The sequence below is a fragment of the Curtobacterium sp. USHLN213 genome (genome assembly GCF_037144815.1).
GTDB lineage: Bacteria > Actinomycetota > Actinomycetes > Actinomycetales > Microbacteriaceae > Curtobacterium.
On the sequence record NZ_JBBCYQ010000001.1, the window covers coordinates 1 to 115,343 of the forward strand.

Annotated in this window: 106 protein-coding genes and 1 tRNA gene (1 of these 107 running past the window's edge); 47 read left to right on the forward strand and 60 right to left on the reverse strand. The window is 72.3% G+C overall.

Annotated features, from left to right (window positions below; translation table 11 throughout):
- Positions 1-217 precede the first annotated feature (217 nt).
- Positions 218-1,909: an alkaline phosphatase gene (phoA, locus tag WFH25_RS00005; RefSeq protein WP_336696433.1), complete on the forward strand. Its 1,692-nt coding sequence runs from the start codon at positions 218-220 to the stop codon at positions 1,907-1,909.
- 41 nt (positions 1,910-1,950) lie between these two features.
- Here the strand turns inward: phoA and WFH25_RS00010 are convergent, their stop codons facing one another.
- The 5 genes from WFH25_RS00010 to WFH25_RS00030 form a co-directional block, all read right to left on the reverse strand.
- Positions 1,951-2,613, reverse strand: a complete 663-nt coding sequence (locus WFH25_RS00010) for a response regulator (protein WP_071294651.1) — start codon at positions 2,611-2,613, stop codon at positions 1,951-1,953.
- On the reverse strand, positions 2,610-3,920 hold the full coding sequence (locus WFH25_RS00015; protein ID WP_336696434.1) for a sensor histidine kinase: 1,311 nt from the start codon (positions 3,918-3,920) through the stop codon (positions 2,610-2,612). Before WFH25_RS00015 ends, WFH25_RS00010 begins: the two co-directional genes overlap by 4 nt.
- Complete coding sequence (locus tag WFH25_RS00020) at positions 3,917-4,624, reverse strand: DedA family protein (RefSeq protein WP_336696435.1); 708 nt, start codon at positions 4,622-4,624, stop codon at positions 3,917-3,919. Before WFH25_RS00020 ends, WFH25_RS00015 begins: the two co-directional genes overlap by 4 nt.
- A 120-nt stretch (positions 4,625-4,744) precedes the next feature.
- Positions 4,745-6,253, reverse strand: a complete 1,509-nt coding sequence (gene rfaE2, locus WFH25_RS00025; protein ID WP_336696436.1) for a D-glycero-beta-D-manno-heptose 1-phosphate adenylyltransferase — start codon at positions 6,251-6,253, stop codon at positions 4,745-4,747.
- Positions 6,250-7,650, reverse strand: a complete 1,401-nt coding sequence (locus WFH25_RS00030; RefSeq protein WP_336696437.1) for an aldehyde dehydrogenase family protein — start codon at positions 7,648-7,650, stop codon at positions 6,250-6,252. The genes rfaE2 and WFH25_RS00030 overlap by 4 nt, the downstream gene beginning before the upstream one ends.
- Positions 7,651-7,784: 134 nt before the next feature.
- Between WFH25_RS00030 and WFH25_RS00035 the strand changes: the two genes are divergently transcribed.
- Positions 7,785-8,891 carry a glycosyltransferase family 9 protein gene (locus WFH25_RS00035; RefSeq protein ID WP_336696438.1) on the forward strand — a complete coding sequence of 369 codons (1,107 nt, stop codon included), beginning with the start codon at positions 7,785-7,787 and terminating at the stop codon, positions 8,889-8,891.
- 54 nt (positions 8,892-8,945) lie between these two features.
- Here WFH25_RS00035 and WFH25_RS00040 read toward each other — a convergent pair whose 3' ends face one another.
- Genes WFH25_RS00040 through WFH25_RS00070 form a run of 7 tightly spaced genes read right to left on the reverse strand, consistent with a single transcriptional unit; the run spans position 8,946 to position 15,800 of the window.
- The gene (locus WFH25_RS00040; RefSeq protein WP_336696439.1) at positions 8,946-9,650 is read right to left on the reverse strand and encodes an SDR family oxidoreductase; all 705 of its coding nucleotides are present in this window, start codon (positions 9,648-9,650) and stop codon (positions 8,946-8,948) included.
- Positions 9,651-9,689: 39 nt separating this feature from the next.
- A complete protein-coding gene (locus tag WFH25_RS00045) occupies positions 9,690-11,129 on the reverse strand; it encodes a PfkB family carbohydrate kinase (protein WP_336696440.1) in 1,440 nt (479 codons plus the stop codon).
- Between the two features lie 23 nt (positions 11,130-11,152).
- Positions 11,153-11,776: a D-sedoheptulose-7-phosphate isomerase gene (locus tag WFH25_RS00050; protein WP_261646710.1), complete on the reverse strand. Its 624-nt coding sequence runs from the start codon at positions 11,774-11,776 to the stop codon at positions 11,153-11,155.
- The gene (locus WFH25_RS00055; protein WP_336696441.1) at positions 11,773-13,122 is read right to left on the reverse strand and encodes a glycosyltransferase; all 1,350 of its coding nucleotides are present in this window, start codon (positions 13,120-13,122) and stop codon (positions 11,773-11,775) included. Before WFH25_RS00055 ends, WFH25_RS00050 begins: the two co-directional genes overlap by 4 nt.
- Positions 13,119-14,120, reverse strand: a complete 1,002-nt coding sequence (locus tag WFH25_RS00060) for a glycosyltransferase (RefSeq protein ID WP_336696442.1) — start codon at positions 14,118-14,120, stop codon at positions 13,119-13,121. The genes WFH25_RS00055 and WFH25_RS00060 overlap by 4 nt, the downstream gene beginning before the upstream one ends.
- Before the next feature lie 52 nt (positions 14,121-14,172).
- The gene (locus tag WFH25_RS00065) at positions 14,173-15,252 is read right to left on the reverse strand and encodes a glycosyltransferase family 9 protein (RefSeq protein WP_336696443.1); all 1,080 of its coding nucleotides are present in this window, start codon (positions 15,250-15,252) and stop codon (positions 14,173-14,175) included.
- The gene (locus tag WFH25_RS00070; RefSeq protein ID WP_336696444.1) at positions 15,249-15,800 is read right to left on the reverse strand and encodes an HAD-IIIA family hydrolase; all 552 of its coding nucleotides are present in this window, start codon (positions 15,798-15,800) and stop codon (positions 15,249-15,251) included. The genes WFH25_RS00065 and WFH25_RS00070 overlap by 4 nt, the downstream gene beginning before the upstream one ends.
- A gap of 100 nt (positions 15,801-15,900) precedes the next feature.
- Between WFH25_RS00070 and WFH25_RS00075 the strand changes: the two genes are divergently transcribed.
- From WFH25_RS00075 to WFH25_RS00085, 3 genes are all read left to right on the forward strand, one after another.
- The gene (locus WFH25_RS00075) at positions 15,901-16,884 is read left to right on the forward strand and encodes a glycosyltransferase family 9 protein (RefSeq protein ID WP_336696445.1); all 984 of its coding nucleotides are present in this window, start codon (positions 15,901-15,903) and stop codon (positions 16,882-16,884) included.
- A 50-nt stretch (positions 16,885-16,934) separates the two neighbouring features.
- Positions 16,935-17,291: a PRC-barrel domain-containing protein gene (locus WFH25_RS00080; protein ID WP_070418952.1), complete on the forward strand. Its 357-nt coding sequence runs from the start codon at positions 16,935-16,937 to the stop codon at positions 17,289-17,291.
- Between the two features lie 117 nt (positions 17,292-17,408).
- The gene (locus WFH25_RS00085; RefSeq protein ID WP_336696446.1) at positions 17,409-18,428 is read left to right on the forward strand and encodes an SGNH/GDSL hydrolase family protein; all 1,020 of its coding nucleotides are present in this window, start codon (positions 17,409-17,411) and stop codon (positions 18,426-18,428) included.
- On the opposite strand, the gene WFH25_RS00090 is transcribed toward WFH25_RS00085, so the two are convergent.
- The gene (locus WFH25_RS00090; protein WP_336696447.1) at positions 18,380-19,288 is read right to left on the reverse strand and encodes a universal stress protein; all 909 of its coding nucleotides are present in this window, start codon (positions 19,286-19,288) and stop codon (positions 18,380-18,382) included. The genes WFH25_RS00085 and WFH25_RS00090 overlap by 49 nt on opposite strands.
- A gap of 97 nt (positions 19,289-19,385) precedes the next feature.
- Between WFH25_RS00090 and WFH25_RS00095 the strand changes: the two genes are divergently transcribed.
- Both WFH25_RS00095 and WFH25_RS00100 read left to right on the forward strand, forming a co-directional pair.
- On the forward strand, positions 19,386-19,838 hold the full coding sequence (locus tag WFH25_RS00095; RefSeq protein WP_336696448.1) for an NUDIX domain-containing protein: 453 nt from the start codon (positions 19,386-19,388) through the stop codon (positions 19,836-19,838).
- 111 nt (positions 19,839-19,949) lie between these two features.
- Complete coding sequence (locus WFH25_RS00100) at positions 19,950-21,998, forward strand: carboxypeptidase-like regulatory domain-containing protein (protein WP_336696449.1); 2,049 nt, start codon at positions 19,950-19,952, stop codon at positions 21,996-21,998.
- A 393-nt stretch (positions 21,999-22,391) separates the two neighbouring features.
- Here WFH25_RS00100 and WFH25_RS00105 read toward each other — a convergent pair whose 3' ends face one another.
- Together WFH25_RS00105 and WFH25_RS00110 are read right to left on the reverse strand one after the other, a co-directional pair.
- Entirely contained in the window at positions 22,392-23,753 is a 1,362-nt protein-coding gene (locus WFH25_RS00105; protein ID WP_071294666.1) for an MFS transporter, read from the reverse strand.
- 233 nt (positions 23,754-23,986) lie between these two features.
- A complete protein-coding gene (locus WFH25_RS00110; protein ID WP_336696450.1) occupies positions 23,987-25,033 on the reverse strand; it encodes a hypothetical protein in 1,047 nt (348 codons plus the stop codon).
- A gap of 90 nt (positions 25,034-25,123) precedes the next feature.
- Here WFH25_RS00110 and WFH25_RS00115 point away from each other — a divergent pair, with 90 nt between their 5' ends.
- The gene (locus WFH25_RS00115; protein ID WP_071294668.1) at positions 25,124-25,327 is read left to right on the forward strand and encodes a hypothetical protein; all 204 of its coding nucleotides are present in this window, start codon (positions 25,124-25,126) and stop codon (positions 25,325-25,327) included.
- A gap of 24 nt (positions 25,328-25,351) precedes the next feature.
- On the opposite strand, the gene WFH25_RS00120 is transcribed toward WFH25_RS00115, so the two are convergent.
- Both WFH25_RS00120 and WFH25_RS00125 read right to left on the reverse strand, forming a co-directional pair.
- Positions 25,352-26,089: a YidC/Oxa1 family membrane protein insertase gene (locus WFH25_RS00120; RefSeq protein WP_336696451.1), complete on the reverse strand. Its 738-nt coding sequence runs from the start codon at positions 26,087-26,089 to the stop codon at positions 25,352-25,354.
- A gap of 67 nt (positions 26,090-26,156) precedes the next feature.
- Positions 26,157-26,432 carry a DUF6412 domain-containing protein gene (locus tag WFH25_RS00125; RefSeq protein ID WP_336696452.1) on the reverse strand — a complete coding sequence of 92 codons (276 nt, stop codon included), beginning with the start codon at positions 26,430-26,432 and terminating at the stop codon, positions 26,157-26,159.
- 67 nt (positions 26,433-26,499) lie between these two features.
- Here WFH25_RS00125 and ybaK point away from each other — a divergent pair, with 67 nt between their 5' ends.
- From ybaK to pdxT, 8 genes are all read left to right on the forward strand, one after another.
- The gene (ybaK, locus tag WFH25_RS00130) at positions 26,500-26,985 is read left to right on the forward strand and encodes a Cys-tRNA(Pro) deacylase (protein ID WP_070418963.1); all 486 of its coding nucleotides are present in this window, start codon (positions 26,500-26,502) and stop codon (positions 26,983-26,985) included.
- A 95-nt stretch (positions 26,986-27,080) separates the two neighbouring features.
- On the forward strand, positions 27,081-29,675 hold the full coding sequence (locus WFH25_RS00135) for an ATP-dependent Clp protease ATP-binding subunit (RefSeq protein ID WP_336696453.1): 2,595 nt from the start codon (positions 27,081-27,083) through the stop codon (positions 29,673-29,675).
- A gap of 585 nt (positions 29,676-30,260) precedes the next feature.
- Positions 30,261-30,494: a hypothetical protein gene (locus WFH25_RS00140; RefSeq protein ID WP_309889098.1), complete on the forward strand. Its 234-nt coding sequence runs from the start codon at positions 30,261-30,263 to the stop codon at positions 30,492-30,494.
- A 206-nt stretch (positions 30,495-30,700) separates the two neighbouring features.
- Positions 30,701-31,243, forward strand: coding sequence for an adenine phosphoribosyltransferase (locus WFH25_RS00145; protein ID WP_070418966.1), 543 nt, complete (start codon positions 30,701-30,703; stop codon positions 31,241-31,243).
- Positions 31,244-31,305: 62 nt separating this feature from the next.
- Positions 31,306-33,357 carry a threonine--tRNA ligase gene (thrS, locus tag WFH25_RS00150; protein WP_442892387.1) on the forward strand — a complete coding sequence of 684 codons (2,052 nt, stop codon included), beginning with the start codon at positions 31,306-31,308 and terminating at the stop codon, positions 33,355-33,357.
- Positions 33,357-34,040: an HIT family protein gene (locus WFH25_RS00155; protein ID WP_336696454.1), complete on the forward strand. Its 684-nt coding sequence runs from the start codon at positions 33,357-33,359 to the stop codon at positions 34,038-34,040. The genes thrS and WFH25_RS00155 overlap by 1 nt, the downstream gene beginning before the upstream one ends.
- 12 nt (positions 34,041-34,052) lie before the next feature.
- Entirely contained in the window at positions 34,053-34,973 is a 921-nt protein-coding gene (gene pdxS / locus WFH25_RS00160) for a pyridoxal 5'-phosphate synthase lyase subunit PdxS (RefSeq protein ID WP_070418967.1), read from the forward strand.
- Positions 34,967-35,563 carry a pyridoxal 5'-phosphate synthase glutaminase subunit PdxT gene (pdxT, locus tag WFH25_RS00165; protein WP_442892393.1) on the forward strand — a complete coding sequence of 199 codons (597 nt, stop codon included), beginning with the start codon at positions 34,967-34,969 and terminating at the stop codon, positions 35,561-35,563. Before pdxS ends, pdxT begins: the two co-directional genes overlap by 7 nt.
- A 27-nt stretch (positions 35,564-35,590) precedes the next feature.
- On the opposite strand, the gene WFH25_RS00170 is transcribed toward pdxT, so the two are convergent.
- Complete coding sequence (locus WFH25_RS00170) at positions 35,591-37,048, reverse strand: tetratricopeptide repeat protein (protein ID WP_336696456.1); 1,458 nt, start codon at positions 37,046-37,048, stop codon at positions 35,591-35,593.
- Positions 37,048-38,310, reverse strand: a complete 1,263-nt coding sequence (locus tag WFH25_RS00175) for an AAA family ATPase (protein ID WP_336696457.1) — start codon at positions 38,308-38,310, stop codon at positions 37,048-37,050. Before WFH25_RS00175 ends, WFH25_RS00170 begins: the two co-directional genes overlap by 1 nt.
- Before the next feature lie 132 nt (positions 38,311-38,442).
- Between WFH25_RS00175 and WFH25_RS00180 the strand changes: the two genes are divergently transcribed.
- The 9 genes from WFH25_RS00180 (at position 38,443) to WFH25_RS00220 (ending at position 47,618) form a co-directional block, all read left to right on the forward strand.
- Entirely contained in the window at positions 38,443-39,207 is a 765-nt protein-coding gene (locus WFH25_RS00180; protein ID WP_070418971.1) for a YebC/PmpR family DNA-binding transcriptional regulator, read from the forward strand.
- Positions 39,208-39,214: 7 nt separating this feature from the next.
- Entirely contained in the window at positions 39,215-39,862 is a 648-nt protein-coding gene (gene ruvC, locus WFH25_RS00185) for a crossover junction endodeoxyribonuclease RuvC (protein WP_175475696.1), read from the forward strand.
- Entirely contained in the window at positions 39,859-40,476 is a 618-nt protein-coding gene (ruvA, locus tag WFH25_RS00190) for a Holliday junction branch migration protein RuvA (protein WP_336696458.1), read from the forward strand. The genes ruvC and ruvA overlap by 4 nt, the downstream gene beginning before the upstream one ends.
- Positions 40,473-41,510, forward strand: coding sequence for a Holliday junction branch migration DNA helicase RuvB (ruvB, locus tag WFH25_RS00195; protein WP_071294678.1), 1,038 nt, complete (start codon positions 40,473-40,475; stop codon positions 41,508-41,510). Before ruvA ends, ruvB begins: the two co-directional genes overlap by 4 nt.
- Positions 41,511-41,605: 95 nt before the next feature.
- The gene (locus tag WFH25_RS00200; protein WP_070418975.1) at positions 41,606-42,013 is read left to right on the forward strand and encodes a preprotein translocase subunit YajC; all 408 of its coding nucleotides are present in this window, start codon (positions 41,606-41,608) and stop codon (positions 42,011-42,013) included.
- Positions 42,014-42,100: 87 nt separating this feature from the next.
- Positions 42,101-43,852, forward strand: coding sequence for a protein translocase subunit SecD (gene secD, locus WFH25_RS00205; protein ID WP_071294679.1), 1,752 nt, complete (start codon positions 42,101-42,103; stop codon positions 43,850-43,852).
- The gene (gene secF / locus WFH25_RS00210) at positions 43,852-44,853 is read left to right on the forward strand and encodes a protein translocase subunit SecF (protein WP_070418977.1); all 1,002 of its coding nucleotides are present in this window, start codon (positions 43,852-43,854) and stop codon (positions 44,851-44,853) included. The genes secD and secF overlap by 1 nt, the downstream gene beginning before the upstream one ends.
- Positions 44,853-45,200, forward strand: a complete 348-nt coding sequence (locus WFH25_RS00215) for a rhodanese-like domain-containing protein (RefSeq protein ID WP_092387135.1) — start codon at positions 44,853-44,855, stop codon at positions 45,198-45,200. The genes secF and WFH25_RS00215 overlap by 1 nt, the downstream gene beginning before the upstream one ends.
- A 57-nt stretch (positions 45,201-45,257) precedes the next feature.
- Positions 45,258-47,618 (forward strand): RelA/SpoT family protein, encoded by a 2,361-nt coding sequence (locus tag WFH25_RS00220; protein WP_229085942.1) that lies wholly within the window; start codon positions 45,258-45,260, stop codon positions 47,616-47,618.
- Here the strand turns inward: WFH25_RS00220 and WFH25_RS00225 are convergent.
- The 3 genes from WFH25_RS00225 to deoC all read right to left on the reverse strand — a co-directional run bounded on the left by WFH25_RS00225 (position 47,597) and on the right by deoC (position 50,136).
- Positions 47,597-48,172, reverse strand: coding sequence for a type IV toxin-antitoxin system AbiEi family antitoxin (locus tag WFH25_RS00225; RefSeq protein ID WP_336696459.1), 576 nt, complete (start codon positions 48,170-48,172; stop codon positions 47,597-47,599). The two genes, WFH25_RS00220 and WFH25_RS00225, sit on opposite strands and share 22 nt — an antisense overlap.
- Positions 48,173-48,328: 156 nt before the next feature.
- Entirely contained in the window at positions 48,329-49,276 is a 948-nt protein-coding gene (locus WFH25_RS00230; protein ID WP_070419594.1) for an ROK family protein, read from the reverse strand.
- Between the two features lie 128 nt (positions 49,277-49,404).
- The gene (gene deoC / locus WFH25_RS00235; RefSeq protein ID WP_071294682.1) at positions 49,405-50,136 is read right to left on the reverse strand and encodes a deoxyribose-phosphate aldolase; all 732 of its coding nucleotides are present in this window, start codon (positions 50,134-50,136) and stop codon (positions 49,405-49,407) included.
- Positions 50,137-50,178: 42 nt separating this feature from the next.
- On the opposite strand from deoC, the gene WFH25_RS00240 reads away from it, so the two are divergent.
- From WFH25_RS00240 to WFH25_RS00255, 4 genes are all read left to right on the forward strand, one after another.
- Positions 50,179-51,711: an SDR family oxidoreductase gene (locus WFH25_RS00240; protein WP_070418981.1), complete on the forward strand. Its 1,533-nt coding sequence runs from the start codon at positions 50,179-50,181 to the stop codon at positions 51,709-51,711.
- Positions 51,708-52,292, forward strand: a complete 585-nt coding sequence (locus WFH25_RS00245; protein WP_336696460.1) for a GDSL-type esterase/lipase family protein — start codon at positions 51,708-51,710, stop codon at positions 52,290-52,292. The genes WFH25_RS00240 and WFH25_RS00245 overlap by 4 nt, the downstream gene beginning before the upstream one ends.
- A complete protein-coding gene (locus tag WFH25_RS00250) occupies positions 52,292-52,747 on the forward strand; it encodes a DUF6804 family protein (protein WP_336696461.1) in 456 nt (151 codons plus the stop codon). The genes WFH25_RS00245 and WFH25_RS00250 overlap by 1 nt, the downstream gene beginning before the upstream one ends.
- A 93-nt stretch (positions 52,748-52,840) precedes the next feature.
- The gene (locus WFH25_RS00255) at positions 52,841-54,394 is read left to right on the forward strand and encodes a stealth conserved region 3 domain-containing protein (protein WP_071294685.1); all 1,554 of its coding nucleotides are present in this window, start codon (positions 52,841-52,843) and stop codon (positions 54,392-54,394) included.
- 102 nt (positions 54,395-54,496) lie between these two features.
- On the opposite strand, the gene WFH25_RS00260 is transcribed toward WFH25_RS00255, so the two are convergent.
- From WFH25_RS00260 to ctaE, 5 genes are all read right to left on the reverse strand, one after another.
- Positions 54,497-55,456 carry a phosphodiesterase gene (locus WFH25_RS00260; RefSeq protein ID WP_071294686.1) on the reverse strand — a complete coding sequence of 320 codons (960 nt, stop codon included), beginning with the start codon at positions 55,454-55,456 and terminating at the stop codon, positions 54,497-54,499.
- Positions 55,457-55,624: 168 nt separating this feature from the next.
- Positions 55,625-57,310, reverse strand: coding sequence for a cytochrome bc1 complex cytochrome b subunit (gene qcrB / locus WFH25_RS00265; RefSeq protein WP_070418986.1), 1,686 nt, complete (start codon positions 57,308-57,310; stop codon positions 55,625-55,627).
- Positions 57,310-58,377 carry a cytochrome bc1 complex Rieske iron-sulfur subunit gene (gene qcrA / locus WFH25_RS00270; RefSeq protein WP_070418987.1) on the reverse strand — a complete coding sequence of 356 codons (1,068 nt, stop codon included), beginning with the start codon at positions 58,375-58,377 and terminating at the stop codon, positions 57,310-57,312. The genes qcrB and qcrA overlap by 1 nt, the downstream gene beginning before the upstream one ends.
- Before the next feature lie 33 nt (positions 58,378-58,410).
- Positions 58,411-59,220 (reverse strand): cytochrome bc1 complex diheme cytochrome c subunit, encoded by an 810-nt coding sequence (qcrC, locus tag WFH25_RS00275; RefSeq protein ID WP_071294687.1) that lies wholly within the window; start codon positions 59,218-59,220, stop codon positions 58,411-58,413.
- A gap of 21 nt (positions 59,221-59,241) precedes the next feature.
- On the reverse strand, positions 59,242-59,880 hold the full coding sequence (gene ctaE, locus WFH25_RS00280; protein WP_031260857.1) for an aa3-type cytochrome oxidase subunit III: 639 nt from the start codon (positions 59,878-59,880) through the stop codon (positions 59,242-59,244).
- Positions 59,881-59,950: 70 nt separating this feature from the next.
- On the opposite strand from ctaE, the gene trpD reads away from it, so the two are divergent.
- Positions 59,951-61,006 carry an anthranilate phosphoribosyltransferase gene (gene trpD, locus WFH25_RS00285; RefSeq protein ID WP_070418989.1) on the forward strand — a complete coding sequence of 352 codons (1,056 nt, stop codon included), beginning with the start codon at positions 59,951-59,953 and terminating at the stop codon, positions 61,004-61,006.
- Positions 61,007-61,084: 78 nt separating this feature from the next.
- On the opposite strand, the gene glpK is transcribed toward trpD, so the two are convergent.
- Entirely contained in the window at positions 61,085-62,596 is a 1,512-nt protein-coding gene (glpK, locus tag WFH25_RS00290; RefSeq protein ID WP_070418990.1) for a glycerol kinase GlpK, read from the reverse strand.
- Positions 62,597-62,640: 44 nt separating this feature from the next.
- Positions 62,641-63,366 (reverse strand): MIP/aquaporin family protein, encoded by a 726-nt coding sequence (locus tag WFH25_RS00295; protein WP_336696462.1) that lies wholly within the window; start codon positions 63,364-63,366, stop codon positions 62,641-62,643.
- Positions 63,367-63,678: 312 nt separating this feature from the next.
- Here WFH25_RS00295 and dhaK point away from each other — a divergent pair, with 312 nt between their 5' ends.
- The 3 genes from dhaK to dhaM are packed head-to-tail and all read left to right on the forward strand — an operon-like array spanning position 63,679 to position 66,083.
- Positions 63,679-64,680 carry a dihydroxyacetone kinase subunit DhaK gene (dhaK, locus tag WFH25_RS00300; RefSeq protein ID WP_070419595.1) on the forward strand — a complete coding sequence of 334 codons (1,002 nt, stop codon included), beginning with the start codon at positions 63,679-63,681 and terminating at the stop codon, positions 64,678-64,680.
- A 57-nt stretch (positions 64,681-64,737) separates the two neighbouring features.
- Positions 64,738-65,364, forward strand: a complete 627-nt coding sequence (gene dhaL / locus WFH25_RS00305) for a dihydroxyacetone kinase subunit DhaL (RefSeq protein ID WP_070418992.1) — start codon at positions 64,738-64,740, stop codon at positions 65,362-65,364.
- Positions 65,361-66,083 (forward strand): dihydroxyacetone kinase phosphoryl donor subunit DhaM, encoded by a 723-nt coding sequence (dhaM, locus tag WFH25_RS00310; protein WP_336696464.1) that lies wholly within the window; start codon positions 65,361-65,363, stop codon positions 66,081-66,083. The genes dhaL and dhaM overlap by 4 nt, the downstream gene beginning before the upstream one ends.
- A gap of 20 nt (positions 66,084-66,103) precedes the next feature.
- Here the strand turns inward: dhaM and WFH25_RS00315 are convergent, their stop codons facing one another.
- Positions 66,104-66,697 carry a TetR/AcrR family transcriptional regulator C-terminal domain-containing protein gene (locus WFH25_RS00315; RefSeq protein WP_336696465.1) on the reverse strand — a complete coding sequence of 198 codons (594 nt, stop codon included), beginning with the start codon at positions 66,695-66,697 and terminating at the stop codon, positions 66,104-66,106.
- A 56-nt stretch (positions 66,698-66,753) separates the two neighbouring features.
- Between WFH25_RS00315 and WFH25_RS00320 the strand changes: the two genes are divergently transcribed.
- A complete protein-coding gene (locus tag WFH25_RS00320) occupies positions 66,754-67,974 on the forward strand; it encodes a beta-ketoacyl-[acyl-carrier-protein] synthase family protein (RefSeq protein WP_336696466.1) in 1,221 nt (406 codons plus the stop codon).
- On the opposite strand, the gene WFH25_RS00325 is transcribed toward WFH25_RS00320, so the two are convergent.
- On the reverse strand, positions 67,961-68,464 hold the full coding sequence (locus WFH25_RS00325) for a GNAT family N-acetyltransferase (protein ID WP_071301575.1): 504 nt from the start codon (positions 68,462-68,464) through the stop codon (positions 67,961-67,963). The genes WFH25_RS00320 and WFH25_RS00325 overlap by 14 nt on opposite strands.
- A gap of 161 nt (positions 68,465-68,625) precedes the next feature.
- Between WFH25_RS00325 and WFH25_RS00330 the strand changes: the two genes are divergently transcribed.
- The 3 genes from WFH25_RS00330 to helR all read left to right on the forward strand — a co-directional run bounded on the left by WFH25_RS00330 (position 68,626) and on the right by helR (position 71,945).
- Positions 68,626-69,159: a hypothetical protein gene (locus WFH25_RS00330; RefSeq protein WP_336696467.1), complete on the forward strand. Its 534-nt coding sequence runs from the start codon at positions 68,626-68,628 to the stop codon at positions 69,157-69,159.
- A 37-nt stretch (positions 69,160-69,196) separates the two neighbouring features.
- Positions 69,197-69,712: an AAA family ATPase gene (locus WFH25_RS00335; protein ID WP_336696468.1), complete on the forward strand. Its 516-nt coding sequence runs from the start codon at positions 69,197-69,199 to the stop codon at positions 69,710-69,712.
- 103 nt (positions 69,713-69,815) lie between these two features.
- The gene (helR, locus tag WFH25_RS00340) at positions 69,816-71,945 is read left to right on the forward strand and encodes an RNA polymerase recycling motor ATPase HelR (protein WP_336696469.1); all 2,130 of its coding nucleotides are present in this window, start codon (positions 69,816-69,818) and stop codon (positions 71,943-71,945) included.
- Here helR and WFH25_RS00345 read toward each other — a convergent pair.
- A complete protein-coding gene (locus tag WFH25_RS00345; protein WP_336696470.1) occupies positions 71,932-72,765 on the reverse strand; it encodes a helix-turn-helix transcriptional regulator in 834 nt (277 codons plus the stop codon). The two genes, helR and WFH25_RS00345, sit on opposite strands and share 14 nt — an antisense overlap.
- A gap of 102 nt (positions 72,766-72,867) precedes the next feature.
- Between WFH25_RS00345 and WFH25_RS00350 the strand changes: the two genes are divergently transcribed.
- Positions 72,868-73,548 (forward strand): SDR family NAD(P)-dependent oxidoreductase, encoded by a 681-nt coding sequence (locus WFH25_RS00350; RefSeq protein ID WP_336696471.1) that lies wholly within the window; start codon positions 72,868-72,870, stop codon positions 73,546-73,548.
- A gap of 189 nt (positions 73,549-73,737) precedes the next feature.
- Here WFH25_RS00350 and WFH25_RS00355 read toward each other — a convergent pair whose 3' ends face one another.
- On the reverse strand, positions 73,738-74,178 hold the full coding sequence (locus WFH25_RS00355; protein ID WP_336696472.1) for a GNAT family N-acetyltransferase: 441 nt from the start codon (positions 74,176-74,178) through the stop codon (positions 73,738-73,740).
- 96 nt (positions 74,179-74,274) lie between these two features.
- Between WFH25_RS00355 and WFH25_RS00360 the strand changes: the two genes are divergently transcribed.
- A complete protein-coding gene (locus WFH25_RS00360; RefSeq protein WP_336696473.1) occupies positions 74,275-75,306 on the forward strand; it encodes an alcohol dehydrogenase catalytic domain-containing protein in 1,032 nt (343 codons plus the stop codon).
- 33 nt (positions 75,307-75,339) lie between these two features.
- Here WFH25_RS00360 and WFH25_RS00365 read toward each other — a convergent pair whose 3' ends face one another.
- Together WFH25_RS00365 and WFH25_RS00370 are read right to left on the reverse strand one after the other, a co-directional pair.
- Complete coding sequence (locus WFH25_RS00365) at positions 75,340-76,056, reverse strand: hypothetical protein (RefSeq protein WP_336696474.1); 717 nt, start codon at positions 76,054-76,056, stop codon at positions 75,340-75,342.
- Between the two features lie 10 nt (positions 76,057-76,066).
- Positions 76,067-76,660, reverse strand: coding sequence for a dihydrofolate reductase family protein (locus WFH25_RS00370; RefSeq protein ID WP_336696475.1), 594 nt, complete (start codon positions 76,658-76,660; stop codon positions 76,067-76,069).
- A 355-nt stretch (positions 76,661-77,015) separates the two neighbouring features.
- Here WFH25_RS00370 and alr point away from each other — a divergent pair, with 355 nt between their 5' ends.
- Genes alr through WFH25_RS00385 form a run of 3 tightly spaced genes read left to right on the forward strand, consistent with a single transcriptional unit; the run spans position 77,016 to position 81,281 of the window.
- The gene (gene alr / locus WFH25_RS00375; protein WP_336696476.1) at positions 77,016-78,146 is read left to right on the forward strand and encodes an alanine racemase; all 1,131 of its coding nucleotides are present in this window, start codon (positions 77,016-77,018) and stop codon (positions 78,144-78,146) included.
- Positions 78,139-79,140, forward strand: coding sequence for a D-alanine--D-alanine ligase family protein (locus WFH25_RS00380; protein WP_336696477.1), 1,002 nt, complete (start codon positions 78,139-78,141; stop codon positions 79,138-79,140). The genes alr and WFH25_RS00380 overlap by 8 nt, the downstream gene beginning before the upstream one ends.
- Entirely contained in the window at positions 79,137-81,281 is a 2,145-nt protein-coding gene (locus WFH25_RS00385) for a CapA family protein (RefSeq protein ID WP_336696478.1), read from the forward strand. Before WFH25_RS00380 ends, WFH25_RS00385 begins: the two co-directional genes overlap by 4 nt.
- A 41-nt stretch (positions 81,282-81,322) precedes the next feature.
- Here WFH25_RS00385 and WFH25_RS00390 read toward each other — a convergent pair whose 3' ends face one another.
- The 5 genes from WFH25_RS00390 to WFH25_RS00410 all read right to left on the reverse strand — a co-directional run bounded on the left by WFH25_RS00390 (position 81,323) and on the right by WFH25_RS00410 (position 85,862).
- On the reverse strand, positions 81,323-81,496 hold the full coding sequence (locus tag WFH25_RS00390) for a hypothetical protein (protein WP_336696479.1): 174 nt from the start codon (positions 81,494-81,496) through the stop codon (positions 81,323-81,325).
- A gap of 261 nt (positions 81,497-81,757) precedes the next feature.
- Positions 81,758-82,063, reverse strand: coding sequence for a hypothetical protein (locus tag WFH25_RS00395; protein ID WP_092387099.1), 306 nt, complete (start codon positions 82,061-82,063; stop codon positions 81,758-81,760).
- A 138-nt stretch (positions 82,064-82,201) separates the two neighbouring features.
- Positions 82,202-84,568: an ATP-binding cassette domain-containing protein gene (locus WFH25_RS00400; protein WP_092387097.1), complete on the reverse strand. Its 2,367-nt coding sequence runs from the start codon at positions 84,566-84,568 to the stop codon at positions 82,202-82,204.
- 66 nt (positions 84,569-84,634) lie between these two features.
- Positions 84,635-85,090: an NUDIX hydrolase gene (locus WFH25_RS00405; RefSeq protein WP_336696480.1), complete on the reverse strand. Its 456-nt coding sequence runs from the start codon at positions 85,088-85,090 to the stop codon at positions 84,635-84,637.
- A gap of 10 nt (positions 85,091-85,100) precedes the next feature.
- Positions 85,101-85,862: an SDR family oxidoreductase gene (locus tag WFH25_RS00410; RefSeq protein WP_336696481.1), complete on the reverse strand. Its 762-nt coding sequence runs from the start codon at positions 85,860-85,862 to the stop codon at positions 85,101-85,103.
- A 153-nt stretch (positions 85,863-86,015) separates the two neighbouring features.
- On the opposite strand from WFH25_RS00410, the gene WFH25_RS00415 reads away from it, so the two are divergent.
- Positions 86,016-86,489, forward strand: coding sequence for an NfeD family protein (locus tag WFH25_RS00415; RefSeq protein ID WP_254789583.1), 474 nt, complete (start codon positions 86,016-86,018; stop codon positions 86,487-86,489).
- Entirely contained in the window at positions 86,486-87,715 is a 1,230-nt protein-coding gene (locus tag WFH25_RS00420; protein ID WP_070419006.1) for an SPFH domain-containing protein, read from the forward strand. Before WFH25_RS00415 ends, WFH25_RS00420 begins: the two co-directional genes overlap by 4 nt.
- A gap of 66 nt (positions 87,716-87,781) precedes the next feature.
- Here WFH25_RS00420 and WFH25_RS00425 read toward each other — a convergent pair whose 3' ends face one another.
- The 9 genes from WFH25_RS00425 to WFH25_RS00465 all read right to left on the reverse strand — a co-directional run bounded on the left by WFH25_RS00425 (position 87,782) and on the right by WFH25_RS00465 (position 98,427).
- Positions 87,782-88,132, reverse strand: a complete 351-nt coding sequence (locus WFH25_RS00425; RefSeq protein WP_111116451.1) for an RNA polymerase-binding protein RbpA — start codon at positions 88,130-88,132, stop codon at positions 87,782-87,784.
- Positions 88,133-88,242: 110 nt separating this feature from the next.
- The gene (lnt, locus tag WFH25_RS00430; protein ID WP_336696482.1) at positions 88,243-89,802 is read right to left on the reverse strand and encodes an apolipoprotein N-acyltransferase; all 1,560 of its coding nucleotides are present in this window, start codon (positions 89,800-89,802) and stop codon (positions 88,243-88,245) included.
- A 134-nt stretch (positions 89,803-89,936) separates the two neighbouring features.
- Entirely contained in the window at positions 89,937-92,381 is a 2,445-nt protein-coding gene (locus tag WFH25_RS00435) for a DEAD/DEAH box helicase (protein WP_336696483.1), read from the reverse strand.
- Complete coding sequence (tatC, locus tag WFH25_RS00440; RefSeq protein ID WP_070419009.1) at positions 92,378-93,130, reverse strand: twin-arginine translocase subunit TatC; 753 nt, start codon at positions 93,128-93,130, stop codon at positions 92,378-92,380. Before tatC ends, WFH25_RS00435 begins: the two co-directional genes overlap by 4 nt.
- Before the next feature lie 359 nt (positions 93,131-93,489).
- On the reverse strand, positions 93,490-94,461 hold the full coding sequence (locus WFH25_RS00445) for a helix-turn-helix transcriptional regulator (protein WP_336696484.1): 972 nt from the start codon (positions 94,459-94,461) through the stop codon (positions 93,490-93,492).
- A complete protein-coding gene (locus WFH25_RS00450) occupies positions 94,454-95,593 on the reverse strand; it encodes a helix-turn-helix transcriptional regulator (protein ID WP_336696485.1) in 1,140 nt (379 codons plus the stop codon). Before WFH25_RS00450 ends, WFH25_RS00445 begins: the two co-directional genes overlap by 8 nt.
- Positions 95,594-95,664: 71 nt before the next feature.
- Positions 95,665-96,594: a hypothetical protein gene (locus tag WFH25_RS00455; protein ID WP_092387091.1), complete on the reverse strand. Its 930-nt coding sequence runs from the start codon at positions 96,592-96,594 to the stop codon at positions 95,665-95,667.
- 43 nt (positions 96,595-96,637) lie between these two features.
- A complete protein-coding gene (locus tag WFH25_RS00460; protein WP_229085971.1) occupies positions 96,638-97,720 on the reverse strand; it encodes a tRNA (adenine-N1)-methyltransferase in 1,083 nt (360 codons plus the stop codon).
- Entirely contained in the window at positions 97,717-98,427 is a 711-nt protein-coding gene (locus tag WFH25_RS00465; protein ID WP_229085973.1) for an HAD family hydrolase, read from the reverse strand. Before WFH25_RS00465 ends, WFH25_RS00460 begins: the two co-directional genes overlap by 4 nt.
- A 159-nt stretch (positions 98,428-98,586) precedes the next feature.
- Here WFH25_RS00465 and WFH25_RS00470 point away from each other — a divergent pair, with 159 nt between their 5' ends.
- Entirely contained in the window at positions 98,587-99,516 is a 930-nt protein-coding gene (locus WFH25_RS00470) for a proteasome assembly chaperone family protein (RefSeq protein WP_070419012.1), read from the forward strand.
- Positions 99,517-99,791: 275 nt separating this feature from the next.
- Here the strand turns inward: WFH25_RS00470 and mshC are convergent, their stop codons facing one another.
- The 3 genes from mshC to WFH25_RS00485 form a co-directional block, all read right to left on the reverse strand.
- Positions 99,792-101,036, reverse strand: a complete 1,245-nt coding sequence (gene mshC, locus WFH25_RS00475; protein WP_071301559.1) for a cysteine--1-D-myo-inosityl 2-amino-2-deoxy-alpha-D-glucopyranoside ligase — start codon at positions 101,034-101,036, stop codon at positions 99,792-99,794.
- A complete protein-coding gene (locus WFH25_RS00480) occupies positions 101,033-101,863 on the reverse strand; it encodes an undecaprenyl-diphosphate phosphatase (protein WP_070419014.1) in 831 nt (276 codons plus the stop codon). The genes mshC and WFH25_RS00480 overlap by 4 nt, the downstream gene beginning before the upstream one ends.
- Positions 101,864-101,925: 62 nt before the next feature.
- Positions 101,926-103,242 (reverse strand): M20/M25/M40 family metallo-hydrolase, encoded by a 1,317-nt coding sequence (locus tag WFH25_RS00485; RefSeq protein ID WP_336696486.1) that lies wholly within the window; start codon positions 103,240-103,242, stop codon positions 101,926-101,928.
- Positions 103,243-103,414: 172 nt separating this feature from the next.
- On the opposite strand from WFH25_RS00485, the gene WFH25_RS00490 reads away from it, so the two are divergent.
- Positions 103,415-103,500: transfer RNA gene (locus tag WFH25_RS00490), tRNA-Leu, on the forward strand.
- Between the two features lie 523 nt (positions 103,501-104,023).
- Here WFH25_RS00490 and WFH25_RS00495 read toward each other — a convergent pair.
- The 7 genes from WFH25_RS00495 to WFH25_RS00525 form a co-directional block, all read right to left on the reverse strand.
- Positions 104,024-105,394 carry an HD domain-containing protein gene (locus WFH25_RS00495; RefSeq protein ID WP_336696487.1) on the reverse strand — a complete coding sequence of 457 codons (1,371 nt, stop codon included), beginning with the start codon at positions 105,392-105,394 and terminating at the stop codon, positions 104,024-104,026.
- Positions 105,395-105,633: 239 nt separating this feature from the next.
- Entirely contained in the window at positions 105,634-106,962 is a 1,329-nt protein-coding gene (locus WFH25_RS00500; RefSeq protein ID WP_071296325.1) for an NAD(P)/FAD-dependent oxidoreductase, read from the reverse strand.
- Between the two features lie 32 nt (positions 106,963-106,994).
- Positions 106,995-107,204, reverse strand: a complete 210-nt coding sequence (locus tag WFH25_RS00505; protein WP_070419019.1) for a hypothetical protein — start codon at positions 107,202-107,204, stop codon at positions 106,995-106,997.
- A gap of 7 nt (positions 107,205-107,211) precedes the next feature.
- On the reverse strand, positions 107,212-109,128 hold the full coding sequence (locus tag WFH25_RS00510; protein ID WP_442892388.1) for a DEAD/DEAH box helicase: 1,917 nt from the start codon (positions 109,126-109,128) through the stop codon (positions 107,212-107,214).
- Between the two features lie 17 nt (positions 109,129-109,145).
- Positions 109,146-110,396, reverse strand: a complete 1,251-nt coding sequence (gene dinB, locus WFH25_RS00515) for a DNA polymerase IV (protein WP_336696488.1) — start codon at positions 110,394-110,396, stop codon at positions 109,146-109,148.
- Positions 110,393-112,690 (reverse strand): FUSC family protein, encoded by a 2,298-nt coding sequence (locus tag WFH25_RS00520; protein ID WP_336696489.1) that lies wholly within the window; start codon positions 112,688-112,690, stop codon positions 110,393-110,395. The genes dinB and WFH25_RS00520 overlap by 4 nt, the downstream gene beginning before the upstream one ends.
- A 72-nt stretch (positions 112,691-112,762) precedes the next feature.
- A complete protein-coding gene (locus WFH25_RS00525; protein ID WP_336696490.1) occupies positions 112,763-113,920 on the reverse strand; it encodes an acyl-CoA dehydrogenase family protein in 1,158 nt (385 codons plus the stop codon).
- Positions 113,921-113,943: 23 nt separating this feature from the next.
- Here WFH25_RS00525 and WFH25_RS00530 point away from each other — a divergent pair, with 23 nt between their 5' ends.
- Complete coding sequence (locus tag WFH25_RS00530) at positions 113,944-114,738, forward strand: SGNH/GDSL hydrolase family protein (RefSeq protein WP_079238902.1); 795 nt, start codon at positions 113,944-113,946, stop codon at positions 114,736-114,738.
- A gap of 7 nt (positions 114,739-114,745) precedes the next feature.
- Here the strand turns inward: WFH25_RS00530 and WFH25_RS00535 are convergent, their stop codons facing one another.
- Positions 114,746-115,343 carry the 3' end of a serine hydrolase domain-containing protein gene (locus tag WFH25_RS00535; protein WP_336696491.1) on the reverse strand. Its footprint extends 770 nt past the window's final position, so the window shows 598 of its 1,368 coding nt (coding positions 771-1,368); the start codon falls outside the window, past its right edge; the stop codon is at positions 114,746-114,748.

Sequence of the window (115,343 nt, forward strand, 5' to 3'; positions counted from 1 at the left end):
GGGCCGCCCCTCGCACGGGGGGTCCCTGCCGGCCCCCCCCCCCCCGTAGCGGCCCCCTACTCCCGCCGGGCGGCGGGTGCCCCGCGGCCCCCGCGCCTCCCGTCTCGCTGTCACCGCGTCTGTTCATCGACCAGACCTGGCCCGTTCACCCGCCTGTACCCACGCACAGCCATCCTCGGATGGCACCCGTTCGGGGCACAGACGAGGGGAACACCCAATGCAGCACACTCCGCAGCGCCGCCGCCGCGCGGCGCTCGCACTCGGCGCCGCGCTCATCGCCGGCGCCGTCGCCCTGCCGGGCGCGGCCGAGGCCGTCGGGCAGCTCGCGCTGAACCAGCACGGCGGCGCACAGCGCCACCAGGGCGACCAGACCCGGTCGATCCAGCAGGAGATCAAGCGGGCCGGCGCGAAGAACGTCATCCTGCTCATCGGCGACGGGATGGGCGACTCCGAGATCACCATCGCGCGGAACTACCAGTACGGCGCGGCCGGTCGACTCCCGGGCCTCGACGCGCTGCCGCTGACCGGCTCGTACACGACGTACTCCCTGTACAAGGACGGTGCGGACAAGGGCAAGCCCGACTACGTCACCGACTCGGCGGCCTCCGGCAGCGCCTGGGCGACCGGGACGAAGACGTACGACGGCGCGATCTCGGTCGACATCGACGGAAAGCAGCAGCAGACGCTCCTCGAGCTCGCGAAGGCGAACGGCCTCCGCACCGGCGACGTGTCCACCGCCGAGATCCAGGACGCCACCCCGGCGGTCCAGGTCGCCCACGTCGGCGCCCGCTCCTGCTACGGCCCGGACACGGCCTCGTGCGGCACCGACGCGCTGCAGAACGGTGGGCTCGGGTCGATCAGCGAGCAGCTGCTGAACACGCGCCCGGACCTCACCCTCGGCGGGGGTTCGGCGAGCTTCCAGCAGACCGCGAAGGCCGGGCAGTGGCAGGGCTCGACGCTCTTCGCCCAGGCTGAGCAGCGCGGCTACCAGGTGGTCTCCGACGCCGACGGCCTCGCCGCCGTCCGTCGTGCGGACCAGTCGAAGCCGCTCCTCGGGCTCTTCACCCCGGGCAACTTCCCGACCCGGTACGCACCCACCACGGCGACCGTCGGCGGGGCGGACCAGACACCGGTGCAGTGCACGCCGAACCCGGCACGCCTGTCGACCGGGCTGTCGCTGCAGTCGCTCACGAACAAGTCGATCGACCTGCTGAACCGTGACCGTGCGAAGACCGGCAAGGGCTTCTTCCTGCAGGTCGAGGGCGCGAGCATCGACAAGCAGGACCACGCCGCCGACGCCTGCGGCCAGATCGGCGAGACGATCGACTTCGACGAGGCCGTGCAGTCCGCGCTCGCCTTCGCCAAGAAGGACGGCAACACGCTCGTCATCGCCACGGCCGACCACGCCCACTCGAGCCAGATCGTCGACAGCACGCCGCCGACCTCGCTCTCCACGGCGCTCCGTACCGCCGACGGCACCACGATGAAGGTCTCGTACGGCACCTCGGCCGCGGGCAGCTCGCAGCAGCACACCGGCACGCAGGTCCGCATCGCGGCGTACGGCCCGGGTGCCTCGAACGTCGTCGGGCTGTCGGACCAGACGGACACGTTCTCCACCATCCGCGACGGGCTCCGGCTGCACGACGACCTCGCAGCACTGTCGCGCGGCGCCCGCATCGACCTGTCCGTCGGTGCACCGCGTCCGAACCAGCGCGTGACGCTCACCGGGTCGCGGTTCGCCGGTGACCGCCAGGTGCGGGTCGCCGTCGGGTCGACCGACCTCGGCACGGTGGACGTCATCGACGGCACGGCAACGGTGGCGTGGAAGGCGACGTCGGGGAAGTCGACGATCACCTTCACCGGCGTGCAGTCCGGCAAGCAGGCCTCGAAGCAGGTCCGAGTCCGCTAGCCTCCTCGGCTCGGTCGAGACGGCCTGGTGGCACCGGTCCCTCAGGGGGCCGGCGTCACCAGGCCGGTCTCGTACGCCAGCACCACCGCGTGCACCCGGTCCCGCAGCTGCAGCTTCGCCAGGATCCGGCCGACGTGCGTCTTCACCGTCTGCTCGGCGATGTAGAGCTCCGCCGCGATCTCCCCGTTCGACCGACCCCGTGCCAGCAGCAGGAACACGTCGCGCTCCCGTTCGGTCAGCACCTCGAGCACCTCGGTCCGGGGTGCGGCCGGGAGCGGGCCCGCGACGAACGCCTCGACGAGGTGCCGGGTCACCCGCGGCGCCAGCAACGAGTCACCCGCCGCGACCGTCCGGACCGCCTGCACGAGCTCGTCGGCGCTGGCGTCCTTGAGCAGGAAGCCGCTCGCCCCGGCCCGGAGGGCGTCGAACACGTAGTCGTCGATGTCGAACGTCGTGAGCATGACGACCCGCACCGGCTGCGTGGCCGGAGCGGCCGTGATCCGTCGGGTCGCCTCGATCCCGTCGAGCTCGGGCATCCGGACGTCCATGAGCACGACGTCGGGTCGGAGCCGCAGCGCCTCGACGACCGCTTCGGCGCCGTCCGACGCCTCGCCCACGACCTCGACGTCGTCCTGGGCCTGGAGGATCGCCCGCAGCCCCATGCGGAACATCTGCTGGTCGTCCACCACCATCACACGCGTCATCGGGTTCCTCGGTCGGGCGGGGCCGTGTTCGGGCGGGCGGTGCTCGGGTGGGCGGACTGGGCCGTGCTCGGCTGGGCGGGCAGGGTCACGGCGACCCGGAACCCGCCGTCCGGGAGCGGCCCGTGCTCGATCGTCCCGCCGAGTGCCGACACGCGCTCCCGCATGCCGGCGAGCCCGAACCCGCCGTCGTCCGGGGGAGCGGCGGGGACGGTGCCGGCGGGTGGCGCGGCGTTGGCCACCTCGACCGCCAGCAGAGCGCCGCGCCGGGCGACCGTCACCGTCGTGTCGGCACCGGGAGCGTGCCGCGCGACGTTCCCGAGGGCCTCCTGCACGACCCGGTACGCGCTCAGCTGTGCCAGCCGGTCGTCCCCGTCGTCGGGTGCGTCGTCGTCGAGGTGGAGCTCGACCGGGATCCCGGCGGCCCGCGTGGCCTGCACGAGCGCGGGGAGGTCGGCGAGCCGGGGCTGCGGCGCCCGTTCCGCCGAGCCGTCGCCGCGCAGGGTGCCGAGCAGCTGCCGCATCTCGCGGAGCGCCGTCCGCGAGGTCTCGGCGATCGCCGCGAACTCCGCACGTGCTGCCGGCGGGAGGTCGGCCACGCGGAAGGGCGCCGACTCGGCCTGCATGTGCACGACGGACATGCTGTGCGCCACGACGTCGTGGAGTTCGCGGGCGATCCGGGAGCGTTCCTCGACCGACCGGCGGCGGGCCTGCTCGAGTTCGGCGTCGCGGCGGGCCTCGGCGAGCTCCACCCGGACGGCACGTCGCTGCCCGATCGCCACGGCCGTCCCGGCGAGGAGCAGGTCGCTGCCGGCGGACACGACGAAGGTCGCGGCCCAGACGTCGGCCGGGTCCCACCGACCGGGGACCACCGCGACCAGGCCGAGCGTGAGCACCGTCGCCGCGGTCCAGACGGCGGCGGTGAGTCGCCAGTCCGTCCGGACGCCGAGCACGACGAGGAGCGCGCCGACGCCGATGATCGCGGTGACCGGGAGCGGCCACGGACCGGCCGGCGACCCGGCGGTGAGGAGCCCGAGGGCCGCCACCCCCGCCAGGTGCACCACCGAGGACGTCCGCGGCAGCACCGGAGCGAGCCCGAGCGAGACGGAGAGCACCGCGGTCACGAGCAACGCGAGCGGCACGGGCACGTCGTACACGGCGACCGTCACGGGTGCGGCCACCGCGAAGAGCGTCGCGGCGACGACGACGAGCACGATCCGGGCGGCGACGACGGGCCAGGTCGCCCACTCCCGGCGCGTCGACCACGGCCGGCGTCGGCGCGGCGTCACGGGTGGGACGTGGGCGGTCACGGTCGTGCGGTCCCTCCGGAGTGGGCGAGGTGGGGTGCGGGGCGGGCGGCGTCGAGGACCGCTGCCCGGGCGTCCGCGCGGTCGTCCGCCCGGGCGGTTGCTCGGGCCTCCCGCTTCCGGGTGACTCTACCGATGACCCGGTCGACGGCGATCCCCAGTCCGGCGGCGACCACCATCGAGACCAGTGCTGCGACGAGCGGCTCGTGCAGCACGCTCGACGCCGCGAGGGCGATCCCGATCGAGGTGGCCGACCACGCCAGACCGGCGACCGAGCTGATCGCGAGGAACCGGCGGTAGGGGAGCCGGGTCGCACCGGCGGTCATGTTCACCGCGACGCGTCCGACGGGGATGTACCGACCGACGAGGATGAGGCTCGCGGACCGCCGTCGCATCTGGCGCTCGGCGAACGCGAACGCCGCGGCGATCCTCGGACGCCGGGACCGCGCGAGGCGGCCGAGTCCGATCCGACGGCCGATCCAGTAGGCGACGGAGTCCCCGGCGACCGCGCCGAGTGCGGCGGCCGCGAGGACCCCGACGAGGACCGGCTGGCCGGAGGTCGCGGCGATGGCGGCGACCGCGACGAGGGCGGCCTCGCTCGGCACGGGTGGGAAGAAGCCGTCCACCAGGCAGAGCGCGAAGAGGACGACGAAGACGAGCGGGCTGGCCGCCAGCTCGACGACGAGCGGGGTGATCTGGTCGAACACGGTGGCTCCCTCCGCCGACGGACCTCGTCGACGGGTTCGACGCTACGGAGCGTGCGACCGGCTGCCATCCCGCGCGGGTCTCGACCACCCCCTACCGCGGTATGACTTCCCCCTGACGGGTCACGGTGTGGCCTCGGGGTCCGTCCGCGCGGCCTCGGTCGCTGCGGCCGCTTCGCGGATCCGTCGGACGACGGCGGTCGTGGAGTGCTCGGGCACGTAGTCGACCATGACGACCTCGCCGCCGTAGCCCTGCACCACCGCGGTCTCGCGCAGCATCTCGGGGGAGTAGTCGCCGCCCTTGACGTAGACCTCGGGGTGCAGCCGTTCGATGAGCGGGATCGGGGTGTCGGTGGCGAAGACCGTCACCAGGTCGACGCACGCGAGGGCGGCGAGTACGCCGGCCCGGTCCTCGGCCGGGTTGATCGGCCGTTCCGGACCCTTCAGGCGCCGGACGGAGTCGTCGTCGTTCAGTGCGACGACGAGCAGGTCGCCGAGGTCCCGGGCCTGCCGGAGGTACGTCGTGTGCCCGCGGTGGACCACGTCGAAGCAGCCGTTCGTGAACACGATCCGTCGTCCGGCCTCCCGCGCGGCGTCCACCGCGGCGGCGAGCTCGTCGTGGTCGACGACGGTCGCGGCCGGCGCGGTCACCGACTCGAGCAGCGCCGCGGCCGAGCACACCGAGGTCCCGGCCTCGCGGACGACCACGTCGGCTGCCGCCTGGGCGACCGACACGGCGTCGCGGAGCGGGGCGTGCACGGCGAGCGCCACCGTGGCAGCGGCGCAGAAGGTGTCGCCGGCGCCGGAGGCCTGCTGCTCCGACGCGGGGACCGCCCGCGTCCGGAAGCCACCGTCGGGACCGTGCTCGACCAGGACCGTGCCGTCGCGGTCCAGCGTCACGACCGCCGCACGTGCGCCGGTCCGTCGGAGCACCTCGTGCCGGGCGTCGACGATCGCGGACGCCCGGTCCGGGCCGGTCCCGAGCGGCGCCCCGAGCAGGGCGGCCGCCTCGCCGGCGTTGGGCGTCACGAGGTCGGGCCGGAGCGCCGCCCAGCGGGTGAGGTCGTGCGCGTCGACGACGACCGCGGTGGGACGGTCGGCGTCGAGCACGGGGACGACGTCGGCCGGGTCCACCCCGAGGCCGTAGTCGCAGACGACCGCGGCGTCGGCGCACCGCAGCGCGCGGGCGACGGCCTCGGCCAGCCGGACGCCGTGCTCGGCGGTGGGCTCCGCGGCGATCTCGTCGACGCGGACGACGACCCGGTCGCCGCCGACGACCCGCGACTTCGTCGTGGTGCGGGTGCCGGGGACGACGACCATGCAGGACGTGTCCACCCCGGCGGCGTCGAGGCGTTCGCGGAGCACGGCACCGGCCTCGTCGTCACCGAGCAGCCCGACCATGCGGACGCGGGCGCCGAGCGCGCGAGCGTTCACCGCGGTGTTCGCCGCGCCACCAGGGACCGCCACGGTCTCCGTCACCCGGACCACCGGGGCCGGGGCCTCGCGCGAGACCCGTTCGGCCTCGCCGACGGTCCAGCGGTCGAGGATGCAGTCGCCGATGACGACGACGAGCGGCTCGCGGTCGTCGACCGTGGCGACGAGGTCCCGGACGAGCCGGACGTCGACGCTCACCGGGCACCGCCGGCCGGCGGGGCCGCCTCGAGGTGCACGACCGTCGTGGTGGTGAGCTCGTCGAGCAGGTGCGGGCCGTACCCGAACCCGGCGCCGGAGGCGCCCCGGGGCTGCGCGCTGCCGCCCGGGGCACCGCCGAAGACGGCGTTGACCTTCACCGTGCCGACGGGGAGTTCCGCGGCCGCACGCAGTGCGTGTCCGGTGTCGTTCGTGAGCACCGTCGCCGCGAGGCCGTAGCGGTCGGCCGCCGCGAGTCGCAGGCCCTCGTCGAAGTCCTCGACGACGCGCACGGGGGCGATCGGCCCGAAGGTCTCCTCGGTCATGACGAGCATGTCGTCGGTGACACCGGTGAGCACGGTCGCGGGGTAGAAGGCGCCCGGGCCGTCCGGTGTGGCACCGCCGGTGCGCGCCGACGCCCCACGCTGCAGCGCGTCGTCGACGTGCGACTGCACGGTGCGCCGGAGCCGGTCGTCGACGAGCGGCCCGTACTCCGCCGCCGGGGCGGACGTGCGCCGCTCGGCCTCGGCGACGAGTGCGGTCACGAACGGCTCGGCGACCGCGCGGTGCACGTAGACCCGCTCGACGCTCGTGCAGATCTGGCCGGTGTTCGCGAAGGCGCCGAGGGCGACCTGGGCGGCGGCCCACACCGGATCGACGTCGGCGTCCACGACGACCGCGTCGTTCCCGCCGTTCTCCCGGACGACGTGGGCACGGGTCCGCACTGCAGCCTCGGAGAGCCGGTCTCCGGTCGCGGTGGAGCCCACGTGCGCGTACACGTCGATGCCGTCCTGCGCGAGGAGCAGTTCACCCGTCGCGCCGTCGCCGTCCACCCCGACGAGGACGCCGTCCGGCAGGACCTCGGCGAGCAGGGCGTTCAGCCGGGCGATCGTCGCGGGGGAGCGCTCGCTGCCCTTGTGCACGACCGTGTTGCCGGTGACGATCGCGGCGCCGAGGATCCCGCACGCCACGGCGACCGGGTCGTTCCACGGGGTCAGCGCGAGCACCACGCCGCGGGGGTGCGGCACCGACCAGTCGGCAGCGCCGAACGCGCCGCGCAGGGCCTCGCCGCGGTGCACGGGTCCGAGCTCGGCGTACTGCACGAGCGTCCCGACCCCGGCCTCGACCCCGCCGAGCGCGTCGCCGGGGACCTTGCCGGTTTCCCGGGTGTTCAGCTCGGCCAGCTCCTGGGCGTGCGCGCGGACGTGCTCGGCAGCGCGGTGCAGCAGGGCACCCCGCTCCGCCGGTGCGGTCCGGGCCCACATCGGGGCCGCGGCCCGGGCACGGGCGACGGCGGTGCGGACCTCGTCCTCGGAGGCGCGGCGCACCGTCGAGGCGAGGGTCCCGGTGGCGGGGTCGGCCACCACGATGGCATCGGTGGCGGGGGGAGCGATCGTCATGGTGTCCTTCCGGGGGACGGGCGGGGGTCCGACGGTCCTCGCGGGAAGCTGGGCACGCCCACGGCATCGCGTTTCTCGTCCATCCGAGCCCGCTGCTGGACGTCCGGGCGGCCCCCGGTCGGTAGACGGGACGGGTGCAACTGATCGGCAACGGTGGAGAACGGTTCGACGACGTCCGCGAGATCGGGGTGCTCCGGGGCGGGGGCCTCGGCGACCTGCTCTTCGCGGTGCCGGCGCTCGAGGCCCTGGCAGCGGCGTACCCCGACGCGCGCATCACCCTGCTCGGCACGCCGACCGCCCCGGCGGTGCTGCGCGGCCGGACCGAGGCCGTGCACGCGTTCGAGGAGCTGCCGGTCGTCCCGGGCGTCCGGGACTCCGGCGAGGGTGCTCCGACCCTCGCGGACTTCGAGTCGCGGCTCGCCGGGCGCTTCGACCTCGCCGTGCAGCTGCACGGGGGCGGACGGAACTCGAACCCGTTCCTGCTCCGGCTCGGCGCCCGGCACACGGTCGGCACCGCTACCGAGGACGCCGAGGTCACGGAGCGCTGGGTCCGCTACGTCTACTACCAGCACGAGGTCCTCCGGGCCCTCGAGGTCGTCTCGCTCGCCGGTGCCGCACCGGTGACGCTCGACCCGCGGGTGCGCGTCTCCGACGAGGAGCGCGCGGCGGTCCGCGACCGGCTCGGCGTCCGCACCGCGTCGGACCGCAGCGGGCGGCTCGTCGCGATCCACCCGGGGGCCACCGATCCGCGGCGCCGCTGGACCCCGGACCGGTTCGCCGCGGTCGCCCGGGCTCGGCTCGCCGCCGGTGACGACGTCGTCCTCGTCGGTGACGCCACGGACGCGCCCGCTGCGGGAGCGATCCGGGCCGCGCTGCCCGCCGACACCGCGGACCGCGTGCACGACCGTACGGGCGCGCTGTCGCTCACCGACCTCCCGGCGGTCCTCGCGGCGGCGGACGTCATGGTCGGCGACGACTCCGGCCCGCGGCACCTCGCCGTGGCCGTGGGCACCCCGACGGTGGGCGTGTTCTGGTTCGGCAACGTGGTGAACGCCGGTCCGTTCGACCGCGGTCGGCACCGCGTCCACCTCTCGTACGTGACGCGGTGCCCGGTGTGCGGGGTCGACGTGACGCAGGTCGGGTGGACGGCCGAGCGCTGCGCGCACGACCCGTCCTACGTCGACGAGGTCGAGCCGCAGGCCGTGCTCGCCGACGTCGCGGACCTGCTCCGCACCACGTGACTGGAGGCGCGGTGCGGGCCCGCACCGCGCCTCCCGTCCGTCAGACGGTCGCGTCTACGGCCAGCTCGGCTCCGTCGCCGGCATGATCGACAGCTCGCGGATCTCGCAGCCGGCCGGCTGCGCGAGCGCGAACAGGATCGCGTTCGCGACGTACTCCGGCTCGATGAGCTGCGCGTCCGGCCCGGGCTTGTACTGCTCCGTGCGGTCGGCGAAGAAGTTCGTCCGCATGCCCGCCGGGATCACGTTCGTGACGCCGACGCTGCCGCCGGTCTCGGCGGCGAGGGCCTGCGAGAACCCGCGGACGCCGAACTTCGACGCCGAGTAGGCGGTGCCGTCCCCGACGCCGCGGAGGGCGAGCGACGAGGAGACCGTGACGACCCGACCGTGCGACGCCTCGAGCGCGGGCAGCGCCGCACGGACGACGGCCGCCGTGCCGAGCAGGTTGACAGCGACGATCCGCTCCCAGTCGCCGGACGAGATGCCGCCGATCGGTGCGGGCTTGTCGATCCCCGCCGCGGTCACGACGGCGTCGAGGCCGCCGTGTCGCTCCGCTGCCTCGCGGACGGCTCGCTCGGTCGCCTCGGTGTCGGTGACGTCGACCGCGACGGCGTCGAGGCCGTCCGAGACGGCATCGATCCGGAGGTCGAGGACGATCGGCGTGCCGCCGGCCTCGGTGACTGCGGCGACGACGGCGGCCCCGAGGCCGGAGGCGCCGCCGGTGACGAGGACACGGCCGATGGGGGTGGTGGGGACGGGCATGGACTTCCTTCCGTGGTGGGGGTGGTGGGGCGTGCCGGCTCAGCCGACGTGTTCGAGGGCCGCCGCGAGTCGCGTGGTCGACCGGCCGGGGTGGAACGGGACCGTCACGACGCGGCCGCCCCACTCGGCGAGGGTGTGCGACTCCGGGAGCTCGGCCGCGGTGTAGTCGCCGCCCTTCGCCCAGACGTCCGGACGGAAGCGGCGCAGGGCCTCGTCGGGCGTGTGCTCGTCGAAGACCACGACGGCGTCGACGCAGTCCAGCGCGAGGAGCAGCTCGACGCGGTCGTCCTGGCCCATGATCGGCCGGTCGGGGCCCTTGAGCGCCCGGACCGAGTCGTCGGAGTTCAGGCAGACCACCAGGCAGTCCCCGAGCGCCCGGGCTGCCGAGAGCGTGCGGGCGTGCCCGGCGTGCAGGAGGTCGAAGCAGCCACCCGTGGCGACCACGGTCCCGCCCGCGTTCCGCACGTCGTGCACGAGGCGCATCGCGTCGCGGTCGGCGCCGGGGACGCGCACGGGTGCCGGACCCTCCTGGGCGAAGAGCGCCGTGACGCCGCCCGCGGCGAGGTACTCGGACGCGGCGGTGACCCCGGCGGTGACGGCCTCGGCGACGTCGGCTCCCGAGGCGAGGGCGACGGCCACACCGGCGGCGAGACGGTCGCCCGCGCCACAGGGATCGCCTGCGGTGACGGAGGGTGCCGGGACGAAGCGGTTGCCGTCCCGGCTGCTCGCGACGAGCGCGCCGCGGTCGCCGAGCGTCACGGCGACGGCGTCGACGCGCCACGTGGCGACCAGGTGGGCCGCTGCCGCGGTGGCGAAGGTGACGTCCGCGCTGCCGGCGCTGCCCGCGCCGGCGTGGGGCGCCACGACCGCGTCGGCGGTGAACCGGCGCGCCTCGGCGGAGTTCGGGGTCACGACCGCGACCCCCGCGACCGGCGTGGCGCCCTTCGGGTGCGGGTCCCAGACGACCGGGGTGCTCCGGGCTGCGCGGGCGAGGGCCTCCCGCATGCCCGGCGCGGCGGCGACCCCGCGACCGTAGTCGGCGACGACGACGGCGTCGACCCCGTCGAGGGCGGCGGTCATCGCGTCGGTGACGTCCGGGACGGGCGGGGTGCCGCAGCCCTCGTCGATCCGCACGAGGGCGTGGTCGACGACGCGGACGCGGGTCTTCACGGGTGTGGGCGCTCCGGACGGGCCCGCGACGACGGTGACGTCCGGGAGCAGGCTGCGGATCTCCGGTCCACGGGCGTCGTCGGAGAGCACGGTGACGAGGGTCACGTCGTGGCCGTCGCGCGCGAGCATCGTCGCCACGAGGCCTGCGCCACCGGCACGGCGGTCGTCGGTGCGGACGTCGACGACGGGCACGGGCGCGTCGGGGCTGAGGCGCTCGCTCGTGCCGGAGACGTCGACGTCGAGCAGGGTGTCCCCGACGACGGCGATGCGGAGCCGCGGCGCGGTCGCGGACCCGCCCGGCCCCGGCACGGTGGGATTCTCGCGCGGCCCGGTCATCGCCGTGCCCCGCGGCGGAGCGCCGGTTCCATCGCCCGGCACAGTGCGTGCACGAGGACGAGCTGCGCCTCCTGCACGTTCGCGGAGGGCCCGTCGATGCAGATCGCATCGTCGACCGCCTCGGCGAGCGGGTTCGGCCGCGGCCCGGTCATCGCGATCGTCCGGGCCCCGACGGCGCGGGCGGCCTCGGCGGCGCGGAGCAGGTTCGGGCTCCGGCCGCTCGTGCTCAGCAGGACGAGGACGTCGCCGGCCCGTGCGTGCGCCGAGACCTGTCGGGCGAAGACCTGGTCGAAGCCGTAGTCGTTCCCGATGGCCGTCACGGCGGAGGACTCGGCGTGCAGGGAGATCGCCGAGTACGCCGGGCGGTCCCCGTCGAAGCGACCGGTCAGCTCGGACGTGAGGTGCTGCGCCTCGGCCGCCGACCCGCCGTTGCCCGCGGCGAGCAACCGACGGCCGGCGACGAGCCGCGCGGCGATGTCGTCCGCCCAGGCGCCGATGTGGTCGCCGTGGTCGACGAGCGACGCGACCACGGGGACCGAGGCCGCCACGTGGTCGAGCACGATCCGCGCACTGGCGCTGGTGCGCTCGTCGACGGTCCCCGTGCGTTGGTCGATGGTCATCGTGCCGTCCTCTCGGTGGACTGGGTGGAGCGGGCGGCCCGTCCGGCCCGTGGACCGCGGGGCTCGGTGTCGATCGGGGCGAGGGCGTCGGGGACGGGGGCGGCGACCGACCGGCTGCCGGCGAGCAGCCGCTCGTAGGCCCGCTCGCTGTCCGCGGCGACCTTCTGCCACGTGTATCGCGACTCGGCACGCTCGCGGCCGGCCCGTCCGTACTGCGCCCGTCGACCGGGGTCGTCGAGCAGACCGCCGACGGCCGCGGCCACGGCGTGCTCGTCGCGCGGGGGCACGTGCAGCCCGGTGGCGTCCTCGACGACGGTGTCGATCAGCCCCCCGACGCTCGACGCGACCACCGGGCGTCCGCACGCCATCGCCTCGAGCGGGACGATCCCGAACGGCTCGTACCAGGGCGCGCAGACGACGACGTCCGCGCTGCGGTAGACCGCCGGCATGTCGTGCTGTCCGAGCTGGCCACGGAAGGTGACGTGGTCGCGGACACCGAGGGACCGCGCGAGCGCGTCGAGGCGCTGGTACTCCGGATCGTCCGGGAGGTCGGCGCCGGCGACCCCGGCACCGCCGACGACGACGAGTTCGACGTCGCGACCCTCGTGCACGAGCGCGGCGAGTGCGGCGATGGTGGTCCCGACGCCCTTGCGCCGGACGAGCCGCGACGCCGTGAGGATCCGGGCGGCACGGCCGCGCTCCTCCACGGGGAGACCGGCGCCCTCGGGTCGGAACAGCGACACGTCGACGCCGCAGGGCACCACGGAGATGCGGTGCAGCGGGACACCGAGCGCCTTCAGCTCGAACGCCTCGTCCGAGCACGTCGCCACGACCTGGTCGGCGCTGCGGCCCACCGCGGGCTCGAGCCACTCGCGCTCGGCCGGGCTCGTGTCGGCAGCGCCCTGGTGTCGGCGCTTCACGACCCCGAGCGCGTGGAAGGTCTGGACGACCGGGATGCGGACGCCGCCGGTGCGCGCCTGGACCTGGGCGACGGCTTCGAGGGCCGCGTGCCCGGACATCCAGAAGTGCGCGTGCACGACGTCGGGCCGGTCGACGAACCACTCCGCGGCGAGCACCGACGCGAAGGTCCCCATGTACGGGAAGAGGTCGTCCTTCGGGACCGCCCGCGCGGGCCCGGCATCGACGTGCACGACCTCGACGCCGGGGCGGAGCACGACGCGCACGGGCTGGTCGGCGTCGTCGCGTCGCGTGTACACCGTCACCCGGTGCCCGCGGTCCGCGAGCGCGCCCGACAGTTCGGCGACGTGCACGTTCTGCCCGCCGGCGTCGACCCCGCCGAGGACCGCGAGCGGACTCGCGTGCTCGGACACCATCGCGATCCTCATCGCGCACTCCCTTCCAGCGCGGCGGAGGCCGTGCGGTTCCGCGTCACGGCGCGCGTCACGGCGTCGTCGAGCAGGTCGTCCCAGTCCGCGGTGAAGCGACCGAGTGCGTGCCGCGCGAGCGCGGCCTCGCGGGCGACGGCACCCCGTCGGCGCGCTTCGTCCGGATCCTCGAGCAGGGTCCTGGAGGCGCGGACCAGCTCCTCGACGTCCGTCGCGATCGCGCCCGCCTCGGCCGGGACCGTGCGGGCCGCGTCCGTCGTCGCCAGGACCAGGACCGGCATCGCCAGGTGCATCGCCTCGATGAGCGACAGGCCGAGGGACGTCCACCGGTTCGGGTGCACGTACGCCCGGCGCTCGGCGAGGGCGGCGTGCATCGGGTCTGCGGGCACGTCGCCGCGGGCGACCACACGGTCGCCGAAGCCGAGTTCGGGCAGTCGCTCGGTGCCCATGCCCCAGACGTCGACCGGCGCGACCGCGGCGAAGCGGGGGAGCAGGTCGGTCCCGACGACGCGGCCGCGGCGCACGGGTTCGTTGATGACGACGCCGAGTCGGTCGAGCGTGCCGGTGTACCGGGGCCCGGGGTCGACGACGCCGTGCTCGACGACCGTGGTCCGCGTCGAGCCGCAGTCCCACATGAGCGCGTTCCAGTGCGTGACGTGGGCGATGGTGACGTCGTCGCGGTCCCGCAGCGGGTGGCGGCTGTTCGGCACGTCCACACGGGGTGCGTTGTGCTCGACGAACACCATCGGGACCTCGCGCCCGCCGAGCAGCTGGCGCGCCTCGTCGAGTTCCTCGGGCCGCTGCAGCACCACGACGTCGACCTCGGCGTCGGCGACGTCGGCCGGGTCGATCTCGACGACGGAGGCCGGCCAGGCGCGGTCGGCACGGCCGAGCCCCCAGGCGTCCCGGGCGGGCGTGGTCGGGACGAGGTACTCGTGCTGGCCGCGGACGAAGGCGTCCATCCAGCCGCCGTGCACGTGCCACACGAGGATCCGCATGCGGGGCCTTCCGGTCGGGATGAGGAGAAGAGGAGGAGGAGCAGTGCGGAAGCTACGCAGCACCTTCTGGCGTGCTCCGCAGACTTCTCCGGACCATCCGGGAAGCGCGGTCGAGCAGCCTCCGGTGCGCTTCGAGGACGTCCTCGATGCGCACGGAGGACAGGCACGGGTGCCCCGGCACCGGGCACGCTCGGGCTCGGCTGAGGCGACACGGAGCCCCCTGGTCGCCGAGCAGTTCGACGAGCGGTGCGTCCGGCGCCCACTTGACCGCCGGGACCACCGGCGAGAACAGGCTGACGATCGGCACGCCCACCGCTGCGGCGAGGTGCGCCGGCCCCGTGTTGCCCACGACGACGACCTCGGCACCGGCCAGGACCGCCGCGAGCTCGGCCGGCGTGGTGCGTCCGCCGAGGTCGATCGCGGTGTCGCCGGCGACCCGCGCCGTCAGGGCGCGCTCGCCCGGCGAGCCGGTGACGACGACGGCGGTGCCCTGCGCCGCGTACGCGGCGACGAGGGCCCGGTGACGGTCCTCCGGCCAGGCGCGGGCCGGGACGCTCGCGCCGGGGTGCACGACCACGTACCGGTCCAGCCCGGCCACCTCGGCAGGCGGGGCGACGTCGAGACGCACGCCGAGCCTCCTGGACGCACCCGACGGCAGTCGGAACCCGGCGGCCTCGGCGATGCGGAGGGCGCGCTCGGGTTCCGGGACGTCCTCGGGGAGGTCCTCGCCGGGTCGGAGCCGCACGTCGAGCAGTGAACCGGGGTGGTCGACGCTCGCGCCGGAGACGCGACGGACGCCCGCGAGGCGGAGCAGCAGCGCGACCGGCAACGGCGACTGGTGGAACGAGGTGAGGACCACGGCCTCGTCCGGCGCCTCCTCGGCGACCAGGGCGCGGAAGTCGGCGAGCAGTGCGTCGTCGATCGGGCGGGCGGTCTCGGTGACCCACGGCGCCGCCCAGACCCGGACCCGGTCCACGCCGGGCAGCAGGTCCGCGGCGGGCGCACCCTGCGGCCCGCACAGCATCGTCACGTGGGACGCGCCGGCGGCCACGGCCCGGACGGCGGGCCCGGCGACGAGGACGTCGCCGAACGAGTCGAGCCGGACGACGAGGACCCGGGGTCCGGTCCTCACGAGCGCACCGCCCGCACGTGGTCGAGGACGAGCGCCACGGCGTCCTCGATCGTCGCCGCCACGGTCGGCGCGGCGTCGACCTCCTCCTGCCGGGTGCGCGGCGTCGGGACCAGGACGGCCTGGGCGCCCGCGGCCAGAGCGGCGCCGACGTCCGCGCCGATGTCGCCGACGACCACGAGCTCGGACGGGTCGAGACCGAGTCGTCCGGCCGCGTCGAGGACCATCCCGGGCCGCGGCTTCCGGCACGCGCAGTCGTCGTCAGCGTCGTGCGGGCAGACGCACCACACGTCGAAGGGTCCGACGAGTTCGTCCACCCGGGCGTTCGTGGCGTCGACCTGCTCGCGCGTCGCCATCCCCCTCGCGATCACCGACTGGTTCGTGACGACCCCGAGCGCCAGCCCTGCGGCACGGGCACGTGCCACTGCTCGACGCGCGCCGGGGACGGGCACCACCCGGTGCGGGTCGGCGTTGTACGGGACGTCGATGACGAGCGTGTCGTCCCGGTCGAAGAGGAGACCGCGCACGGTGCGGTCCGGAGCGAGGGCCATGCTCCTGACGTACCGACCGCGGGCCGGTGACGGGTTCAGGAACAGCCGCGGAACGCGTTCCCGGACGGGTAGGCGGCCGCGTCCGTCTACCGTCTGCGCGGTGACCGCCGTCGACACCCTGCCCCCGTCCGACGGGCGCCCCGAGCTGCTCGTGCTCCGCGCCATCAAGCTCGGCGACCTGCTCGTTGCCGTGCCCGCACTGCACGCGCTGCGCCGCGCCTTCCCGGACCACCGGATCTCGCTCGCGACGACGGCCTGGCTGGCGCCCGTCGTGGCGCTCGTGCCCGACGTCGACGTGCACCTCGCCCAGCACGGTCTGGACCACCCGATCGGCGCACCCGCGGGCGCGGTCGACGTGGCCGTGAACCTGCACGGTGCCGGGCCGGAGTCGTCCGACCTCGTCGCCGCGCTCGGTGCCCGTCGGGTGATCGGCCACGCCGACCCCACGAACGGCTTCGACGGACCGGAGTGGCCCGACGCGGTGCACGAGCGCGACCGCTGGGCCGAGCTGCTCCGGTGGCACGGGATCGAGGCCGACCCCGACGACGTCGCGATCGCCCGTCCCGACGCGCCGCCGGTCGCCGAGGGTGCCGCGGTCGTGCACGTCGGCGCGTTCCACGGTGCGCGGCACTGGCCGACGGACCGCTTCGCCGCCGTGGTGCGCGGACTGCGCGAGCGCGGCCTCGACGTGGTGCTGACGGGAGGCGCGGACGACGTCGAGCGCGCCGCCGCCGTCGCGCAGGCGGCCGGGCTGGCGCCGGGGGCGGTCCTGGCCGGCGTGCTCGCACTGCAGGACTTCGCGGGCGTGGTCGCGGCCGCGCGGCTCGTCGTGACGGTCGACACCGGCGCCGCGCACCTCGCGTCCGCCTACGGCGTCCCGTCGGTGGTCGTCTTCGGTCCGGCGCCGCCGGAGGCGTGGGGGCCGCCAGCCTCGGGTCCGCACGTCGTCCTCACCGACGCCTCGGTGCGGCGCGGCGACGTCTTCGCCGAGGACCCGGACCCCGCGCTGCTCGCCATCGGGCCCGACGACGTGCTCGCCGCGGTGGACTCGCTCGGCGTGACCGACCCGTCCGCGGCCCGGTAGCGTCGACGGCGAGCGACCCGGACGCGCCGGGTGCTCGCGAGGAGGCGCACGTGTTCGAAGCCGCGAACATCCGGGACTGGATCGGCCTGCCGGTCGTCGACGAGGCGGACGACAAGGTCGGGACGCTCGAGAGCATCTACTACGACACCGCGACGTCCGAGCCCGCCTTCGGCGCGGTGACCACGGGGATGGTCGGCTTCCAGAAGCTCCTGTTCGTGCCCCTGACCGGAGCCCTCGTCGCGCCGAAGCACCTGCGTGTCGCGTACCCGAAGAAGACCATCAAGGCCGCGCCGACGATCGCGACCGACGGCGAGCTCGACGCGTCGCTCGAACCGGAGGTCTACCAGCACTACGGGCTCGAGTACCGCACCGGCAGCGGGGGAGAGCGGCGCCTGGGTCGTCGCTGACCGCGGCGCCCGGTCGGTCGCTGACCGCGGCAGCCGGGTCGACCGGTTAGCCTGGTCCGTCCGACCCGTCCCTGGAGGCCGAACCTGCTCCGCTCCGTCCGCTCGACGCTGCTCGCCGTGGTGGCGGCCTTCGTCGTGCTCGCCGGATCGGTCGCGGGTGGTGGTGCGGCGTCGGCTGCGCCGATGTGGCCGGTCCCGCAGCCCTACCCGGTGACCGGTGTGCTGGCGGAGACGCTCGCGGACATCCCGCCGGGCAGCGAGTACGTCGCGCTCGGCGACTCGTACTCCGCGGGGTACGGGCTGTCCGACCCGACGCACCTGCCGACGAGTGCGTGCGGGCAGTCCGCCCAGGACTACCCGCACCGCATCGCCGCGCGCTTCGGGCTCGCCCTCACCGACGTCACGTGCGGCGGCGCCACGAGCGACGACGTCACGAGCGGCTTCCAGTTCAAGGGTGTGCCCCCGCAGATCCGATCGCTGTCCGAGCGCACCCGCCTGGTGACGCTGACGATCGGCGGGAACGACGCCGACCTCTTCGGTACGGCGGCGTCCTGTCTCGCGCTCTCGGCGAAGGGCCCGGTGTTCTCCGGACGCGACGCACCGTCCTGCCGGAGCACGCTCGTGACCGACGGCGAAGACCTGCTCGGCACGAAGATCGAGTCCCGCGTCGCCCTCGGCATCGCCGACACCCTCGCCACGGTCAAGGAAGCCGCGCCGAACGCGACGATCGTCTTCCTCGGGTACCCGGCGATCTTCCCGGACGCCGACCACACGCCGAAGGGCGGCTGCTTCCGGTCCGCCCTCGACCTCGGGACGCTCGCGGGGTCCTTCCCGACGAACTCCTACCCGTTCACGAACACCGACGTGCGGTACCTGCACGGCGTGCAGGAGGCGCTGAACGACGTCTCGGCGTCGGCGGCACGGGCGGCCGGGGTCCGGTTCGTGGACGTGTTCTCGTCCACCCAGGCGCACTCGGCGTGCGCGACGAAGAAGCCCTACGTGTCGGGCGTCTCGCTCGACGGCACCGGCGACCTGCGGCGGATCGACCTCGAGCCGGGCGCCCTGCACCCGAACACGCGGGGCGTCGCCTACCTCACGAAGCGCGTGGCCGCCGCCGCGCGCGACCTCGCCGGCTGACCGGTCGCGGCGGGGACCTCCGCGCTGCCGGCGTCGTGTGCGCCGTGCGCCGCCCGCGGGACCACGCACACCGGCGACGCCGTCTCCCGCAGGACGTCGTGCAGCACCGACCCCGAGAGCGCCGTCACGTGCCCGAGGCCGAGCACGACGAGCGAGGCACGGCGGGTGTGCGCGGCGATCGCGTGCCCCGGGTGCCCCTCGACGAGCAGCGGGTGGAACCGGACGCCGGGGTACCGCGCGGTCAGGGCCGTCGTGACCCGCTGCAGCAGCTCGGCGTTCCGGGTGCGCCACCGCATCGGGTCCTCGGCGAAGTCCGTGAGGCCCGTGCGGGTCAGCACCGGCATCTCCCAGGCACGCAGGAGCGTCACGCGACGGTGGAGTCGGTGCGCCTCGTCGACGGCGATCGCGAGGGCGCGTTCGTCGATCGGCTCCTCGACCGCGAGGACGACGTCGCCGTCGATCGGGTGCGGTCCCTCCGGCACGACGACCGTCGGTACCGCTGCACGTTCGGCGACCCGGGCCGGGTCCCCACCCGCCGTCGAACCGCGCCGGCCGCGGAAGGTCCCGACGACGAGCACGTCGCCACCGTCCGACTCCTCGACGAGTGCCGCGGCGAAGGGCCCGGCGTGCCGACGCACCTCGACCCGGACGTCGGGCATCGCGGTGCGGGCGGCGTCCGCCAGGGCGTCGGCCACGCGCTTGCCGTCGGGTCCGGTGCGCCCTTCGATCGCCGGGTCCACGCCGATGACCCGGATGCGTTCGATGCCCGTGCCGACCCGGGACGTGACCCAGTGCAGGGCTTCCTCGTGCGGCTTCGCCGCGTCGGCGGCCAGTGTGACCGTCGTCCACCGTTCGTCCATCCCGATCGACCTCCTCGTCCGGGGTCCTCCGGGGGCGTCGCCATGGCGCTCCTTGCGTTGCAAACTACTCCCGTTGCCCGCTGTGTAGCCTCGCGCTGTGGTGTTGAGCGCTGGACTCCTGCTGTACCGGGCCGACGACGCCGGCGTGCAGGTCTGGATCGCGCACATGGGCGGGCCGTTCTGGCGGAACCGCCCGCGCGCGTGGTCGATCCCGAAGGGGATCGTCGAGGGGGACGAGAACCCGCTCGACACCGCACGGCGCGAGTTCGCCGAGGAGATCGGGGTCGCCGCACCGGACGGACCGGTGACCGACCTCGGCGAGGTGCAGCAGGCGTCCGGCAAGCGCGTGCGGGTGTTCGCGGTCGACGCCCCGGGCTTCTCGGTCGATCGGGTGCGGTCGAACACGGCGCGGATCGAGCTGCCGCGGGGCTCCGGACGGTTCGTCGAGGTGCCGGAGGTCGACGACGCACGGTGGATCCTGATCGACGAGGCGCGGTCGATGGTCGTCGCGGGACAGGTCGCGGCGCTGGACCGGCTGACCGCGGAGTGACCGGCTCCGGGCGCGTGTCACGAACACGTCTCGGTGTGGACGGACTTCGCGGTCGCTGGATAACCTGAGCGAGCGTCGTGGTGAGGCGGCGCCGAAACAGGGGAGTTCCACATGCGGCGTTGGCGCGCAGTCACCGCAGGGCTGACCGGGATCGTGCTCGGAGCGGGTCTGGCGATCGGGGGCGCCACGAGCGCGTCCGCCGCGCCGGCCGGCCACTGGGGCACGTTCACCGTCAGCGGGTCGAGCAAGGCCTACACGGGCACGATGACACTGCCGGGGTTCCCGGCGACGACGTTCACGTCGAACTCACGGCAGTCCACCGTGATCAGCGGTGCCTCGACCTGGCAGGGGCCGTCGACGGGGCCGGGCGCGGTGTACGGCTCGAGCCGCGGGAACACCTACATCAACCAGCGTCCGAACGCCGACTCGCCGACCGCGTCGGCAGCGTCGACCACGACCTACACCTTCGACGGTGCGACCCCGGGCAACGGCAGCTGGTCCTTCGTCCTCGGTGACGTCGACGCCGACCAGGCGACGATCTCCGCGACCGTCCAGGGCGGCGCAGCGGCGACCGCGGCACAGCTCGGCTACCAGAGCTCGTACAACTCGTGCTCGTCCGTCTCCGCCGGCGGATGGAGCTGCCCGGCCGATCCGGGCGGGGTCCCTGCTGGCCAGGACGCCCCCACGTGGGACGCCGCGACCCGGACCCTGACGGGGAACGCGGCCGCCAACGACACCTCCGGCGCGACCGCGTGGTTCAGGCCGACGGTCCCGCTCGAGACCCTGACGATCACCTACCAGCAGCGCAGCGGGTTCCCCGTCTACCAGACCTGGTTCGCCAACCGCACGGCGGCGATCACCGGCACCGCGACGCTCGACGACACCCCGATCCCCGGCGCGACCGTCACGGTGCAGGCACCCCGCGGCACGCTCTACACGACGACCACGGGCGCCGACGGCACCTACTCGTTCCCGGAGCTCCCGGTCATCGGCGGCTACACCGTGACGATCACGCCGCCGCCGAACGCCGACGGCACCCCGTCGGCCACGACGTCCCTCAACACGGTCCCCGGCGGCGCCGACCAGGTCGTGGACTTCCCGTTCACCGCACCACCGGGCACCACGTCGGTGATCGGCACCGTGACCGACGCCGACGGCAACCCGGTGTCGAACGTCCCCGTGGTGATCGTCGACCCGTCCGACGGCGAGGAACTCGTCAACACGACGACGAACAGCGACGGCGTCTACACCGGTTCCGACCTGCCCGCCGGCACCGACCTCGGTGTCTCGGTCGGCGACGAGGACCCGACGACGATCACGACCGGACCGGCCGGTGGCGACCCCACCGCGCTCGACCCGATCGAGGCCCCCGCCGCGGTCATCGCGACCGTCACCGGTGTCGTCAGCCTCGACGGCGCTCCCGTCGCGGCCGGTCAGGTCGTGGAGCTGCTGCAGGGCACCACCGTCGTGGCCTCGACCACCACGGATGCCTCGGGCCGCTACACGTTCCACACCGCGGCCGGCACGTACACCGTCCGCACCACCGTCCCGGAGCCCGGCGCGACCGGCCCGACCCAGAACACCGGGGTCACCGTCGCCGGTGGCGCGAGCGCGGAGTCGGACCTGCCGTTCGCGACGCCCGCGGCGCCGGTCGTCACGACCACGGACCAGCCCGGCACGGTCACCGACACGAACGGCGACCCGGCCGCGGGCGTCGACGTCGTCGCGACCCCGACCGACCCGGAGGCCGGCGACCCCGTCCGGACCACCACGGGCACGGACGGGACGTTCGACCTCACCGGCCTCGCGCCCGAGACGGAGTACACCGTCGAGGTCGACGGTGCGGACCCGGTGACGATCACCACGCCCGCGAGCGGTTCGGCCACGGCGCTGGCGATCACGGTCCCGGCCGCCGTCGTGACCCCGACCCCGACGCCCACCCCGTCGGCTCCCGCTCCGGCTCCGACCCCCGGCGGCGGTTCCGGCACGACGCCGATCTCGTCCGGTGGCGGATCGACCACCGGCGGCGCGCTGGCGTACACGGGCGCCGATCTGACGCCGGGGCTCATCGCGGCGGGCGTGCTCGTGCTGCTCGGCGGCGGACTCCTGACGTTCCGGGCGGTGCGCAACCGCCGCCGGACGTCGCACCTGCAGGACTGACCGCACGACGACGGGGCGGGGCCGGCGCTGCCGGTCCCGCCCCGTCGTGCGTGCGGGGCGCTGCCCACCGCGTGCGAGGTCCCGCCCAGTCTCGCGCGCGGCGCCCTGCACGCACCGTGCGAGGCCCTGCGCAGCGTGCCCGGCTCCCAGCCCCGCACGGAGCACGGAACCTCGCACCTTGCCGCACCGCCCTCGGACCGCACCGTGCGCACCGGGCGCACGCCGCGCCTCCCGTGCCGCGCGCCTCACGCACCGGGCCCACGCCGCGCAGCCCACACCGCGCCGCCCACACGCAACGTGCGAGGTCCCGCGCACCGTGCTCGGCTCCCGGCCCCGCACGGAGCGCGGAACCTCGCACACTGCCGCCCCAGAGAGCGCGAGCGCCCGGACGCCTCAGCGCCGCCGACGCGTCGGCACCGACCCCGTCGCCACCGCGACCGACCCCGTCAGGGTCTGGATCGCCCGCGACACCACCGGCACCGAGGTCGTGACGACCGCGAGCGACGACGTGATCGCCTCGATCGACGAGGTCGACAGGTGCTCCTGGTTGTGCGTGTGCACCGGGAAGCCCCGACGCGCCGCGATCACGACGCCGAGCGACCCGACCAGCACCACGGCCCCGGCGAACGGCATGAACTGCAGCCCGACGACCCCGAGTGCCTGGCCGCCGATGGCCGCGCCGCCGGCGATGCCGATGTTCGACGCACCGTTGATGAGCGCACCCGCGATGTCGGGCGAGACACCGCCGGAGCGGATCGCCGCGGCCATGAAGAGCGTGCCGGTGGTGCCGTTCGCGGCCATCCAGACACCGGCGACGACCATCGTGCCGAGCAGCGAGCCGTGCACGAACGGCAGCACCGCGAACGCCGCCGCCATCACGGCGACGGCCGCGATGAGCGTCTGCCGCGGAGCCCGGTCGACGAACATGCCGGCGAGCCAGAGACCGACGACACCCGTTCCGCCGAGGACGAGCAGCGCCCCGCTGACCATGTCGGCGTCGAGCCCGGCGTCGATCGCGTACGGCCCGATGTACGTGTAGACGACGTAGTGTCCGGCGAAGAGCAGCAGGTCGGCGATCACGACGGAGAGCAGGCCGGTGCGTGCCCAGGCCTTCGGCGAGCCGATGTGCGGCGACGATGCCCCGCGGACGCTCGGCAGGAACAGGAGCGCGACGACGGCCAGTGCTGCTGCGGCGACGGCGACGGCACCGACGGCCGGGCGCCACCCGATCGACTGCGCGACCCAGGTCGCCACGGGCACGCCGATGACGAAGCCGAGCGAGCTGCCGGAGTACACGAACGCGATCGCGCGACCGGCGAGACGCGGCGGCACGATGCGCGTCGCGTAGGCCGAGGCGACCGAGAAGAAGAGCGCGTGCGCGACGCCGCCGACGATGCGACCGGCGCAGACCACCGCGAAGGACGGCGCGAGCGCGATCATCACGTTCGACACCGTGTAGCCGATGAGCGTCGCCACGAGGACGGTCTTGCGGGGGAGCCGGGCGGTGAAGGACGTGAGCGGCAGCGCGAGGATCGCCACGGCGGCGGCGTACACCGTCACGACGATGCCCATGGTCGACTCGGAGACGCCGAGGTCGGCGCTCATGGTGCCGAGCAGCCCGACCGGCATGAGCTCGGTCGTGATCGCGAAGAACGTCGCGAGCCCGAGCACGGCGATGCCGACGATCGACTGCGTGGTGACGGTGATCGGCCGCGTGTTCGTCGACACGGCCGAGGTGGTGGTGTTGGTGGACACGATGCTGACCTCCTCCGGGGAACGGCGGAGCGCGCGTCGGTGTCGACGTGACGACGACCGGACCAGACGGTGCCGGCCGACGATGCGCGCTCGCTGTGGTGTGTGGATTGTGGGTACGACTCCACGGCGAGTGCGCTCTTCCAGTGTTGCACGCTGCAGCGAGGAGATGCGAGGGCCTTCGCCGAGAAAGTCCTAGGAGCGCTCCAACGCCATCAGTGCCGAGACATTCCCGATCAGTTCTCGTTCGTCACGGTGCCCTGCACCCCGCCGCCCCGGAGGCTCAGCGTCAGCGTGCCGCTCATCGACTGCGCCGACAGCGAGACCGACCCGTGCAGCGCGTCCTGCCGCGGGTAGCACGCGGACGTCGACTCCAGCCGGTTCGCCGTCGCGACGAGGCAGATCGTCGACCGGTCCGTCCCGACGCCGGCCCACACGCTCCAGGGGGTCTCGAACGAGCCGCCGTCGAGCGCACGGTTCGTGAAGATGAGCCGCGTCGTCCGGAGCGTGACCGGCGCCTCGACCGGTCCCGGCAGCTGGTCGGCGTAGGTCTGCGGCGCGTCCAGCAGGTCCTCGAGCGTGATCGTCCCGGCACTCGGCGTCACGCTCGGCGCCGCCGCCGGGTCCGGCCTCGAGGTCCCGACCACCGTCCCCGCCGCGAACGCCACGCCGACGGCAGCCGCGACGCCCAGCCCGATCCAGACGCGCGGCCGGGTGGTCCAGAACACCCGTGCGGCTCGCGTCCGCCAGGCGCCGATGCGGTCCAGGAGGCGCGACCCGCCCCCGTCACGGTCGCCCGGCTCCGTCCCGTGGCCGGTCCCCACCCCGTGGTCCGGTCCGTCGGGGACCCCGCTCGTGTCGTCGGTCGCCGCCGGGTCGAACGGGCCCGGAGCACCCGCGGCGGCGTCCGCGCCCTGTGGTCCCGCCTCCGGTGTCCGCGGCCCCGGTGTCGACGGCACCGAGACCGGACCCGGTGCCGGCGTCGTGACCCGGTCGGCGACGGCTCCCGAGGAACCGGCGAGGGGCCGCGCACCGCCGGTGTGGAACGGGCTCGTCGTGCCGGACGTGACGGCCCGGTCGGAGCCGGCCGCGGAGGTCGGACGCGACCGCCCCGTCGACCGGGCCCGCGGGGAGACGGGAGCCGCGCCTCCTGGACCGCGCCGTCCTCGGCCGAGCCGCTCGAGGGCGAGCCGCGCTGCGGCCGCGTCGGTCTCGGACGCGGCACCACCCCATGCGAGCGCCTCGAGCCGTGCTCGTTCTGCTGCCACGTCGTCGTCGGCCATGCGCACTCCCGGTCCGGTCGCACTGTCCACCCATCGTCCCACCGGCGCCGTGCGGGCGCGCACCCAGTTCGCGGGGCGTAGACGGGGATCATGAGCGACAAGCACGATCCCGACCCCGAGACCCTCGAGCCGCTGAGCCACGACACGCAGTCCGGGGAGGCCGACTACGTCGCGACGAGCCCGGGCGGGACGGGCACCGAGCGGCACGTCCCCCTGCCGGACGAGGAGCAGGGACGCGGCACCGAGTACGACCCCGTCGACCAGGGCCCGCAGCAGGAGGGTCAGGGCGGCTGACACACCCGCCGCCCGACCGCGACGTCATGCGAGCACGCGCCGCAGCACCGCACGTTCCCCGAGCGTCCACGCGGCACTCGTGACGACGTAGAGCGCGGCGGCCAGGGGCGCGATCGCGGCGAACACCACCGTGACGAAGGGTGCCCACCGGCCGATCGCCGCCGTCGCACCCGCTCCCGGCACCGCGGCGTCCGGCACCGCGGCCGGGTTCCACCGCAGGTTCGCGCGCCGGGTGAGCTCGACCACGAGGGCGAGCACGGCGAGCAGGAGCACCACGACCCACGCGTGCCACCAGAGCGGCGAGGTCACGACGACCACGAGCGAGTGCCCGAGGGGGACGCCCGCGAGCGTTGCCGTCAGCAAGGTGTTCACCGTGCCGTCGATCGAGGCGTGCGTGAACAGCGTGTAGACGAGCGACAGCACCGGCGCCTGGGCGAGGACCGGCAGGCACCCGGCGAGCGGCGAGACCCTCTCGTTCGTGTACAGCTCCTGCATCGCACGCTGCAGCCGTTCGGCGTCCTTCGCGTGGCGCTCCCGGAGCGCGGCGATCTGCGGGGCGAGGCGTCGGCGGTCCCGTTCCGCGCGGACCTGCAGCACGGCGAGCGGGACGAGCACGGCCCGGACCACCAGGGTGAGCAGCACGACGGCGACGGCGGCGGCGAGCCCTCCGGCGACGGGGGAGAGCGCCGCGATGGTGGCGGCGAGGAGGTCGGCGCCGCCGTGCAGCAGCGGCCCGACGAGGGGCAGGGTGGTGAGGTCCATGACGTTCCGATCGGTTCGGTGGGAGGGGTCGCGTGTACGGCCCGTCCACCGGTCGGTGGTCAGGGCCTCAGGCGACGGCTCCCGGTGCCCGGGGTCGGGCGTGCCCGTCGGCGTCGGGGTGGCTCCACGCGATCCGCGTCACGAGGTCGACCGGGGCGCGCGACGACGCCGACCGGACCGGCACCAGGCCGAGGACGATCGCGAGGACGCCGGCGACCAGCACCGCGACCGCCACGGCCGTGAGTCCGAGCGCGGCGACCGCGAGCAGCGGGACGGCACCGACCGAGGGGTAGCCGAGCACCAGCGCGGCGGTGGCACGCAGCAGGAGTTCGACGGCGGTCATGGTCCGTTCAGGGTAACGCCCGCGCGCCGTCGTGGGGGAAGTGGCTGGTCACGGCAGGATCGTGCCCATGACCGCAGGTTCGCCGAGCACCCCAGCGACCGCCGCCCTCGAGCGGGCAGGGGTCGCGTACACGCCGCACGTGTACGAGCACCACGAGACCGCCACGAACTTCGGCGAGGAGGCCGCGGCCGCCCTCGGGCTCCGCGAGGAGCAGGTGTTCAAGACCCTCGTGGTGTCGGTCGACGGTGCCCTGGCCGTGGCGATCGTCCCGGTGGCGAACCGGCTCGACCTCAAGGCGATCGCGGCTGCCGTCGGCGGGAAGAAGGCGACGCTCGCGGACCCGGCCCTCGCCGAGAAGCGCACGGGCTACGTGGTGGGCGGGATCAGCCCGGTCGGGCAGAAGACGAAGCTGCCGACCGTGGTGGACGAGTCGGCGCTGTCCTACGCGAGCATCTTCGTGTCCGGCGGGCGTCGCGGCTTCGACATCGAGGTGTCCCCGGCGGACCTCGTGCGCATCACCGAGGCGACCGCAGCACCGATCGCACGGACCTGAGCCGGGTCGCCGCAAGTTTCTTCCACGACCGGGAATGACCCGGTCCCTCCTGCGTTGCATTGAGTCGAAGGCACTCAAGTTCCCAGGAGGTCCCTTTGCCAGCAACGTTCGGCCCGACCGGCGGCAACGACTCGTTCGACGAGTTCCTCGCCCGCCTGCTCGCGGCACAGGACTCCGGCGCCCAGCGATCCGTACCGCTGGGACGCCCGGTCGACATCACGCGACTGCTCAGCCGTCGCACGCACGAGCTGCTCCAGCGCACCGCGGAGTTCGCGGCCGAGCAGGGCCAGCACGAGATCGACGCCCTGCACGTCCTGCACGTGCTCGTCCGCACCGACCCGTTCACCGCGGTCCTCCGGCACGCCGGGGTCGACCCCGAGCAGTTCGCCGACGAGGTCGAGCAGCGCCTGCCGATGGCGCGCGAACCCCGCCAGCAGCCCGACGGTCGCCCGGCCCTCACCGGGACCGCGCAGCGGATCCTGCTCGAGGCCACCCAGGCCGCCCGCGGGTTCGGCAGCACCTACACCGATCCCGAGCACGTCTTCTTCGCGCTCGTCATGGACCAGGACACCGTCACCGGGCAGCTGCTCGCCAGTGCCGGCGTCACCCCGCAGGTCATGCAGGACTACGCCGCGCAGGCCGCGGCGGCGGCCAGGGAGGGGCGCACGATGCCCACGAGCACCGACCAGACCACCGACACCGAGAGCGACACCCCGACGCTCGACCAGTTCGGCACCGACCTCACCGAGCGGGCCCGCGACGGCCGCATCGACCCGGTGATCGGCCGCGCCGACGAGATCGAGCAGACCGTCGAGATCCTGCTCCGTCGCACCAAGAACAACCCCGTCCTCATCGGCGAGCCCGGCGTCGGCAAGACCGCCATCGTCGAGGGACTCGCCCAGCGCATCGCCGACGGCGACGTGCCCGTGCTGCTCCAGGGCAAGCGCGTGGTCGCCCTCGACCTCGCCGGCATGCTCTCCGGCACGCGCTACCGCGGCGACTTCGAGGAGCGCCTCACGAAGGCGATGGACGAGATCGCGGCGCACGCGGACGAGCTCATCGTGTTCGTGGACGAGCTGCACACCGTCGTCGGCGCCGGTGGTGGCGGCGAGGGCGGTTCGATGGACGCCGGCAACATCCTCAAGCCCCGGCTGGCCCGTGGCGACCTGCACATGGTCGGCGCGACCACGCTGAACGAGTACCGCCGGATCGAGAAGGACGCCGCACTCGAGCGTCGCTTCCAGCCGGTCACGGTGGGGGAGCCGAGCGTCGAGGACGCCGTCGCGATCCTCACCGGACTCGCCCCGCGCTACGAGGAGCACCACAGCGTCACCTACACGCCGGACGCCCTGCGCGCCTCGGTCGAGCTCTCGCACCGCTACGTCACCGACCGGCACCTGCCGGACAAGGCCATCGACCTCATCGACCAGGCCGGCGCACGTCGTCGCCTGGCCCTGTCGGGCGACGTCGACGTCGAGGCGCTCCGCGCACAGGTCGCGACGCTCACCGCGTCGAAGGACGCGGCCGTCGCCGAGGAGCACTACGAGGAAGCGTCGCTCCTGCGCGACGAGATCGACGGACTGGAGGCACGGATCACCGCCGCCCGATCGGCCGACGCCGGTCGCGCCTCCGGTCCGGAATCCGTGGGCACCTCGATCACGGAGGAGGACATCGCGGCCGTCGTGTCGCGTGCCACCGGGATCCCGGCGACCCGCCTGACGCAGGGCGACCGCTCCCGGCTCGCCGCGCTCGAGGACGAACTCCACGAGCGCGTCGTCGGCCAGGACGACGCCGTGCGGGCGATCGCGACCGCGGTGCGGCGCAGCCGGACCGGCATGGGCGACCCCCGTCGTCCGGTGGGCAGCTTCCTGTTCCTCGGTCCGACCGGTGTCGGCAAGACCGAGCTCGCGAAGGCGTTGGCAGGGTCGCTGTTCGGCGACGAGTCGGCGATGCTGCGCTTCGACATGAGCGAGTTCGGCGAGCGGCACACCGTGTCGCGGTTGGTCGGCGCCCCTCCCGGGTACGTCGGCTACGACGAGGCCGGGCAGCTCACCGAGCGTGTCCGTCGGAACCCGTACTCGGTCGTCCTGCTCGACGAGGTCGAGAAAGCGCACCCGGACGTGTTCAACCTGCTGTTGCAGGTGCTCGACGACGGTCGGCTGACGGACGGCCAGGGCCGCACGGTGGACTTCCGGAACACCGTCGTGATCATGACGTCGAACATCGGCTCGGAGTTCCTCGCGTCGCGCTCCGGTGCACTCGGCTTCGCGCCGGTCGGCTCCGGGGACGGGTTCGCCGAGGACGACCTGCGCGCCCGGGTCATGGGCAAGCTCCGTGAGGCGATGCGGCCGGAGTTCATCAACCGCATCGACGAGATCGTGCTGTTCCGCAAGCTGGACCGCTCGCAGATCGAGTCGATCGTCTCGCTCCTGCTCGAGGACACCGCGCTCCGCCTCGTCGCCCAGGGGATGACCCTGACGGTGACGGACGCCGCGGTCGAGTGGCTCGCCGAGCACGGCTACGAGCCGGAGTACGGCGCCCGCCCGCTCCGTCGGCTGATCCAGCGCGAGGTCGACGACCGCATCGCGAGCCTCGTGGTCGACGAGGCCGTGTCCGAGGGCGACACCGTCCGGGTCGACGTGGTCGACGGCGCGCTCGACGCCACGGTCGCGGTCCCCGCCGCGGTCTAGGCACCTCGTCCGCATCGAACGCCCCGGTACCCCTCGTGGGACCGGGGCGTTCTGCGTGTCCGGCGTCCCCGAACTGTTCGGGAATGCAATTCCGGACGAATCTCGAGAAAAGGGTTGCGCGGGGAATACCGGTGTGGATAGTGTTCACGAGCAGCAATCACCGCGTCAGCACGAGACCGAGAGGGGGCCTGACCATGATGTTCACCGAAACGACTCCGTTCCGTGGAATCCGTACGTCCGGCGGCACCCCGATCCGGGTCCGCTGACACGGGGCGTCCCACACCAGTCGCATCTCCGACCGGCCCGTCCGCGCTGAGGTCATCCTCGCCGTCCGGTGCCGTTCCGACCCTCGGTCGCACTCGCCCGTCGCCCTCGCGGTGACGCACTCGGCGTGTGCCCGAAACCGGTCGTGAATGTCGGTGGCCGGTGTGACGCTCCTTCCATCGGCAGCAATTCCTGACCGCACCCGTCGTGCATTCTTCGACGGGGCGCGGAATGCATTCTCGCGCATTCATCTCCCTTGCCCGCGTTCCGGGCAGTACTGCCATGCCCTGGCAGTCGTCGTCACGCCTGAAAGGCACCACCTTGTCAACGAAGACCGTCAACCGTCCCCCCGATACCCGTGCGGTGCGCCGTCGGGTCTCGCTCTCCGACCGCATCGCACTCCGCATCGGGATGTCCCTGATCATCTGGAGTCGTCGGACGCACCACGTGCGTCCGTCGGTCGACCTCGAGACGCGCCGGCGCCTCGAACAGGAGCGCGCCGCCCGCGAGGCCGCGTGGCTCACGCAGGTCGGCATGCTCAACCGCTGGCGCTGAGCCGCGCGGCGCTGCGGCGCGCGCCGCGCGCGCCGCCCCGCGTCTGCCGCAGTGTGCGAGGTTCCGCCCTCCGTGCCCGGCCCCTGGCCCCGCACGGAGCGCGGGACCTCGCACACTGTCACGCGAACCGCGCCCCCGCGCCCTGCGCGCCCAACCGCGCACGGTGCGGGGCGGGTCGGGCGCACCCCCTCCCGTACCGTTGTCGGGTGACCGAAACCGCAGCTGCACTCGTCGAACGCCTCACCGCCATCGTCCCGGACTTCCCATCGCCGGGGATCCTGTTCCGCGACGTCACGCCGGTGTTCTCCGACGCCGTCGCGTTCGGCCGCGTGTGCGAGGCACTCGCAGCACCCTTCGCGATCGGCGAGGGCTTCGCCGCCGTCGCCGGCATCGAGGCCCGCGGCTTCGCGCTGGCCGGCGGGATCGCCGCGCAGCACCAGGTCGGCGTCCTCACCGTCCGCAAGGCGGGCAAGCTCCCCGGCGAGGTCCTCAGCGAGCAGTACGCGCTCGAGTACGGCGAGGCCGAGCTCGAGCTCCGCCCCGGCCAGTTGCCCGCGGGCACGCGCGTGCTCGTGGTCGACGACGTCCTCGCGACCGGGGGCACCGCGGCCGCGACCGTGACCCTGCTCGAGCGCGCCGGCTACGAGGCGATCGGCTTCGCCGCGCTGCTCGAACTCGACGGCCTGTCGGGCCGCGAGCGCCTCGAACCGCGCCTGCCCGTGCAGACCCTCGGCGCCGTCCCCGCGTGAGTCTCGGCGGGCGCCCCGCGCACTAGTCTTGATCCACCATCCAACCGAGGAGTCCCATCATCGTGACCGAGTCAGTCGCCGCAGCGCCGGAAGGCGCGTCGCCGGACAACGCCGAGCCCGCAGCCGTGCCCCAGGCACCCGAGCCCCGCACCGCGACGACGACCACGACGGGCACCGAGCTGTTCGACGGCGTCCGCGGTGTCGTGGCGATCCGTGTCGCGGGTGTGCTCAAGGACCTCGCGGCCGCGGTCGACGCCGGTGACCTCGTCGAGCCGGTCACCCTCGACGAGCAGGACGGCCTCGACATCCTGCGCCACTCGGCCGCGCACGTGCTCGCGCAGGCGGTGCAGCAGATCAACCCCGACGCCAAGCTCGGCATCGGCCCGCCCGTCACCGACGGCTACTACTACGACTTCGACGTCGCCGAGCCCTTCACCCCCGAAGACCTCAAGGCGATCGAGAAGAACATGGACCGGATCATCCGGCAGGCCCAGCGCTTCCGCCGCGTCGTCGTCACCGACGAGGAAGCCCGCGAGCGCATGGCGGGGGAGCCCTACAAGCAGGAGCTCCTCGGCCTCAAGGGCGCTGCGGACGCCGGCGACTCGGGCGAGAGCGTCGAGGTCGGTGCCGGCGAGCTGACGGTCTACGAGAACGTCGACCCGAAGACGGGCGAGGTCGTCTGGCAGGACCTCTGCCGCGGCCCGCACCTGCCGCACACCCGCATCATCGGCAACGCGTCGAAGCTCATGCGCGTCGCCGCGGCGTACTGGCGCGGCTCGGAGAAGAACCCGCAGCTCCAGCGCGTGTACGGCACCGCGTGGCCCGACAAGGACCAGCTGAAGGCCTACCTGCTCCGGCTGGAAGAGGCTGCGAAGCGCGACCACCGCAAGCTCGGCGCCGAGCTCGACCTGTTCTCCTTCCCCGACGAGATCGGGTCCGGCCTGGCGATCTTCCACCCGAAGGGCGGCATCATCCGCCGCGAGATGGAGGACTACTCGCGCCGTCGGCACGAGCAAGAGGGCTACTCGTTCGTCTACACGCCCCACATCACCAAGGGCGACCTGTTCGAGACCTCCGGGCACCTCGGCTGGTACAAGGACGGCATGTTCCCGGCCATGCACATGGACGAGGCGCGCGACGAGGACGGCAACATCACCCGCCAGGGCGCCGACTACTACCTCAAGCCGATGAACTGCCCGATGCACATCCTGGCGTACCGCTCGCAGGCCCGGTCCTACCGCGACCTGCCCCTGCGGATGTTCGAGTTCGGCACGGTCTACCGCAACGAGAAGTCCGGCGTCATCCACGGCCTCACCCGCGTGCGCGGCCTGACCCAGGACGACGCGCACATCTTCACCACGCAGGAGAAGATGAAGGAGGAGCTCACCACGACCCTCCAGTTCGTGCTGTCGCTGCTCCGTGACTACGGCCTCGACGACTTCTACCTCGAGCTCTCCACGAAGGACCCCGAGAAGTACGTCGGCGACGACGACGTGTGGGACGTCGCCACGAACACCCTGCGCGAGGTGGCGGAGGAGACCGGACTCGAACTCGTGCCGGACCCCGCCGGTGCCGCCTTCTACGGCCCGAAGATCTCGGTGCAGGCCCGTGACGCCATCGGCCGCACCTGGCAGATGTCGACCGTCCAGCTCGACTTCAACCTGCCCGAGCGCTTCGGCCTCGAGTACGCGGCGGCGGACGGCACGCGGCAGCGCCCCGTCATGATCCACCGCGCGCTGTTCGGCTCGATCGAGCGGTTCTTCGGCGTCCTCACCGAGCACTACGCCGGCGCGTTCCCGGCCTGGCTCGCCCCGGTCCAGGTCGTCGCGATCCCGGTCGCGGCGGAGTACGGCGACTACCTCGACGAGGTCGTCGCGAAGCTGCGCTCGCACGGCGTCCGTGCCGAGGTCGACCACTCGGACGACCGCATGCAGAAGAAGATCCGCACGCACACGAAGCAGAAGGTGCCGTTCCAGCTCATCGCGGGCGGCGACGACCGCGACGCCGGCGCGGTCTCGTTCCGCTTCCGTGACGGTCGACAGGACAACGGTGTGCCCGTGGACGAGGCGGTCGAGCGCATCCTCACCGCGATCCGCGAGCGCGCGCAGGTCTGATGACCCCTCCAGGAGGCACGGATCCCGTCGGTGGGACCGGTCGCGTCGACGACGCGGCCGGTCCCACCGCCGTGCCCGCTCCCGACTCGTCGGGTCCGGCCGGCGCGGCTGGCTCCGGCGGGGCGGACGACCCGCTCGTGATCCGCGATGCCGCGACCGGCGCCGCGGTGCCCGATGCGTTCCAGCGCCTCTGGAATCCGCACCGGATGGCGTACATCGACGCCGGGCGCGAGGGCAGGGGCCGCGGCCACGACGACGACTGCCCGTTCTGCGAGGCTCCGCGCGGGTCCGACGAGGACGGCCTCATCGTCGCGCGGGGCGAGCACGCCTACGTCCTGCTCAACCTGTTCCCGTACAACAACGGGCACCTGCTCGTCTGCCCGTACCGCCACGTCCCGCTCTACGACGAGGCGACGCCGGACGAACTCCGCGAGATCGGCGAGCTCACCCAGACGGCGATGCGCGTCCTGCGGGCCGTGTCGCACTGCGACGGCTTCAACATCGGGATGAACCAGGGCGAGGTCGCCGGCGCCGGTGTGGCCGGCCACCTGCACCAGCACATCGTGCCGCGGTGGCAGTCGGACGCGAACTTCTTCCCGATCATCGCGCGGACGAAGTCGATGTCCCAGCTGCTCGGCGAGACCCGCCGACTCGTCGCCGAAGGGTGGCCGTCGGAGCACTAGACTGTCGGCATCATGAGCGACAGCAGCAGCACCACGAGCACCCCCGGCACCTCGATCACCGGCTCGGACCGCGTCAAGCGCGGCCTCGCCGAGATGCTCAAGGGCGGCGTGATCATGGACGTCGTCGACGCCGAGCAGGCCCGCATCGCGGAAGAGGCCGGCGCGACCGCCGTCATGGCCCTCGAGCGCGTCCCCGCCGACATCCGCGCGCAGGGTGGCGTCGCCCGCATGTCCGACCCGTCCATGATCGAGGAGATCATCGCGAGCGTGTCGATCCCCGTCATGGCGAAGGCCCGCATCGGCCACTTCGTCGAGGCGCAGGTGCTGCAGGAGCTCGGCGTCGACTACATCGACGAGTCCGAGGTGCTGTCGCCGGCCGACTACGTCAACCACATCGACAAGTGGAACTTCACCACCCCCTTCGTCTGCGGTGCGACCAACCTGGGCGAGGCGCTCCGTCGCATCACCGAGGGCGCGGCCATGATCCGCTCCAAGGGCGAGGCCGGCACGGGTGACGTGTCCGAGGCCACCAAGCACATCCGCACGATCAACAAGGAGATCGCGGCGCTGCGCCACCTCAAGGAAGACGAACTCTACGTCGCCGCGAAGGACCTGCAGGCCCCGTTCGACATCGTGAAGGAGGTCGCGCAGACCGGCAAGCTCCCCGTGGTGCTCTTCACCGCCGGTGGCGTCGCGACCCCGGCCGACGCCGCGATGATGATGCAGCTCGGCGCGGACGGCGTGTTCGTCGGCTCAGGCATCTTCAAGTCCGGCGACCCGGCGAAGCGTGCCGCCGCGATCGTCAAGGCCACGACCTTCCACGACGACCCCAAGGTCATCGCCGAGGTCTCCCGCGGTCTGGGCGAGGCGATGGTCGGCATCAACGTCGCCGACGTCCCCGCACCGCACCGTCTCGCCGAGCGCGGCTGGTGAGCGCCCGGCCCCGCATCGGGGTCCTCGCGCTGCAGGGCGACTTCCGTGAGCACATCGCGTCGCTGACGGAACTCGGTGCCGACGTGGTGCCGCTCCGTCGCCCGGAGGAGATCGGCGCCCTCGACGGCGTCGTCATCCCGGGCGGGGAGTCCAGCGTCATGGACAAGCTGGCGCGTGCCTTCGGCGTCGCCGAGCCGCTGTCCGAGGCGATCCGCGGCGGGATGCCGACCTACGGCACCTGCGCGGGCATGATCATGCTCTCCTCGCGCATCGCCGCCGGCATCCCCGGGCAGCAGACGCTCGACGTGCTCGACACGACGGTGCGCCGCAACGCCTTCGGCAGCCAGAACGACTCGTTCGAGATCGACATCCCGATGCCGGCCCTCGGCGAGGCCCCGGTGCACGCGGTGTTCATCCGCGCGCCCGTGGTGGAGCAGCACGGCCCCGGGGTCGACGTCCTCGGCGCGCTCCCCGACGGGCAGGTCGTCGCGGTCCAGCAGGGCGCCGTCATCGCGAGTGCGTTCCACCCCGAGGTCGCCGGCGAGGACCGCTTCCACCGGCGCTTCCTCGACCTCGTCCGCGCCGCCTGACGCCGACCGGCCGGTCGCTCGACGGGGTCAGGCCACGCCGGTAGCGACCAGCACCTGCACCACGACGGCCCGGACGGCGAACGCCGCGAACCCGAGGGCGATCACGGCGTACACGACGAGCCGAGCGCGCCGCGGCCGGCCCACCGCACGCAGGATCTCGGCCGCGCTCTGCAGCACGAACACCCGTGTGGCGAGCAGCAGCGGGACGGCGGCCACGGCCCACGTCCCCGTGGTCGGTGCCGCCAGCGCGACGATGCCCCAGGTCACGAGCGCGGCGAAGCCGGCGATGTACGCACCACCCCGGTCGTTCTCCTCCTTGCGACGCCGTCCGCGGTCGGCGACGAGCCCGTCCCACAGCCCGGACCGCACCTGACGGCGGCGTTGCACGATCGTGGTGACGTCCTGCGCAGCGGACTGCAGCAGCAGCGCGACGGCGAGCACGGTGACGACGGTGGTGTACCCGTCGCCGGCGGGTGGGACGATGCCGGCGAGCAGGAGCACCGCTCCGGCGGCGCCGGCGATCCAGGTGAGTGCCGCGACGCCGAGCACGACCGGCACGAGCGGGACCCGCCGCATCGTCCGGAGGAGCAGTCCGCGCGGGAACTTCGCGAACGAGTGCACCTCCACGAAGCAGACCCAGAGCGCCGCGATGCCGGTCAGGGTCCACCCGAGCGTCTTCGTGACGACGTTCGCACCGCCCCCGGCAGCGATGTGGGCGCCGAGCACCGTCACGACGAGGGACCAGGCGACGACGCCGACCGGCACCGACACGAGGCTCCAGAGCCCGTCGTCCACACGCCGGCGGGCCTCCCACGACGTCGGGTGCTGCGCGAGGACCTGAGCGGACTGCGCGACCCGCTCGGACAGCTGCAGGACCGACCCGGCCGCGAGCATCACCCACTCGTCGTTCGGGTCGAGCTCGAGTGCTCGGTCCATGGCCTCGCGAGCCCGTGGCGCGAGGGCCCCGTCGGTCCACGAGAGGGCGCGGTAGCACTGCGCCGCGTCGGCGAACAGCCGGGCGTCGTGGGGTGCGAGCTCGAGCGCGCGGTCGAGGGCTGCCGCGGACCGGGCGACGTCCGCCGTCGGCCACGCGGCTTCCTCCGCTGCGGACCGCTTCGCGTGCGACCAGCGTGTGTGTGCGAACGCCCACAGCAGGTGCGCGGTCGCCCAGTCCGGCCGGCGCTCGCGCAGTTCCTCGGCCGCGGCCTTCGCCGCCTGGCGCTCGTTCGCGTCGAGCATCGCGTTCACCCGGGCGGACAGTGCGGTGGCGTTGTCGGGGTCGAGCGCGAGGGCGCGCTCGGCGGCGGTGCGACTGGCGGCGTGGTCGTGGCGCGCACGTTCCGCCCGTGCGAGTGTCGCCCACAGCCGGGGGTCGTCCGGTGTGCTCGCGACGGCGGCGGTGAGCACGGCCCGCGCGTCGTCCGGGCGCTTGAAGCCCAGGAGCGCGTCGGCGCGCTCGACCACGACGTCGACCGCGTCGGCCATCAGAGCTGCTTCTCCTCGCGGAGCCACTCGACCATGTCGTCGTACTCACCGCTGCCGTTGGAGTACTCCGCGACGTTGCGGGCGGTCTGCACCCAGGGGCCGATCGACGGCTTGACCTCCTTGAGGGCGGCGCGCATGTCGTCCATCCGCATCGGCCGCACGGACCCGGTCCGGATCGACTCCGTCATCGCCTTCTCCGCCGCGGTGGTCACGAGGTGCTCCAGGTCGGCGCCGGAGAACCCCTTCGTGCGACGGACGAGGTCGCCGAGGTCGATGCCCTCGATCGGCCGTCGGCGGAGATGGACACGGAGGATCGCCTCGCGGGCGTCGTCGTCCGGCGGACGGACGAGGACCATCCGGTCGAAGCGTCCCGGTCGCTTCAGCGCGGCGTCGACCTCCCACGGGTGGTTCGTGGCCGCGAGGACGTAGACGCCGTCGTTCTGCGAGTCGACCCCGTCCATCTCGACGAGGATCTGGTTGACGACGTTCCGGAACGACGAGAACGTGTTCCCGCTCCGCTTCGCGCCGATCGCGTCCATCTCGTCGAAGAACAGCACGGCCGGCGCGTGCTCGCGGGCTGTGCGGAACACCCGGTGGATGTTCTTCTCGCTCTCGCCGATGAACCGGTCGAGCACGTCGCTGAGCGTGACGGAGATGAAGTGCGCCCCGAGCTCGCCGGCGATCGCGCGGGCGAGGAACGTCTTGCCGCAGCCGGGCGGACCGTACAGCAGCAGGCCGCCGCGGAGCTTCTTGCCGAACGCGGCCGCGATCTCGGGGTGCGCCATCGGCTGCAGGAACGACTCGTCGATCCGCCGCTTCACGACCTCGAGCCCGCCGACGTCGGCGAGTCGGACGGTCTCGCGGCGCAGCTCCGCCACCGGATCGGCGTCCTCGGCGGTCTCGCCAGCCTCGGCCACGAGCTCCTCGTCGTGCTCGGCCACGACCCGCTCGACGAACGGCGGCTCGGTCGGGTTCGCGATCGACGCCTCGAGCTCGGACCAGTCGATGTCCTCGTGCCGGTCGTCCGGCGGCGCCGCTGCCGGCGTCGATCCCGGCGGCTCCGCTGCCGCGAGGGCCGCGCGCCGGACGACCGCCTTCGCTGCCTCGTCCTCCGGCGCCTCGCGCAGCACGACGCTCGCCTGCTCGATCGCCTCGCCGTGCCGGCCGGCGTCGGCGAGCAGCTCGGCGTAGCGGACCCGGAGGGTCCGGTCGTCGGGGAGCGCCTGGACGGCGGCCTCGAGTGCGGACAGCGGATCGGTCATGCGTTCCCCCTGGTCGTCCCGGTGCTGGGCACCATCGTACGTGCGTCGACGAGCCCGCCCGCGAGGCGGGGCCGCACCGTCCCTCCAGGCCGCTAAGCTGGACGGGACTTTCCGCAAGACGCAAGGAGCACCGTGTCCGGGCATTCCAAGTGGGCAACGACCAAGCACAAGAAGGCCGTCATCGACCAGCGACGTGCCAAGTCGTTCGCGAAGCTCATCAAGAACATCGAGGTCGCCGCCAAGATGGGCGGCGCCGACCTCTCCGGCAACCCGACCCTCGTCGACGCCGTGCAGAAGGCCAAGAAGACCTCGGTCCCCAACGACAACATCGACCGCGCCATCAAGCGCGGTGCCGGCCTGACCGGTGAGACGATCGAGTACACGACGATCATGTACGAGGGCTACGGCCCGAACGGCGTCGCGATGCTCATCGAGTGCCTCACGGACAACAAGAACCGTGCCGCCGCCGAGGTCCGCACCGCGATGTCGCGGAACGGCGGCACCATGGCCGACCCGGGCAGCGTCGCCTACAACTTCTCCCGCAAGGGCGTCATCTCCGTCACCAAGACCGACGGCCTCGACGAGGACACCGTCATGACGGCGGTGCTGGACGCCGGCGTCGAGGACGTCATCGACCAGGGCGGCGGTTTCGAGGTCATCACCGAGGCGACCGACCTCGTCGCGGCACGCACCGCGCTGCAGGACGCCGGGATCGACTACGACTCCGCCGACGCCGAGTTCGTCCCCGGCCTCAAGGTGCCGGTCGACGCCGACACGGCGCGCAAGGTGTTCCGCCTGATCGACGCGCTCGAGGACAGCGACGACGTGCAGAACGTCTACTCGAACTTCGACATCCCCGCGGACGTCCAGGCCGAGCTCGACGAGGACGAGGACTAGCCCGATGCTGCGCGTGCTCGGGGTCGACCCCGGGCTCACGCGGTGCGGCGTCGGCATCGTCGAGGTCGCATCGAACCGGCGCGCCCGGCTCGTCCATGTGACGGTCGTGCGCACCCCGGCGGACATGGCGCTCGAGCAGCGGCTGCTCCGCATCGCCGACGGCATCGCCGCCGAGATCGACGAGCACCGTCCCGACGCCGTCGCGGTCGAGCGGGTGTTCGCGCAGGCGAACGTCCGGACGGTCATGGGCACGGCGCAGGCCGCCGGCCTCGCCCTGCACGCCGCGGCGGCACGGGGGCTGCCGGTCGGGCTGCACACCCCGTCCGAGGTGAAGGCCGCCGTGACCGGGTACGGCAACGCGGACAAGCGCCAGGTGCAGACGATGATCGCGCGCGTGCTCGGCCTCGACGAGGCCCCCAAGCCCGCCGACGCCGCGGACGCGCTCGCCCTGGCGGTGTGCCACGCCTGGAGGCTCGGGTCACCCGACACGGTCGGCACGCGCGCCACGAACCTCACCCCGGCACAGCGTGCGTGGCGGGACGCACAGGGCGGCACGGTCGACTCGCCGCTGGCACGCGCCGCGGCCGCGGCCGCCGGTCGCTCGCAGCGTGGCTCGTCGGCATCGTCGGTGGCCGGCCGTAGGCTCGGGGCATGATCGCGAGTCTCCGGGGCACCTGCATCGACATCGCCGGCTCCGGCGTGGTGATCGAGGTCGGGGGAGTGGGCTACGCGGTCACGGTGACCCCGGCGCACGCGCTGACGATGCGCCACGGGTCCGAGGTCTTCGTCCGGACCGCGATGATCGTGCGCGAGGACGAGCACCTCCTGTTCGGCTTCGAGTCCACCGACGCGCTCCAGGTGTTCGACCTCCTCCGCAGCGTGTCCGGCGTCGGCCCGAAGTCGGCGATGGGCGTCCTCGCCCACATGGACCCGGCCCAGGTCGCGAACGCCGTCGCACACGACGACGACAGCGCCTTCCGCAAGGTCTCCGGCATCGGCCCGAAGACCGCCAAGCTCATCATCGTCGCCCTCTCCGGCAAGCTCGCCGCGTTCGAGCAGGCCCCCGTCGTGGCGGCCCGCGGCGGCACCGCGCACCCGGCCGCGACCGACGTCGTCGCCGCCCTCGTCGGCCTCGGCTGGCGCGAGGACGCCGCGCAGCGTGCGGTCGACGAGACCATCGCGTCCGAGCCGGGCGTCGCCTCGATGGGCACCCAGGCACTGCTCCGCGCCGCCCTCGGGGCGCTCCGCCCCGCCGGTGCCGGCCGGTGAGCGGGATCACCGCCGCGGGCGCCGAGTCACAAGAGGAACTCGCGTTCGAGGGGGCCCTCCGCCCGAAGTCCCTCGACGAGTTCGTCGGGCAGCGGAAGGTCCGAGGGCAGCTCGACCTGCTCCTCAAGGCGGCGGCGCTTCAGGACCGGACGCCCGACCACATCCTGATGGCCGGCCCTCCCGGACTCGGCAAGACGACCCTCGCGATGATCGTCGCGCACGAGTCCGGTCGGCCCCTGCGGATGTCGAGCGGCCCGGCGATCCAGCACGCCGGTGACCTCGCCGCGGTGCTGTCGTCACTCGTCCCCGGCGAGGTCCTGTTCATCGACGAGATCCACCGGATGGCCCGCTCGGCAGAGGAGATGCTCTACCTCGCGATGGAGGACTTCCGCATCGACGTGATGGTCGGCAAGGGGGCCGGCGCCACGAGCATCCCGCTCGACCTCGCGCCGTTCACCCTCGTCGGCGCCACCACGCGTGCCGGCCTCCTGCCGAACCCGCTGCGCGACCGCTTCGGGTTCACCGCCCACCTCGAGTTCTACGAGAAGGACGAGCTCGAGCAGGTCCTCATCCGGGCAGCACACCTGCTCGAACTCGACATCGACCGGTCCGCGCTGCGCGAGATCGCCGGGCGCTCCCGGGGCACACCACGCATCGCGAACCGTCTGCTCCGACGTGTCCGCGACTACGCCCTCGTGCACCGCACCACCGACGGCATGGCCGCCGTGCAGGGCGCCCTCGACCTCTACGACGTCGACGAACTCGGACTCGACCGCCTCGACCGCGCCGTGGTCGAGACGATGCTGACGCGCTTCGACGGCGGTCCCGTCGGCCTGAACACCCTCGCGGTGTCCGTCGGGGAAGAGTCGGAGACCATCGAGTCGGTCGTCGAACCGTTCCTCGTCCGGGTCGGCCTCGTCACCCGCAGCCCCCGCGGGCGGATCGCCACCCCGCAGGCCTGGCGGCACTTCGACATGACACCCGGGCAGACCGGCCTCGCACAGCCCGGGCTGTTCGACGACGACGCCGACTGACGTCCCCGTCCGCGGTCTCGGTGACATGCCACGCACAGACGTGTGCCCTAGACTGCTACGGCCCGAAACCGAGCAACCAGAGAAGGCAACGCATCATGGGTCAAGAAGTCATCCTCATCGTCATCGTCGTGGCGTTCGCGGCCTTCATGTTCTACAACAGCCGGAAGCGCAAGAAGCAGCAGGGCGAGCTCGCCACCAAGATGGTGCCGGGCGCGAAGGTCATGCTGTCCTTCGGTCTGTACGGCACGCTCCTGTCGGTCGACGACGAGAAGGTCACGGCCGACGTCGAGATCGCACCCGGAACGGTCGTCACCGTCCACCGCCAGACCCTGTCGCGTGTCGTCGACGACACCGCGTCGGACATCACCACCACGGCCACGCCCGAGGACGAGCCGGCAGCGCCGAAGCCCGTCGCCGAGCTCAACGGGGAGCCGATCTACGGCGAGCGTGTCGAGTCCACGGACGCCGACACCGACGCTGCGAAGCGCAAGACCGAAGACTGACTCCTCGGCCGCCGGGTCCACCGACCCGGCGGCGACACCTGCCGCCGGTCAACCGCCGTCGGTCCTGACAGAAAGACGAGACGACCGGTGGCACGATCGACACCCGTCAAGAAGGCGATCCGCTCGCTGACCTGGTTGGTGATCCTCATGGCGGTCCTCGCGGGGTTGAACACCGCCGCGTCGGTCCTCGCCGGGAACACCAAGGACGACAGCGGCAAGTGGTTCGAAGGGGCCAGCTGGGTCCCGGAACTCGCCCTCGACCTCCAGGGCGGCACGCAGCTGACGCTCGCGGCGCAGAACACCGAGGGCGGCTCGGTGACGAGCCAGCAGCTCAACCAGGCCGTGAACATCATCCGGCAGCGCATCAACGCGACCGGTGTCTCGGAATCGCAGATCAACACCCAGGGGACGAACAACATCGTCGTCTCCATCCCGGGCAAGCCGGACAAGGCGACGATCGACCGCATCGAGGCGGCGGCGAAGCTCACGTTCCGCCCGGTCCTCTACACCGAGGCGGCGACCAACACCGCGGTGGGCGGCAGTGGGTCCTCGTCGGCCTCCGCGACGCCGTACTCCCCGCCGGCATCGCTCGCCGCGACGCCGAGCGCCAAGCCGACCAACGGCAGCGACCTGAACTGGGTCACGCCGGCGCTGCAGGACCTGTACACGAACTACAACTGCAACGCTCCGGACGACGTCACGACGGCGCCGGACGACGAGCCCCTCGTCACGTGTGACCAGGACGGTGCCGCGAAGTACATCCTCGGCCCGGTCGAGGTGTCCGGCTCGGGCATCAGCAACGCCACCTCCGGCCTCGCGACCGACTCGCAGGGCACGTCGACCGGCCAGTGGGCCGTCAACCTGACGTTCAAGGGCAAGAGCTCGGACGACTTCCGTGACGTCACCAGCCGGCTCGTGAAGCTGCAGCCGCCGCAGAACCAGTTCGCGATCGTCCTCGACGGCTCCGTCATCACGGCCCCGGCGTCGAACGCGGCCATCACGAACGGCAAGGCGCAGATCACCGGCTCGTTCACGGCCGACTCCGCGAAGACCCTCGCCGACCAGTTGAAGTACGGCGCGCTGCCGATCAACTTCCAGGTCCAGTCGAACGAGAACATCTCCGCGACGCTCGGTACCGCGCAGCTCGTCGGTGGCCTCGTGGCGGGTCTGATCGGTCTGATCCTGGTCATCATCTACTCGGTCATCCAGTACCGGGCGCTCGCGTTCGTCACGGTCCTCTCGCTCGGTGTGGCCGCGGCGCTGACGTACCTCGTGATCGCGATCATGTCCTGGCGCGTCGACTACCGCCTGTCGTTGGCGGGTGTGGCGGGTCTGATCGTCGCGATCGGCATCACGGCGGACTCGTTCATCGTGTACTTCGAACGCATCAGGGACGAACTCCGTGACGGCCGCGGCCTCGAGAGCGCCGTCGAGTCCGGGTGGAAGCGTGCCCTGCGCACGATCCTGGCGTCCGACTCGATCAACTTCCTCGCCGCCGTGGTGCTCTACATCCTCGCGGTGAGCGACGTGAAGGGCTTCGCGTTCACGCTGCTCCTCACCACCCTGATCGACGTCGTCGTGGTCGTGATGTTCACGCACCCGATGATGCAGCTCATCGCTCGCAGCCGCTTCTTCGGCGAGGGACACCGGTTCAGCGGGCTCGATCCCGCGGCCCTCGGTGCCGTCTACCGCGGTCGCGCGCAGTTCCGCGCGCCGGTCGTCGACGGCAGGCGTCAGCGCAGCGCCGGTGAGGCGCAGCGTCGACAGACGATCGCAGAGCGGAAGGCCGCGCAGGCCTCCGGCGAGAACGGCACGACGCCGGACGGGAAGGACGACTGATGGCCAGCTTCAGCCAGTTCGGCAGCGACCTCTACACGGGGAAGCGTTCGTACGACATCGTCGGCCGACGCAAGACCTGGTACGTCATCGCGATCATCGCGATCGTGGTCTCGCTCGCGGTCCCGTGGCTGCGTGGCGGGTACCAGCTCGGCATCGAGTTCACCGGCGGGTCCGAGTTCACGCTCTCCGACGTGAAGACGCTCGACCAGAACCTCGCCACCGAGACCGTCGAGTCGATCGTCCCCGACGGCGTCCCGCGTGTCTCGCAGCTCGGTACGCACGGCATCCGCGTGCAGACCGGCCAGCTCACCGACCGTGAGACCTCCGAGGTCCAGGACGCCCTGGCGAAGGCCTACGACGTCCCGGACAGCCAGGTCGCCGCGACCTTCATCGGTGCGACCTGGGGTGCCGACGTGCTCAACCAGGCGATCCGCGGCCTCGTGATCTTCCTCGCCCTCGCGGCGGTGTTCATGGCGCTGTACTTCCGCACCTGGAAGATGTCGGTGTCCGCGATGGTGGCGCTCCTCCACGACCTCCTCATCACGGCGGGCGTGTACGGCATCGTCGGGCTCGAGGTCACGCCCGCGGCGGTGATCGGCTTCCTGACCATCCTCGGCTACTCGCTGTACGACACCGTCGTGGTGTTCGACAAGGTCCGCGAGAACACGAGCCAGGAGTCCCACCGCACCTTCGTCCAGTCGGTGAACCTCGCGGTCAACCAGACGCTCGTGCGGTCGATCAACACCTCGGTCGTCGCTCTGCTGCCGGTCGGCGCGATCCTCTTCATCGGGTCGTACATCCTCGGCGCCGGAACGCTCCGCGACATCTCGCTCGCGCTGTTCATCGGCATCATCGTCGGCACCTACTCGACGATCTTCATCGCGTCGCCGATGTACGCGCACCTGCGAGAGAACGAGCCGAAGATCAAGCAGGCCGACGCCAAGAAGCAGGCCGCTGCCGCCAAGCGTCAGCGCGAGGTCGACGCGACGGCGGGCGTCTGATGCCGGCGGAGATCGTCGACATCGACGTCGCCGAGGCCCGTCGGCGGATCGACGCCGGTGCGCGCCTGTTCGACGTGCGCGAACAGGGGGAGTGGGACGAGGTCCACGCTCCCGAAGCGACCCTCGTGCCGATGTCCGAGTTGGTCGCCCGGTGGAAGGAGATCGACGGCGGGGACGAGCCCGCGATCATCGTCTGCCACTCGGGCGGACGCTCCGCACGGGTCGTGGCGGCACTCGAGCAGTCCGGTGTCCCCGCGGTGAACCTCGTCGGCGGCATGGTCGCGTGGGAGCAGTCGGGCGCCCCCGTGGTGCGCGACGCCCAGGGCGAACCGCGTCACGAGCACTGACCGGACACGCGTAGTCTTGTCGGATCGAGCTCGGACGGGCATCCCGGGAGGCGCAGCATGACGGACACGCGTGAGTCCACGCCGCAGGACGCCTCTGCGCCGCGGGCAGGGCAGGATACCGGCTCCGCGAGCCGCCCCGGCTCCGCACCCCGGCCGACGAGTCCGCTCGGGCCGAACACGACCGGCAACCTCGGTTCGCTCCGGTCGCTGCTGCCGCGGCTGTTCTCGCGCGCCCAGCCCGCCGGTGCCGTCGACACCCTGATCCGCACCGTCCGGTCGCACCACCCCAAGGCCGACGTGACGCTCATCGAGCGCGCCTACTCGGTCGCGGAACGCGCGCACGACGGGCAGAAGCGCAAGTCGGGCGAGCCGTACATCACGCACCCGGTCGCGGTGGCGCAGATCCTCGCCGACCTCGGGATCGGGCCGATCACCATCGCCGCGGCACTCCTGCACGACACCGTCGAGGACACCGACTACCAGCTCGACCAGCTGCGCGAGGACTTCGGCGACGAGATCGCCATGCTCGTCGACGGCGTCACGAAGCTCGACAAGGTCAAGTACGGCGACAGCGCCCAGGCCGAGACCGTCCGCAAGATGGTCATCGCGATGTCGAAGGACATCCGCGTCCTGGTCATCAAGCTCGCCGACCGGCTGCACAACGCCCGCACGTGGGGCTTCGTCGAGTCGACCTCCGCCACGCGCAAGGCGAAGGAGACCCTCGAGATCTACGCGCCGCTCGCGCACCGGCTCGGCATCCAGATGATCAAGCTGGAGCTCGAGGACCTCTCGTTCGCGGTGCTCCACCCCAAGCTGTACGTCGAGATCGACAGCCTGGTGAAGGAACGTCAGCCGAAGCGCGAGCAGTTCGTCCAGAACGTCATCGGCACGCTCAAGAAGGACCTCAAGGCCGCCAAGGTCCGCGGCGAGGTCATGGGCCGGCCGAAGCAGTACTACTCGATCTACCAGAAGATGATCGTCCGCGGGCGCGAGTTCGACGAGATCTACGACCTCGTCGGCATCCGCGTCCTCGTCCCGACCGTGCGCGACTGCTACGCGATGCTCGGTTCCGTGCACGCGCGGTGGACGCCGCTGCCGGGCCGGTTCAAGGACTACATCGCGACGCCGAAGTTCAACCTGTACCAGTCGCTGCACACCACCGTCCTGGGGCCGCAGGGTCGCGCGGTCGAGATCCAGATCCGCACGCACGAGATGCACCAGCGGGCCGAGTTCGGTGTCGCCGCCCACTGGAAGTACAAGCAGCGCGCGGCCGGCCGTGACGTCGACTCCTCGTCGGCGACCGACCAGGACATGGCGTGGCTGGCGCACATCACCGACTGGCAGGCCGAGACGAGCGACCCGGGGGAGTTCCTCGACTCGCTCCGGTACGAGATCGGTGCGAAGGAGACCTACGTCTTCACGCCCCAGGGCAAGGTCATCGGGCTGCCGTCCGGTGCGACCCCCGTCGACTTCGCGTACGCCGTGCACACCGAGATCGGCCACCGCACGATGGGCGCCAAGGTCAACGGGCGTCTCGTGCCCCTCGAGAGCGCCCTGTCGAGCGGCGACGTCGTCGAGATCTTCACCTCGAAGAACCCCGACTCCGGCCCCAGCCAGGACTGGCTGACCTTCGTCCGGAGCCCACGCGCCCGGAACAAGATCAAGCAGTGGTTCACCAAGGAACGCCGTGAAGAGGCGATCGAGCAGGGCCGCGACGCGATCGCGCGGGCGATGCGGAAGCAGAACCTGCCGCTCCAGCGCATCATGAGCCAGGACTCGATCTCCGAGGTCGCGTCGTCGATGCGCTACGACGACATCTCCGCGCTGTACGCGGCCGTCGGCGAGGGGCACGTCTCCACGCAGTCGGTGATCGAGAAGGTCCTCGGGAACGTCCAGACCGAGACCGAGACGGAAGAGCCGGAGCTCAGCTTCCCCCGCCAGGTCACGAGCCGGCAGCTGCGCAACAGCGACAGCGGCGTCCTCGTGCGTGGCGCGCCGGACATCCTCGTGAAGCTCGCGAAGTGCTGCACGCCGGTCCCGGGCGACCAGATCGTCGGGTTCATCACCCGCGGCCAGGGCGTCTCGGTGCACCAGGCCTCGTGCACGAACGTCAAGTCGCTCATGAACGAGCCCGACCGGATGATCGAGGTCGAGTGGGCGCCGTCCTCGAAGTCGGTGTTCCTCGTGCAGATCCAGATCGAGGCGCTCGATCGGTCGGGGCTCCTCAGCGACGTGACCCGGGTGCTGACGGACCACCACGTGAACATCCTGTCCGCGACGGTCTCGACGTCGTCCGACCGGCTCGCGCTGAGCCGCTTCGTGTTCGAGATGGGTGACACGACCCACCTGGACCGTGTGCTCAACGCGGTGCGACGGATCGACGCGGTCTACGACGTCTACCGGGTCAGCGCGGGCTGACCGGACTCCAGGACCGCCCGCAACCGCCGCTCCGCCTGCCGAGCCATCGGGATCGTCCCGAGCGTCGCGAGGGACCCGGCGACCGCGTCGACCGACACCGCACCGATCGCCAGGAGCCCGACCACCGCCGCGGCGTCCGACGGGTCGAACCCACCGGGCCGGTCCCCGGGGCTGCGCAGCAGGTCCACGACCGTGCGCAGCGGTGTGGTGACGCGGAGGCTACCGAGGACGATGACGTCCTCGTCCGTGATCACGACCTCGCGGACGCGCAGCGCGCCGTCGACGTGCACGCGGACCCGGAGCGGGACACAGGCCTCGAGCGGGATCGGTGCACGCGAGACGGCACCCCAGACCCACGCGGCAGTCCGGGTGCTCGCGATGAGGCGGGCGTCACGGAGTGCCCAGGCCGCGGCTGCCGCCCGGAGCGCCGGGGTCTGCGGTTCGGCGGGAGAGGCCCAGCACGCCCCGACGGCCACGAGCTCGCCGGCGAGCACCGCTGCGCGCAGCTCGGCCTCGGGCCAGTCGTCGCTCGTCAGCAGCCGGGTTCGGGACACCCGGACATCCTGCCCGACGCGCACTGCGCGTCGACGCGCCCTGTGGAGAGCGACGGACGTGCGGCCGCGACGTGACCACCTGTGGGCCAGGAGGCGCGGGTCGGCCCCGCACCGCGCCTCCCGTCCGTCAGCACGTGCCGTCGAGCGCCGACGTCGTCAGCGCAGCACGTCGGCCCGGTGCACGAGCGCTGCGGCGCCGATGAGGGGACCGTCCTGCGACAGCCCCGTCGGGACGATCCGCACCTTGGTCACGAAGCCGAACTCGACCCGCTCCGCCACCGCCTCGCGCGCGTACTCGAAGAGGTCGGGCGTGACGTGCGAGAACCCGCCGCCGATGGCCACGACCTCGAGGTCGACGAGGCTCGTGGCCGCCGCGATGGCCTGCCCGAGGGCGCGACCGCTGCGCTTGACGGCCGCGACCGCGATCTCGTCGCCCGCCGCGTAGGCCGCCGAGAGCTCCTCGCCGGTGCTGCCCGTGAACCCCTGCCGCTGCGCCCACGCGACGGTCTTCGGGCCGCTGGCGATCGCCTCGAGGCAGCCGGTGCCGCCGCACGCGCAGTGGTCGTCGAAGCCGCCGCACTCGACGTGGCCGATGTGCCCGGCGTTGCCCGTCGGGCCGCTGACGGTCCGGCCGTGCAGGATCAGGCCGCCGCCGACGCCGGTGGACACGATCATGCCCATCACGTGGTCGGAGCCCTGCGCCGCGCCGACCCAGTGCTCGGCGAGCGTGATCGCCAGGCCGTCCATGCGGAGCGTGACCGGGACGCCGGCGGGGACGTGCGCGGCGACGCGGTCCCGGAGCGGGTACCCGCGCCAGACCGGCATGTTGAGCGGGGAGACGAGTCCGTGCTCCTCGTCGACCGGACCGGCCGAGCCGATGCCGACACCGACGAGCGTGGCGTCCGTCGGCAGCGCGGCGAGGGCGGCCGTCACGACCTCGTCGACCGCGGCCTGCAGCTCGTCGGACGTCCGGCCGGGGCCGGTCGGGCTGCGGAACCGCGTGGCGGGGAGGACGACGCCGGCGTCGGTGACGAGGGCCGCCTCGACCTTCGTGCCGCCGAGGTCGACGGCGAGGGCGAGGGGGGTGGACTGGGTCGTGGACATGCGCGCTCCGATGCGGCGGTCTGGAGGCGCGGTGCCGGTCCCGCACGCGTCGTCGCGTCCGGTGGGCGCCGGCCCCTGGTGGTGGGTCGGGTGGTGCTGGAGGTCGCGGGGGCTCGCGCCCCGGACCGTCAGTAGGACGTGGTGTCGTCGCCGACGGCCGACGCGGTGCCGGTCTCGGCGCGGTGCGCGACCTCGTCGAGGATGCGTGCCGAGGCGCTCGTGCCGATGCGGTCCGCGCCGGCCTCTACCATCTCGAGCAGCGTGTCGAGCCCGCGGACGCCGCCGGAGGCCTTCACGCCGGTGTCAGGGCCGACCGTGGCGCGCATGAGGGCGATGTGCTCCGCGGTGGCGCCGCCGCCGGCGAACCCGGTGGAGGTCTTCACGAAGGCGGCACCGGCGGACCGTGCGGCACGCGATGCGGCGACGATCTCGTCGTCGGTGAGGAAGGCGGTCTCGAGGATGACCTTGACGACGGTGCTGCCCGCGGCGTCGACCACGGCGCGGACGTCGGCCTCGACGCGCTCCCAGTCGCCGGACTTCGCGGCGCCGATGTTCTGCACCATGTCGAGCTCGAACGCACCGTCGGCGAGGGCCTGCAGCGACTCGGCGACCTTGGCCGCGGTGGACGTGGTGCCGTGCGGGAACCCGATGACCGTGCCGACGCCGACCCCGGTGCCGGTCAGGCGCTCGACGGCGTGCGCGACGTCGCTCGGGCGGACGCACACGCTGAACACGCGGTACGCGGCGGCCTCGTCGAGCTGGGCGTCGACGTCCGAACGCGTGAGTTCGGGCTTGAGGATCGCGTGGTCGATGAGACCACGGACGGCATCGGCGGTGACGGAGAACGCTGCTTTGTCCACCCGGCAAGCCTACCCGGAGCCGAGCCGCGTACCGTGCCCCGCATGCGCGTCCTCGTCACCGGGGCCACCGGCTACATCGGCGGTCGTCTCGTCCCACGTCTCCTCGAAGCCGGTCACACCGTCCGCGTCTTCGTCCGCACGCCCCGGAAGCTGCAGGACGTCCCCTGGCACGACGACGTCGAGATCACCGCCGGCGACCTGCAGGACGCCGACGCCGTGCGCCGGGCCGTCGCCGACATCGAGGCCGTCTACTACCTCGCCCACGCGATGGGTGCGGACGGCGACTTCGAGCGGGCCGAGCGGGACGCCGCCGAGACCATGGCGCGCGAGGCCTCGGCCGCCGGCGTGCGGCGGTTCGTGTACCTCGGCGGCCTGCACCCCGACGGCGAACTCTCGAAGCACCTCCGCAGCCGCAAGGAGGTCGGGGACGTCCTGCTCCACTCCGGCGTCCCGACGATCGCGTACCAGGCCGGCGTGGTGATCGGGTCCGGGAGCACCTCGTTCGAGATGATCCGCCACGTCACCGACGTCCTGCCGTGGATGCCGGCGCCGCGGTGGGTCCGGAACCGCATCCAGCCGATCGCCGTCCGTGACGTCCTCTACTACCTCGTCAAGGCGCTCGACATCCCCGCCGACGTCAACCGCACGTTCGACATCGGCGGCCCGGACGTCCTCCGCTACGGGCAGATGCTCAACGGGTACGCCGTGGAGGCGAAGCTCCCGCAGCGCCCGATCTCGCCCCTGCCCGTCCTCACCCCGGGGCTCGCGGCGCACTGGTTCAACATCGTGACGCCGATCCCGCGGAAGCTCGCCAAGCCGATCATCGAGTCGCTCCAGTTCGAGTGCGTCCAGCGCGAGCACGACATCGACGACGTGGTGCCGCGGCCGGAGGGCGGGCTGACCGGGTACCGCCGCGCGGTCCGTCTCGCCCTGAGTCGCATGCGCACCGGCGAGGTCGAGACCAGCTGGCGGAACGCGACCCTCGCCGCCACGCCCGCGGACCCGCTGCCGAGCGACCCGGACTGGGCCGGCCACACCGTCTACGTCGACGACCGCAAGCGCCACTCGGCCGCATCGGCGGACGACGTCTGGCGGGTCGTCGAGTCGATCGGCGGCGAGAACGGGTGGTACTCGTTCCCGCTCGCCTGGGTGGCCCGCGGGTGGATGGACAAGCTCGCCGGGGGAGTCGGCCTGAACCGCGGTCGCCGCGACCAGAAGCGCCTCGAGCAGGGCGACGCCCTCGACTGGTGGCGCGTGGAGCGGCTCGAACGCGGGCGCTACCTGCGACTGCGCGCCGAGTTCAAGTCCCCGGGCCGCGCCTGGCTCGAGATGACCGTGACCCCCGCGGACGACGGCGGCAGCGACTACCGGCAGCGGGCGATCTACTTCCCGCAGGGGCTCGCCGGCCGCCTGTACTGGTACTCGATCCTGCCGTTCCACGGCGTGATCTTCCCCGGGATGGTCGAGCGCATCACGGCGGCCGCCGAGCGGGAGTCCGAGCACACCGAGTCGACGGGGCGGAACTGGACCCAGCAGAATGGGAACCCGGAACCCGCACACGAGGAGGCAGCATGACCGAGGAACGCACGAGCGTCCTGTTCCTGGGCGACAGCATCACCGAGCAGGGGTCGTGGGACGCCTGGCTGCCCGACGAGCGGACCGTCAACCAGGGCATCGGCGGTGACACGACCGACGGGGTCCTCGCACGCCTGGACGCCGTCGTGGCCGAGCAGCCCGAGGTCATCGTCCTGCTCATCGGCACGAACGACTTCGGCAACCACCGCAAGAGCGTCGAGCACGTCGTCCGCGGGGTCGAGTCCGTGCTCGTGACCCTCCGCCGCGAGCTCCCGGGCGTCCGCCTGCTCCTCGTCTCCATCCTGCCGCGGCAGGCGGAGTACACGGCGAAGATCGAGGAGGCGAACCGGCACCTCCGCCAGTTCGTCGCCACCTGCCACGCCCAGTACCTCGACGCGTGGCCGGCCCTCGCCGACGGCGACCACCTCGACGACCGGTTCACCGACGACGGCCTGCACCTCACCGAGGACGGCTACCGGGCCTACGTCGCCGAGCTCGTGCCCGCGCTCGAACGGATGCGCGAGCTCCCGCCGATGTCCCGGTCCATCCAGGCGATCGACCTCGACGGGGCCACCGCCTGATGGCAGGACGGAAGGGCCGACCACCGGCCGGATCGTCGCTGCACGGCGTGCCGGTGGGCGGGGCGGAGCCGACGCGGTCTGGCTCGGCGACTGGCCGGGGGGCAGGGCGCGAGCTGCCGCCGTTCACCCGGCCCGCCCTGGCCCCGTCGCTGATCGCGGCGATCGTGCTCCTCGCCTGCGTCGCGATCGTCGACTCGTCCGGCTTCGTGTTCGCCCGCTGGGGTGTCACCGTGCTCAGCCTCATCGTCCTCGTCTTCGCCGTGCGGGGGCGGACGTGGTGGGCGGCGCTCCTGATGGCCGCGATCGCCGTCTGCTGGAACCCGCTCGCGGTCGTGCCGATCCCCGGCGAGGTGTGGGCGGCACTGCAGCTCGTCGCGGCCGCCCTGTTCATCGTCGTCGGCATCGTCGTGAAGGTGCCGCGCGAGGCGGAGGCGAGCAGCGCCTCCAGGCCCTAGCCCGGGCGACCGACGAGCGGACCGAGCGTCCGCGCGGACGGTAGGATGAGTCGCCGGGCAAACGGGTCCGGCGCACTGATCCGAAGGGTGTGGATGAGCAACGAGACCGAGCCGGTGACCGAGAGTCCTCTGCTGAACCCTCGACCGTCCTCCGGCGGTCTCGAACGTCCCGACGTCGTCGTGCGGAAGGGACGCCTGACGCTCGTCAACGGGCACCTGACGCCGCAGCAGTCGATGATCGAGGACCTCCTGTTCCTCGACGACGCCCTCACCGCCGGTGACGTCGACCACCTGCTCATCCGCGGCAACGACCAGCGGCCGGTGATCGCCCTCGACGAGCGCGACCGGCAGCGGGCGGAGAGCGCCGTGATGGCCGCCGCCGCGAACGAGCCCTTCTACGCGAAGCCCCCGGGGAAGCCCGCGGTGCTCGTCATCGACGACGGCCTCGGCTCCGTCGACGAGCCCGTCCTGCGCGTGTTCCGGCCGCGCCTCGAGCCGCTCGGACGCCTGCGCTACGGCGCCGAGACGAGTGTGCAGCTCGAGTTCTGGCGGGTCACCGACACCGAGGTCCTCGCGCCCGTCGAGAACGCCCTGATGCGCCGCAGCCTGCCCGTCGACGAGTTCGTGCTCGTCGACATCGAGCGGTACGGCCGCACCTGGCGCACGGTCGAGCACATGTTCGACGACCACGTGTCCGACATCCGGTTCCCGATCGACATCGTGTTCTCGTGGGTCGACGGCAACGCCATCGAGTACCAGCGGGCACGACAGGCAGCGCAGTCCGGTGCGGTCCTGGGCGAGGGCGACGACGCCCCCGCCCGCTTCCGCCAGATCGACGAGCTGAAGTACGCGCTCCGATCGGTGCACACGTTCGCGCCGTGGATCCGGCAGATCTACATCGCCACGGACTCCCCGGCGCCCGCCTGGCTCGCCGACCACCCCAAGGTGCGCATCGTCCGCTCCGAGGAGTTCTTCGCCGACCCCTCCGTCCTGCCGACGCACAACTCGCAGGCCGTCGAGTCGCAGCTGCACCACATCCCGGGCATCAGCGAGCACTTCATCTACTCGAACGACGACATGTTCTTCGGCCGCCTGGTCGACCCCTCGGTGTTCTTCAGCCCGGGCTCGGTGACGAAGTTCATCCTCGCGACGACGCGGATCGGCCTCGGGTCGAACAACCCGGCACGCAGCGGGTTCGAGAACTCCGCCCGGGTCAACCGCCGACTGCTTCAGCAGCGGTTCGGTGCGGTGACGACCCGGCACCTCGAGCACGCGCCGACCCCGCTGCGCGCCTCGATCATGACCGAGATGGAGCACGAGTTTGCGGACGAGTTCGCGGCCACCGCGGCCTCACGGTTCCGTGCTGCCGAGAACATCTCGGTGACGAACTCGCTGTACCACTACTACTCGCTGCTGACCGGCCGGGCGATCGTGCAGGAGAACGCCGAGGTGCGGTACATCGACACGACGATGCAGTCCGGTCTGCGGGCGCTCGGCGACCTGCTCAAGAAGCGGAACGCGGACTTCTTCTGCCTGAACGACGGGAGCTTCCCCGAGGTCAGCGACGAGGAGCGGACGCAGCGGGTGACGGACTTCCTCGAGAAGTACTTCCCGTTCCCCGCGCCGTGGGAGCGCCCCGCGGGCTGAGGCCGGGCGCGCGGGCGAGGGCCCCGCGCCGGCGCATGGTGAGCAGAAATGGTCGGGTCCACAGCGCCGACCCGACCATTCCTGCTCACGAAGTGCGGCGGCCTACCGGTGGACGGGGGAGACCGGCACGGAGTCGAGCGTGAACACCGGGATGCTCGACGTCACCGGCGCGGGCTCCGCAGCCGCCGGGATCGTCACGCCGGCCGCTGCGAGCCGAGCCTCGGTCTGGGCGGACGACACCGGCTCGCCGACCGTGGCGTAGTGCCCGATCGGTACGACCGAGTGCACCACGTTGTGGCCGTAGACGTGCACGAGGTTGAACGACTGGGCGCCGTCCTGCCCTCGGGTGCCGCCCTGGTACTCGGTGAGGTCCTGCGTGTAGCACGTGGCACTCGCCACCGACACGGGGATGCCCGCGAAGACGGCACTCGTCGAGTAGTGCAGGTGGCCGGCGATGATGGCGATGACGTCGCTGCCTTCGACGACCTCGGCCAGGGCGTCCTGGTCGCGGAGCTCGACGAGGACGGCGAGGTCCTGCACGCTCGGCACCGGCGGGTGGTGCATCGCCAGGATGGTGCCGTGCGGCGCCTGCTCCGACAGGACCTCGGCCAGCCAGTCGAGCTGCTCGGGGGAGACCTCGCCATGGTGGGCGCCGGGCACGCTCGTGTCGAGGGTGATCACCCGGAGGCCGTTGACGTCGTAGACGAAGTCGACCGGACGGTCGGTCGGCTGGAGCCCGAACAGCTCCTGCCGGAAGGCACCGCGTTCGTCGTGGTTGCCCATCGCCCAGATGACCTGTGCACCGATCCGCCGCGCGGCCGGCTCGACGATGTCGCGGATGCGGGCGTACGCGCCGGGTTCGCCCTTGTCGGCGACGTCGCCCGTGACGACGATGGCCTCGGGACGCGTCCCCGACGACTCGATGTCGGCGATGATCTGGCCGAGCCGCGCAGCTGAGTCGACGTCACCGTAGAGGTCGCCGTCGCCCGCCACGAGATGGGTGTCGCTGAGGTGGAGCAGGAAGTGGTTCGGCCTGGGGTGTTCGGCCGTCCGGCTGTCCATCGGGGTCTCATTCCGTTGGTCGGGTGCGTGGTGCAACACAGTGCCACACCGTCCTGGACGAGTCCAGCACGTGTCGGTGAATCGAACGTGAACGCGGCACGGCGTGTTCCCGCACGCACGACGAAACCCCCGCCACCGAGGTGACGGGGGTTCCGGTGCGCGGGGTGCCTAGTGCTTCGACTCGACCGCGGGCGCTTCGTGTCCGGCTTCGAGGTCCGGGCCGTGGTGCGCAGCGTGCGCAGCCTCGAGCTCGGCCTTGGACACCGGGGTGATCCGGTCCTCGAAGAAGAAGCGCGACATGCTGGCGCGGGCCTTCTGCAGGCTCGAGATCTTGCCTCGGGCGTTCGGACGGATCATGAGCGGCTTGTACTCGTTGAACTGCAGGAGCTTCCAACGCTCGTACTCGTCGAGCTGCTCGTGCACCTCGATGTACTCGCCGTGGGGGAGTCGCACGATGCGTCCGGACTCGTACCCGTGCAGGACGATCTCGCGGTCCTTCTTCTGCAGGGCGAGGCACACGCGCTTCGTGATCCAGAAGGCGACGAACGGGCCGAGGACCGTCGTGGCCTGGATCACGTGGATGACGTGGTCGATCGACACGTAGAAGTGGGTCGCGATGATGTCCGACGACGCGGCGGCCCAGAGGCTCGCGTAGAGCGTGATGCCGGCGGCACCGAACGCCGTGCGGGTCGGGGCGTTGCGCGGGCGGTCGAGGATGTGGTGCTCACGCTTGTCGCCGGTGACCCAACCCTCGATGAAGGGGTAGATGAAGATGGCGAGGATGAGGAACACCAGCACCGCGATCGGCACGAGGATGTTGAACGACACCGTGTAGCCGAACCACACGACCTCCCAGTGCGGCGGAACCAGACGGAGCGCGCCGTCGGCGAAGCCGATGTACCAGTCGGGCTGGGTACCGGCGGACACCGGGGAGGGGTCGTACGGGCCGTAGTTCCAGATCGGGTTGATCGTGAACAGCGACGCGATGAGGGCGAGGATGCCCGCGACGATGAAGAAGAACCCACCGGCCTTCGCCGCGAACGCCGGGAGGATCGGCACGCCGACGACGTTCTCGTTCGTCTTGCCGGGGCCGGCGAACTGCGTGTGCTTGTTGATGACGACCAGCACGAGGTGGACGCCGAGCACCGCGACGAGGATCGCCGGGAGCAGCAGGATGTGCAGCGTGTAGAGGCGGCCGACGATGTCGGTGCCCGGGAACTCGCCACCGAAGAGCAGGTAGGCGATCCAGACGCCGATGACCGGCACACCCTCGATCATGCCGACGATGATCCGCAGACCGTTGCCGGAGAGCAGGTCGTCGGGGAGCGAGTAGCCCGTGAAGCCCTCGGCCATGGCCAGGACCCACAGGATGAAGCCGAACACCCAGTTGAGCTCACGCGGCTTGCGGAAGGCACCGGTGAAGAACACGCGGGCCATGTGCAGCATGATCGAGGCCACGAACAGCAGGGCCGCCCAGTGGTGGATCTGCCGGACGAAGAGCCCGCCGCGGATGTCGAACGAGATGTTGAGCGTCGACTGCAGTGCGGTCGACATCTCGATGCCCTTCAGCGGGACGTACGAGCCGTGGTAGACCACCTCGGCCATGGACGCCTGGAAGAAGAACGTGAGGAAGGTACCGGACAGCAGGACGACGACGAAGCTGTAGAGCGCCACCTCGCCGAGCATGAAGCTCCAGTGGTCGGGGAAGATCTTGCGCCCGACCTCCTTCACGAGGCCCGAGATGCTCGTGCGCTCGTCGATGTAGTTGGCGACCCCGCCGATGATGCGGGATCCGCGCTCCGGTGCCGGCTTGGTGGTCGACGACGCAGGTGCGTTGGTGGTCGTGCTGCTCATCAGCGTTCACGCTCCCAGAAGGACGGGCCGACGGGCTCGTGGAAGTCGCTCTGCGCAACCAGGTAGCCGTCGTCGTCGATCGCGATCGGAAGTTGGGGGAGGGGGCGTGCCGCCGGCCCGAAGATGACCTCGCAGTTGTTCGAGACATCGAAGGTCGACTGGTGGCACGGGCAGAGCAGGTGGTGCGTCTGCTGTTCGTACAGGGCGACCGGGCATCCGACGTGGGTGCAGATCTTCGAGTACGCGACGATGCCGTCGTAGCCCCAGTTCTCGTGGCCCTTGGAGGGGTTGAGGTCCTTGGGGTCGAGGCGCATGAGGAGGACGGAGGCCTTGGCCTTCTCCTCGAGCATGTCCTCCTTGTCGAGCATGCCGTCCGGGATGACGTGGAACACCGAACCGATGGTCACGTCGGACGCCTTGATCGGCAGACCCGTCGGGTCCTTCGTCAGGCGCGTGCCCTTCGCCCACATGGTGTGGCGGAGGAGTTCGTTCGGGTCGGCCGCGGGCGCGAGGTCGCGCACGAGGACGATGCCCGGGAGGGGGAAGGCCGCCAGGGCGCCGATCATCGAGTTGCGGATCAGCTTGCGACGGCTGAAGCCGGACTCCTTGTCGGCGAGCTGGAACGCCTCGACCGCCTTGGCACGGGTCGCGTCGGTGCCGCGGGTGCCGTGGCGGAGCTCGGTGATCTCGCGGTCCACCACGAGCGACTTCGACCAGTACACGGCGCCGAGGCCCAGCGCGAGCAGGGCGAGGGCGATCGAGAGGCCGAGCCAGAGGTTGGCGGTCCGGACGGTCCCGAAGTCGTCGGAGTCGATCGGGAAGGCGACGTAGGCCGCGATCGCGAGGACACTGCCCACGATCGACAGGTAGAAGAACGTGGCGACCTGACGCTCGGCCAGGCGCTGCTTCTTCGGGTCGACGTCGGTGCGGCGTGCGCGGTGCGGCGGCTCGCCCGGGTTCTCGAACGGGTCCGTCGGCAGGACCGCGATCCCGGCCGAGGTGGTGGTCGTGCCGTGCTTCTCGACAGCCGAGGACGAGTTCAGTGCCTCGTCGTCGTGCTCTGCCATGGTGTTCCCTTCAGTGTCGTTCGACACGGACGATCAGTTGGACTTCGCGGTCAGCCAGACGGTCATCGCGACGACCGCGCCGAGTCCGAAGATCCAGATGAACAGACCCTCTGCCACCGGGCCGAGGGAGCCGAGTGCGAACCCGCCGGGCGACTTGTTGTCCTGCACGTACTTGAGGTACGTGATGATGTCGGCCTTCTGCTCGGGGGTGAGGTTCAGGTCGTTGAACACCGGCATGTTCTGCGGGCCAGTGACCATGGCCTCGTAGATGTGCTTGCCGGACACCGACTGCAGGTTCGGCGCGTACTTGCCCTCGGTCAGGGCACCACCGGCGCCGGCCACGTTGTGGCACATGGCGCAGTTGATGCGGAAGAGCTCCGCACCTTCGGCGGCGTCGCCGTCCTCGCCGTTGGTCAGGCTCTCGGAGGGGACCGCCGGGCCGGGGCCGAGCGACGCGACGTACTCGGCGAGTGCGTCGATCTGCTCGTCCGTGAACTGCGCGGGCTTCTCTTCGGCCTGGGGACCCTGGGCGGCCATCGGCATGCGGCCGGTGCCGACCTGGAAGTCGACCGACGCGGCACCGACACCGATGAGGGACGGACCCTCACTGGTGCCCTGCGCGGAGAGGCCGTGGCAGGTGGCGCAGTTCGAGGCGAAGAGCTTCTGGCCCTCGTTCACCTTCGACTGACTCGAGGCCGCCACGGTGCTCGTGCTGTCGTCGGCGTTCGCCGTGGAGCTGAACAGCGCGTACGCACCGCCGGTGGTCATGAGACCGACGACGATGAGCGACACGGTCGCCATCGGTGAACGGCGGCCCTTCTTGGACTTGGTTCTGTTGAACATGCGGTGGGGGCTATCCAGTTCCTACTTGAGAAGGTAGATGACGGCGAAGAGGCCGATCCAGACGACGTCGACGAAGTGCCAGTAGTACGACACGACGATCGCGGTGGTCGCTTCCTTGTGACCGAAGTTCTTGGCGGCGAACCCGCGGCCGAGCGTCAGCAGGAAGGCGATGAGGCCACCCGTGACGTGCAGACCGTGGAACCCGGTGGTCATGTAGAAGGCCGAACCGTAGGCGCTGGAGGAGAGCGTCACGCCCTCGTGCCAGAGGTTCGCGTACTCGAAGATCTGGCCGCAGACGAAGATCGCGCCCATGCAGTACGTGACGAAGAACCACTCCGTCATGCCCCAGTCCTTGGGGTTCCAGCTCGTCCGGTGCACCTGGAAGCGCTCGGCCGCGAAGACCGCGAACTGGCAGGCGAAGCTGGACAGCACCAGGATGATCGTGTTCACCGAGGCGAAGGGCACCTCGAGCTTGGCGGTCTCGGTCGCCCAGAGTTCGGGCGAGGTGCTGCGCAACGTGAAGTAGATCGCGAACAGGCCGGCGAAGAACATGACCTCGCTGCCCAGCCACACGATCGTCCCCACGGCAACGGCGTTCGGCCTGTTCAGGACCGGACCGCTGGCGGATCTGGAGAGAGGGGTGCTAGTCACAGACTCCATTATGGCCGAAACCACGGACAGTGTTTTCGCAGCCAACTGGCGGGTCTCTCGAATTCACTACGATCAGAGCATGCTCGACGCTCTCACCTGGCCTGCCGTGATCAGCGCGCTCATGGCGCGCGAAGACCTGACGATCAGCCAGTCCACATGGGCCATGCAGGAGATCGTGGCAGGTCGGGCCACCCCGGCGCAGATCGCCGCCTTCGTCGTGGCCCTCCGCGCCAAGGGCGAGACCGTCGACGAGGTCGTCGGTTTCCGCGACGCGATCCTCGACGCGGCCGTCCCGCTCGACGTCGACCCGATGGCGCTCGACATCGTGGGCACCGGCGGCGACGTCGTCGGCACGGTGAACGTCTCGACGATGAGCGCGATCGTGATCGCCGCCGCGGGTGTCCCCGTCGTGAAGCACGGCAACAAGGCGAGCTCCTCGAAGTCCGGGTCGAGCGACGTCCTCGCCGCACTCGGACTCGACCTGACGATGGACGCCGCGCGTGTCGCGGACACGTTCCGGCGTGTCGGACTGACCTTCGCGTTCGCGAGCGCCTTCCACCCCGGGTTCGCGCACGCCGGACCCGTCCGCCGCGAGATCGGCGTCCCGACGGTGTTCAACTTCCTCGGTCCGCTCGTCAACCCCGCACGGTGCGAGGCGAACGCCGTGGGCGTGGCGCAGCTCGAGCTCGTCCCGATCATCACGGGCGTGTTCCAGACCCGCGGGGCGACCGCACTCGTGTTCCGCGGCGACGACGGCCTCGACGAGCTCACGACGACCGGGCACAGCCACATCTGGGAGGTCACCGGCGGCCGCGTCACCGAGCACGACCTCGACCCGCGCGACCTCGGGATCGCCCGGGCCCGGATCGAGGACCTGCTCGGCGGCGACCCGGAGCACAACGCCGCCGTGGTGCACCGCGTCCTCGCGGGGGAGACCGGTCCGGTGCGCGACATCGTCCTGCTCAACGCCGCCGCCGGCCTGGTGTCCTTCCGCCTGGCGGAGGACCCGGCCGAGGTCGACCGCCCGATCCTGCAGCGCTTCCGCGAGCAGCTGGTCGTCGCGGCCGACGCGATCGACTCGGGCGCCGCCGCGCGCAAGCTGGCCGACTGGGTGGGCGCGACCCCCGTCGCGTGAGCGCAGACGCAACACAGCGGAGGGGGGCGGGGGGGGGGCCCCGCCCCCGCGCCTCCAGGCAGTCACCTCAGGACAGGACTACTGGACGTCCTCGTCGACCCAGTCGAACGTCTTCGTGACGGCCTTCTTCCAGAGGCGCAGGGTGCGCTCGCGCTCGGCTTCGTCGAGCTGCGGCTCCCAGCGCTTGTCCTCCTGCCAGTTGGCACGGAGCTCGTCGAGGTTCGCCCAGAACCCGACCGCGAGCCCGGCCGCGTAGGCCGCGCCGAGCGCCGTCGTCTCCGCGACGACCGGACGGACCACCGGCACGTTCAGGATGTCCGCCTGGAACTGCATGAGCGCGTCGTTGGCGGTCATGCCGCCGTCGACCTTGAGCTCGGTGAGGTCCACACCGGAGTCCGCGTTGACGGCGTCGAGGACCTCGCGGGTCTGCAGCGCCGTCGCCTCGAGGGCGGCACGAGCGATGTGGCCCTTGTTCACGTAGCGGGTGAGGCCGACGATCGCACCGCGGGCATCCGGACGCCAGTACGGCGCGAAGAGCCCCGAGAACGCCGGGACGAAGTAGACGCCGCCGTTGTCCTCGACGGTCTTGGCGAGGGCCTCGACCTCCGGGGCGCTGCCGATCAGGCCGAGGTTGTCGCGGAGCCACTGGATGAGCGAGCCCGTGACGGCGATCGACCCCTCGAGCGCGTAGTGCGTCTCCTGGTCGCCGAGCTTGTAGCCGACGGTCGTGAGCAGCCCGTTCTCCGAGCGGACGATCTCCGTGCCCGTGTTGAAGATGAGGAAGTTGCCCGTGCCGTAGGTGTTCTTCGACTCGCCCTGGTCGAACGCCGCCTGGCCGAACGTCGCGGCCTGCTGGTCGCCGAGGATGCCGGCGATCGGGACCTCGCGCAGGAGGTTCGAGGACTCGACGTGGCCGTAGACCTCGGAGGAGCTGACGATCTCGGGGAGCATCGACTTCGGCACACCGAAGTCGGCGAGGATGTCGTCGCGCCACTCGAGCGTCTCGAGGTCCATGAAGAGCGTGCGGGACGCGTTCGTGACGTCGGTCTTGTGGACGCCGCCGTCGACGCCACCGGTCAGGTTCCAGAGGACCCAGGTGTCGGTGGTGCCGAAGAGCAGGTCGCCCGCCTCGGCCTTCTCGCGCGCACCCTCGACGTTCTCGAGGATCCAGACGATCTTGGTACCGGCGAAGTACGTCGCCAGCGGCAGACCGACGACCGACTTGTAGCGGTCGGTGTCGCCGTCGGCGAGCTTGTCGACGATCGACTGCGTGCGGGTGTCCTGCCAGACGATCGCGTTGTAGACCGGCTTGCCGGTGTTCTTGTCCCAGACCACCGCGGTCTCGCGCTGGTTGGTGATGCCGACCGCCGCGACGTCGTGGCGGGTGATGTCGGCACGGGACAGGGCCTGGCCGATGACCTCACGGGTGTTGTCCCAGATCTCCGACGGGTCGTGCTCGACCCACCCGGCACGCGGGAAGATCTGCTCGTGCTCCTTCTGTCCGACGGACACGATCGAGCCGGAGTGGTCGAAGACGATCGCTCGGGTGGAGGTCGTGCCCTGGTCGATGGCGACGATGTAGTCGGCCATTGGTGCTCCTTACGCTGGTGCTCGGGTGGGTGTGGTGCAGACGATCAAGAAACGATCGGCAGCAGGAAGGTGGAGAGGCCGGCCGCGAGGGCGCCACCGACGAGGGGGCCGACGACGGGCACCCAGGCGTAGGCCCAGTCGCTCGAGCCCTTGCCCTTGATCGGCAGGAAGGCGTGCGCGATGCGCGGACCGAGGTCACGTGCCGGGTTGATGGCGTAGCCCGTCGGGCCACCGAGGCTGACGCCGATCGCGATCACGAGGAAGGCGACCGGGACGGCGCCGAGCTCCGCCGGGGTCTTGCCGTTGGTGAAGGCGAGCACGACGAAGACGAGCACGAAGGTGCCGATGATCTCGGTGACGACGTTCCAGCCGTACGAGCGGATCGCCGGACCGGTGGAGAAGACGCCGAGCTTCGCAGCCGCGTCGGGTTCCTCGTCGAAGTGCTGCTTGTAGGCCAGCCAGACGATGACCGCACCGATGATCGCACCGATCAGCTGGGCGAGCCAGTAGAGGAACATCTCACCGACGGTGATCTTGCCGAGGATGGCGAGCGCGAGGCTCACCGCCGGGTTGAGCTGGCCTCCGGAGCTGTACGACACGGTGACACCGGCGAAGACCGCGAAGCCCCAGCCGATCGTCACCATGAGGAAGCCGGCTCCGAAGCCCTTGGACTTCGTCAGCGAGACAGCGGCGACGACGCCGCCACCCAGGATGATGAGCATCGCCGTGCCGACGAGCTCGGAGAGGAAATTGACGCCGATGCCGTCCATCGGTGACCTCCAGTGCGTGAGGGTGGGGGTCCGGTGGTACAGCGCCGGCACTCCCCGTTGAGTGATTGGGGCCGAGCATACTGACGGGCATCGGCGGATGGCGATGCATTCGTGAGGGAAGTGCGCGATTGTGCACGAACGTGCATGCACGGTGTGCGCCCGCGCATCCGAGGCCGGTGGGCCGCCCCCGGGTCGGTGCACGAACGTGCACACCGGGGGAACGCTCGCCCGGGGCGGCGATGTACATTGAGGGCACTCCGGTCGACGACGGCGGTGCTGCCTCGCGATCGCCCGCACTCCGTGGAGGTCAGCATGAAGAAGCTCATCAACGATCCGCAGGCCGTGGTCGACGAGACCGTGCGCGGGTTCGCCCGTGCCCACGCCGGCCACGTCGTGCTGGTCGAGGACCCGATCCACATCCACCGCGCGGACGCCCCGGTGTCCGGCAAGGTCGGGATCGTCAGCGGCGGGGGCAGCGGACACGAGCCGCTGCACGCCGGGTTCGTCGGGTACGGCATGCTCGACGCCGCGGTGCCGGGGCCGGTGTTCACGAGTCCCACACCGGACCCGATCGTCGCCGCGACGAAGGCCGTCGACGGGGGAGCCGGCGTGCTCCACATCGTCAAGAACTACACCGGCGACGTCCTCAACTTCGAGACCGCCGCCGAACTCGCCGGCATGGACGACGTCCGGGTCGAGTCCGTAGTGGTCGACGACGACGTCGCCGTGCAGGACTCGCTCTACACGGCCGGCCGACGCGGGGTCGCCGGCACCGTCGTCGTCGAGAAGTGCGCGGGCGCCGCAGCCGAGCGAGGGGACGACCTCGACGCCGTCGCCGCCGTCGCCCGGCACGTGAACGACGTCACGCGCTCGATGGGGCTCGCACTCGCCTCCGGCACCGTCCCGCACGCCGGCGAGCCGTCGTTCACCCTCGCCGACGACGAGGTCGAGCTCGGCATCGGCATCCACGGCGAGCCCGGCCGCGAACGCATCCCGATGGCCCCGGCCGACGAGCTCGTGGACCGCGTGCTCGAACCGATCCTCACCGACCTCGCCGCTCCCGCCGGGTCGAAGCTCCTGCTCCTCGTGAACGGCATGGGCGGCACGCCCCTCTCCGAGCTCTACATCGCCTACCGACGCGCCGCCGAGGTCCTCACCGACCGCGGGTTCGACGTCACGCGTAGCCTGGTCGGCGACTACGTGACATCCCTCGAGATGCAGGGGTTCTCGCTCACCGTCACGGTGCTCGACGACGAACTCACCGCCCTCTGGGACGCACCGGTGGAGACCCCGGCACTGCGCTGGGGACGCTGAACCCACCGCACCACGACCCGGCCCGTGAACGGAGCCGGACGCAGGAAGGAACACGAATTGGCGCTCGACACCGCATGGGCCATCGACTGGGTCCGACGCACCGCCGCGACGATCGACGAGCACCGGGCCGAGCTCGTCACGCTCGACCGGGAGATCGGCGACGGCGACCACGGTGAGAACCTCGACCGCGGCTTCCGTGCCGTGCTCGAGGCCGTGGACGCTGGTTCGTTCGACACCCCCGGAGCCGTGCTCAAGGTCGTCGCGACGAAGCTCATCTCGACGGTCGGCGGTGCCGCGGGTCCGCTGTTCGGGACCGCGTACCTCAAGGCTGCACAGGCCGCCGGGGACGCCGCGGAGCTCGACGCCGACACGCTCGTCCAGGTGCTGACCGCTGCCCGTGACGGCATCGTGTCCCGGGGCAAGGCGGCCGTCGGCGACAAGACCATGGTCGACGCCTGGTCGCCCGCGGTCGACGCCGCCGGCGCCGCGGCCGCCGCCGGGGACAGCCCCGAGCAGGTGCTCGCCGCCGCCGCCGACGCGGCCGTCACCGGCGCGGAGTCGACCGACCCGCTGGTCGCCCACAAGGGCCGCGCGAGCTACCTCGGCGAACGTGCCGTCGGGCACCGCGACCCGGGCGCGCAGTCCACCGTGTACATCCTCCGCGCGGCCGTGGACGCCGCGTGACCGTCGGGATCCTGATCGTCTCGCACAGCGCGGCGATCGCGACCGGCACCGTCGAGCTCGCCCGGCAGATGGCGGCGGACGTCCCGCTCGTGGCCGCCGGTGGTACCGACGACGGCGGCATCGGCACCTCGTTCGAGGCCATCACGGCCGGCATCGAGGAACTCGGCGACGCCGAGGCAGTGGTCGTCCTGTGCGACCTCGGCTCCGCCTACCTGACCACCGACACGGCGCTCGACTTCCTCGACGACGACGTCCGGGCGCGCGTGCACGTCTCGCAGGCCCCGCTGGTCGAGGGCGCGGTCGCCGCGGCCGTCTCCGCACAGACCGGTGGCGACGTCGACGCGGTCCTGGCCGCTGCCGCGTCTGCCGCAGGCTCCGGGGCGGACGCGAGTGGCGCCTCCAGTCCGTCCGGCGACGGCCCAGGAGGCGCGGTGCCGGTCTCCGGGACCGGCACCGTCGACGACGTGGCCGCGTCCGAGACGGTGGAACTCGTGAACGAGAGCGGCCTGCACGCCCGGCCCGCCGCGGAGTTCGTGAAGACGGCCGCCAGGTTCGACGCCGAGGTCCGGGTCAACGGGGTGGACGCGAAGAGCCTGCTCGCGATCATGGCGCTCGCACTGCCCAGGGGGGCGTCGGTGACCATCGAGGGGACCGGAGCCGACGCGCAGGACGCGGTCGACGCGCTCGTGGCCCTCGTGCGGTCCGGCTTCGGCGAGTAGGGCGCTGCTCCTCCTGCGGGTCAGGTGATCGAGACGGTGCCGGCGAGGTCGAGGTCGGACGGTCCGCCGGTGACCCCGGCGTCGGCGAGCAGCGTGGCGCCGAACACCGCGCTCCAGAACGTCCGCGCGTCGCGTCCGACGCCGCTCCGGCTCGTCCAGCCGTGTTCGGTGACGACGCGCTCGAGGTAGCGCTCCGACTGCCGGAACAGCACCTGCAGGAGCAGTCGCACACGGTCGCGTTGCGCGGCGTCGTCGCCCGCGCTCGCGAGGGCCCGCACGACGAGCGGCGTCGACGGCATCGCGAGGGCGGTACGGGCGAGGACCTGCCGGAACGCCTCCGCGCTCGTGGCGCGACGCCCGGCTGCCTGCAACCGGGTCGTGTCGCGCAGGAACAGCGCGAAGGCGGCGTCGAGCACCAGCCGGTCCTTCGATCCGTAGTGGTGCGTGATCTGGTTCGGGTACACGCCCGCGGCCCGGGCGATCTCGCTCACGGTCACCGTCCGGTGTTCGGCCGGGCCGCCGGTCCCGCTGAGCAAGCCGGCGGTCGCGGCGAGGATCCGCGCCCGGGTCGCTGCCCCGCGCGGGGTGCCCGGGGCGTCGCTCGTGGTTGCCATGCCGGAATTGTACGTGGTACAACTCAACTTGTTCAACGTACAAGAAGGAGCCTCCCGTGCACATCTCCATCACCGGCTACGGAGCGGTCTCGCCGTTCGGCCACGGCGTCGACACGCTCTGGGACGCCCTGGTCGCCGGCCGCTCCGGCGTGCACGACCTCGACCGGACCGGCACGCACTGGGACCAGGTCCCGATCCGTGTCGGCGCCGCCGCCGCACTCGACGCGGACGGAGCACTCGGGCGGGTCCGGGCGAACCGGCTCGACCGCAGCCAGCAGCTCGCGCTCGTCGCGGCGGAGGAGGCCTGGGCGGACGCCGGCGCCCCGACGGTCGAGGGGGACCGGCTCGCCGTCGTCGTCGGCACCGGGATCGGGGGAGTGGAGACACTCCTCGACGCCCACGACGTGCTCGGCACCGCTGGCGCCCGTCGCGTGTCACCCCGCACCGTCCCGATGCTCATGGCGAACGCCGCGGCGGCGCAGATCAGCATCGCGTTCGGTGCACGGGCCGGGGCGTACACGACCGTGTCCGCCTGCGCCTCCGGGGCCGAGGCGATCGCGACGGCCGCGCGGTTGATCGTCACGGGGGAGGCCGACGTCGTCATCGCCGGTGGCACCGAGGCGGCCGTGACGCCGGTGACCATGGCGTCCTTCGCGCAGTCGCAGGCCCTCGCGAAGCCCGGCGACGACGACCCGACGACGCTCTCCCGCCCGTTCGACGCGTCCCGCCGCGGGTTCGTGCTCGGCGAGGGTGCCGGGTTCGTCGTGCTCGAGCGGGCCGACCACGCCGCTGCCCGCACCCAGCGTTCGCACGGGACCCTCGCCGGATGGGGCATCACCTCGGACGCGTTCCACATCACCGCGCCCCTGGCGGACGGGTCCGAGCAGGAGCGGGCGATGACCGCGGCGATCCGGATGGCCGGGTTGGCTGGCGACGACATCGACCACGTCAACGCGCACGCGACCAGCACGCCCGTCGGGGACGTCGGCGAAGCCGCTGCGATCGCTCGCGCCGTCGGCACCGGGGCCGTCGTGACCGCGCCGAAGGGGGCCATCGGGCACATGTTCGGGGCAGCCGGGGCCGTCGAGTCGATCCTGGCCGTGCGGGCGATCGAGACCGGGCTCGTGCCGGCGACGCTGAACCTGGAGCACCTCGACCCGGCGGTCGAGCTCGACGTGGTCGCCGGGTCCGCGCGGGAGGTGCCGATCCGGACGGCGCTGAACAACTCGTTCGGCTTCGGTGGGCAGAACGCGTCGCTGGTGTTCACCGCGGCGTGACCGGGCGCCCGGTCGGCAGGGTGCGGGCGTAGTCGACCGTGGGGTACGGCGTGAAGCCGAGTGACTCGTAGAGTGCTCGCGCCGGGGCGTGGAAGGCGTCCCCGCCCGTGCCGATGTGCACCACCTCGACCCCGCGGTCGCCGAGTGAGCGGAGGACGGTCGTGCACAGTGCCCGTGCGACTCCTCGTCGTCGGGCACGCGGGTGGACGGCGACCATCTCCAGCCGGCCGGACGCGCCGTTCGTGACGTGCCACCCGACGTACCCGAGTGGCCCGTCGTCGTCCTCCGCCAGCGTGATGAACCGGTCTTGGGCAGGGTCGAGCAGCGCGGGTACCTCGTGCCGGTAGTCGTCCTCCCAGTGCGCGTGGTCGTGTGCCGTGACCTCCGGGCGCAGTCGGACCAGGTCGCCGGCGAGGAGCGGGCGGAACGTCTCGATCGTCAGCTCGGTGAGCGCGGGCAGATCGTCGGGCGTGCAGGCGCGGATGTGCATGGTGTGCCTCTTCTCTGAGCAGTCTGAAGGCGCCACACCGTGCTCGGTGTGGCGGTACGTGACGGCGAGGCCGTCTCCTTCAGTGGCGGGTGCGCCAGCTCGCGAAGCAGTCCATGGCCACCACGCTACCCACCGTTTACACACCCGGTAGCGTCGCGGGCGTGAGCATCCCGGACTTCGACGTCGAGCCCGCCGTCGGCCCGCGGTTCTGGATGGTGGTGCTCGGCATCGTGAGCGCGATCACCGGCGTCCTCGCCCTGATCGGTTGGCCGCTGCCGATCGTCGCGAGCCGTGGCGGTTCCGACCAGCATGCCTTGGACCGGACCGTGCGTGGGGTGCAGGACTGGCTGGCACCCGACGGCTGGCGGTTGTCCGGAAGCTCGTGGATCTACGGGGCACTCGCGGTCGCGGCGTTGGCCGGGGTCCTCGTGCTGCTCCACCCGGCCTGGGCGGGTGCGCGCTCGCTGGTCGTCGTCGAGGGACCGGCTGGCGCGCTTCTGGTGATCGGCCCCGCCGCGCAGTGGGCGCTCGGGCTGCCGTGGTCGAACTACGGCGCCGGGTCGACGGGAGCGATCGCGCTCGGCACGGTGGTCGCGCTCGTCGTCGGCGTGGTGATCACCGCATTCCCGATGGCGGCGGGGAGGAGCGGCCGTCCCGAGGACGAGGTGAACCCACCGCCCCACGGCGTGCGGTGAGGTGGAGTGCTCCACCCGGGCTCGGTAGGGTCCACGCATGGCGCTGGTGCTGATGTGCGGTCTCTCGTTCTCGGGCAAGAGCACGCTGGCGGTCCGGTTGTCCGACGCGCTGGACGGAGTTCTGCTGGGCCTCGACCGGATCAACGAGGAGCGCGGCCTCGACGGCGGCCAGGGCATCCCCCCGGAGGAGTGGGCCACGACGAACGCCATCGCGCACGAGCGGGCGAACGAATCGCTCGTGTCCGGCCGCGACGTGATCGTGGACGACACGGGCTCTCCGCGATTCGTCCGAGATGCCTGGCGTGCCACCGCGGCCGCCGCCGGGGCACCGTTCGCCCTCGTCTGGGTGCGGATCGCCCCGGAGCTGCAACGGCGACGCGTCCTCGCGAACCGGACCGAGCCCACACGACCCGACGTCACCGACGCCGTGCTCGCCGAGCACGCCGCGAGCTTCGAACCGCCCGAGACGGAAGAGCCGGTGATCGTCGACGGTGCTCGTACGGCAGACGCGTCGACGGTCGCTGCCGTCGTCGACGCGATCAGGTCGCGGTAGCGGAAGGCGGCCGCGAGACGGCGGACCCCTCCCGCCATGACCAGGATACGGCCGGACCGGGGGCTTGCCGCAAGACCCCCGTCGTGCCCCACAATCGACCCTCGTGTCAACGCCGTACCCCGTCTTCGACCTCCCCGAACGCCTCGCCGACAAGGCCGATCCGGCCCTGATCGCCGACGACGAGCGGCACTTCGCCGCGATCGCCGCCACCCTCGACGCCTCGACCACGACGCTCACCCGACGCCTCGACGAGCTCCGCCGGACCCGAGCGGGCGGTGGGGAGTACACGGTGGAGCGGGATGCCGAGGTGCGCCGGGTCACCCGCGAGCTCACGGCTCTCCGGCGGTACGGCCTCGACCTGTGCATCGGGAGGATGGTGTTCGCCGACCGCCCAGAGCCGGTCTACGTCGGCCGCTCGGGGCTCACCGACGCGGACCTCGAGCGGCTGCTGGTCGACTGGCGCTCCGCGACCGCGGAACCGTTCTTCGCGGCGTCGCACGGCGATCCTCGTGGCCTGGTGAGCCGGCGACGCTACCGCTGGCAGCACGGTCGGATCGTGGACTACTGGGACGAGGCATTCACCGACGAGGGCCTGCTGCACACCGCGGCCCTGGACGACCAGTCGGCGTTCGTCGCGAGTCTCGGCACCAGCCGCAGCCCGCGGATGCGGGACGTGCTCGGGACGATCCAGTCCGACCAGGACGCCGTGATCCGCGCGGACTCCGCCGGAGCACTCGTGGTGGACGGCGGCCCGGGGACCGGCAAGACCGTCGTCGCGCTGCACCGGGCGGCGTACCTGCTCTACGCCGACCCTCGCGTGTCGCCGCGGCACGGCGGTGTGCTGTTCGTCGGGCCGACGCACGGGCACCTCGACTACGTCGGGGACGTGCTGCCGGCACTCGGCGAGGACGGGGTGCAGCTCGCGACCGTGACGGACCTGGTGCCCGAGGGCGCCGACGTCCCCGACGAGCCCGATGCGGACGTCGCGGCGATCAAGGCGGGTACGGCGCTGACCCGGGCGGTCGAGCGTGCGGTCCGCGGGTACGAGCAGCCGCCGGAGCGGACGGTCGTCGTCGAGACGGACTGGGCGGACGTGCCGATCACGCCCGACGACTGGGCCGACGCGTTCGACGCGGCGGACCCGGGCGACCCGCACAACGCCGCACGCTCCGACGTCTGGGAGGCGCTGCTCGAGATCGTGACCAACCGTCTGGCGGGAGCGGCCCCACCCAGGGCGATCCGCGCCTCCGTGGACGACAGCGACGTCCTGCGTGACACGTTCCGCCGGTCGTGGCCCGTGCTCGACCCGGACGGTGTCGTCGCGGACCTCCTCGCGGTGCCCGAGCACCTGGCGCGGTGCGCGCCCGACCTCACCGCAGCCGACCGCGCACGCCTGCACCGCCCGGACGCCCGCGCGTGGACCCGGCCCGACCTGCCCGTGCTCGACGCCGCCCGTCGGCGGATCGGTGACCCGGCCGCTCCGGCCCGGGAGCGTCGTGCTGCGGCCGCCAGGGCCGCCGAACGCGAGCGGATGGACCGGGTGATCGAGGACCTCGTCGCGAACGACGACTCCGAGCTGCAGCTCATGAGCATGCTGCGCGGTGCGGACGCGCGGAACAGCCTCGACGACGACGCGGTGACGGCGGCGCCGGACGTCGATGCCCTGGCGGGACCGTTCGCGCACGTCGTCGTCGACGAGGCCCAGGAGCTCACGGACGCGGAGTGGCTGATGCTGCTGCGGCGGTGCCCGGGCCGGAGCCTCACGGTCGTGGGGGACCGGACCCAGGCACGGGAGCCGTTCGCCGAGTCGTGGGAGGACCGGCTCGCCCGGATCGGGCTCCGGGACGTCCGGACCGCGCGCCTCCGGATCAACTACCGCACGCCGTCCGAGGTGATGGCGGTCGCCGAACCCGTCATCCGCGCAGCCGTGCCGGAGGCGAACGTGCCGACCTCGATCCGCGACTCCGGCGTGCCGGTGCAGTACGGGTCCGCCGACGAGCGGGACGTGGTCCTGGACGCGTGGGCCGCGGCGAGCGCCGACGGGATCGCGTGCGTGGTCGGCGACGCCGGGTACGCGGGGACGGACCGGATCCGTTCCCTCTCCCCGGAGGCGACGAAGGGTCTCGAGTTCGACCTCGTCGTCCTCGTGGACCCGGAGCGGTGGCGCCCGGTCGACCGGTACGTGGCGATGACCCGGGCGACCCAACGACTGGTCGTGCTCAGCTCGGCGTGAGTTCCTGCAGGCCGGTGACGCGCAGGAGGTCGAGCTTGGCGGCGTCCTCGGTGCCGGGGACGGCCGTGTAGACGACGATGCGGAGGTCCCCGCCCGGCACGCTCAGGACGTCGCAGTCGATCTCGATCGGGCCGACGGGGGAGTGCACGCGCTTGCGGCTCGCCCGGTGCTCGGCGACGCGTCCGGTGTCCCAGCGGCGCTCGAACTCGGGGGACTCGCGACGGAGGCGTGCCACGAGCTCGGCGAGGTCCCGGTCGGCGGGGTACCGTCCGACGGCGGCGCGGAGGTCGGCGGCGAGGTCGCTGGAGAACTCCTCCTGGTGCTCGTCGTCCCACTCGACCTCGTCGTGGCCGTGCATGAAGTGTCGCCACACGAGGTTCCGGTCGATGCCCGTGTACCGGGAGGGGTCACCGGTGAGCGCTGCCCAGAGGTCGTTCCACAGGACGATGTCGTGCGCGGCGGTGAACACGGCGAGGGGGACGTCGCCGAGGCGGTCGACGATGCGCTGCACGCCCGGGGTGACGTGCCGGGGGACGACCCGGCGCGACGGCGGCGCGGCCCCTGCGACGCGGCAGAGGTGGTCGCGTTCCTCCTCGGTGAGACGGAGCGCGGTGGCGAGTGCGCCGAGCAACTGCGGCGACGGGTTCGTCGCGCGTCCCTGCTCGAGGCGGACGACGTAGTCGACGCTCACCCCGGCGAGCGCAGCGAGCTCCTCGCGACGGAGACCCGGCGTCCGTCGACCGGGCCCGGCCGGCAGGCCGACCGCTTCGGGACGGACCCGGTCGCGCCAGGAACGCAGCACACTCGCGAACTCGCTCATGCCCACCATCCTCGACCCGCGCCTCCCGGCCTGCCTGGTACTGGTGGTCCCACTGTCGAGCGGTGCCTGGGGGACCCGGCCACGGAGGCGGAGGCTTGGCGCATGACAACGACACTCATCACCGGAGCCAACCGCAGTCTCGGGCTCGAGACCGTCCGTCGCCTCGTCGAGGCCGGGCACACCGTGTACGCCGGCATGCGCGATCCGGCCACGGGGGACGAGGCGCGTGCCCTCGGCGCGCACGTCGTCCAGCTGGACGTCACCGACCAGTCCTCGGTCGAGCGCGCGGTCGCCGGACTGCCCGGACTCGACGTGCTCGTGAACAACGCGGGCATCCTCGGGACGTCGTTCGGGGTCGACGACCTCGACGCCGCTGCGATCGGAGCCGTGCTCGACACGAACGTGACCGGCGTCGTGCGCGTGACGCAGGCGGCGCTGCCGCTGCTGCGGGAGTCGGCGAACCCGGTCATCGTGAACGTTGCCTCGGGTGTGGGCTTCCCGCGGTGGCTGACGACTCCGGGGCGGGACGAGTACCCGGTGCCGGCGGTGCCGTACGCGGCGTCGAAGGCGGCACTCATCGCCCTGACCGTGCAGTACGCGAAGAACCTGCCCGGGTTCCGGGTGAACGCGAGCGACCCCGGGTACACGGCGACGGAGTTCAACGGGTTCGGCGGGCACCAGACCGTGACCGAGGGGACGGACGCCACGGTGGCGCTGGCGACGATCGGCGCGGACGGCCCCACGGGGGAGTTCCACGACCGCGACGGGCGCGTCGCGTACTGAGGGGGGCGGGGCGGGGCGGGGCCCGCCCGCGGCCGCTTCGTGAGCAGAAGATGTCGGGTCGGACGGTCGGACCCGACACCTTCTGCTCACCAAGTGCGTCCCCACCGCGGGCGCGACGGCCTGGAGGCACGGCTCGCGTCCGACGGACGAGCTCGCTCGGTCTTGTGACCGGGTCGCAGAGCGCCCGGTTCAGTCGTGCACGTCGGCACCGAAACCCGGCCCTGGACGCATCATCCAGCCCGCTGCATCAGGGAGCGGGCGGAACCCGAACCGCTCGTACAAGCCGTGGGCGTCGGCGGTGAAGAGTGCGAACCGCTTCAGGCCGAGCGGCTCGACGGCCTCGGTGACTCCCTGCACGAGGGCGACACCGACACCGCGGCCTCGCGCCCCCGGGTCGACGAAGACGTCGGCGAGCCAGCCGAACGTCACACCGTCGGTGATCACACGGGCGTACCCGAGCTGCTGACCGCTGGTGTCGTCGTAGACGCCGAAGTTCCGGGAGCCGGCGATGATCGCGTCCTGCGTGGCACGGTCACGGCCCCGAGCCCAGTAGGACTCCTCGCTCAGCCAGCGGTGGACAAGGGGGACGTCGAGGTCGGCGGGGTCGGCGGAGAAGCGCAGTCCGTTCATACAGCCAGTGAAGCGGCGGCGGCGTCCGGGCCGCAACGGCCGATCCACGATCTGTGGACGGCGCTCACGCGGGGCACCGTCTGTCAGGATGGCCGGATGCGCGCAGTCCAGTACGACGAGTTCGGTTCCGTCCCCGCGGTCGTCGAGGTCCCGGACCCGGTCGCCCCGATCGACGGGGTGGTCGTCCGGGTCGCCGCGACCGGGGTCTGCCGGAGCGACTGGCACGCATGGAAGGGGCACGACGACTCGGTGCACCTGCCGCACGTCCCCGGGCACGAGTTCGCCGGCGTGGTGTCGTCCGTCGGGCCCGACGTCCGCGGGTTCGCCGTGGGGGACCGGGTGACCGCGCCGTTCGTCTTCGCGTGCGGCGAGTGCGAGCAGTGCCTGGACGGTGCGACGCAGGTGTGCACCCGGCAGCAGCAGCCCGGCTTCACACTGCCCGGTTCGTACGCCGAGGCCGTGGTGGTCCCGCACGCGGACGTCAACCTCGTCGCGCTGCCGGACGCCGTCGGGTTCGCCGAGGCCGCCGGACTCGGTTGCCGCTTCGGGACCGCGTACCACGCACTGCACGCCCGGGGACGGGTGGCCGCCGGCGAGTGGGTGGCCGTCTTCGGCTGCGGGGGAGTCGGACTGTCGACCGTCATCGTCGCGGTCGCCGCCGGAGCGAAGGTCGTCGCGGTGGACGTCTCGCCCGCCGCGCTCGCACGTGCGGAAGCCCTCGGTGCGGTCGCGGTGCCGATGGACGACGCGGTCGGGGAGGCCGTCCGAGCCGTCACGGGCGGCGGAGCCCACGTGTCCGTGGACGCCTTCGGCAGCCGCGCCACGTCGGTCGCCGCGGTCGCCGCGCTGCGGCCTCGGGGTCGGCACGTCCAGGTCGGGCTGCTGCTCGACGTCGAGGCCGTGCCGGCGATCCCGATGGGCCGCGTCATCGGCGACGAGCTCGAGCTGCTCGGCAGTCACGGGATCTCGGTGGGGGAGTACGCCGCGATGCTCGACGACGTCGTCGCGGGGCGACTCCGCCCGTCCGAGTCGATCGGTCGGACGATCGGGTTCGACGAGCTGCCCGAGGCGATCCTCGCGATGGATCGACCGGCGACCTCCGCGGGCATGACGGTCGCGGTGTTCTGAGCGCCGGCGACCGCCCTCAGCCGGCGACCGCGCTCAGCCGATGATCCGGAGCGACCGGACGTCCTCGACGATCTGCTCGGGCGACCCCGGGGTGTCGTCCGGCCAGTGCGGCGCATGTGCTGCCGCGGCACGCAGCCACTCGACCACGGCGACCCGCACGGCGTCGGACGCCTCGCGGAGGTCGTGTCCGTACTGCATGCCGAGCTGCTCGTCGGTCCACGGCACCCCGACGCCGATCGTGTCGAGCGGGTGCGGGGGCCGCTCGGGCAGGTCCTCCCACTCGGCCAGGGTCGTCGACGCCGCGCCGTCCTCCGGCGCGGGAGCGGGCGTCCCGAGGACGGCGTCCGGATCCGCGAACGCTACCCGACCCTCGACGAGCACTCGTTCGATGGTCGTCGGGATCGCGAGCCCGTTCGCGTCGAACCTGGCGGCCGTCTCGAACCAGTGGTCGGCCGCCTCCCGCAGGTCGGCAGCGGCGACCACGAGCCGCTGATCGGCGATCTCGGCCACCGACTCCGCGTCGGTCCGCATCGTGATGAACGCCGTCGAGTAGCCCAGCGCGCTCATGAGGTCCGACGCCTCGGCGCGGAGGATCGGTCGTCCGCCGTCCTCGACGGCCGCGACGACGTCCTCGTCCCATGACCAACCGCGGAGCCGCATCCGGAACGCCACCGTCGACCGGTCCAGGTGCACGAGGTCCCGGCGCACCCGTCGGAGGTTCCGGCCGATCTGCTCGTCGTACGCACCCATGCCGGGAACGCTAGCGCTTCGGTCGGTACACGTCCGCCTTCGCGCCGCCGTCGAACACCGTCGAACTGATCAGCGTCAGGTCGAGTTCGTCCTGCAGCCCCGAGAAGATCCCGTCACCCGTCCCGAGCACCACCGGCAGGACCACCAGGCGGTACTCGTCGACGAGGCCCGCGGCCACGAGGCTCCGGCAGAAGTCCGTTCCGCCCTGTGCGAGGACGTCAGCGCCGTCCTCGGCCCGCAGCCGGTCGACCTCGGCCACGAGGTCGCCGTTCGCCACCCGGGCACCGGTCCAGGTCGCCGCCGCGGGGGAGTCGGCCCCACCCGTTTCGACCGTGGCAGGATCGAACGCACGCTGGCGGGTGAAGACGACCTTCGGGACGGTGTTCATCGCACCGGCGACGGGTGTCGTCGCGTTCGCCCAGAAGCCGGCGATGGACTCGAACGTCCGACGACCGAACGCGTGCACACCGGCGCCGGACACGGTCTCGAGCACCCATTCAGCCGAGTCCGGACTCGCGGCGCGGAACATCCAGTCGGACTCCGCACGTGCACCTGCGACGAAACCGTCGAGGGACATCGACATCTTGAGGACGAGCTTCCGCATCGGGCACCGCCGCTTCCGAGCACCGCTCGGCGCTCATGACGGCGATGCTAGAGGGGAGTGGCGTCGACCACCAGAGCGCGGCCGCAGCACGGCGGGGTGGATCTGAGTTGACATAATACGCATTATCGGCGCGAAGCGAGTGGGGCCAGGAGGCGCGGATCACCGCAGCTTGTCCGCTCACGCCAGCCGCGCCTCCCGTCCCTCGTGCAGCAGCGACGGCCGTCATCCAAGCGGCATCGACCGCTTCGGTCGCGCGGCGCGCGACGTCATCCCCAGGACCGATGACTTCCTCCGTGATGTCGGTGACCATCGATATCATGCATATCAGTTCGGTAGCGATCTCCAGGAGGCAGGCATGACACCGTCGCGCCCACAGCTCGTCGTCCACGACGACGCCGTCCGCGCGAACACCGCCGTGTTCGCCGACCGGACGGACGGCGGCGTCATGGCCGTCCTCAAGGCCGACGGGTTCGGCCACGGGGCGATCGCCCGGTCGGTCCTCGCCGCCGGGGCGACGTCGATCGGCGTGACCACCATCGACGAAGCGATCGCCGTCCGGGCAACCGTGACGGACGCGCCGGTGCTCAGCTGGCTCAACCCGGTCGACGCGGACTTCGACGGTGCGCTGCTCGCCGACGTCGACATCGCCGTCCCGAGCGCCGAGCTGCTCAGTGCCGTCAGCCGCGCAGCAGTCCGGACCGGACGCCGTGCCCGGGTCCACCTGCACGTCGACGTCGGGATGGCCCGCGACGGTGCCGACCCCGGATCCTGGCCGTCACTGTGCACCGCCGCACGCGAGCTCGAGCGGCTCGGCACGGTCCGGGTCGTCGGGGTGATGGGCCACATGTCCTGCGCCGACCAGCCAGACGACCCGCAGAACACACGCGAACGGCTGCTCTTCGACAACGCGGTCCGCACCGCCCGGCGTCGCGGACTGTCCGGCTTCGTCACGCACCTCGCCGCCACCGCAGCGACCGTCACCGGGGTCGGCGGCCGCCACGGTCTGCACCGCATCGGCGCGGGGCTCTTCGGGATCGACCCCTCCCGGACCTCGACGGACCTGCAGCCGACGCTCTCACTGACGGCTCCGGTCGTCGGTTCCCGGGTGATCGGCCCCGGAGCCGGCGTCGGCTACGGCCTCGACCACGTCGTCGACCGTCGGACCACCCTGGCGCTGCTCCCCCTGGGCTACGGCGACGGACTCCCCCGTGCGGCGTCCGAGCGGGCCGAGGTCCAGGTGCGCGGACGCCGCCGACCGCTCGTCGGCCGGTTCTCGATGGACATGGTCGTCGTGGACACCGGCGACGACCGGCTGGAGCTCGGCGAGACCGTCACGTTCTTCGGGCGCGGCCTCGACGGCGAGCCGACCGTCCACGACTGGGCGGGCTGGGCCGACACCATCGAGCACGAGATCGTCACCCGCATCGGCACGCGCGCCGCCCGGGTCCACCGCACCGTCACCACCCCGGAGGCCACCGTTGCCTGATCGCCACGACTCCCACACCGCCACGGCGCCGACGCGGATCGCGGTCGTCGGTGGCGGCGCGAACGACGAGCACGAGGTCTCGCTCGCATCCGCGGCTGCGGTCACGCGAGCCGTCCGGGCCCTCGGCTTCGACGCGGTCCCCCTGACGATCGACCGGACGGGCAGCTGGCGCCACACGGACGGTGCCGCGCTGTCCCCCGCGGACGCCGTCGCCGTGCTGACGTCGTGCCGCGCGGCGTTCCCGGTGCTCCACGGTGTCCACGGTGAGGACGGCGCGGTCGCCGGCTTCCTCACGATGATCGGCGTACCGGTGGTCGGCTCCCCCGTCCGCGCCGGCGCACTCGGCATGGACAAGTGGGTCACGAAGACCATCGCCGAAGCCGTCGGCGTCCGCACGGCGCCGGGTGTGCTGATCCGCGCTGGAGACGAGATCGGCCAGGAGCCCCTCCGGACGCCCTTCGTCGTGAAGCCGACGACCGGTGGGTCGAGCAACGGCGTGACGGCGGTCCGGACGCCCGACGCGTACGCGGCTGCCGTGGCACATGCCCGGGCTGCAGGCACCGACGTGCTCGCCGAGGCGTTCGTCACCGGGCGCGAGATCGACATCGCCGTGTTCCGCGACGACGCCGGGACGCTCCGCACCGGCGCGACGCTGGAGATCGGCGTCGCCGACGGAGACGTGTTCGGGCGCACCGAGAAGTACGACGGGACCGCACGGTTCACGGTGCCGGCGGCGCTGTCTGCCTCCGACGAGGCAGCGATCGACCACGCAGCCCGGACCCTCTACGACACGCTCGGGTGCGCGGGCGTCGCGCGGTTCGACTTCTTCCTCACCGACGACGGCGTCGTGCTGAACGAGGTGAACACCGCGCCGGGGTTCACCGAGCAGTCGCAGGTGCCCCGGATGTTCGCGGCGGTCGGGTTGGACTACGTCGAGCTCGTTCGCGCCCTGCTGCAGGCGACGGACTCGCACAGCCACAGGGTCGGCCCGTGAACCGCGACACCTGGGGCGACGCGGTCAAGGGCTTGCTGATCGTCCTCGTCGTCTTCTGGCACGTCGTGATGAAGAGCACGCTGCAGGTCGACTGGCACATCGGCCTCCCCGTACCGGGCGCTTGGGGCATGCTCGGCAACGGCATCTGGCCGTTCCTCATGCCGGCGTTCCTCCTGGTGTCGGGCGTCTACGCCGCGAACGCGCTGCACCGACCATGGACCACGGTCGTCCGTCCGCGAGTCGTCCGGTTCCTGTACCTGTACCTGCTCTGGACCCTCATCCACGCGGCCGCGATGTGGGCGTTCCCGGACTTCCCCACGCTCGTGCCACGCAGTCTCGGGCAACTCGTCGAGGCGCTCACGATCAGCCCGCCGAACACCTGGTACCTGTACGCGCTCGCGCTGTACTTCCTCGTCGCGAAGGCTCTCCGGCGGGTGCCCGCGTGGGTGGTCATCGCGGCCGCAGCGACCCTCTCCGTCCTGGTGGCGACAGGGTACGTCGAGGTCGTGAGCAACCGCGGCTCGCTGCTCTACAACGCGACGTTCTTCCTCCTCGGAGCGCACCTCGGGCCGCGTCTCCGTGGCGCGATCGAACGGGTGACACCACCGGTCCTGATCGGGCTGACGGCCGCCTACGCCGTCGCGTTCGCCCTCATGCTCCTCACCGGATCACGGGAGACGCCCGGCGTGTGGCCGGTCGTCTCGGTGCTCGGGGTGGCGATGGTGCTCGCCGCCGGCCCGTTCCTCGCCAGGGTGCCCCACCTCGGACCGGGCTTGGCCGCCCTGGGCCGACGAACCCTGCCGATCTACCTCCTGCACATGCCCCTGTTGGCCGTCGTCGACGCCGTCGTGACGGGCTGGCTGTCCTCGGCCCATGTCGGCGTGCAACTCGTCGCGGCCGTCCTCGAGCCGGTCGTCCTCACCAGCGGACTCGTCGCCGGGTGCCTCCTGCTGGCGCGCCTGGTGGACCGAGACGGCGCTCGATGGCTCTTCGAGCTCCCTCGACGACCGGGCGATCGTCCGGCCGCGGCCGTCCGTGGCAGCAGTCTCGGAACCGCTGTGCCGTGGCGCATCACCGCCGCGGTCGCACTCCTCGTGGCGTGCAGCACCGGAGCCACCCGGGCGACCGCGATCGCAGGGTGCGCACCAGACCTCGAGCGAACGGACGTCGTTCGCGCGGGCGAGGTGTCGATCGGTGCCGTCGGGGACGTACTGCTGCACGACGTCGGACACACGGTCCCGGACGACGGCGGTGCGAGCCACTTCGACGCCGTCCGCCCCTGGTTCACGCAGGACATCGTGACGGGGAACCTCGAGCAACCCATCACCGAGGACACCGGGTACGACAAGTGCGGCGACTGGGGCGACTGCCTCGCCTTCCGGAGCGACCCGGAGACGGCCGAACACTTCGACGGGTTCGACCTGCTGAACCTCGCGAACAACCACACGAGCGACTTCGGAGCCGAGGGCTACGCGAACACCGCGTCGGCGCTCGCGGCGGTCGGCATCGACACCGTCGGCGCGAGGAACCAGGTCACGTGCGGCGACTTCGGCGGGACGACCGTCGCAGCGATCGGCTTCTCGCCCTACGCCGGGACCAACCGGGTCACGGACCTCCGCCACGTCCGCAAGGTCGTGACGGCTGCGGCGGCGACCGCCTACATCGTCGTCGCCCACGCACACATGGGCGCCGAGGGCCCGGAAGCGAACCGCGTCAGCGACGGTCCGGAGACGATGTTCGGCGAGGACCGTGGGGACCCACGCGCCTTCGCTCGAGCGGCGATCGACGCTGGAGCAGACCTCGTGATCGGACACGGGCCCCACAGCCTCCGGGGAATCGAGGTCTACCAGGGCCAACTGATCGCCTACAGCTTGGGCAACTTCGGCGGCGGCGGCGTGTTCGGTGCCGAGCAGGCGACTCGGTACGGCGCCTACCTGGACCTGTCACTCCGGCGCGACGGTTCGTTCGCTCGCGGGGCCGTCCGATCGGTGGTGTTCGACCGGTCCGACGGCAGACCCCGCCCCGACCCGGACGGTACGGCGTCGAGGCTCGTGGACGACTTCGGCCAGCGGGACTTCCCCGGGACCGCGCCGACGATCGACGCGGACGGAACCGTGCACGTGCAACGGGCCTCGCGCTGACGTCTCCTCCGCGGGCTGGCTCGCGCTGCCCAGCGGTCGGGTCAGGCCGGGGAGTCTCCGTCGGGAGCACCACTCGTCGGGACGTCGTCCGCGTCGATCTCGAGCGAGGCGTGTTCGCCGCCCTGCTCCTCGAGGTTCTCCTGGTCCGTGTCCGGCTGCTCCGGCTCCTCGCTGTGGGTGGTCTCCTCGGCAGGGTCAGGCTGGCTGTAGCTCATGTGGCGGAAGCTACAGGGGCCGACCTGGGCGCGCGTCCGGCGGTCCGGAACACGCGTTGCGTGGTCCAGGAGGAACGGTGCGGGCCCGACCCGCGCCTCCCGTCCGCCGTGGCGTCGGGACGTGGGGACGTGGGGTGCGACGCGCGGACGCCGAACGCCAGCGAGGCGGATCGGCATCGCTGCCGACCCGCCTCGCTGGCGGACCGCTGCGCGGCGACTCGGGGCGGTGATCCCCGGTCAGACGTCAGCGGCGATGTGGACTCAGGCCTGGGACAGCACGACCGCGGTGAGGATGTAGCCGACGATGCCGATGACGATCGCGATGGCCGACAGGATGATGCCGCCGAGGACGATCCCCCGACCGGACGCGCGTCGGCGAGCCAGGATGCCGAGGACGAGCCCGATGATGCCGGCGATCACGCCGATGATCGCGAGGAAGATGCCACCGACGACACCGACGATGCCGAGGACGAGGCTCGCGATGGCGAGTCCGCCACCCGTGCCGGCCGGTGCTGCACCGGGCGTGTTCGCTGCGGGGTAGTTCGGTCCACCGGTCTGGTCGGCCATGAGGTCTCCTTCGTCGTGAACGCTCGTCATGCGACCGGGTAGCCGCGGGCGGGGTGGCCCAAGCATGAGCGTCAGTCAGGACGGTAGACCGTTCGACCAGCTGGTGTTCAGGTACTCCGCCCGGACCTGTCCCCCGCCTCAGGCTCCGACGTAGGCCGCCAGGTGCTCCCCCGTGATCGTCGACCGAGCCGCGACGAGCTCGGCCGGCGTGCCCTCGAACACGACGCGGCCGCCGTCGTGGCCCGCGCCGGGCCCGAGGTCGATGAGCCAGTCGGCATGTGCCATCACGGCCTGGTGGTGCTCGATCACGACGACCGTCCGCCCGGCCTCGACCATGCCGTCCAGCAAGCCGAGCAGCTGTTGGACGTCCGCCAGGTGCAGCCCGGTCGTCGGCTCGTCGAGGACGATCACCCCGCCGGGGTCGCCGAGGTGCGTCGCGAGCTTGAGCCGCTGCCGCTCGCCGCCGGACAGGGTCGTCAGCGGCTGGCCGATCGTCAGGTACCCGAGTCCGACGTCGACGAGCCGGGCGAGGATCGCGTGCGCCGCGGGGATCCTCGACTCCCCCGTCGCGAAGAACGTCGCAGCGTCGGCGACGGGCATCGCGAGGACCTCGCTGATGTCCTTTCCCCCGAGCCGGTACTCGAGCACCGACTGGTCGAATCGCTTCCCGCCGCACTCGGCGCACGGCGTCGCGATGCCGGCCATCATGCCGAGGTCCGTGTAGATGACCCCCGCGCCGTTGCACGCCGGGCACGCACCCTCGGAGTTGGCGCTGAACAGGGCGGGCTTCACACCGTTGGCCTTCGCGAAGGCCTTGCGGATCGGCTCCAGCAGCCCCGTGTACGTCGCCGGGTTGCTCCGCCGGGAGCCGCGGATCGCGCCCTGGTCGATCGCGACGACACCGTCGCGCGGTGACAGCGACCCGTGGATGAGCGTGCTCTTGCCGGAGCCGGCGACACCCGTCACGACCGTGAGCACCCCGGTCGGCACGTCGACGTCCACACCCTGCAGGTTGTGCGCGTCGGCGCCGCGGATCTCGAGGACGCCGGTGCGTTCGCGCACGACGTCCTTCACCGACACCCGGTCGTCGAGGTGGCGACCGGTGACCGTGTCGCTCGTGCGGAGCCCGTCGACCGGCCCCTCGTAGCAGAGCGCCCCGCCGTTCGTCCCCGCCCCCGGCCCGAGGTCGACGACGTGGTCCGCGATCGCGATGACCTCGGGCTTGTGCTCGACGACGAGCACCGTGTTGCCCTTGTCGCGGAGGCGGAGCAGGAGCCCGTTCATCCGCTCGATGTCGTGGGGGTGCAACCCGGTGCTCGGTTCGTCGAAGACGTAGGTGACGTCGCTCAAGGACGACCCGAGGTGCTTCACCATCTTGACGCGCTGCCCCTCTCCCCCGGACAGGGTCCCCGTGGGGCGGTCGAGCGAGAGGTACCCGAGGCCGATCTCGACGAAGGAGTCGACCGCGTCCCGCAGGCCGTCGAGCAACGGCCCGACGGTCGGTTCGTCGATCCCCCGTAGCCAGGCGGCGAGGTCGGTGATCTGCATCGCGCAGACGTCCGCGATGCTCTTGCCGGCGATCGTCGACGACCGTGCGACGTCGTTCAGCCGGGTGCCACCGCAGGCCGGACAGGTGGTGAAGGTGACCGCGCGGTCGATGAAGGCCCGGATGTGGGGCTGCATCGCTTCGCGGTCCTTCTGCAGGAACGAGCGCCGCACGCGCGGGACGAGCCCCTCGTACGTCATGTTGATGCCGGCGATCTTCTGCTTCGTCGGTTCGCGGTACAGGAAGTCCTGGCGTTCGGCGTCCGTGAAGTCACGGATCGGCGTGTCCTTGTCGAAGTACCCGGACTCGGCGAACATCCGGACGTTCCAGCCGTCCGTGCCGTACCCGGGGATCGTGATCGCCCCGTCCGACAGGGACTTCGTGTCGTCGAACAGCTGTGTGAGGTCGATGTCGGTGACCGTGCCGCGGCCTTCGCAGTCGGCGCACATGCCGCCGAGCCGTGAGAACGAGACCTTCTCCGCCTTGGCGTCCTTGCCCTTCTGCACGGTGATGGCACCACCGGCCGTGACCGTGGCGAGGTTGAAGGAGAACGCGTTCGGGCCACCGATGTGGGGCGTCCCGAGGCGGCTGAACAGCACGCGGAGCATGGCGTTGGCGTCCGTCACGGTGCCCACCGTCGAGCGGGGATCGGCGCCGATGCGTTCCTGGTCGACGACGATCGCCGTGGTGAGGCCGTCGAGCACATCGACGTCGGGGCGTGCGAGCGACGGCATGAACCCCTGCAGGAACGCGCTGTACGTCTCGTTGATCATGCGCTGCGACTCCGCCGCGATGGTCGCGAACACCAGTGAGCTCTTGCCCGACCCGGACACGCCGGTGAAGACGGTCAGGCGACGCTTCGGGAGCTCGACGTCGACGTCGCGCAGGTTGTTCTCACGTGCACCACGCACCCGGATGCGGTCGTGGGTGTCAGCGGCGTGCTCGGCACTCGGTTCCATGCCCACAGGGTAGCGGTGACGTGTGACGTTCCACAGGACGGTTCCGCCCCGGAACGAGCCAGCGCGTCAGGACGGCGCGTGCATGCGGACGAGGCCCGGGAGCTCGGCGGGCTCGAACGGCTCGTCGGTGGCGTCGAGCTCGTCGGCCGTCCACCAGCGCGACTGCAGGATGTCCACGCGCTCGTCGTCGGTCCACTCGGCGTCCGACAGCGTGAAGCCGGGAGTCCGGACGACGTAGAACTCCGCGTGGCCGCGGTCGTGGTCGGCCAGGTCCCACTCGACGCTGAAGTCCCACGACCACACCGGCTCCCCCGGGTCCTCGATGACGATGCCGGTCTCCTCGCGCAGCTCGCGGATCGCGGCGTCGCGGTGGTCCTCGCCCGGGTCGACACCGCCGCCGGGCGTGATCCAGCGGTGCGCTCCGTCCGACGACGGGGAGTTGGTGTCCATCAGGAACACCCGACCGTCGGGGTCGAGCAGGATGATCCGGGAGGTGCGGCGCAGGCCGGGCTTCGCAGTCACCCGTCCGACGTTAGCCGACGAAGCCGCTGACGTCGCCGACGAGCTTGGTGTGGTCGGCGGGGATCGGCTCGATCGCGGCCGCGGCGATCTCGGCGGCGAACTCGGAGACGCTGTAGAGCTTGCCGACCTCGGCACGGCGGCCCTCGATCGCGCCCGGGTTGAGGCGGTTGAGGAGCGTGGCGGTGATCGTGCCCTCGATCATGTCGCCGGAGACGACCACGAACTCGATGCCCGCCGCGTCGAGCTGCGGGACGAGTTCGCGGAGGGCGAGCTCGCCGGCCCGCTTGCTCTTGGCGACCGGGACGTACTCGTCCATCGTCTCGGCGGTCTCGACGAAGTGGGCCTGGTGGCTCGTCACGAACACGACGCGCGATCCAGCGGGCATGTGCGGCACGGCGGTCTGCAGCATGTCCACCTGTGCGTCGCGGTTCAGGCGCAGCGCGTAGTCCTCGCCCAGGCCGGACTCCATGCCACCGGAGGCGTTGAGCACGAGCAGGTCGATGCCGCCCCACTCCTGCACGACGGTGTCGACCATCGCCTGGAGGGAGTCGTGGTCGGTCAGGTCCGCGCCGACAGCGAGTGCCGAGCCGCCCGCGGCGACGATCTTCTCGGCGATCTGCTCGGCACGCTTGGCCTTGTTGCGGTAGTTCACGACGACCTTGGCGCCGGCCTCGGCCAGGTACCCGACGGTGTCGGCGCCGATGCCGCGGGACGACCCCGTGACGAGGGCGCGCTTGTCGGCGAGGGATCCGGGGGCGAGGGGGTTGCTCACAGTCGTGTTCTCCAGGTCTGGTTCGGCGGGTCGGCCGCCGACGAGCCTACCAACCACCGCGCGGGCACAGCACGGACTTGATATGTTGAACGGAGTTGGACCGGCCGTCGCGACGCAGCGAGCAGCCGCGCGCGACCGAGGGAGGGAGATCGCGTGAACGGGATCGATTGGATCCAGACCGTCATCTGGATCGGACTGGTGCTCCTGCTGGGTGTGGTCGAGATATTCACGCTCGACTTCATCTTCATCATGCTCGCGGCCGGTGCTGCCGGCGGGCTGGTCGCCGCACTCCTCGGCGCACCGTGGTGGCTGTCGGCCATCATCGCCGCGGGCGTCGCCCTGCTGTTGCTGTCCGTCGTCCGGCCGCGGCTCCTGACGGCACTCGGTCGGAACGCCGACCCGCACCGCACCAACGTCGAGGGACTCATCGGGCTGCCGGGCACGGTCGCCGTCGCCTTCACCGCGTCCGCCCCCGGCCAGGTCCGCCTGGCCAACGGCGAGACCTGGAGCGCCCGAATCTCCGCCGACGCCACAGACCGAACACCGCCGCTCGGGACCCCCGTGGTCGTCGAGTCCATCGAGGGGTCGACGGCTGTCGTCCGCCTCGGAGAAAGGGCCACCTCGTGACCATCTCAGCCGGGACGATCGCACTGCTCGTCCTCATCCTCGTCGTCGTCATCTTCGTGATCGTCGTCCTGTCCCGCGCGATCCGCATCGTGCCGCAGGCGACCGCGGGGATCGTCGAACGCCTCGGGAAGTACCACAAGACCCTCAACCCCGGGTTGAACCTGCTGGTGCCGTTCATCGACCGGCTCCGGCCGCTGCTCGACATGCGCGAGCAGGTCGTGTCGTTCCCGCCGCAGCCCGTCATCACCGAGGACAACCTGGTGGTCTCGATCGACACGGTCGTCTACTTCCAGGTCACGGATGCCCGCGCCGCCACCTACGAGATCGCGAACTACCTCGGCGCGGTCGAGCAGCTCACGACCACCACGCTCCGCAACGTCGTCGGTGGCCTCAACCTCGAAGAGGCCCTGACCAGCCGCGACAACATCAACGGCCAACTCCGCGTCGTGCTCGACGAGGCGACCGGCAAGTGGGGCATCCGCGTCGGCCGCGTCGAGCTCAAGGCGATCGAGCCGCCCGTGTCGATCCAGGACGCCATGGAGCAGCAGCTGCGTGCCGAGCGCAGCCGTCGTGCCGCCATCCTGCAGGCCGAGGGGACGAAGCAGTCCCAGATCCTCGAGGCCGAGGGGCAGCGGCAGGCCGCCATCCTCGCGGCCGAGGGTGACGCGAAGGCCCAAGTCCTCCGCGCCGAGGGTGAAGCGCAGGCGATCGCCACGGTGTTCGACGCCATCCACACCGGCGACCCGGACGACAAGCTCCTGTCCTACCAGTACCTGCAGACCCTGCCGAAGATCGCCGAGGGCACCGCGAACAAGCTCTGGATGATCCCGAGCGAGTTCACCGAGGCACTGTCCGGCATCGCGAAGGGCTTCACCGCCGGGCGCACCGGCAGCGGACCGATCGCCGGCGGTGGTGCCGGGGGCGACTTCCTGTCGCGGATCTCCAAGCTCGCGAACGAGAGCCTGGCGAACAGCGCGGCCGCCGATGCCGCGGCCGGTTCGGTCCCCCGCCCGGACGCCACGGCGGCGGACATCGTCCCCGAGTCCGAGCTCGACCAGCGTCTCGCCGAGTCGAACAAGAGCGTCGACGCGCACCTCGCGGCGTCGGACGAGGCCGCGGCCGACGAGCTCCGCGACGCAGCGAAGGACGAGCACCACGGGAGCGCGACCGACGCCGGCCCCGACGCCTCCGGGCACCGCACGAGCGACGGCTCCGGCCGCCGCTGACCGCCACCACGACGACGACGCCCGCCCCGGGAGACCGGGGCGGGCGTCTTCGTCGTCGTGTGCGGGTCAGGCGCCGCGTCGTGCGCGCAGGAACTGCAGTCGCTCCTGCAGGAGCTCCTCGAGCTCTTCACGCGAGCGTCGCTCGAGCAGCATGTCCCAGTGGGTCCTGGGGGCCTTGACGTCCTCTGCGGCGACCTCGACGGGGATGCCGTCGTCACCGAGGAGTCGTCCTTCGCGACCGGAGCGAGGCTCCGACCACGTCTGGGGGACGTCCGCATCCGCCGAGAAGACGATGTCGAACGTCTCCCCCGATTCCGTCTGGTAGACCGCACGCTTGCGGTCCGAGAGCTCGACGCCCTCTTCGCTCTGGAGACTCTGACTCCCGAGCCGCATGCCGCGGAGACTCCGATCAGCCATGTGTGTGCTCCTCTCGCTCGTCTGCCCTCCACAACACTGTCCCACGCGCCTGCACTCCCGGACCGGCGCATTCACAGTCCTCTCCCAGTGCGGGGCCGCGGCCTGCTTGCTCAGGCGCGGCGAGCAGTGCTGCGGCGGGCCCAGGGCGCGCAGGCGAGCAGGGTGAGGAGCCCGCCGAGCGAGAGCAGGAGCGCGATCGATCCGGACGCCAGGGTCGCCGGGGTGGTGGTCGTCCCGAGCGGCACGTCCGTGATCATCGAGGTGGCGGTGTACGCCGGCACCCGGTCGATCGTCCGTCCGGTCGGGTCGATGACCTGCGACGCCCCGACGGTGGAGATGTTCACGAGCGACCGACCGGTCTCGATCGCCCGCATCCGAGCGATCTCGAGCTGCTGCAGGTTCTCGTCGGTGCCGTCGAAGTCCGCGTTGTTCGTCTGCGCCAGGATGACCTGCGCTCCCCCGCGCGCCATGTCGGTGGCGAGTCCGTCGTCGACGATGTCGAAGCAGATCGCGATGCCCGCCCGGACGCCGGCGACCGACAGCACGTTCGGCTTCGTCCCCGGGGTGTAGTCGCGCTGCAGCAGCCCGATGAGCGACGGAGCGAGCTTGGAGAAGAACCAGCGGTCCGGGACGTACTCGCCGAAGGGCACCGGCCGCTTCTTGTCGTAGGACGACTGCCAGCCGTCCTTCGTCCACACGAACGAGGTGTTGTGCAGGACCCCCGAGGACGTCTGCGTGATGGCGCCGGCGACGATCGGCGCCCCGACGGAGTCGACGACCTGGTCGAGGGCCGACGCGATCACCGGCTGCTGGCGCGGATCGAACTCGGCGGAGCCCTCGGGCCAGACCACGAGGTCGACCCCCTTCGCCTCGACGTCGGTCGCCGCGACCTGCGCGCTCAGCACCGCGCCCGGCGCCGCCCGGTCGAAGTACCCCGCGGGGCCGTCGCCCTGCACCGACTCGATCCGGATCGTGCCGTCGGTGGCGGTCGGCCACGCGGGCACGGCGAGCACGGCGGCGACGAGCAGTCCCGCCGTCGCGACGCGGACGGGCACCCGGACGGCCCGGCCGGGACCGCGGGGCACGACCAGGGCGAGCGACACGACGACCGCGACGCAGTACACGACGACGAACGTCACCCCGAGCACACCCACGTAGGCAGCCAGGTGCGTGAACGGGCCCTGCGACTGCGAGAGTCCGACCCGCCCCCACGCGAAGCCGCCGTAGGGCCAGCTCCCCGAGAACCACTCGCGTCCGGTCCAGAGCGCGGCGACGACGGCCGGGAGGCCCCACACGCGTCCGGCGGTGGACGGCACGACACGCGCCACCCAGCGGTACGCGAGGGCGATCGCGACGCTGCCGAGGGCGAAGAACGCGGCTTCGAACAGCGCGAGCGCGAACCACGGGACCGGGCCGAGGTAGCGGCCGGCCCACGAGATCGCGGGGATCCAGAAGGCCGCGCCGGAGACGTACCCGAGCCAGGCGGCGCGCCGGGCACGCTGGCCCATCGCGGCGAGCAGCATGCACGCGAGTGCGGGGTAGGCGAGGAACCACCAGCCCGGCGACGGGAAGGCGAGTGCGAACAGCACGCCCCCGATGACGGCGAGCGGGAACGCCTGCGCGAGCGGCAGGGCGGCGAAGTCGGACCGGCGGCCGGCCGGAGGGCGCACGGCGGAGCCGCGACCCCCCGCCGCGGACGCGCGCGCGGCGGCCCCGGACGCGCGCGCAGCCGAGGCGATGGGCGCGGTGGAGACGGCGCCCTGCGGGCGCACGTCGGACTCGGGAACCGGCACCGTGCCTCCTGTCAGACCGCCGCGTAGGCGACGATGCCGCGGCGCACCGCGTCCGTCGCCCGCCGTGCGGTCTGGGCGAGGTCGTCGTCGCCGGCGTTCCGGATCTGGTCGAGCAGGTCGATGACCTGCTTCGACCAGCGCACGAAGTCACCGGCCGGCAGGTCGAGCGTGCGCAGCACGTCGTCGAGCGCGGAACCGGACGCCCAGCGGAACATGCCGACCGCGGCGGCCGGGGTCGGCGGCTGCGACCCGGCGAGTCGGGCGTCGCGCTCGATGTCGTCGAGTCGGGACCAGATGGTCAGGGTCTCGTCGAGTGCCGGACGGAACGCCCCGCGGGGCAGGGCGTGCTCGGTGCCGGGCGCGTCTTCTCGGCGGGGCTGGTAGACGATCGTGGCGGCCATCGCGGCGAGCTGCGCCGGGGTGAGGTCCTTCCAGACGCCCGCCTCGAGGCACTCGGCGACGAGCAGGTCGCGCTCACCGTAGATCCGCTGCAGCCGACGCCCGCCGGCGGCGACCGTGGCCTCGCCGTTGCCGGTGTCGACCAGGTAGCCGAGCTGCAGGAGCACGTTCGTGACCCGGTCGAACGTGGTCGCGACCGCACCCGTGCGGGAACGGATCTGCTGCAGGAGCTTGTCGTTGGCGCGCTTCAGCTTGTACCAGCGCTCGGACCAGCGCGCATGGGCCTCGCGGTCGGGGCAGGCGTGGCAGGGGTGCCGCTGCATGCGCCGTCGGACGTCCGTGATGGCGGCCTGTCGCTCGGCCCGGGCGCCGTGCGAGGCCTCGCGCCCGCCGGGGACGTTCGTCCGCTCGAGGTCGGAGAGTTCACGGCGCAGGGCCGCGTACTCGGTGAAGTCGCCGAGGTGGCACTGCATCGCCTGCTGGTAGCCGTCGAGGGACTCCTGCTGCGACCGCACCTTCCGCGCGAGGTCGACGACCGAACGGTCGGCCTGGAACTGCGCGAACGACGTCTCGAGGACCTCGCGCGTGCGCTGCCGACCGAACTGGTCGATGAGGTTCACGGCCATGTTGTAGGTCGGCTTGAACGACGAGTTCAGCGGGTAGGTGCGGCGGCTCGCGAGCGACGCGACGCCCTGGGGATCGAGGCCGTCCGACCACTGGATGACCGAATGCCCCTCGACGTCGATGCCACGACGCCCGGCGCGACCGGTGAGCTGCGTGTACTCCCCCGGCGTGATCGGGACGCGGGCCTCGCCGTTGAACTTCTCGAGCTTCTCGAGGACGACCGTGCGGGCCGGCATGTTCACGCCGAGCGCCAGGGTCTCCGTCGCGAACACGACCTTGAGGAGCTTGCGCTGGAAGAGGTCCTCCACCACCTCCTTGAAGGCCGGCAGGAGCCCGGCGTGGTGCGCCGCGACGCCGCGTTCGAGGCCCTCGAGCCACTCCCAGAAGCCGAGCACGGCGAGGTCCTCGTCGAGGAGGGTGCGGCAGTGGTACTCCGCCGTCTCGCGGATCTCGTTGCGCTCCTGCGCCGTCGTCAGCGACAGCCCCGACCGGAGCACGTTCCGGACGCCCTGGTCGCACCCGTTCCGGCTGAACACGAAGAAGATCGCGGGCAGGAGCATCCGCTCGTCGAGCATGTGGGCGATGCGCTCGCGGTGCAGCTTCTCGGTGCGCGGACCACGACGGTCGTGGTAGCCCCCGCGCCCCCGTCCGCCGCGGTGTCCGCCGCCGTGCCGTTCGCTGCGCGAGGCACCGCCGACGAGCCGGAGCAGCTCCGGGTTGACGCGGTTCGTCGCCGCGGCACCGCTGGAGTCGAACAGGTCGACCATCTTCGAGCCGACGAGCACGTGCTGCTCGAGCGGCACGGGGCGGTCCTCGGAGACGATGACGTCGGTGTCGCCGCGGACGGTCTGCAGCCAGTCGCCGAACTCTTCCGCGTTGGAGACCGTGGCGCTGAGGGAGACGAGCCGGACCTCGGTCGGGAGGTGCAGGATCACCTCTTCCCAGACGGCACCGCGGAACCGGTCGGCGAGGTAGTGGACCTCGTCGAGGACGACCCACGCGAGGTCGTCGAGCAGGTCGGAGTCCGCGTAGATCATGTTCCGCAGGACCTCGGTCGTCATCACGACGACGCGGGCCCGCGGGTTCACGTTCGTGTCGCCGGTCAGCAGCCCGACCTCGGACTCGCCGTAGACGTCGACGAGCTCGGCGTACTTCTGGTTGCTCAGGGCCTTCATCGGTGTCGTGTAGAACACCTTCGCCGTCGGCTGCCGCATCGCCAGCCAGATCGCGAACTCGGCCACGATCGTCTTGCCGGCCCCGGTCGGCGCGGCCACGAGGACGCTGCGCCCCTGGTCGAGCGCGTCGCACGCGGCGAACTGGAACGGGTCGAGGTCGAACCGCAGGTCGGCGCGGAAGAGTTCGAGGTTGCGGGACCGGTTCCGGACCTTCGCCGCCCGGAACCGTTCGGCAGCGCTCGGCTCCGTCGTGCTCACAGGCCGTACTCTTCGTCGAGCTTCGCCTGGCGCTTCGCCACCCGGCGGTCGTGGAGCCAGGCCACCGCGCACGCGGCGACGTACAGCACGATCATCGGCACGGCGAGCAGGAACATCGAGATGACGTCGGCGCTGGGCGTCACGATGGCGCAGAAGACCAGGATGCAGAGGATCGCCACGCGCCAGGACTTGATGATCGAGGACGCGGACAGCACGCCGACGAAGTTCAGCAGCACGAGGAACACCGGTAGGACGAACGCGATGCCGACGGCGACGATGAGCTTGATGACGAAGTCGTAGTAGGCCTTGGCGTCGACGATCGAGGTGTCCTGGCTCGACACGAAGCTGCCGAGGATGCCGACCACGTGCGGCAGGATGTACCACCCGAACCAGCAGCCCGCGAAGAACAGCGGGATCGCGGTGCCGAGGAAGCCCCACACGTACTGCTTCTCACGCCGCACCAGCGCCGGGACGATGAACGCCCAGATCTGGTAGAGCCACACCGGGCTCGCGATGACGATGCCGATCGTGATGGCGATCTGCAGCTTCAGGTCGAACGCGCCCGTGATCATCGGGAAGTTCAGTTCGGCCGTGTGCCCGCCGACCTTCGCGAGCTGGGAGACCGGCGACCGGAGCGCGTCGAGCACGAACGGGGTGAGGAACCACCCACCGACCGCGGCGACGACGATCGCGATCACTGCGCGGAACAGGCGGTTGCGCAGCTCGATGAGGTGCTGCCCGAGCGACATGCGGCCTTCGGCGTCCTTCGTCGGACGCCCGGTCCGCCTCGCTCGCCCGCGCGCGGTCGTCGAAGCCATGGGTCGATCCTACGGGGTCGGGACCGACAGTCGGCCGCGACGTGCGTTCGCACAGGAGGGTCACGGGCCTGGAGGCGCGGGGCGGGCCCGCACCGCGCCTCCCGTCCGTCGGTCAGCACGTCGGCGGCGGGGCCGACGCGTGTCCGGTCCGGCGGTCGCGCGCGGTCCGGCGTCCGCACTCGGTTCGAACCACGGAACCGACGTCGAACCACGTCGCGGTACCGGTTCGACGTCGGTTTCGTGGTTCGACGTGCGCGACACGCAGCGCCGGTCCGGCGGTTGCGCGCGGCTCAGTCGGCGGCGAGGGCGGCCGCGGCGAAGTCGCGCACCGCGGCCCGTGCAGCCGGCGGGTCGAGCACGACCGCGCGACCGGGCAGCCCCGCGACAAGCCGCACCACACCGTCAAAGCCGTTCGACGCTGCCAGCCGGATGCGCACCCGGCCGTCGGTGTCGGGCGCGTCGGCCGTGTCGGCGAGGAAGTCGGCCACGAGCGGCAGCGACGAGGAGTCGAGCTCGACGGTGACGATCACGTCCTCGGCCGCCTGCTGGAACAGCGTGTCCGGGATCACCACGTCGTCGATCGACTTCTCCGCCGGGCGGTCGTCGACCCGTACGCCGGACATCCGGTCGAGCCGGAACGTCCGGAGGGCCTGTCGGTCGAGGTCCCACGCCCGCAGGTACCAGTCGGTGTCGATCGACTCCACACGCAGCGCGTCGACGCGGCGGGTGCTCCCCTGCGTGCGCGGACCGGCGTACTCGAACGCGAGCCCGCGGCCGTCGGCCATCGCGCGGCGGATGACCGCGAGGGCGACGTCGTGCAGGTCCTGCCCGACGGCGACGTTCGCGGCCGCGCCACCGGCACCGCGGGACAGCTTCGCCATGAGCGCGCGGATCGCGTCGCGGTCGGCGGCCTCGGGGAGGGCGGACAGGTACTGCAGCCCGGCGATGAGCGCGGACGCCTCGCGCGCCGAGAGCCGCGGGGAGTCGTCGATCGCGACGAGGTTCGTCAGCACGATCATGTCGTTCTGGTCGAAGTCGTCCCACGCGATGTCGAAAAGGTCGCCGTGCTGGTACTGCATCGTCTCGCCGGGGACGCCGGACACCGCGATGAGCTCGACGGCACGGCGGATCCGGGTCTCGGGGACGCCGAAGTGCCGAGCGGCCTCGGCGACCGAGACGCGCTCGCGGTCGATCAGGTACGGCACGAGGGCGAGCAGGAACGCGAGCTTGTCCTGCGCCTGGAGTGGTTGCTGCTCAGCCACGGGGGCTCCCGTCCTGGTCGGCGGCGGGCTCGGCGTGGTCCGCGGGTGCCGGTGCGTCGGCGGGTGCCGGTGCGTCGGCGTGGTCGGCGGGTGCCGGTGCGTCGGCGTGGTCGGCGGGTGCCGGTGCGTCGGCGTGGTCGGCGACGAGGGCCCGCAGGCGCTCGGTCACCCGGTCGCGCAGGTCGTCCGGCTCGAGCACGCGAACCTCGGGCCCGAAGGCGGCGAGCTCCTCGGCGAGGATCTGGGGGTCGACGTGGTGCAGGACGAGGACGCCGTCGTCATCGGTCTCGGTGTCCCGCCGGCGGGCGAGCCGACGTTCGGCGTCCGACCCCGGTGCGACCCGGATCCGGGCGGTGCGTGCCGCCCAGATGCGCTCGAGCTCCGCCAGCGCGCGTTCGCCCCCACCGGCCGGGGCCGGGTGCTGCCCGACCTCGTACTGGGCGACGGGCCCGACGATCCGGGAGAGCAGGTAGTTCTTCTCGCTGTCCGTCGCGAACTCGTGCGCGGCGAGCATCCAGCGGCCGCCGTGCTGGACGAGTGCGACCGGGGCCACCTGACGCCGACGCGGCTCGTGCTGCCCCGGCGTGATGTAGTCGAAGCGGACCGCGGCGGACCGGTCGAGCGCCGAGCGCAGCGGCTCGAAGGCGACGTCACGGGCGCGGAGCCGCGGGGCGTACGCGTCGACGCCGAGGGCCCCGGCGCCGTCGTCCTCGGATCCGGCGGACCGCACCTTGAGCAGGCCGCGACGGGAGTCGGCGGAGAGCGCGCCCTCGCGCCAGGCCATCGCGGCGAGGGACAGGAGCGCGGACTCGTCCGGCGTGAAGCGGACGTCGACGGGCAGGTCGTACTCGCCCTTCGGGATCCGGTAGCGGAGCGTCTGGTTGTTGCCGGCGGCACCCGGGGTCTCGATGGTCTCGAGCGGGATGCCCAGCTCGCGGACGTCGTCCTTGTCGCGCTCGAACTGGCGCTCCAGCGAGGCGTTGTCGCCGCCTGTCGTGAACCGCTGCCGGTAGCCCTGCACGTTGGCCAGGATCTCGGACTTCGTCAGCCCGGACTCCGTCGAGAGCAGCGCGAGCACCAGGCTGAACAGCCGTTCCTCGGCAGGCACACGGGGCACACGGGTCGCTGGCACGAGCCGATCCTACGGCAGCGCGGGTGCACCGGAGTGCACCCGCGCCGCGGTCCGTGGACGGTCCGGGAGGGTCAGGCGGAGATCTTCCCGAGGACGTCGATCACGTACGCGTACGCCGCGCCCTGCTGGTGCACGATCGTGAGCACCTGGTCGCCGACACGGTGCCCGACGATGGCGTTCCGGACGCCTTCCTGCACCTGGCCCTTGGTGAGCGGCACGGTCTGCGCGCCCGAGCCGTCGGTCCAGCTGGAGCCGGCCACCGAGGCGTCGGTGCCGTCAGCGGGCCACGACACGGCGGTGTACTTGATGACGGCGGTGTCCTTGTCGGTGAGCTCGGCGCCGTGCCCCTTGCGGAGCAGGTGCGTCTCGTCCGACTTCGGCGCGGACCACGAGGGGATCGTGATGCCGGGCGCACCCGACGGCGCGAGGACGACGGCGGGCATCCCGTCCCCGGCGAGCTGCGGCGTGCCGGTCGCGCGGGCGTCGAAGGCCTTCTTGACGTCGATGACGGCGATGACGGCGTCCTCGGTCTTGGTCGACGAGGTCTCCGTGTCGCCGGTGGTCGAGGAGCTCAGGGCGCTCTTCGGCAGTGCGACGGCGAGGCGGTCACCGACGTGCGCGCACTCGAGGGAGGCGCCGAGCGCCCCGTAGTTGTCGGCACCCGCGGTGATCGGGGCGGTCTGGCCGGAGTACCCGCTCGTCTGTGCGACCTCGCCGGTCGCACCGTCGACGAGGGTGTACTCGATCACGACGGGCGTGCCGTCCTCGATCTCGCGACCCTCGCCCTGGCGGAGGACCGAGACCTGGGTGCCCTTCGTGGTGAGGCCGCTCGGGATGTTGACCTTCGGCTCCTTGCCGAACGCACCCGTGGCGGTGACCGCCTCGGACGCGGCACCGGGAGCGGCGCAGCTCGACGGCGTGGAACCGGCCCCGCTCGCCGCGCACCCGGTGAGTGCTGCGGCGAGGCCGATGGTGACCAGGAGTGCGGGGATGGTGCGCACGGACCCTCTTTCCGTTCGATGCAGGACGGGCACGTCGCGTAGCCTACCGGTCGTCCTCAGCAGCGCCGTCCGCGTCGGACGCGGCGGGTCCGGCCTCGGCTGCGGCGACCTTGCGGGCCTGTGCCGCCGCCTGTCGCGCGACCTTGCGGAGCTTCTTGTCGCTGGCCGACCGCTCGCCGACGGCGCCGGGCGTCCAGGCCTCGACGTCCTCGTCGGAGAACTCCGCCTTGCCTGCGCGACGCTTCAGGTTCGGCAGCACGACACCGTCGGCCAGCCGGCGTGCCGTGACGAGGAACCCGGTGTGCCCGACCATTCGGTGGTCCGGGCGGACGGCGAGGCCCTCGACGTGCCAGGTGCGGACCAGGGTCTCGCTGGACTGCGGGTCCGTGAAGCGCCCGGTGTCGCGGAGCGCCTCGGCCGTGCGGGACAGCTGCGTGACGGTCGCGACGTAGCAGACGATGAGACCACCGGGGACGAGGGCGTCCGCTGCGGCGTCGACGCACTCCCACGGCGCGAGCATGTCGAGGACGACCCGGTCGACGCTCTGCGGTTCGGCGGCGCCGGGCAGCTCCTCGACGAGGTCACCGACCGTGACCGACCAGTTGTCCGGGACGGCGCCGAGGAAGGTGCCGACGTTGCCACGGGCGATCGCGGCGAACTCCTCGCGGCGCTCGAACGACTGCAGCTGTCCGGTCGGTCCGATCGCCCGCAGGAGGAACAGCGAGAGCGCGCCGGAACCGACACCGGCCTCGACCACGCGGGCGCCCGGGAAGACGTCGGCGAAGGCCACGATCTGAGCGGCGTCCTTCGGGTACACGATGGCGGCACCGCGCGGCATCGACATCACGTAGTCGTTGAGGAGCGGACGCAGCGCGAGGTACTCGTCACCGGTGCTCGCCCGGATCACCGACCCGTCCGGCTGCCCGATGACGTCGTCGTGCCGCAGGACGCCGCGGTGCGTGTGGTACTCCCCCGCGACCTCGAGCGACAGGGTCGTCAGCTTGCCCTTCGGACCGGTCAGCTGCACGCGGTCACCGGCGCGGAAGGGTCCGCGCGGCGGGGTGTGCGGTGCGCCGCCCGCGGTGTGCGGCAGCGACTCGGTGGGGTTCGGGAGCGCGTCGGTCATCGTGCGACCTCCTGGGTGCGGGCGGCGAGGGCCGGGCCGGTCAGCTCGACGAGCCGGTCGACGTCGACGTCCGCGAGGGTGGTGAGGTGGACGTCGCCGCCCGTGATGTCCGACAGCGGGACGATGTGCTCGACGGCCACCGTGACCGCGCCGGAGGCCACGGCCGAGGCCACGCCGGTCGCCGAGTCCTCGATCGCGACGCACGCGGTCGGGTCGACGCCGAGCTGTGCGGCGGCGGACAAGTAGGCGTCGGGGAAGGGCTTCGGCCGCTCGACGTCGTCACCCGCGACGACGACCCGGAACCCGCGGGCACCGAGCGCATCGGCGGCGACGAGCGCCATCTTCCGACGGGACATCGTGACGAGGGCGGTCGGGATGCCGCGGTCGTGCAGGCCCTCGATGAGCTCGCGGGCACCGGGACGCCACGGCAGTTCACCGTCGCGCAGGCGCACCATCACGTACTCGGTCATCCACTGGATGATCTCCTCGACCTCCATGTCGACGCCCTTGTCGCGGAGGATCTCCCCCGAGCGCTCGAGGCCGCTGCCCACCAGGGCGAGACCGTCCTCGTGGGTCCAGACGACGCCGTAGCGGTCGGTGAGTTCGACCTGGGACTGCTGCCAGATCGGCTCGGTGTCGATGATCGTGCCGTCCATGTCCCACAGCACGGCTGCGGGCGGGACGAGGGCGGAGGGTTGCGCGGTCACGGGCGACGAGTCTACCGGGGCGGTCCGCCCGCGTTCCGCTCACCGCGGACGCGTGGACGCACTCCGGTCGAGCGGCCCTATCCTTGTTGCTGCGAATGTCCGGTCGCGCGCGACCTGCGAGCCGCCCGCGCCCCGCTCCACCACCAGGAGGTCCCGTCCGTGCCACAGCACTCCCCCTTCAGCGACGGTCGACTGCTCGTCGTCGCCTTCGAGGGCTGGAACGACGCCGGAGAAGCGGCGAGCGGTCTCGCCAGGCGCATCGTCGAGTCGCTCGAGCTCGACGAGCTGCGCGAACTCGACGGTGAGCGGTACGTCGACTACCAGTTCAACCGCCCGAACGTCGGCACGGACGAGAACGGCGGCCGGGGCATCCAGTGGCCGCGGATCGTCCTGCACGGTCCCGGTGCCGAGGGCCGACCCGTGATCGGAGCCACCGGCTCCCCGTCCGAACGCGACGTCTACGTGCTCGTCGGCCCCGAGCCCTCGCGGACCTGGCGCGGCTTCTGCGCGGAGATCATCGACCTCGCGGACGTCTACTCGATCGACGCCGTCGTCTTCGTCGGCGCGATGCTCGCCGACGTCCCGCACACCCGACCCATCTCGGTGTTCGTGTCGAGCGAGAACGCGGGCGTGCGTGCCGCGTTCGACGTCGACCGCTCCTCGTACGAGGGCCCGACCGGGATCCTCGGGGTGCTCGCCGACGCGATGGACAGCGCCGGCCTCACCACGCTGTCGCTCTGGGCCTCGGTGCCGCACTACGTGCACAACTCGCCGTCCCCCAAGGCGACGCTCTCGCTGCTCGACAAGATCGAGGAGCTCACCGACGTCACGGTCCCGCGGGGATCGCTGCTCGACGACGCCACCGAGTGGGAGGAGGGCATCGACGCCCTCGCCGCCGACGACGAGGACATGGCGTCCTACATCGGTCAGCTCGAGCAGGCGCGGGACACGGTCGACTCCCCCGAGGCGTCGGGCGACGCCATCGCGCAGGAGTTCGAGCAGTACCTCCGCCGACGCGAGCGCAAGGACGGCAAGGACGGCGGGACCGCCGGGGGCGAGGGGTTCCGCCCGCCGCCACCGTCGCAGTAGACGCGACCACACGGACGGACGGGAGGCGCGGGCGGGGGGGGGGGGCGGGCCCCCCCCCCCCCCCCCCGCCCCTCCCCCCCCCCCCCCCCGCCGGGGGGGGGGGCGGGGGCCCTGGGCCCCCCCCGCCTCCCGTCCGTCACACGGTCGCGTCCCGTCCCGTCCGCGCGAGCGGGCACTTTTGGTCACGCTCGGCGCCTGGAGTCGGGCGATTCCGCCCTCTCGGCGAACCTGAGCGGCATGTCCTGCCGCTCGACGAACGGGGGCGGCCGACCGGGTCAGCCGAGGCGGATGCCGAGCAGGGCGTCGACCAGGTCCACGAGGTCCGGCGTGACCGCCGTCCCGCCCGCGATCGCCGTGTCGACCGCGGCGACGGCGCCCGGCGTGTCGAGGTCGTCCGCGACACGGGCGCGGACCCGGGCGATGACCTCGGCCGCGTCGTCGGCGTGTCCGGCGTCGCTCCCGGAGGCCCAGGCGTCCCACGTTGCCAGGCGCGTGGTGGCGCTGGTGAGCTCGGTGTCGAACCACTCCCAGTCGTCGGAGTACTTGTGCGACAGCAGCGCGAGGCGGATCGCACGCGGGTCGGCGCCGTCGTCGAGCAGCCCACGGACCGTGACGAGGTTGCCGAGCGACTTCGAGATCTTCTCACCCTGGTAGGCGATCATCCCGGTGTGCACGAACGCCTGCGCGAGCGGCTGGTGCGCGAGCGCTGCGGCGTGCCCGGCGCTCATCTCGTGGTGCGGGAAGACGAGGTCGCTGCCGCCGCCCTGGACGCTGATCGGCAGGCCGAGCCGGTCGCCGGCGATGACGCTGCACTCGATGTGCCACCCGGGGCGCCCGGGACCGACGGCGGAGTCCCAGCTCGGCTCGCCCGCTCGTGCGGCGCGCCACAGCAGCGGGTCGAGCGGGTCGCGCTTGCCCGCACGGTCGGGGTCGCCGCCGCGCTCGGCCGACAGCGCGAGCATGGTCTCGCGGTCGAGGCCGCTCTCGTCCCCGAGCGACCAGGCCTCGGTCGGGCGGTTCACGTCGAAGTAGAGGTCGTCGCCGGCCGACTCCGGCGTCGGCACGGCGTAGGCGTAGCCGGTCTCCTGCAGGAACGCCACGGCCTCGGCGATGCGTTCGACCTCGTCCGTCACCGCCACGAAGTCGTCCGGCGGCAGGACCCGCAGCGCCTCCATGTCGCGCCGGAACAGGTCGATCTGCGAGGCCGCGAGCTCGCGCCAGTCGACGCCGTCCCGCGCTGCCCGTTCGAGGAGCGGGTCGTCGACGTCCGTGGTGTTCTGCGCGTACTCGACCTCGAACCCGGCGTCCCGCCAGACACGACCGAGCGTGTCGAACGAGAGGTAGGTCGCGGCGTGGCCGAGGTGGGTGGCGTCGTACGGGGTGATGCCGCACACGTAGAGCGCCGCACGCTCCTCGCCACCGGTCGGGTCGACGGGCTTGCCGGTCGCCGTGTCGTGCACGACCGGGCGGGGCGCGGCGCCCGGGACATCGGGGACGGACGGGACCTGCCAGGCCCTCACGGCTGGATCACTCCGAGCGACAACAACACGATGAGAACGATACCGAGTGCGATGCGGTAGACGACGAACGGCATGAAGCTGCGCTTGCTGATGTAGTTCATGAACGCCGCGATCACGACGAAGCCGACGACGAAGGCGACCACCGTGGCGATGAGCGTGTCGACCACGCCGAACGGCGCGCCGGTGTCACCGAGGCTCGTGGCGGCCTCGTACAGGCCGGAGAGGAACACGGCGGGCACGGCGAGCAGGAACGCGAACCGGGCGGCCGCCGGGCGGGTGTAGCCGAGCGCGAGCCCCATCGACACGGTCGCGCCGGAACGCGAGACGCCGGGCACGAGGGCGAGCATCTGCGCGAGGCCGATCAGGATCCCGCCGCCGAACGTCATGTGCTCGATGCGCCGGACCTTCTTGCCGACGACGTCGAGCACGCCGAGCACGATGCCGAACACGATGAGGACGATCGCGACGATCCACAGCGACCGGAACGTCGTCTCGATCGAGTCCTTGAGCAGCAGGCCGGCGATGCCGATCGGGATGGTCCCGAGGATCACGAGCCACCCGAGTCGGGCGTCCGGGTCGTTCCGGGGCACGGTCTTCCCCGACAGCGACCGGAACCACCGGCCGACGATCCGGGTGATGTCGCGCCAGAAGTAGATCAGCACGGCGGTCTCGGTGCCGAGTTGCGTCACCGCGGTGAACGCCGCGCCCGGGTCCTGCGCGTCCGGCAGGAACAGCCCGACGATGCGGAGGTGGGCGCTGGACGACACCGGGAGGAACTCGGTGAGCCCCTGGACGAAGCCGAGGAAGATCGCCTCGAGGATGTGCACGGCTCGGGCCTTTCGGGGAGAGTCGGTTCAGGACACCGCCGGACCGGCGACCATGCACAATATCAGTACGTGGCGAGGAGGTCTCCGAGGACCCGCCGCCCGAACGCCAGCGAGTCGAGCGGCACCCGTTCGTCCACGCCGTGGAACATCGCCGGGAAGTCCACACCCGCCGGCAGCTGCAGCGGCACGAACCCGTAGCCCGCGATCCCCAGCGTCGACAGGGCCTTGTTGTCCGTCCCGCCCGAGAGCAGGTACGGCAGCACCGGAGCACCCGGGTCGTGCCGGCCGAGGACGTCGCGCACGGCGTCGACCAGGGGGCCGCCGAAGTCCTGCTCGAGCCCGATGTCACGGAAGGACATCACGACCTCGACGTCGTCGCCCGCGAGCTCCCGGACACGCGCCAGCACCGTCTCCTCGTCGCCGGGGAGGCACCGGATGTCCACCAGTGCCTCGGCGTGGTCGGGGATGACGTTGTGCTTGTACCCGGCGGTGAGCACCGTCGGGTTCGTCGTCGTGTGCAGGGCCGCGTGGATGAACCGCGACGCCGACCCCGTGGCCAGCGCCACCTCGTCCGGGCCGGTCACCGTCGGGTCCACCCCGAGGAACCGTGCGACCTCGGCCACCATCGCGTCGGTCGTCGCCGACAGCCGCACCGGCCACTCCTCGCTGCCGATCCGGGCGACCGCCGCGGCGAGCTTCGTCACCGCGCTGTCGTGGATGACGTGCGACCCGTGCGCCGCGGTGCCGGTCGCGACGAGCTTGATCCACATCAGGGCCTTCTCGCCCGTCTGCAGCAGGTACGCACGACGGTCGCCGAGGGTGATCGAGTAGCCGCCGACCTCGCTGATCGCCGCGCTCGCACCCCGGAACACCTCGGGGTGGTTCTCGACGACGTGGTGCGAGCCGAGGACTCCCCCGGCCTCCTCGTCGGCGAAGTACGCGATCACGAGGTCGCGCTCCGGCGCTCCCTGCTGCTCGATGACGTCCGACAGCGACGTGAGCATCATCGCGTCCATGTTCTTCATGTCGACCGCGCCGCGACCCCAGAGCATGCCGTCCCGCACCTCGCCGCCGAACGGGTCCACCGACCAGTTCGCCGGGTCCGCCGGCACCACGTCGAGGTGACCGTGCACGACCAGGGCGGACTTGTCGCGGTTGCGTCCGGGCACCCGTGCCACGACGCTCACACGATCGGGTTCGGACTCGAACAGCTGCGGCTCGAGCCCGAGCGCACGGAGCTTCGCCTCGACGTAGTGCGCCGCCTCGCTCTCGCCGCGGGACTTCCCCTCGCCCCAGTTCGTCGTGTCGATGCGGATGAGGTCACGGGCGATCGCCGCGGTGGCCTCGAGGTCGGTCAGCGTGGCCTCCGGGTTCGTCATGGCCCAACGGTACCGGTCCGCGTCGACGGCCCCGGCGTCGGACGTCACAGCAGGACGCGCCCGGGATGCGCCGCTGTGTTCATCAGGCGTTCAGACCCGTGCTAGTGTCTTCTCTCGGCAGGAACGCCGGGGAAACAGCCCGGAACGACGGCCGACAAGTGAAGAAACACCTGTCCGGGTGGCGGAAATGGTAGACGCGCTAGCTTGAGGTGCTAGTGCCCGTATTAGGGCGTGGGGGTTCAAGTCCCCCCTCGGACACAGGAAATGAGATGCCCCCTGGCCTTTCGGCCCGGGGGCATTTCCTGTTCGTGCCTTCCCGGCGAGTGCCGCCGTCGCTTCGCTCGGGGCGTCACCGCCTCGAACGCGCCAGTTCGCTGCGCTCACGGCGTGTGCGGGGTGCGGGCGCCAGTTCGCTGCGCTCACGGCGAGTGCGTCCGGTAGGTGGGTGCGGGCGCGGGCGCGGGCGCGGGCGTGCGACATCGGGGATGTCGCTGGGGCGCGCGTGCAACAGTTGCGAGCGCAGGCGTGCGACATCGTCGGTGTCGTGCGACGTCGGGGATGTCGCTGGGGCGCGCGTGCAACAGTTGCGAGCGCAGGCGTGCGACATCGTCGGTGTCGTGCGACATCGGGGGTGTCGCTGGGGCGCGCGAGCAACGGTTGCGGGCGCGGGCGTACGACATCGTCGGTGTCGCACGACATCGACGTCGTCGCGCCGAGTCGACCGCCACCGGCGCCACGAGCCAGGAGGCGCGGCACCGGCCCGGCCCGCACCGACCGGCCGTCAGGAGCGCGGCTTCAGAGCACGGCGCAGCCAGTCGCGGGCGCCCGCCGCGTCCTCGAAGCGCCCCTCGTCCTGCGCCTCGGCCGCGGCGTCCAGGACCTCCCGGAACCGCGGCCCCGGCGCGAGCCCCGCCGCGACGAGGTCCCGCCCGGTCACGAGGCGCACCCGGGGTCCCGCGGCCTCGTCGGCACGCATGACCGCGAGCCATGCCCATGCCGGTGACGGCCCCGACGCCGAGCCGCGCCCCTGCGAGTCCGCCTCGCACACCCGGGCCCAGCACTCGGCGGTCGCCATCGACCCGCCCAGGCGACGGAGCAGTCGGCGCGCTGCCGGCACCGACGGCGCCGCACCGTCGGTCGAGTGCACCACCATGTGCTCTCGCACGATCGTGGCGATGCGCTCGGTGAGGGTGCGCGGCGCGCCGATCCGCCGCAGCAGGTCCCGCGCCGCATGCGCGCCCGAGACCTCGTGCCCGAGGCTGCGGACCCGGACCGTGCCGTCGTCGTCACACTCCCGCTGCGTCCCGTCGCCCGCCTTGCCGAGGTCGTGCAGGAGCGCGCCGAGCACCACGACGATGCGGTCCTCACCGGTGACGCCGTCGGCGGTGCAGGCAGCGGCAGCAGCGTCCGCCGCGAGCCCCAGGTGCACGTGCACGGGCCCCTCGGGGTGCCACCGCGGGTCCTGCGGCACGTCGCGCACCGCGGCGAGCTCCGGGAGGTGCCGCTCCCACCCGGTGTCGTGCAGCACCTGGAGCGCCCGCGACTGGTGGTCGCCCCGCGCCGTCTTCCGGATCTCCGGCCAGACCCGCTCCGCGGCCACGGACGGGAACGCGTCCACCAGCGACCGGGCGACGTCGACCGTCGACGGGTCGAGCACGAGGTCGAAGCGCGCCACCAGCTGCACGGCGCGCAGCACCCGCAGCGGATCGTCCCCGAACCGGTCCGAGGTGTGTCGGAGCACACCCCGGGCAGCGTCGTCGATCCCACCGACCGCGTCGACGTACTCGTTCGTCGCCGGGTCCCACGCGACCGCGTTGACCGTGAAGTCGCGACGGACGGCGGCCGCGGCGAGCCCGTCGTCGTCGGCGTTCCCCGGCGCGACCGCGACGTCGACGTGCACGCCCTCGACCACGACCTTGAGGACCTCGAAGCGCGCCCCCGTGGTGACGACGACGGCTCCCACCGCGCGCAGCGCGTCGACGACCGACGCGGTGTCCGTGCCGTGCACCTCGACGTCGACGTCGTGGTCGTCGGCGACGGGGACCGCGCGCCCGGACGCGCGGAACAGCGCGTCGCGGACCACGCCGCCGACGAGGAACGGTCGGCCGACACCGGCGAGCACGTCCAGGACCACGGCGACGCTGGTGCCCACGCCCAGCGCTCGGGCGGGGTCGTCCGGTCCGGGGCAGCGGTGCACCCCGGTGGGGCGGCGAACGGCTCGGCAGCGGGGGCAGGAGATGGTGGTGGTCACGTGCGGTGTCTTCCAGGACCTCCGTGCGGCGGCACCGAGGGAGTCAGTCTGCCGCACCACGCGTGTCGGCGCGACCGGACGACGAACGGGAGGCGCGGTGCCAGCCGGCACCGCGCCTCCCGTCCGTCAAGAACGCGCGTCTAGGACTTCGACGCTTCGACGAACGTGCGGCGCGGGTCGGTCTCCTTGATGAGGGACGTCGCGTCGCGACCCGACACGGCGCCGGTGACCCACCCGATCACGATGCGCACCTTGCGGTTCAGCGTCGGCATCGCGTACACGTGGTAGGCGCGGTGCGCGAGCCACGCGAGGAGGTTCGTCATCTTGATGCCCTTGATGTTCGCCGCACCCTTCGCGACACCGTACGACGCGACGGTGCCGATGGACGGGTGGCGGTACTCCTCGAGCGGCTTGCCCGTGATCGTCGCGACCACGTTGTCCGCGGCCACGACGGCCTGGCGGACGGCGTTCTGCGCGTTCGGCGGGTAGTACGCCGGCTGCTTCTCGGCCGTCAGGTCGGGCACCTGCGCCACGTCGCCGAGGCCCCAGACGCCGGGGACGACCTCGTGGGTGTCCTCGCTCTCGACCTGCAGCTTCGCGTTCGCGGCGAGGTGACCCTTCGGGCCGCGCGGCAGGTCGGACGCGTCGAGGAGCGGGTTCGGCTTCACGCCGGCCGTCCAGACGAGGAGGCCGGTGGCGAACTCGTCGCCGTCGGAGAGCTTCACGACGCCGCCCTCGCAGCTCGGCATGGTCGTCTTCAGGCGGACGTCGATGCCGCGGGCTCGCAGCGACTCGAGGGTCCACTTGGACAGCTCCGGACCGACCTCGGGCGCGACGCGGTCGAGCGCGTCGATGAGGACCCAGCGGGGGTGCTCGCCGGCGAGCGACGGGTAGGTCTTGATGGCGGCCTGCGAGACGTCGAACAGTTCGCCGATCGCCTCGACGCCGGTGTACCCGCCGCCGACGAAGATGCTCGTGAGCAGCTTGCGGCGCTCGTCCTCGTCACGGGTGGCAGCGGCCTTGGCGATGTTGTCGAGGAGCTTCGCGCGGACGTAGGCGGCCTCTTCGACGCTCTTGAAGCCGACGCCGTACTCCTCGAGCCCGGGCGTCGGGAACGTGCGCGTGACGGAGCCGAGCGCGACGACGAGCTGGTCGTAACCGAGCGTGCGGTCGTCACCGCCGGCCGTGGCGATCGAGACGGTCTTGTCGGCCGAGGAGATCCCGGTGACCTTGCCCTGGATGACCCGGGTCTTGCGGAGCGCACGGCGCAGCTCGAAGGTCACGTCCTTCGGGGCGATGTGGCCACCGGCGACCTCGGGCAGGAACGGCAGGTACGTGTAGTACGTGTTCTGGTCCACCAGCGTGATGCGCATCGGCACGGTCGCTGCGTGCTTCTGGAGCTGCTTGACGGTGGTGTAGCCAGCGGAGCCGCCGCCGAGGACGAGGACGTGAGGGATCGAGTCTGCCATTCCCCCGGTCTACCCGACTTCGGCTTGCGATGTCATGAGGTCCGCGGCCTGTCGCGGAGCCGCCACCACGCGGTCTCGGCGAGTTCGACGCCCGTGTACACCCCGTGGGGCGTCCGGCGGGACTCGGTGAGCGAGAACCGACGGAGCCGGTAGCCTCCGCCGAAGCGGTCGATGATCGCCTCGGGCGAGGACTCCGCGTCGCGCTTGACGTACCAGGTGCGGTCGTCGACGGCCTCGATCACGCGGTGCTCACCGGCGGCCGCCGATGCGGGAGCGCAGCACGTCGATGCGCTTCTGGATCTGCTCGATGCTCGCCTGCGCCACGGCCGGGCCACCGCTGATGCGGCGGAGTTCGGCGTGGATGGCCCCGTGCGGTTCGTTCGCGTGTCGGGACCAGATCGAGACGAGCCGGTGCAGCTCGGACCGCTGCTCCTTGATCGTCTGGTACATCGGGCGGTCCTCGGGCGCGGGGGCGGCTGCCTTGGGCATGCCGTCCTTCGGGGTACGGCCCTTCGCTCGCTTCGCCTGCGTCGCCTGGCGTGCTCGGAGCAGGTCGCGCACCTGGTCGGGTTCGAGCAGCCCCGGGATGCCGATGAAGTCGAGTTCCTCGAGCGAGCCCACCTCGCCGCCGCTGCCGAACTCGCCGCCGTCGTAGAGGACACGGTCGAAGGACGCCTGCGAGTCGAGCGCCTCGAACGGCTGGACCTCGAGCAGGCTCTCCGACGCGCGGTCCTCCTTGTTGGCCTCGGCGACCATCGCGTCCTCGGGGTTGTACATCCCGTCGTCGGCGTCCTTCGGGCGGTCGAGGGCGTGGTCGCGCTCGAGTTCGAGGGAGGCCGCCAGCGCCATCAGCCCGGGCACGCTCGGCAGGAACACGCTCGCCGTCTCACCGCGGCGACGGGCCCGGACGAAGCGGCCGATGACCTGGGCGAAGAAGAGCGGGGTGCTCGCGCTCGTGGCGTACACGCCGACGCACAGCCGCGGCACGTCCACGCCCTCGGACACCATGCGGACGGCGACCATCCATCGGGAGGTGTCCTCGGCGAAGGCACTGATCCGGCTGGACCCCGCCGCTTCGTCGGAGAGGACGACCGTCGGCCGCTCCCCCGTGATCTGCTGCAGGATCCGGGCGTACGCGCGGGCCGTGGTGGTGTCCGTGGCGATGACGAGGCCGCCGGCGTCCGGCACACCACGGCGGACCTCGGTCAGGCGCTTGTCGGCGGCGGAGAGGACGGCCGGCATCCACTCGCCCTCGGGTGAGAGCGCCGTGCGCCAGGCCTGGGCGGTGATGTCCTTCGTGACCTGCTCGCCGAGCGACGCCGACATCTCGTCGCCCATGCGGGTCTTCCAGCGCATCTGCCCGGCGTACGCCATGAAGAGCACCGGGCGGACGACGCCGTCCTTGAGGGCACGCCCGTAGCCGTAGTTGTAGTCGGAGATCGAGGTGCGGATGCCCTGCTCGTCGGGGGCGTACTGCACGAACGGGATCGGCGCGGTGTCCGAGCGGAACGGGGTGCCGGAGAGCGACAGGCGACGGGTGGCCTTGGAGAACGCCTCTCTGATGCCGTCGCCCCAGGTCAGGGCGTCGCCGCCGTGGTGGACCTCGTCGAGGATCACGAGCGTCTTGCCGCCGGCGGTGATCTTCTTGTGGACCTCGGGGTTCATGCCGACCTGGGCGTACGTGATCGCCACGCCCTGGTAGTGCCGGCCGAACATGCCGTCGCCGTTCTTGAACATCGGGTCGATCCGGATGCCGACGCGGTCCGCCGAGTCCGCCCACTGCCGCTTGAGGTGCTCCGTCGGGGCCACGACGACGATGCGGTCGACGGTGCCGCGGGCGAGGAGCTCGGTGGCGAGCCGGAGCGCGAACGTGGTCTTGCCGGCGCCGGGCGTCGCGGCCGTGAGGAAGTCCCGCGGCTCGGTCTCGAAGTACTTGGTGAGCGCTTCGACCTGCCAGGCACGGAGCTTCGACGCGGTGCCCCACGCGGCACGGTCCGGGAAGGCCGGCGACAGGTTCTGCACGGCCGAGTTGCCCGCCGCCTCGGCAGCGGCGACGGCCTCGTCGTGGGCGACGACCGCGTGCGCAGGCGCTGCGGTGCCGTCGTCCCACAGGGCCGCGGGCTGGTCCCCCGCCCCTGGCTGATCGGTGTACTCGGCTGCGCTCACTGCACGAGATTCTACCGTCACCCTTCGTCCTGCCGAGCGTGCGGGACGTGCCCCTCGGGCGTGCCGCGCACCAGGGATGCCGGTCGGAGCACGCCCGCGCCGAAGCGTGCGGCGACCGCGTCGATCGTCGTCTCGGTCTCGCGCCACGGCGCGTCGTCGTCCCAGAGCGCGTTGCTTGCCGCCGCCGGCACGAGGTTCTCGCCACGGACCCCGATGAGCCGGATCCGGTTGCCCGGCCGGTGCAGCACGTCGTACAGCTCGACGGCTACGCGGTGCAGACGCTTGGCGACGTCGGTCGGCTCCGCGAGGGTGCGGGACCGGGTCAGCGTGGTGAAGTCGGTGTAGCGGACCTTGAGCGCGACGGTCCGCGCCTGGACGTCGGCCCGTCGGAGTCGCACGGCCACCTTGTCGGCGAGGCGCAGGAGTTCCCGGGCGACGTCGTCGCGCTCGGTGAGGTCGTGGCCGAAGGTGACCTCGTGCCCGATCGACTTCTCGCCGACGCCGCTCTCGACCACGCGCGGATCGCGGCCCCACGCGAGGTCGTGCAGGCGCTGACCGCCGGCCGGACCGAGCGCCGAGACGAGCGAGCCCAGCGGCGTGGTCGCGAGGTCCCCCACGGTGCGGATGCCGCGTCGTTCGAGGGTCTCCTGCGTCTTGCCGCCGACCCCCCACAGCGCCGACACGGGCTGCGGGTGCAGGAACGCCACGGTGTCGGCAGCCGGCACGACGAGCAGGCCGTCCGGCTTCGACCGACTCGACGCGAGCTTCGCCACGAACTTCGTCGACGCGGCGCCGACGGAGCAGTGCAGGCCCGTCTCGGCGTACACCGCCGCACGGATCGCCCGACCGATCTCCCACGGGGTGCCGTACAGCCGGATCGCCCCGGCGACGTCGAGGAAGGCCTCGTCGATGCCGAGCTTCTCGACGCGGGGCGTGAAGCGGTCGAAGACGGCCATCACGGCGTCGGACTTCGCGCGGTACTTCTCGAAGTGCGGCTCGACGATGATCGCCGCGGGGCACCGGCGCTTGGCGACGGCCATCGGCATCGCGGAGTTCACGCCGTACTTGCGGGCCTCGTACGTGGCGGCCGTGACGACCGAGCGGTCGGAGTCGTGCCCGACGATCACCGGCAGGCCGCGGAGGTCCGGCCGGTCGAGCAGCTCCACCGAGGCGAAGAAGGCGTCCATGTCGACGTGCAGCACGCTCGCCGTCACGTCGCCGACGGGCGCGTCGGACACCAGTCGGTTGCGTCCGTCCTGCTTGCTCACACGGCGATGATGCCAGGACCCACCGACATCGCCCCGACGACCGTCGCGCGATGGCGGTCGGCGAGCAGCGCGAGCGCCTCGTCGATCCGGCCGAGCGCGTGCGCGGCCGTCGCGATCGCCCGCTCGTCCGGCCGCCCGGAGGCGGCGGCCACCGCCTCGTCGAGCTGGTCGCCGACCCGGACCCAGACCGCCGTCGGCGTGGCGGACCGAGGCCCGGCCACGATGCCGTCGGCGAGCTGCGCGATCGAGGCGGCGAGGCGGTCGGCCGCACCGCGCAGGGCCGCTGGCGGGTCCTGCGGGGCCGAGCCGAGCCTCCCGGCCGCCTCGCGCGCGAAGGTCGCGGCCGCCTGCAGGGAGGTGCGCGTCCTGGCGTCTGCGCGCGCCGGCCCGCCGGTCGGGAAGCGGACCATCGGACGCAGGACGGCGTCCAGTTGGTAGGTGGCGGCGTCGACCGCGCGCGACCGGGCGCGCAGGTCACGCCGGGCGCGGTCCGCCTCCGTCGTGTCGGCCGCGTCCGCCTCGTCGTCGTCCTCGACCCCCACCAGCGCGAGCACGAACGCGCGGACGGCGACCAGCTGCCGCCGCACCGCGCGCCGGATGACGGCACGGGTGGCGATCGGGAAGACGACCGCGCTGACGAGCACCGCGACCGCGGCACCGAGCAGGTTCTCGGCGAGCCGCATCGGGATGAGGGAGTCCGTGAAGGTGCCGGAGAACGCGTACACCTGGCAGAGGACGACGACGAGGCACGCGGCCCAGACCGAGTACACGCCGCCGAAGCCGTACGTGCCGACGGCGAGCAGGACGCACACGAGCACGATCGTCACCCACGGGTGCGTCGTGCCGAGCAGGTGCACGAGGACGATCCCGACCGCTCCCCCGACGACCGTCCCGACGCCGCGGTGGAGGCCCTTCCGGATCCGCTCGTGCGTGGTGTTCGTGCCGGCGAGGACGATCATCACGCCGATGACGCCCCAGTAGAAGCGGCTCCCGTCGAGCAGGAGGGCGAGCGGTTCGACGATCGCGACGGCGATGGCGGCGTGGACGGCGGTTCGGAGCGACGCCGTGAGGTGCCAGCGGCGCCACGGCCCCTCGGCGACGGCGTCCGCGACGACCGGCACGGCTCCGGCCGGGCGCCCGCCGGCGAGGATCACCGGCGTGGCGAAGGGCACGCCGGCACCGCGGCGGGGCAGCTCGTCGCGGAGCTCGCGCCACCGGAGTCCGGCGGACCGCAGGTCGGCGAACTCGGCGGCCATGCGGCGGACGATCGCGGTCGTCCGGGATCCGTCGTCGGCCGCCGAGGCCGTGATCCCGTAGCGGGCGAGGAGGGTGTGCGCTGCCTCCTGGCCGTGGCTGCCGCCGTGTCGGAGGACGAGCGTGACGGCCCGGAGCGCGGCGTGCCGGACGTCCGACGGCGCGCCCTGCTCGACCAGCGCCCCGGCCGCGCGGCCGAGCTCGTCGATCGCGAAGTGCGTGTCGAACACCAGGCGGTGCAGTTCCTCGGCGGTGGTGTCGGCGTCGACCCCGCTCGCGGCGAGCATGCCGTCGACCGTCAGGGCGATCTCGTGGTACCGGTCACGAGCGCGTCCGAGCCGGCGGAGGGCTCGGCGGCGGGCGCGCTGGTCGTCCGCGGCAGCGCCGACGGCTCCGGCGGCCAGGACCGCGGCGGCGGCCTCGAGCACGTCGGACCCCCGGGCGACGAACCCGCGACGGGTCCGGAGCAGCGCCCGGTGCGGATCCGGCCGGAACAGCAGGCGGACGACGATCGTCACGGCGAGGGAGCCCGCGACGACGAGCCCGAGCGGGACGACGCTCGTCTCGGGCAGGGGCAGCAGGAGTCCGCAGAGGTACCCGGCGAACCCGACGATCGCCGCGTCCGCCGCCCACACGCCCCACGAGGCCGCCGCGAACTGCACGAACAGCAGCACCACGATGAGGACGAGTTCGAGGAGCCGGAACGGCTGCAGGGCGATGCTCCCGGCGAGTGCGACGACGAACGGCACGAGGACCGCCCCGGTGCGCGCGGCGGTCCGGCCCGTGCTCGGGTCGACGATGACCAGGCAGGTGATGAAGGCCGGCATCGCGCCGATCATCACGCCGAGGATCGCCGGCAGGCCGAACGCCGTCGCGATCCCGTACCCGACGGCCATGCCGGCCGGGACGGCGACGAGCGTGCGGAGGGCACCCTCGGTCTTCACGAGCCCGGGGTCGAGTGCGAGGGCACGGTCCGTCAGTCGCTGGGTGCGGGTCCGTCGCCGCGGGGCGATCCGGTTCGTGGTCTCGGTCCTCGGCACGCTCCGGCCGCCTCCTGTTCACTGGGGAGGCCAATGGTACCGCAAGCGAACTAGTTGGGGCGCGCGGCGGTGCTACGGTGCGAGCGGCCCCAGCACCGACGCCGCGATCGTCCGCGCCGCCGAGTCCCGCGACGACGGGTGGTACTGGCCCGCCCGGACGTCCCGGGCCAGGCGCGCGAGCTCGCCACCGGCCCGGTAGGCGCCACCGCCCACGACCCGCATCGCCTCGTCCACGACGTGCTGCGCCGCGTCGACCGCCCGGGCCTTCGCCCCGACGAGCAACGGGAACCACCGCGGCCCGAGGTCGTCGAGCTCGTCGACCGACCGGGCGAGCGAGGTCACCTGCAGCTCGATCGCGTCGACCGTCCCGCGCATGTCCGCGATCGCCCGGCGCACGTCCGGGTCCGCGGACCGCGGTGTCCCGTCGAATGCCGTGCGCGACCGCACCGCCGACACCGCGAGTGCCACCGCACGCGCGGCGATCCCGACGTACACCGACGCCACGAGCAGCTCGAACGCCGCGAAGACGCCGAACACGAGCGGGTCCTGGTTCGGCCCGACCGGCAGGGTCCGCACGATCCGGTCCGCCGGCACGTGCACGCCGTGCAGCTTCGTCGTGCGACTCTGCGTCGCCCGCATCCCGAGGGTGTCCCAGTCGTCGAGGTGCTCGACGTCGCCGTCGGACCGCAGCACGAAACCGTGCACGAGCCGCGGCTCCGGCCCGGACCCGTCCTTGCCGAACACGCTCAGCACGTCCCACGCCGGGGCCAGCGAGGTGAAGACCTTCGTCCCCGTGAAGCGGTAGCCGCCGTCGCCGTCCGGCTCCGCCGTCGTCAGCGAGTCGAAGAGCACGGCGTCGTTGCCCGGCTCGCTCACACCGAACGCGAGCAGGTGGTCGTCCGCCGCGTGGTCGGTGACGGCCTGGAGGAACGACCCACCCCGCGCAGTGACGGCGCGCGCCGCCTGCACCCAGACCTGGTGCATCCCGAGCCCCAGCGCCGTCGCCGGTGCGGCTTCCGCGAGCCGCCGCTGCACCGCGGTCGTCGCGGCGAGCCCGAGTCCGGCACCGCCGCGTTCGACGGGCACCCCGAGCCGCAGGTAGCCGGCCGCCCGGAGTTCGTCGAGGTCCTCGGTGCAGAACGCGTTCGCAGCGTCGTAGCCGGGGGCGCGGGTGGCGATGCGCTCCAGCAGCTCGTCGCCCAGCACCGCCGCGGGGTTGGCCTTCGTCATGCCACGAGACTATGGTCCGAGGGGTGTCAGATCGTCATCCGTGGTCCAGGTACGTCGCGATCGGTGACTCGTTCACCGAGGGGATCGGCGACCCCGACCCGACCGTCCCCGGCGGGAACCGTGGCTGGGCGGACCGGGTGGCCGAGGTCCTGGCGAACCAGACCGACGACTTCGCCTACGCCAACCTGGCGATCCGCGGGCGACTCCTGCAGCAGATCATCGACGAGCAGGTCGAACCGGCACTCGCCCTCCGTCCCGACCTCGTCACGGTGTCGGCCGGTGGCAACGACATCATCCGGCCGGGCTCCGACCCCGACGAGCTCGCCGAGCGTGTGGACGCGATGGTGTCCCGGCTGCGGAGCGACGGCGCCACCGTGGTGCTCTTCACCGGTCCGGACGTCGGCATGACCCCGGTGCTCGGGATGGTCCGCGGCAAGACGGCGATCTACAACGAGAACCTGCACGCCATCGCGCTGAAGCACGGCGCCCTCGTCGCGAACATGTGGGCGCTCCGGGTCCTCCGCGACCCGAGGATGTGGGCTCCGGACCGGCTGCACCACTCCCCGATGGGCCACGCGACCGTCGCCGCCGCGGTGCTGGACGCGCTCGGCGTCGAGCACGGGCTCGAACCGTTCAACCCCGAGCCGCTCGAGGCCCGTCCGTGGCGGGAGGCCCGCGCCGAGGACCTCGGCTGGGCGCGCGAGTACCTCGTGCCGTGGGTGGTCCGGCGGATCAAGCACACGTCCTCGGGCGACGGCGTGACCCCGAAGCGACCCGAGCTGCAAGACGTCGTCGAGCACAAGTCCGACACCCCGTAGCGCTCGATCAGTCGGCGGGGCGGCGCAGGGTCAGCGGACCGTCGTGCAGCGGCTCGGTCGCCCACGACGCGGTGGCGGTGCCGGCCGCGAGGTCGATGCGCACGTGCGCGAGGTGCGGCGTCTCCACGAACCGGACGCCGACGAGCACGGTGCCGTCCGGTGCGACCGCACCGCTCGCGGCGAGGGGACCGTCGACCGCCCACTCCCCCTCGCCGACCGGCACCGAGAGCGTCCCGCCGTCGACCTCGAGGGCCGCGCGCCATCGGTCGCCGTCGCGCGTGAAGCCGATCTGGTCGATGCCGTCACCGCGGAACGGACCGGCGCCGAGGTCGGGGAGGCGACCGCCCTCCACCGGGGGCAGTCCCAGGGAGGCGAGCCGCGCCTCCAGGTCCGCATCCGCGGCCGCGTCGAGGTCCGTAGCGTCGACGGCGGGCAGGAGGTGCTGCCAGGCCGCGTCGAGGACGGCCTGCATGTCGAGGCTCTGGCCGGTGAGTGCGAGGACGACGTCCTGCTCCGGCAGGACGACGCAGAACTGACCGTAGGCGCCGTCGCCGCGGAAGCCGTGGCGGGCCATCCAGAACTGGAAGCCGTAGCCCTGCGACCAG

Excerpts from the sequence above, each read along its gene's own strand:
- phoA (WP_336696433.1), top strand. The coding sequence starts at position 218 with ATGCAGCACACTCCGCAGCGCCGCCGCCGCGCGGCGCTCGCACTCGGC.
- WFH25_RS00010 (WP_071294651.1), bottom strand. The coding sequence starts at position 2,613 with ATGACGCGTGTGATGGTGGTGGACGACCAGCAGATGTTCCGCATGGGG.
- WFH25_RS00030 (WP_336696437.1), bottom strand. The coding sequence starts at position 7,650 with ATGACGATCGCTCCCCCCGCCACCGATGCCATCGTGGTGGCCGACCCC.
- WFH25_RS00040 (WP_336696439.1), bottom strand. The coding sequence starts at position 9,650 with ATGCCCGTCCCCACCACCCCCATCGGCCGTGTCCTCGTCACCGGCGGC.
- WFH25_RS00050 (WP_261646710.1), bottom strand. The coding sequence starts at position 11,776 with ATGACCATCGACCAACGCACGGGGACCGTCGACGAGCGCACCAGCGCC.
- WFH25_RS00055 (WP_336696441.1), bottom strand. The coding sequence starts at position 13,122 with ATGAGGATCGCGATGGTGTCCGAGCACGCGAGTCCGCTCGCGGTCCTC.
- WFH25_RS00060 (WP_336696442.1), bottom strand. The coding sequence starts at position 14,120 with ATGCGGATCCTCGTGTGGCACGTGCACGGCGGCTGGATGGACGCCTTC.
- WFH25_RS00070 (WP_336696444.1), bottom strand. The coding sequence starts at position 15,800 with ATGGCCCTCGCTCCGGACCGCACCGTGCGCGGTCTCCTCTTCGACCGG.
- WFH25_RS00090 (WP_336696447.1), bottom strand. The coding sequence starts at position 19,288 with ATGGACGAACGGTGGACGACGGTCACACTGGCCGCCGACGCGGCGAAG.
- WFH25_RS00100 (WP_336696449.1), top strand. The coding sequence starts at position 19,950 with ATGCGGCGTTGGCGCGCAGTCACCGCAGGGCTGACCGGGATCGTGCTC.
- WFH25_RS00110 (WP_336696450.1), bottom strand. The coding sequence starts at position 25,033 with ATGGCCGACGACGACGTGGCAGCAGAACGAGCACGGCTCGAGGCGCTC.
- WFH25_RS00115 (WP_071294668.1), top strand. The coding sequence starts at position 25,124 with ATGAGCGACAAGCACGATCCCGACCCCGAGACCCTCGAGCCGCTGAGC.
- WFH25_RS00120 (WP_336696451.1), bottom strand. The coding sequence starts at position 26,089 with ATGGACCTCACCACCCTGCCCCTCGTCGGGCCGCTGCTGCACGGCGGC.
- WFH25_RS00125 (WP_336696452.1), bottom strand. The coding sequence starts at position 26,432 with ATGACCGCCGTCGAACTCCTGCTGCGTGCCACCGCCGCGCTGGTGCTC.
- ybaK (WP_070418963.1), top strand. The coding sequence starts at position 26,500 with ATGACCGCAGGTTCGCCGAGCACCCCAGCGACCGCCGCCCTCGAGCGG.
- WFH25_RS00155 (WP_336696454.1), top strand. The coding sequence starts at position 33,357 with ATGACCCCTCCAGGAGGCACGGATCCCGTCGGTGGGACCGGTCGCGTC.
- pdxS (WP_070418967.1), top strand. The coding sequence starts at position 34,053 with ATGAGCGACAGCAGCAGCACCACGAGCACCCCCGGCACCTCGATCACC.
- WFH25_RS00170 (WP_336696456.1), bottom strand. The coding sequence starts at position 37,048 with ATGGCCGACGCGGTCGACGTCGTGGTCGAGCGCGCCGACGCGCTCCTG.
- WFH25_RS00175 (WP_336696457.1), bottom strand. The coding sequence starts at position 38,310 with ATGACCGATCCGCTGTCCGCACTCGAGGCCGCCGTCCAGGCGCTCCCC.
- ruvA (WP_336696458.1), top strand. The coding sequence starts at position 39,859 with ATGATCGCGAGTCTCCGGGGCACCTGCATCGACATCGCCGGCTCCGGC.
- WFH25_RS00200 (WP_070418975.1), top strand. The coding sequence starts at position 41,606 with ATGGGTCAAGAAGTCATCCTCATCGTCATCGTCGTGGCGTTCGCGGCC.
- secF (WP_070418977.1), top strand. The coding sequence starts at position 43,852 with ATGGCCAGCTTCAGCCAGTTCGGCAGCGACCTCTACACGGGGAAGCGT.
- WFH25_RS00215 (WP_092387135.1), top strand. The coding sequence starts at position 44,853 with ATGCCGGCGGAGATCGTCGACATCGACGTCGCCGAGGCCCGTCGGCGG.
- WFH25_RS00220 (WP_229085942.1), top strand. The coding sequence starts at position 45,258 with ATGACGGACACGCGTGAGTCCACGCCGCAGGACGCCTCTGCGCCGCGG.
- WFH25_RS00230 (WP_070419594.1), bottom strand. The coding sequence starts at position 49,276 with ATGTCCACGACCCAGTCCACCCCCCTCGCCCTCGCCGTCGACCTCGGC.
- WFH25_RS00240 (WP_070418981.1), top strand. The coding sequence starts at position 50,179 with ATGCGCGTCCTCGTCACCGGGGCCACCGGCTACATCGGCGGTCGTCTC.
- WFH25_RS00245 (WP_336696460.1), top strand. The coding sequence starts at position 51,708 with ATGACCGAGGAACGCACGAGCGTCCTGTTCCTGGGCGACAGCATCACC.
- WFH25_RS00250 (WP_336696461.1), top strand. The coding sequence starts at position 52,292 with ATGGCAGGACGGAAGGGCCGACCACCGGCCGGATCGTCGCTGCACGGC.
- WFH25_RS00255 (WP_071294685.1), top strand. The coding sequence starts at position 52,841 with ATGAGCAACGAGACCGAGCCGGTGACCGAGAGTCCTCTGCTGAACCCT.
- WFH25_RS00260 (WP_071294686.1), bottom strand. The coding sequence starts at position 55,456 with ATGGACAGCCGGACGGCCGAACACCCCAGGCCGAACCACTTCCTGCTC.
- qcrB (WP_070418986.1), bottom strand. The coding sequence starts at position 57,310 with ATGAGCAGCACGACCACCAACGCACCTGCGTCGTCGACCACCAAGCCG.
- qcrA (WP_070418987.1), bottom strand. The coding sequence starts at position 58,377 with ATGGCAGAGCACGACGACGAGGCACTGAACTCGTCCTCGGCTGTCGAG.
- qcrC (WP_071294687.1), bottom strand. The coding sequence starts at position 59,220 with ATGTTCAACAGAACCAAGTCCAAGAAGGGCCGCCGTTCACCGATGGCG.
- ctaE (WP_031260857.1), bottom strand. The coding sequence starts at position 59,880 with ATGGAGTCTGTGACTAGCACCCCTCTCTCCAGATCCGCCAGCGGTCCG.
- trpD (WP_070418989.1), top strand. The coding sequence starts at position 59,951 with ATGCTCGACGCTCTCACCTGGCCTGCCGTGATCAGCGCGCTCATGGCG.
- glpK (WP_070418990.1), bottom strand. The coding sequence starts at position 62,596 with ATGGCCGACTACATCGTCGCCATCGACCAGGGCACGACCTCCACCCGA.
- WFH25_RS00295 (WP_336696462.1), bottom strand. The coding sequence starts at position 63,366 with ATGGACGGCATCGGCGTCAATTTCCTCTCCGAGCTCGTCGGCACGGCG.
- dhaK (WP_070419595.1), top strand. The coding sequence starts at position 63,679 with ATGAAGAAGCTCATCAACGATCCGCAGGCCGTGGTCGACGAGACCGTG.
- WFH25_RS00315 (WP_336696465.1), bottom strand. The coding sequence starts at position 66,697 with ATGGCAACCACGAGCGACGCCCCGGGCACCCCGCGCGGGGCAGCGACC.
- WFH25_RS00325 (WP_071301575.1), bottom strand. The coding sequence starts at position 68,464 with ATGCACATCCGCGCCTGCACGCCCGACGATCTGCCCGCGCTCACCGAG.
- WFH25_RS00335 (WP_336696468.1), top strand. The coding sequence starts at position 69,197 with ATGGCGCTGGTGCTGATGTGCGGTCTCTCGTTCTCGGGCAAGAGCACG.
- WFH25_RS00345 (WP_336696470.1), bottom strand. The coding sequence starts at position 72,765 with ATGAGCGAGTTCGCGAGTGTGCTGCGTTCCTGGCGCGACCGGGTCCGT.
- WFH25_RS00350 (WP_336696471.1), top strand. The coding sequence starts at position 72,868 with ATGACAACGACACTCATCACCGGAGCCAACCGCAGTCTCGGGCTCGAG.
- WFH25_RS00355 (WP_336696472.1), bottom strand. The coding sequence starts at position 74,178 with ATGAACGGACTGCGCTTCTCCGCCGACCCCGCCGACCTCGACGTCCCC.
- WFH25_RS00360 (WP_336696473.1), top strand. The coding sequence starts at position 74,275 with ATGCGCGCAGTCCAGTACGACGAGTTCGGTTCCGTCCCCGCGGTCGTC.
- WFH25_RS00365 (WP_336696474.1), bottom strand. The coding sequence starts at position 76,056 with ATGGGTGCGTACGACGAGCAGATCGGCCGGAACCTCCGACGGGTGCGC.
- WFH25_RS00370 (WP_336696475.1), bottom strand. The coding sequence starts at position 76,660 with ATGCGGAAGCTCGTCCTCAAGATGTCGATGTCCCTCGACGGTTTCGTC.
- alr (WP_336696476.1), top strand. The coding sequence starts at position 77,016 with ATGACACCGTCGCGCCCACAGCTCGTCGTCCACGACGACGCCGTCCGC.
- WFH25_RS00390 (WP_336696479.1), bottom strand. The coding sequence starts at position 81,496 with ATGAGCTACAGCCAGCCTGACCCTGCCGAGGAGACCACCCACAGCGAG.
- WFH25_RS00395 (WP_092387099.1), bottom strand. The coding sequence starts at position 82,063 with ATGGCCGACCAGACCGGTGGACCGAACTACCCCGCAGCGAACACGCCC.
- WFH25_RS00400 (WP_092387097.1), bottom strand. The coding sequence starts at position 84,568 with ATGGAACCGAGTGCCGAGCACGCCGCTGACACCCACGACCGCATCCGG.
- WFH25_RS00425 (WP_111116451.1), bottom strand. The coding sequence starts at position 88,132 with ATGGCTGATCGGAGTCTCCGCGGCATGCGGCTCGGGAGTCAGAGTCTC.
- tatC (WP_070419009.1), bottom strand. The coding sequence starts at position 93,130 with ATGTCGCTCGGGCAGCACCTCATCGAGCTGCGCAACCGCCTGTTCCGC.
- WFH25_RS00460 (WP_229085971.1), bottom strand. The coding sequence starts at position 97,720 with ATGACCGACGCGCTCCCGAACCCCACCGAGTCGCTGCCGCACACCGCG.
- WFH25_RS00485 (WP_336696486.1), bottom strand. The coding sequence starts at position 103,242 with ATGACGAACCCGGAGGCCACGCTGACCGACCTCGAGGCCACCGCGGCG.
- WFH25_RS00500 (WP_071296325.1), bottom strand. The coding sequence starts at position 106,962 with ATGGCAGACTCGATCCCTCACGTCCTCGTCCTCGGCGGCGGCTCCGCT.
- WFH25_RS00525 (WP_336696490.1), bottom strand. The coding sequence starts at position 113,920 with ATGACGAAGGCCAACCCCGCGGCGGTGCTGGGCGACGAGCTGCTGGAG.